The sequence below is a fragment of the Shewanella sp. SW24 genome, assembly GCF_025653395.1.
Taxonomy (GTDB): domain Bacteria; phylum Pseudomonadota; class Gammaproteobacteria; order Enterobacterales; family Shewanellaceae; genus Shewanella; species Shewanella oncorhynchi.
Map to the genome: position 1 here is coordinate 1 of NZ_JAKKSH010000009.1, position 115,343 is coordinate 115,343.

The window sequence follows — 115,343 nt, forward strand, 5'->3', positions numbered from 1 at the left end:
TCGCCGCGGGAATTGTTGGGATAACGCACCAATGGAGCGTTTCTTTAGAAGTTTGAAATCTGAGTGGATACCCGCTAGTGGTTATGGGAATTTTACAGAAGCAGATAAAGAGATCACAAATTACATCACTGGATACTACAGTGAGACCAGACCCCATCAATATAATGGTGGGTTAACGCCAAATGAGTCAGAACGTTTATATTGGAATGACTCTAAAACCGTGGCCAATTTTACTTGACCACTACAATTACACTTCCGCTTGATGACAGAGGATTTGCTGAACTCAATAGCAATGATGCCAAGAGAGGCGAAAATCCAGACTCTAATAAGAGAATTTGGGTTAGATAAGGAAAACGCAACTCAGACCATAGAAGAATTAGAACGCAAAGCTGAAGCTTCACCGCTTGTAATGTTGCAGAAAATGAATGTTGGCGAAGGTGGTCAGTTTATTCAAGTCCGAATGGGACCGAACTATGAGATGGCACTTCTAATGGCTCAGGTCACAGGTTCTGTATTGGTTACGGATAGTGGTTCGAGATGGCAAGAGTTGACGACAGCACAGCACCGGGATCAGGGAATAATTACCTATCCATGGGGCGAAGCTTTTGAGCAATTAGGTTCTATGCCGATTGACGTACAGTTCCTAGATACGCTCCGGAAATCACAAGGCCATTTCGCAACATTCAGAAATCTTCTGAAAACGGCTGATCGTATGATCTTGGACAATAATCGAAATGTAGCTCGATTCGCTGGTCAGGCTTCCGACTTTATGGGGCAACTAGGGCAGGTTACAGAGTCTTTGATAATTGATAGCTTAAAGATACTAAGTCCGGAAGGAGGTTTTTATGATCCCCATGTCCAACGATTACTAGCGAGATCTAGTTGCCAAAGATATGACCACCGTGTCAGATCGATTTACGGCATAGGTCTTCCAGAACAACTAATAATGTGAGCAGGTGAATAATGACTCTTTCTGAGATTATTCATATTTATAAATCTGAGTATGGTTTTATAGAGGTTAAATGCACGAAAAATTAAATCGTTGGCTAGATATCGCTGAGCGTATTTTAAATTTAATCAGACCAAAAGCTTATAACACTATAGCTAAAGCTGTTGTTCTTACTGGGATCGGTCTGATAATCGAATCACAGATTAACTTTCTTCACGCTGTAGTGGTGGCACTTTTTGAAGAGTACATAGGTAAGTCTGAGATTCTTCGCTCTGTACTGAATGCTTCTAGTGATACCTCAATAGGTATTTTACTTGTCCTTATTGGTATGACGTATCACCTAATTGTAGCTCTTGGTAAAGATTTCTTTGATAGTAAAAAGGCAGCGTTGCCGAAGTATCCAGTTCTAAATTGCTTGCTACTAAACGGCGACAAGGAAGGGTTAGATTCAGAATTCACTATACGTGGTAAGTTAGTTTCTCTTCCTAATAGCGATGCTATTCCTGATCAAGTAGAGCCAACACTTGATGAGTCGATCTTCGGTAACAGTCAATTCTTTCAAACGATGCAACTCATACAAAATACTCACTTTGGCAAACAACTGAACAAAGGTTTATACAGAGAGCGAGCAAACGTGCTTAGAGAGTGGGCTGGTGCAGAACTACTGTACTTAACCCTATGCAATGACAGTAGTAGTTTGGCAAACGGAGTCTGTGTTGAGCTAACGATTCCGCGGCATAAAGGTTTATCAATCAAAGTTCCTGAAAGTCGTCTTCCTAAAGATCCTAAAGTTAAAGAAGATTATCACGATAGATTTCAGATCCACAGTCTTCGCATCTCCCAAGCAGCATTTATACCAGACTTGAGGGTGTTATCTGACGCTAAAAACTACTACATAAAATGGAACGTAAAACGCCTTCAAGCTCAAACGATCTTGGAAGCTGATGAGTGTGTATTGTTCAAAACTGATAAGCCCGTAAATATTCAATGCACTATCTTTTGTGATGAATTACCAGAACCTACCACAACTATGTTTATAGCAAACCCACCTTCAGAAACAATTATTGTCTCTGTAGATGAATTATCGGAAGAGCTCTATTACGAGCCGCTACGAGATCAACTTATCATGAATGGCTATATAACAAGAGTTATTGAAGATATGGTTAAAGAATATGAGCTTGAGAACTAGAGGCTTCGAGATGAGTGTTAATTTCAGTTAATACTAAGCAATCATGTTAACGACTTTGCCATACCCTTGGTAATTCACGGGTTGCTAAGCTAGTAAATTACCTAGCTCATTTTTGTCCAAACTCGTGTAAGGCCGATCAGTTCTGGCACGTTTATACCCCAAAGCTATCTAGAAATTTTACTCATTCACATACTGTTAATGTGTTTTTGCCCTACTAAAAGTTATCCGAATGTAGTAAACCAAGAAATATGTAAGGGGAATGAAAACCTGAGTATCAACGCTGAGCACAGTGGCAAAAAGAACTTCAATATCGTCTCGTTACGCGGAACGAAAAGCGCCTTTTGGTTTGACGTTTGGAGAGCGTTCATATATGTCCTCGATTATCCTGTTATTAGTGATTATGAGCATATACTTAGCCACGCAATATATGGTAATTTGTGCTGTTATTACCCCCCTTTAAATCAATCAGTTAAATCGGACTATGCGATTACATAATTTGAAGTTTGGTTGGTGGAACGTTTCACTAAGCCCTCCAAGAGTTAAGACCAAAGGTAGTCCCGAAAATTATCAATCTATAAGTCAAATTTTGGTAGATATTTTTATAAGGCATGACCTGTCTCTGATAGGGGTATGTGAGGTTTCGTCTGATGATATGTACCACATTCAAACCTACTTACAGGGAACTCCCTATCAGGCTCTATCTTTAGATCACAAAGCTGGTCAAACAAGATTTGATGCCGCAGTCATATACGACCCTCGGAGAGTAAGTGTTTCACACGAATTGGACTTAAAGAGGATTGAACGAGATCAGGTAATTAAATTAGGTCAGGCTCTTCAGATTGTAGATTTAAAAGAAGGTGATAAGTTTAAGTTAATCCTATGTCATTGGGCTAGCAGGATAAATTCCAGCGGAGAGTCTAGACGAAAACTCGCGGCTCAAGGTTTATACGATGCTGTAAGGGATATGATGCGCAACAATGAGCACATCATTATTATGGGCGATTTCAACGCAAGCCCATATGATAGTGTGATGCTTGAAGAACTAAATGCCACGAGGTGTCATGAAGCCGTTAGAAGGCATCCGACAGAATTGTTTTACAATCCTTTCTGGCGTGCATTGCCATCAAAAGAGGCCTACAACTATACAATGAGAGATACCCAGTATTTTCCATCCGGCTCACATAGGTATCAAGACTCGTATGGCCAGTATTGGCATACATTCGATCAGATAGTATTTTCAGGGAACTTTCTGGGACAAAGTGAATGGCATTTGAACGAGTCAACAACAAGAACGCTGTTTGATGAGCCTTTAGGATCTAGTATTCTAGATAAGAAATCCATAATTGATCACCTACCTGTTGTATGTGAGATAATTAAGCACCCATGAGGTTGATATGAGTTTTAATTTTAAAGAAAGCTTGGTCAAGGGGCAGGCTAGTGCATCTCTTGTAAAGAAAAATCAGAGGGAACTTGATGATATCTACAATGAACTGGCTAAGACGTTGAGCGAGCACTTTGGGTTTGAAGTTAGGCTATATGATATGCCTGAGTATAAAGGCCTGGGCTTAAGCAACTCTATCGCAGCGATAGGAGCTGCATTTCAAGCTTGGGCCAACCCAGAAAGCGTTGCGACTGGATATACAATACTCTTGTTGGGAGCAGAAGATACGAATGTTGATAAAGTGACTCTGTTTAGATATAAACAAAGTGATGATGTTTATCCCGTCACAGTGCTCATAAACAAAGACAAAATACTCTGTTACAACCAAGAAGAGTATGCAGCCGCAATAAATAAAGCTCTTGAGAACCCAAGGCTGAATCTGGAGTTAATAGAGTTTAAAGCAAAAGTAGAACAAGCATTGCAAGCAAGTTCGGAAGATTCTGAACCAGCATAGCTTTTAGTTGCCGCCGAAGCATCCTGTAATGGGTGTCGAAAATGCAGGCTATTTTGAAGCTGATAACACGTTAGGTTTAGTGGTGAAGGTGTTACGCGAAGCATAGGTGTTGCGTTACTCACCTTAATAGGCCGTTACCCATAATTTTCCTAATATCTACCAGACTAAATGGAGAAAACTGACTAACCAGTTTCTGTCCCCAAATGAGCAAGAGGAAGGGGATATTTAGGTTAATAGTCTAATCCTAAAGAGTGCTGTAGCTAAATGAGTACGATTAGTTATCCTTTTATATGATTAAAATAGTTAGAAATTAATCATGTAGAACATCAAAAATCATGTGCTTATCAGATGTTTTTTTCGATTTTAATTTTCTAACAAATTTCTTATCTAATTGATTTTTATTTTTTAAATTACCATCTCCAAAACCGATGGTTGCGGGTTCGAGTCCTGCCACCCCTGCCAAATAAAACAACGGCTTGCATAGAAATATGCGAGCCGTTTTATTTTGTGTTGAATAAAACGAAAAAAATGATTTTGCTTGGATTGAATAACTCGCCATTTTTTAACGCTACCAATTGCCGGTACTATTTCCATTTTTTTGTTGTAACCCTCCACATAACTGCGGCTTGTAGGCTATTTGCTGTCAATGCTTGTTCATCAAATAGGTTGTTGGCGAAGTCACTAATCCGCCAGTTTCTAGCCTGATAATCGATGCTAAAGCGAGTTACCACATAATCATCTGCAACTGTTATCGCCGTTATAAATTGAGCTGCCTGTGCTATCAAAGTCTTGGCTGTGTTCGAAATAAGATAGGCCAATCAAAGCCACGGTTATTTAAATCAAAACGGTATTTCTCCCATCTAAAATTTACCAATGTGTGACTGTTTGTGCCGTTACCTGTGTAAAAGTTTGCATCGAACCTTTGTCCATCATGAACCCGCAGTACATTGATCAAGCCTATTAGCCGTCAGAAATGAGTATTCCACGACACTTTATTTTTTGTTCATCTTTGGGATCTTAGTTCCAAAATCTAAGATTTAGTTTGAATTGAAGGTCATAACAGTACAATATAAGGATTATATTGAATGCATCTTAAGTGTGTTCGTCATCGTTCTGCTACTCGGCTAACAACTATGCTAAATATTGATGATCCTACACAAACCGAACGTACTCACGCGTTATGGCGCTTAGGCTTTAGACCTTTTTTCCTTGGGGGAGCAATATTAGCTGCGCTATATATCCCTTTGTGGCTATTAACTTGGTTTACTCCCCAATATAGCTTTTTCCCTTCATCCTTTTGGAGCCAAATATTGCCGCTATGGTGGCATCCACATGAAATGTTGTTCGGTTTTGCTATGGCAATTGTGTGTGGATTTTTGCTGACAGCCGTTCAAAATTGGACCAACCAACCTACATTAAAGGGATGGCCACTTGCATTGACCTTTAGCTGCTGGTTACTTGCACGATTATTACTCTTACTCCCAATGCAGGTTCCGCTCATTTTGCCCGCCTTGTTTGATTCATTGTTCCTTGGTATGGCAAGCCTTACCCTATGGCGCTGCATTTATAAGGTGAAGCAATGGCGCAATATTGGTTTTCCGATCATGTTGTTTGCTGCACTCGTGATTAACAATGTCAGCTATTACGCCCTTTTTGAGCGCGACTTTATTCTTGCCAACCAGATCTGGCAGGCGATGTTATGGTGGTTAGCCTTACTTATCACCATAGTCGGTGGGCGTGTCATTCCATTCTTTACCGCGATGCGCATTAAGGCCACCAAAGCAGAACCCTTAACTTGGATTGAATACCCGCTGATCCTGACAATGATCTTGCTCGTCATTCAATCACTCATCCACCTTATACCTCTGGAAGTCGAGCGAGGCTTACTGCTCATTGCAGGGCTCTTGCAGCTGGTCCGATTTGCACGCTGGTTACCCCATAAAACACTGAAGGAACCTATGCTGTGGTCCTTGCATCTTGCCTATTTAATGTTGCCACTCAGCCTGTTAGCCATGAGTTGGTATCTCGATAATGAATATGCCTATCGCAGTTTGCTTCACCTATTTGCTATTGGCTGTATGGCTACCCTGTGTCTTTCGATGATTTCCAGAGTGTCACTCGGGCACACAAGTCGAAATATTTATGAGGGCCCTAAGATGATCTTGGCATTTATTTGCCTACCGTTAGCGGCACTGCTCAGGGCGCTAATGCCCATCTGGTTTCCGGCCCACACCCAAGTCTGGTTATGGTTGGCTGGCAGTTGCTGGTTTATCGCATTTGCACTGTTTGTATGGCATTACTTGCCGATACTTTCTCGCCCCCGTATCGATGGGCGCCCAGGTTAATATTGATGTTAGGACAAAAGGATACAAAGTGAAAACTTATTTGAAAACAGTTACATTGCTAAAAATGATTTGCTTGCTCGCCATAACTACATGTACATCTGTAGCGGCTTCCGATACTAGCAATCAACAAAAATACCCTAACCAATATCAATCTTGGCAAGCGACCTCTGAACAGGTCGAGCGCGAGGATATGCTCGCCAATTATCCCGCCAGCATCATACTCTGGGCAGGATCTTCCTATGCCAAAGAGTACCATAGCCCACGTGGACACCATTTTGCCGTTGCTGATGTGACGCATACTTTACGTACAGGTGTCCCCCCTAAGGCTGGAGAGAAAGGATTATCCGCCAGTTGTTGGACCTGCAAGACACCGGATGCCCCTAGATTGATTGAACAACTGGGATTTGAAGGATACTCCGCTAAAAACTTTACCGATCTGGGCAAAGAGATCCAAAGCGTAGTGTATTGCAGTGATTGCCATGAATCTGGCACTAATAAGTTAACTTTACCTCGCCCCCATGCCCAAGAGGCTATGGCTAAAATTCACCTGCCATTCGATAAACAAGATACCAATATGCAAGGTGCGCAGGTATGTGGTCAATGTCATGTCACTTACTATTTCCGTCCGGAAAAAAGTAATGTTGTTAATATTCCCTGGATTTTTGGCAGCACAGCCGACGATATTGAAAAATATTATGACACTCGCCGCTTCTTCGAATGGATCCATCCTCTTTCGAAAACGCCCGTACTCAAAGCACGTCATCCTGAGTTTGAACACTGGAGTCGCAGTAAACATGCCGAAGTCGGTGTCACTTGCATTACCTGCCACATGCCTACTCAGCAGGATGCAAAAGGTGTTGAATTTACTAGCCATAAAGTTGATAAAGCTTTACCGCATTTTGATAACAGTTGCAGTGGCTGCCATAGCAGTAAAACCAAAATTGAAACCAAGCTCGCGGCCAATAAATTAACGATTGAGACCAAAGCCCGCGAAGTTGAAGCTCTGCTCGTCAAGGCTCACTATGAAGCCAAAGCGGCATGGGATGCAGGTGCTAAATGGGAGAATATGAATGAGCCCATTATGGCGATACGACACAGTCAGTGGCGCTGGGACTTTGCCATGTCCTCACATGGTTTGTATGCACATAATCCACAAGAAGGTAAGCAGCTTTTAGATAAAGCCATCGAACAAGCGAACGAAGCACGTCATCTGCTCGCTGGAATATTGAAGCAACTTAACGTGACTCAAGTTACTTATCCAGATATCAGTACTAAGGAAAAGGCCCATCAAGCGATAGGGTTAGTTGAATCGGATTTAATCAAAGAAAAACAAAAGTTTATTGAAGAGGATGTTAATAAAAACTGGCACCCTGTCGCAAAATATGGTTACTAGTTTATTAACGGGTAGCTGATAATTTGAGGGATTTTATAGCTCAAAAGCGAGAGGAAGCTCGAGTATTTATGCTTTGATTCAGTGAGCGTTATGCCAACAAGGCTTGGTCGGTTCTACAGCGATGCTCATCTTCCTTTGCACGAGCAATAACTGCAGTCGAAATGATTCATGTCATTTCGGCTGCAGTTATTGCTCATTGAGATGTTGGTCTGTAACGACAAATTAATCACTGTAATCTGTGTCAGATATCTGTAATTCAGTTTTTTAATGCGTAGAAAGCCGATCCTACTTTGAGGCAACTGATTGATGAAATTCTATTATTTTGGTTGGCTGCCAAAGTGATTGGTTTCGGTGCGAAACTAAAACCAATGTACAACTCTGTTCGCAAATAGCCTTGGCTACGCGCTTTTCTGTCTCTTCATCCAATGCCGAGGTGGCCTCATCCATTATCAGAATCGGTGCATTTTTGATAAGCGCGCGTGCTAAGGCAAGCCTTTGGCGTTCTCCTCCCGATAACCCTGCGCCTTGCAAGCCGACTTCTTGGTAAATGCCCAGTTTTGATCTGTCTAATACTTCATCCAGCGCCACTTGGCGTGCCGCTTTATCTACGGCTTGATCGTCGGCATCTGGGTTACCAATACGAATGTTACTGGCAATGGTGCCTGTAAAGATGAGTGGATCCTGCGGCACATAGGCGAAAAAGCGGGCAAGTTCAGCGGCGGGGATTGACGTGAGTGAAACCTTGCCCAAAGTGATCAGGCCTAGAGTGGGATCATCAAAGCGCATCAATAACTTAAGTAAGCTGGTTTTACCTGAACCGCTCGGGCCACAAATCAGCACGCGTTCACCTGGCTCGATAGTGGCATTGATATTTTGCACCGCAGGGGGAAATGTTACGTTATTCAATTCGATTGTATGATTGTTCGGTGTCTTTTGTTGCGCTTGGCTTGGCTCTTTGAGCGTTGGCGCATGAGTCGCTTGTCGATAGTGTTTAATAGCCGCTAACTGATCATTAATGCTTATTGCCGCCACGGCGAGAGTTTCAAGTGGCGCCGCCGCGCGCATGGTCAACATCAAAACAGCGAGCAGCATTGGCGTATTGTTTATACCGGATAGCACCAGATAGAGTGCCATGCCTGCAATAGGTAAAAAGCTGGCGATAGCCGACAGTAATGTTGCTATAGCAGCGGCGCGATTAGTTCGTTCCAGTGCGATTTCTTGTGTTTGCCAGTTTTGCTCCAACCGTGTTGTTGCGCCGCTATATCCTGCTGCTGTGCGCAGTAACTCTAAGTGGTCGATAAGTTCAAGGGTTGACTGCTCTGCTGCCAATTCAGTGTTGTTTCGGTCCATATCTGCGCGGGCAAGGGCTCGTTGCGCCACACTCTGAATCACAAATGACACGAGCAACAAGCTAGCCAACATCAGTACCAGTGGTATGCCACCGATCAATCCTATGCCAAAGGTAATGCAGAGCGGAATAAGCGGTGCATGAATAAATACCTGAAATTGATGTGCCGGAATACTCATAAAGCCAGGAATGCTCCGAGAGACAGTTTCTATGAGTAGTGTCCTGACACTCGGTGTAAACCAAGATAGTTTAGCTTGTTGCATGGTCGTGCCTAATGCACTGTAGAGCGCATTGGCCAGCCTTGCGCCAGCCCAAAAAACTGAACGCGAAGCCAGTATTGTAGTGAGTATGGTTATTGCGGCAATCGATAGCACTTTTTGCGGTGATTGCTGCTCAATAATGGCTAAAGCCAGTTGAATGTAGCATGCGGCTTCCAATATGGCCGCCACAGCCCAACCGCAGGCAACAGGTATTAAGTGCTTTATGGCTGCGTAATCTTGGGGACGATTTATCATTGGCTTTCTCCTTCCCTGTGATGCTTGAGTGCGAGCTTGTCATCCGCCAGATCGGCAAGCGCTAAGTCATGGGTGACCATCACAATCGTTTTGTGGTTTGTTTTTGCGTGATGTCGTAGTGCTGTGAACACGTTAAACGCCGTTTCGCTGTCTAGGGCCGATGTGGGTTCATCAAGCAATATCACCCTAGCGGGTGAAAGAAACACACGGGCAAGATTAACGCGTTGTATTTCACCGCCAGACAGTGTGCTTGCATGAGTATTTAAGGGTTTGTCCAATTGCGCGCAGTGTAATGCTGCTAAGTAATCCTCATCCGTGGCATCAGGTGCGGTGAGTGCGAGATTGTCCGCGATGGAGGTTGCCAACACCCCCGCACTTTGCGGTAATAGCATGATCGCGCGATTAATCGAGGCTTCATTCATCTCTTTGAGTGCCATACCAGCGAGTCGAATATCTCCGGCATGTAGCGGCTCCATGCCAGCTAATAAGCGCAGTAATGTGGATTTGCCAACACCACTGATCCCTGTAACTGTCGTCACTCTGTCAGATCTAAATTGATAGTTAATGGGCACAGATTGATTGCTTGTAGACAGTGAAGGCACAACATTCGTGAGGGTGAGCGGCATAGGTGTATTAAGCTCAATATTGCCGTTACCAACAGGAACTCTCGATTGCTCAAGAAAATCCGTTAGTCGCTGAGCTGCAGCGCGGCCCGTGGCAAGATAATCAAGCCCATGCCCGAGCTTTAGGGCTGGCGTGACTATGGCCAGACTGAAGAACAAGGCTGCAGCAAGGTTTTCTGGCGGCCATTCATACCCGATGGAATAGACAATGGCAAAAGTACAGACAGCCTGCAGTAGTGATGTGGCCACGGCGACTGAAGTTGATACCTTGCTTACCCGCTCAAGAATATCCCCAATAAAATGTGTCGTTGCCTTTTGGTAATCGGCCATAGCACCAGTTTGTACGCCATAAATGCGAAATACAGGCGCACCACGGGCGTAGTCATCTACTGCTGCAGTGATATTTCCCATCACATTGACTCGTGCTTCCCCCTGTTTTGCTGCAAGCCTTGGGATCACCACCAAATAGAAAAGTGCGGCGACTAGACCTGGGATAAGGGCAAGTAATGCCACTAAGCCCGCACTTAAGATCAGCAAACCAATAGTGATAGCAGGGACAATGATAAAGGTCGCTAGCTCAGAGGGTAAATGCGCGATCATATGATGCAATGACGCTATGTCATCGACCATTAATCGCTTTAACTTTTCGCCCTTATATTTTGCCAAGGTACTTGGTGGCAACCTGACAAAATGCGCTGCAACATGACGCCTTAATCTTCCAGAAAATTGCGCCTCAGCATTGTGGTTAACCCAAGATGCGCCAGCTGATAGCAACGCTGACACGACCCCAAATATGAGCGCCCCCGCTAACCATAGCGAGTGATGACCAGCAATAAGTTGAATCATGCACCAGAGTGCACCTAGTGTCGTCACGCCAGCACCTGCCGCTAGCAGCATTCCGAAAGTGAGTGCGGGAATCGCCGGACGTAGGGCGAAGGCTAATGTTGAAGTGGGACTGAAAAGTCGCTGCATTTTAATGTTCACCTAAAAAATCGAAGTGGAACAGGCTGGGCTTCGGTCTGGAAAGTGTGATTAACACAAGGCCAATGAAGCGATGAAGTCTTGATATTGCAGAGTAAAAAAGAGTCTGAGTGCCAGAGTTTATGGGCAAATGAACATCCACGAGCCAAATTCCTTGTTTCATAAAAATTGAACCGCCATGAGATGGCGACCATATTAAGCGGTCATTTTTATTTATCAACACAGTGTTGATAAATGTTTTGAACGGCGATAATATAATTGATAACTATTCTCATTGGCAACAAATCTTTCGTATAAGGAGTTATTACACATGCCCCGATTTGGTAAGTTTTACCCACAATCAAAGTGGGTTATCGGTTCTCTTGCGCTGGGGCTTAGCGCTATTTCAGGCTCAACTATTGCTGACAGTGGAACTGCTCCGGATAAGCAATCCAAGCAACAAGATGCAGCGGGAAATATTGAAGTCATCACAGTTTACGGTCAGAAAATCGAGCGCACGCTGAAAGAAACGGCTAGCTCAGTGACAGTGATCACTGAAGAACAGTTGAGGAAAAATGCCGACCAATCAACGATTTCTGAAATTCTCGGCGGTACGCCAAACTTAATTTATGCCGGAAATACCGATGCGCCCATTATCCGCGGAACGGATACTAAAGGGCCTGTTGCAGCGGGTAATGCCTACTTATCTAAGCCTGTGCCTGGGGCAACTATCAGTGTTGATGGTAAATATCTGAGCCCCGCAGAACTGGATTTAGGTGCCGCAGGCGTGTGGGATGTGTCGTCTATTGAAGTCTACCGTGGTCCGCAAACGACCAGTCAAGGAGCCAACAGTATTGCTGGCGCCGTAGTCATCCATACCCATAACCCCACTTATACGCCAGAATTTGCAGCGCAAGCACTTTATGGCAGTCGGAATAAGCAGCGCTTTTCGGTCATGGCGTCCGGTGCGCTAAGTAATGACTTTGCCGCAAGAATTAGCGCAGATTACAGCGCTAGAGATACCTTTGTTGATTACGTTAACCCAGAGTTTACTGCCCATGATTTAGATTTTGAGTTTAAAAACCAAAATCTACGGGCGAAGTTGCTATGGGAACCCGAAAAATACAGCAACTTTTCCGCCATGCTGACTTATTCCTCCACTGAGGCTAAACGTCCCAGAAACGAGGTGGTATCAGAACCCTATGATGACTTAGAAAATCGTTCAATTTTTCAGGATAATCAAGAAGTCAGTAATCATGTCGGGATTTTTGATCTTGAATATGTGTTCGACAATGGGATGAAGTTGCATAACCAACTGCAGTATTCAGAAGGGCAGTTTGATTATCGCTTCGCAGCACCTTATCAAGGGATCGCAAAACGAGATAATGAAAACTTTTCGAATGATATAAGGCTGAACTTTGGTGACAAAAGTTCAGAGTTTAGTGGGGTTGCCGGTGTCTTCTACTGGGATGATAAAACCAACAACAAGCTGAACAACGTATTTGGTAATGCCGACGCAGACCTGAGGCATACCAGTTTTGCCCCCTACGGTGAAGTCATATGGCGCTTCTCACCTAAGTGGGCATTCACCAGCGCTCTTCGTTATCAGTCTGATGAAATTAGCCACGATGGTATTGCCAGCTACATCCCAGGTGTGCGCCATCAATATAAAGAAACGTTTACGGCGTTATTACCTAAGGTTGCCCTGTCCTATGATCTGACAGATAACGTCTTAGTCGGCGCTATGATCAGTGAAGGTAACATTCCTGGGGGCACAGGCATTAACTTCCGCGGCGGCGAATATTATACATTCGATGCCGAATCGGCATGGAACTATGAACTTTTTACCCGTATCGATCTGCTTGAACAACGCTTGATCATAAATAGCAATCTCTTTTACACCTGCTTTAAGGATTCACAACGTTCAGTTACTGATTACCTCGATGGGCGTCCCTTTGGTTCTGTCATTATTAATGCTGATGAAGCGCAGAGCTATGGGATTGAATTAGATTGGAACTTTAAAGTGGCCGATAGTTTTAGCCTATATGGTGGGCTGGGTTTACTTGAAACTGAGATAAGTGAATTTAATGACTACCGTGGCGAGGAGTTTGTCGGCAACGAGTTTAGTAAAGCGCCGGGATATATGTTCAATATAGGGTTTGACTATTCAATCACAGACGCCATTAAAGTGAGCGGTGATGTGCGCCATACGGATGGATACTTTTCAACGGATACCAATGAGCCAGAGTTAAGAGTGGGATCTTACACTACGGTAAACCTGAATTCTTCCTATCAAATCAACCAATATTTTGAAGCCTTTGTTTATGCACGCAATTTGCTGGATGAACGTGCACCCGTGGCAAAAATGGCTGACAGAAGTACCGGAGGCGTGGATGCATATTTACTTGAACCTCGAGAAATAGGTGTAGGCGTTAGGGCGAAGTTTTAGCGGCTAGATTCTACCCGCGGTATTGGCTATTGCCATGCAGCGGGTAGCAAGAGCGGTTAGAATGGCTTTTTTGCCTTGGAAACCTTATCGATATGACACAAGTACCGGATCAACCCACTCAAAAACGCCAGCGTGGCAGACCTAGCCGTATTTCCCGTGAGGCTATCGCCAGAGCTGCGTTGGAGATTGGGGTTGATCAAGCGACCATCCCTGCTATAGCCGCGCATTTAAAGGTCGATCATTCTTCCCTCTACCATCACGTAGCAGGTCGGAATGATGTTATCTCCATTGCTGCTGAGCTTGCAATTAATGAGCTGGACTGGCGAGCGCCAGCGGCCACAGATTGGCGGAGCGAATTGATCATATTGACCGATGCCATTTGGGCACTCTATGAGCGTCATCCTGGCCTCGCTGAGTCTATCCATCAGGCCAGTGTTACGCCGTCATCGGGTATACGTTCTTTTGCTGAATCGGTCGAAAAGCTGCAACGCAAAGGCTTCTCCCTCGATGAAGCAGTGCTGGCCGTTGATATCTTAGTTGACATGGTGGGGGAGTGCTTTTTGGGATGGTGGTCAACCACTAAACCAGAAGCCGATGGTCGGACACGTAAAGAGCGAATTATCGCAATTTGGGAAGATGAAGCCACCAAGCTCCCTGATAAAGCTGAGCAGATAAATGCGATGGTAGACATTATGAAGGTGGGCGCTCGCAAATGGTGGGAGCGAAAACGTGACTTAGTGTTAGCGGGTATTGCCGTTACCCATGCCCAAAAGGCTGGGGGATCCGATAAGGCTCAAACATAGCGCGTCGATATGAAAACCTCATAGCGGCTGCAGATTAGTACAAGATTTATTGCGTATAGGAAGTATCAGTTTGTGAAGGTGGTTTATGCACTGACGTGCTTTTTTGTGCTTTGTTTTGCCTCATTGCTGCTAGGCGCAAAGTATGCCTCTGTGGCGCAGATGCTGACGTTATCGGATGATGTTTGGTTGGTGTTATCTGCTAGTCGTCTGCCGCGGCTCTTTGCCTTGATTTGCTCAGGTGTCGGGCTCGCAGTCTGTGGCGTGATATTACAGCAGATTGTGCAAAACAAGTTTGTTGAACCTGCTACTTGTGGCGGGCTTGATGCCGCCAAACTAGGCATATTAATTTCAATCATTCATGCCCCGAGTATGGGGGTTACCGCCAGAATGTTGGGGGCTTTGGTTTTTTGCCTGCTTGCGAGCTTAGCCTTTATTCTGATTATTCGTGGTATTCGGTATAAGAGTCCGGTGCTCATTCCAATTATTGGGATTATGTTTGGCAGTGTACTCAGTGCGATAGCGGAACTTTATGCTTATCAAAACAATATGATGCAGAGTATGCAGGGATGGATGCTGGGTGATTTTTCAAAAATCGTGCAGGGCAACTACGAAATCATCTATCTGATCCTTCCCGTGGTCATACTGACCTACCTTTATGCACAGCGCTTTACCATAGTGGGAATGGGCGAAGGCTTGGCTACCACACTAGGCCTGAGTTATTTCAACCTAGTTATCTTAGGGTTAGTGCTGGTTTCCCTGACTATAGCGACCACAGTTATCACAGTCGGGAGCATTCCATTTATTGGTTTGATTATTCCTAATCTTGTCGCTATGCGTTACGGCGATAATTTAAAACGTACCTTGCCTATTATCGCCTTTGCTGGCGCAACGCTTCTGATTATCTGTGACTTGCTTGGTCGGATTATTTTGTATCCCTTTGAAATTCCTATAGGTCTAACGGCAAGCTGTTTAGGTGGACTCATATTTTTAGTTATCGTTTGGAAAATCAAATGAAAGACAGTGCATGGCGTTTTTTGAGCTGGGGGCTGCCTATTATGTTGGCAGTCACATTTTTATTGATGGGCTCAGGCTTTGATTTTGACTATGTCATACCGAATAGATTGGTGCGTTTAGCTACAATTTGCCTTGGTGGTGTCTGTATTGCGTTTTCTTCGATACTGTTTCAGACCTTAGCCGGAAATCGCATTTTAACGCCATCTATCATGGGGTATGAAGGGGTTTACTTGATTTTGCAGGCACTGTTGATCCTTATCTTAGGGACGGGCAGCAGTATTCTGATCACCGCTAACAGCAATTTTTCTGTCTCAGTCGTGGTGATGTTGCTTTACTCAATGGCGATTCACCGCTGGCTATTTAGTGGGGATCGACATGATGTGTTCTTCCTACTGCTTGTGGGCTTAGTGCTCACTGTGGTGTTAGGCAGTTTTACTCAGTTAATCCAATATTCTATCAGTCCCGGTGAGTTTTCTATTTTCCAGAGCTACAGCTTAGCGTCGTTCAACCGCGCTCAACCAGAGCAATTGCTTATCTCTCTAGTACTTGTTAGTGCCGTGTGTATTGCCGCTTGGAGAGTGCGTGCTGTACTTGATGTATTACTGATGGGGCGGGAGCAAGCTATCTCTCTTGGTATTGATTATCAAAAAGTGGTGCGCCTGCTATTGGGTCTTATCGCGGTATTGGTCGCAATATCAACCAGTTTAGTGGGGCCGACTGCTTTTATGGGGATATTTGTCGCGAATATGGCCTATGCACTGGCAAGGCATCCGTCGCACTCATTTACCTTGATAACAGGATGCGCTGTTGCTATCTCGGTTTTTCTGATCGCGCAAATGCTTGTTGAGCATCTGTTTAATTATCAAACCAGTGTTGGGCTGTTAATTAATCTATTTTGTGGCGCCTATTTCTTTGTCTTAATTCTTAAACCTCGGAGCGCAGTGTGATAACCGTCAATAACTTATATCAGTCTTATAGCGCGAAACCTGTGCTAAAAAATGTCACGGCACAATTTCCCGAACATCAGATGACTTCTCTCATCGGCCCTAACGGTGCCGGCAAAAGTACCTTACTGATGTCGATTGGTCGGTTACTGAATATCCAGCAGGGCGAGGTATTACTCAAAGGTACTGCTATCCACAATATTCCCTTGAAGGATTATGCCAAGCAAGTGGCAACCATGCGTCAGTTTAACAGCCTCAATTTACGCCTGACGGTCAGGGAGTTAGTGGCATTTGGTCGTTTTCCCTATAGCCAAGGGGCACTCACAAAGGAAGATCATCGCGCCATTGATGAAGCGCTGTCGTTTTTAGCTTTACAGTCATTAGCCAATGTATTTATTGATGAACTTAGCGGCGGACAACGCCAAATGGCTTTTCTGGCAATGGCGATTGCGCAGCAAACGGATTATTTATTGTTAGATGAACCGCTCAACAATCTGGATATGAAACATGCCGTTAGCATAATGCGGGCACTTCGCCATCTGTGTGACGATTACAAACGAACGGTAGTGTTAGTGGTTCACGATATCAATTTTGCGGCGAACTACTCCGACTATATTGTCGGTATGAAGCAAGGCGTTGTGCACTGCGCTGGACCCGTTGAAGAGGTCGTCACAGCACAAAGGTTAAAAGCACTGTACGAACTGGATCTTGAGGTGCTGAAAACGAGTCAAGGAACAGTATGTAACTATTTCAACTTCAACTTACAAGGAGAATACAAGTGACGTCGAAATGTAGAAGTGGGACTAAAGTGATAGCGATTCTGTTATTTAGCTCGGCTTTTTTGCTGGCCTGCGACAATAAAACTGAATCAGTACAACTTGCATCATTGGATACGAGTGCTTCAACGGCTGAGTTGGATTTTGCCCCGATAGAGGTAGAGCATAAGCTGGGCACTACTGTTATTACAAAACGGCCAGTACGTGTTGCGGCCCTAGATATGAATGAAGTCGACTATCTCGAACAGTTGGGTATTCCCATTGTCGGTATGCCAAAGGATTTTGTTCCTTACTACCTGAAAGACTACAGCAACAATAGTGATATTGTTGATTTAGGTGCTATCGTTCAACCCAATATGGAACGTATTTATGCACTTAAACCCGATTTGGTGCTGATGTCATCCGTTCAAGCTAGTCATTATCAAGCGCTTTCCAATTTGGCTCCGACCATTCATTTGGATATTGATTACCAAGACAGCAACAGCGATTACTTTGATATAGTCAAACAGCACTTGTTGGTGCTGGGTAAATTATTCGATAAGCAAACCTTGGCAAAACATAAAGTGGATGAACTGGAAAGTAAGATCCAAGCCGCCAGAATGGTGATTAAGGACAGGCCAGAAAAAGCCTTGGTGGTGCTACATAATAATGGCGCTTTTCGATTTTTAGGTATTCGTTCTCGGTATGGGTTCATTTACAGTGCGCTAGGGGTTAAACCCGCTAGCTTGTCAGAGCAGATGGGATTACACGGTCAACCTGTATCAAGCGAGTTTATTCTTGAAAACAATCCCGACATCATTTACGTGGTTGACAGAACCGCAGTGATGGAGCGAAGCCCTGTATTGGATAAACAATCTATCGATAACCCTCTCTTGCGTGAAACTAACGCTTGGAAGACGGGGAATGTTATTTTTGTGGATCCCGAGGCTTGGTATATCACAGGTGCGGGCATAACATCCCTTAATATCATGATTGATGATGTGTTAAAGGGTTATGTAAAGTAGCTGGCTGCAAATAGTCTATGGACGGCATAGCTAATGACTCATGAGATAAGTTACCTCTTGTAACATTTAAGCCCTACGGCTTAGGTAAATCGGTTTGCAACTTTAGTAGTGCTTAACATACAATCGCCTGCCAAATTATCTGAGGAAGTAGGGTTTGAATAGTGTGATACAAACAAGACGCACCCTAGCGATATGGCTTGCTGCCATATTGGTGCTATTGTCTGTTGCCATTGCTGTTCACAGTGTTTCTCATGCTAGTGAAGACTCTAAGGCCAATTGTTCGCTGTGCTTACATCAGCACCAGTTGCAACATGCGCTAACCAGTACACCCTTTCATTTCCAACTCGCTCAACAGGGTTATATTTCGGTTGAGTTTCAGGCAGTTTCCTTTAAGCGACCTTTTAGTCGTTTCTTCAATAGTCGTGCTCCGCCCATAACAGCATAAGTTACTGTTTATTCAATTTATCTTAATTAACTTTGAGCGCCTTGGCTTAGCTAAGGCGCCTATGCTGTTTATTTTCGGAGTGAAAATGACTTCTTTTTATGTCCCTAAGCGCACTGCGCTGTTGCTGGGCGCCTTGTTTGTGCTCAATCCTATTTCAATGCTGTTGGCCGCAGAAAGCAGTCAATCGAGTTCACAAGCTATTGATACTATGAGTGACGCAGTGCTTGACACTGATATTGAACGTTTAAGTATCCACTATCGCCAAGCCTATCGTGGCAATGTGTCCTCAACTGAACTTCCCCAAGCGATCAGTGTGTTAGACGAGCAATTGATAAAAGACGCGGGGCTGACGCGGTTTCAAGATGTACTGGACTATTCTGCCAGTGTGGCGCGGCAAAACAATGGCGGTGGTTTATGGGATAGTTTTTCCCTACGCGGCTTTCCGGGCAACGAAAACATGCCATCGGGGTATTTAATCAATGGCTTTAATGGTGGCCGAGGTTTTAGTGGTCATAGAGATTTATCAAACGTTGCCTATGTCGAGATTTTAAAAGGCCCAGGTTCGGCACTTTATGGCCGCTCGGAGCCCGGTGGCACAGTTAATATCGTCACTAAGAAACCCCAATATGAAACCAGTGGTTATTTAAAAGCATCGGCTGGGAGTTTCGACCAATATCGGTTAGAAGGTGATGTGACCTCAGGTTTAACCGATAACTTGGCATTTCGGATTAATGGCGCTTGGCAGGAACACGATAGTTTTCGTGATTATGTGTTTAGCGATAAAAAAATAGTTACGCCGTCTGTGCGTTGGCAGATTTCCGAAAAAGCTTCCTTGCTGTATGAAATGGAATACCTCAAGCAGGAACAGCTATTCGATCGCGGTATTATTGTGCTCAATAACGATATTAATACCGTACCACGCTCGCGTTATTTAGGTGAGCCTAATGATGGCGCAACGGAGGTGAATGCCACTGGGCATCAGCTGACCTATGACTATGAATTAAATGATGATTGGTCATTAACTGCTGGCTATAACTATCGAGACTCTAGCTTGAAGGGGTATTCGTCTGATGCCGAGTTAGCAAAGGGGCGGCAATCGCTATTTGATGATGGTCGCACGCTGACTAGGCAGCACAGATATCGTGACTACGCCTCTGAGGATAATTCACTGCGTCTAGAGTTAAGTGGTCATGTGGATACGGGTTTTATTCGTCATAATTTGCTACTTGGTGCCGATGCCTATCACTACAATTTGAAGACGGGACTGTATCGTTATCGGGGCAAAAAAGGTGAATACGCCATCGATATCTATGCCCCTCAATACGGTGGGCCTCAGCCAGAGGTGAGTTTGTTGTATGAGAATAACGAGACTCAAAAGGCGTGGGGGACCTATCTGCAAGATCAAATGGATTTAACTGAAAAGTGGAAGTTGCACCTTGGGCTAAGGTTCGATAGTTATCAGCAAGATATCAGTGAAGTCGCGAAAGATACTCTGTCAGAGCAAACCGATAGTCGAGTCAGCCCCAAGGTGGGGCTGGTGTATTTATGGTCCGATGCCTTAAGTTTCTATAGCTCTTATTCTGAAGGCTTTTTACCGCTTTCTGGAACTGACTTTGCGGGTAAGCCCTTCGAAGCGGAAGAGAGTCAGTCGGTTGAACTGGGGATGAAGTTTAATGGTACTTGGTTAAACGATCTTCCTATAAACGGTAGTTTAGCCGTGTTCGATGCCCAAAAGAGCAATATCTTGACCTCAGATCCTATCAATGTTGGTTTTTCTGCCACCTTAGGTAAAGCTAAAAGTAGCGGGGTTGAACTCGATTTAGCCGCCGAACTGACGGAGGATTTACAAGCAAAATTATCCTATGCCTATCTTAATACCCGTACCGCCAATGACAGCTTGAATCCTGATTGGGGCGTGCTCATTCCTGCAGGCAGTCCACTGGTGAATGTGCCAAAGCATACCGCGAGTGTGATTCTGAAACAGGATTTGAATAGGCTTTCTATTGATGGTCATCTAGGGCTTAGCTGGCGTTATGTGGATTCGCGTCTCGGTGATTCTGCCGATCCGAGTTTTCAATTGCCTTCTTATCAGTTACTTGGGTTGTTTATGAACACCCACTTAAGCGACAACTTAAGCCTTGGAGTGAATCTGGATAACTTACTGGATGAACATTACATCGCGAGTAGCTATTCCGCTCTTTGGGCCGTGCCGGGTGAGCCACGTAGCATTAAAGTGAGTGTCAGCTATGAATTCTAATATCAGTGCTAATCCAGCGTTATCTTCAGGTTTTGCTGAGCAAGAACTGGGTCGTTCTATTGGCCGCACCCGGATTAATAGTATCGATATGATGCGCGGCATGGTGATGCTTATCATGTTACTCGACCATGTGCGGGAGCGGTTTTTCTTTCACATGCAGGTGAGCGATCCTATGGATTTGAGTTCGACCTCTTGGGGGCTTTTTGTGAGTCGCTTTGCCGCCCATTTTTGTGCGCCGGTCTTTGTGTTCTTAACCGGGGTTTCTGCATGGCTTTATGCCAATCGTAGCCATGGCGAGCCACGTTCAGCACGTATGTTTTTGATTAAACGCGGGCTGTTTTTAATCGCGCTGGAAATTTTAGTGATTAACTTCTCTAACCTCTCTTGGATGGTCAGCTATTACACCCTTTGGTTACAGGTGATTTGGGTGATTGGTCTGAGTATGTTAGCGCTCGCTGCGCTGATAAACCTGCCTAGACCTTGGATGGCCCTTTTAGGATTTGCGATTGTTTTTGGCCATAATCTGTTGACGCCAATTGGTTTTCAGCCCTGTGAGTGGGCTTACGGTCTGTGGACCATATTGCACGACCGCGGTTATCTCGTCAGCGAAGGTGCGCTTAGGGTTAAGGTGAGTTATCCCGTGCTGCCTTGGATTGGGGTGATTTTACTGGGTTATGTTGCAGGGCCACTTTTTAGTAATAAACCGAACGGAAGCCATTTTGATGCATCGGCTCGCCAGCAAAAGCTGCTGTTTTTAGGGATCAGCTGTTGGGTACTTTTTGCGGTGCTACGTGGGTTTAACCTTTATGGCGAAACCTTGCCTTGGCAGTCGGGAGCACATTTAGGTGAAACCTTAATGTCGGTATTCAATTTAACGAAATACCCGCCATCATTAAGCTTTTTACTGGTGACCTTAGGCGGCATGTTTTTTTGCTTAGTGGCCTTTGAGCGGTATTTTGCATCAAGTGGGAAAGTGGGTGGGAGATTAGCGCGAGTGGGCCATGGGTTGTCTGTGTTTGGCTCAGTCCCTATGTTCTTCTATATCTTACATTTGTACGTGCTGTTACTGCTTTATACTTTAGCGAAATTCATCTTTGGCGCAAACCATGGTGAGTACTTTGGCGTGAGCAATATAGGATGGGTTTGGTTCATTGCGGGCGTGTTAGCCATCGCATTATATTATCCCGTTAAGCGATTTAGCGAGTATAAAAAGCACAGCACTCAGGCTTGGATTAAGTACCTCTAATCTATTCTGTTTGATCAAGCTTTAAAGGCAAAAGTCGCCAAGTGTTTACTTGGCGACTTTTTGCTTTGGTCAGAGCAATAATCTATTTAGCGATTATTCTGCGAGTAAGCTGCGTAACATCCAAGCGTTCTTCTCATGCAGTTGGATGCGCTGGGTGAGTAAGTCCGCAGTCGCCTCATCATTCGCTTGATTCACCAGCGGATACAAGGCTCTGGCATTGCGGATTACTAGCTCCTGATCGCTTAATAGTTCGCGGATCATGGTTTCGGCTTGAGTGACACCTTGATCTTCTTTTATCTCGGTCAGTGCGGCATAGGCTGAATATGAGCCGAGTGCTCTGGCGCCTAATGCACGTACACGCTCTGCGATAAGGTCGACCGCAAGGGCAAGTTCGGTATACTGCTGTTCAAATAGCAAGTGTAAGCTAGTGAACATTGGGCCAGTAACGTTCCAGTGAAAGCTATGGGTCTTAAGGTAAAGACTGTAGCTGTCAGCCAATAGTTGGTTTAGCCCTGCGGCGATTTCTTCTCTGTTAGCTTGATTGATACCTATGTTAATCATGGCGTTTTCCTTCTATTGTCTTACTGAGTGTGTTTAGTCTAATCTTCTGATATTAAATGTAAAATGAGTAAATTAGATTTTGTAAATCTATAAATTCGATTGAACTTTCGAGTGTTAAATCTCGTAAGCGATAAAGCCAGATATCATCTCCTTTCGCCGTGCCGCAGTAACAATGCCATGGCAGAACTGCTATCCTAGCGGCATATTGTGAGTCGATACTTTAATTGAATAAAACTGACCCTAATGAATAAATCAGCCTATTTAACCGCCATGAATGTGACAACTTGGCGAGTGCGCGACACTAAGGTGAAACCTTATTTAGTTATTTGGGATGAAAATGGTGAGTTACCAGAAGCAGAGCCGCTTATTGACGCTGTGCTAACGCTTATCGACATAAAGCGGGACGAATGTGATTTTGACTGTGAGCCCCATACGGGTAAACAGATCGTTTGGGATCTGCGACGTCACAAAGTCAGGCCACGTACCGCATGGTTAGTGTCTGAGCCGTTGGCCGATTTATTGGTGGGTTGGCAGGCTAAAAGCGCGCTCTGGCAGCAGATTTACCAATGGCGCGACCAAGTTAGCGGCCAAGCGCCAAGCAAGTCTTAAGCTTTACTCGTAAATACATTAATAACCAATACTTTGGAATACCGGCGTTGAACATCCCACCAGTAGATAGTCTATTCACGACACCATTCGCAGCACAATTGACAGTAGGTTTGCCTGTTGAGCTTGTGCCCCTCACGCTTGAAGATGTTCCCCAAATGGCGCAGCTTGAATCCTTGGCCCATAGCCATCCCATGAGTGAGGGGAATCTTGCCGATTGTTTTGGTCACTTGTACCGTGTCCTAGGTTTAAAGCTGAGTGTTAACTTAGAGGTAGATGCAAATACTGAGGCAAATATTGACGTCGTTTCGGATTCAGATACTTATCACGTCGAAGGACTCTTAGGGTTTGCGATAGTGCAGCAAATTATCGATGAAGTGACTTTATTGGATATTTGCCTATTACCGAGTCAGCAGGGCAAAGGTTACGGCAAGTTATTACTTAAGGCTGTGATGATATCGGCCAAGGTATCGGGCGCTGTGGTGCTTATGTTAGAAGTGCGAGAGTCTAATCTCGGCGCCCGTGCTTTATATCAGAAGGCTGGCTTTATTGAATCGGGACGTCGCAAAGGTTACTACCCGATAGAGGGCGGTAAAGAAGATGCTATCTTGATGGATTTAGCGATAACCCAAGAATAAGCAGAGCATTAGCGTTCATGTCGTATAACGACAGCTATACGAACCACTCTTCATAAACAACAGTCATAAAAAAACAGCGCCTAAGGCGCTGTTTTTCTATTTTAATAACCCTGAACTCTACATCACTTGAGCTCTGCATCTAAGCAAGAAGGTTATTTCACTTCTTTACCTTGGGCTTGCAGGTCCGCATGGTAGCTTGAGCGCACTAATGGGCCACAGGCTGCATGGGTAAAACCTAACTCATCGGCTAAGGCTTTAAGCTCATCAAACTCTGCTGGTGGCACATAACGTTCAACCGGCAAATGGAACTTAGACGGCTGTAGGTATTGGCCTAAGGTCAGCATTTCAACTTTATGTTCACGCAGATCACGCAGTACTTGAGCGATCTCTTCGTTGGTTTCACCCAGTCCCATCATCAGACCTGATTTAGTTGGCACATTTGGATGACGTTCTTTAAAGCGTTTGAGCAGATCGAGCGACCATTGGTAATTCGCACCTGGGCGCGCTTTACGATAATGCATGGGCGCCGTTTCTAAGTTGTGGTTAAACACATCAGGCGGCTCAGTCGATAAAATATCTAAGGCAGCATCGATACGACCACGGAAATCAGGCACTAAGGTTTCGATCTTGATGTCCGGATTAAGTTTGCGGATCTCACGAATACAATCGGCAAAATGCTGGGCGCCACCATCACGTAAATCGTCACGATCTACAGAGGTAATCACCACATATTTCAGCTTCATATCGCGGATAGTTTGCGCCAATTTAACTGGTTCTTCAGCATCAGGCTTAAGCGGACGACCATGGGCCACGTCGCAGAATGGGCAACGACGTGTACAAATCGCACCCAAAATCATAAAGGTTGCTGTGCCGTGGTTGAAGCATTCCGCGAGGTTAGGGCAAGAGGCTTCTTCACAGACAGAGTGCAGGCCATTTTTACGCAGCGCTTGCTTGATGTCTAAAATGCGTTGATTCGATGCCGGCAGTTTAACCCGTAACCAATCGGGTTTACGCAACATAGTGTCGCGCTCTGATGGGACGATTTTGACCGGAATACGAGACACTTTATCGGCATCTCTTAGTTTTACTCCGGGTTGTAAACGTTCAGGCCTATTCATGACGCTGCTAATCCTTGATGATGAACTAGGTGTTGATAGCCCAGTAATTGGCTAAAAGTAATAGTAAGTTGCTCGCCCGCTTCAATCACGGTTTGTGGTCCGCCAAGTGCTTTGCATTGCACCATTTCAAGACCGGCATAACCGCAAGGGTTGATGCGGCGAAATGGTGCTAAATCCATATCGACATTAAGGGCTAATCCATGGAATGAACAGCCTTTACGAATGCGTAACCCGAGGGAGGCAATTTTACGTTCATCCACATATACGCCAGGCGCATCGGCCTTGGCATAAGCGTTAATGTCGTACTTGGCGAGCATATCGACAATGCTTTGCTCTATATGAGTAACGAGTTGACGCACGCCTACTTTACTACGTTTTATGTCGAGAAGAGGATATACCACTAGTTGTCCAGGGCCGTGGTAAGTGACTTGGCCACCACGGTCCACTTGGATCACAGGAATATCGCCAGCATTCAAAATATGCTCGCTTTTACCAGCTTGGCCTTGGGTAAACACGGGTGGGTGTTCTACTATCCACAGCTCATCTGGGCTCTCACTATTACGCGTGTCAGTGTAGTGCTGCATAGCATGCCACACTGATTCGTAATCTTGTTTTCCAAGATGCCGAATGTGCAAAGTCGTGTCTTGCAAGGGCAACCTCTCCCCTTAGAATTGAGTGGCGCTATTATACGCCTCTTGGCCATAAATGTAAGACAGATCACATTTCATGGCCTTGAGGAATATTTATAGTACGCGGCGTACGCCTTCGATGGCGGCAAGTTCAGTGTACAAAATTTCGATATGGTCTTTGCTGGTCACTGTCACGCGGATAGTAATGGAGTGATAGCTACCTTTGCTCGACGTTTTTGTCGAAGGTGAATAATCACCCGGTGCATGTTTTTGTACCACAGCCACGACTTTGTCAGTTAGCGTTTCGTGGGCTTCACCGACGACCTTAAAAGGAAATGCGCAAGGGAAATCCATCAGTTCATCAAATTTAGTGTCTAACATACTCAGTACTCTTAGCGGCTATATTGGGATATATATGGTGGCGATTATACCCGATTCAAGGGCGATGCACTCCCCAAAAAAATAAAGCCACCCTAAGGTGGCTTTATTTATGGGACTTAGCTTAGCTAAACCATCCAGAAAACATCTGCTTAAAGTAATCGACTAATTTACTAAACCAGCTACCTTCGTTGACTTCTTGCAAGGTCACCAGCGGGAACTGGGCAATGTCTTTACCATCAAGTTGGAAGAATAGACGGCCTACAGTTTCACCTTTTTTCAACGGTGCATCTAATGGCTTAGTCAACTCGAAGTTTGCTTTCAAGTCTTTACCACGGCCACGGCTGATTGTAATAGGTGTATCAGTTGCGACGCCTAAATCAACAGTGCTCTTGTCACCGTACCATATTTGTTGGGTTGTGAAGCTATCACCCGCTTTGTAAGGCGTGACAGTTTCAAAGAAACGGAAGCCATAGGTCAGTAACTTTTTACTTTCAGCTTTACGGGCTGATTCACTTTGAGTACCCAGAACCACAGAAATCAAACGCATGCCGTCTTTGGTTGCAGATGCGACTAAGTTGTAACCTGCACCAGAGGTGTGGCCTGTCTTGATACCGTCCACGCTCATGCTGTTATCCCACAACAAACCATTACGGTTATATTGTTTGATACCGTTGAAGGTATAAAATTTTTCGCTATAGATGCGGTATTCTTCTGGAACGTCGCGGATTAAGGCTGCACCTAACAATGCCATATCATAGGCAGTTGTTTTGTGGTTTTCTGAGTCTAATCCATGGGAGTTTTCGAAGTAGCTATCACGCATACCCAGCTGTTTTGTCCATGAGTTCATCATGTCAACGAAGGCGCCTTCGGTGCCAGCGATATGCTCTGCCATAGCCACACACGCATCGTTACCCGATTGGATGATGATACCGCGGTTTAAATCCCCGACTTTAACGGTAGTACCGACTTCAATGAACATCTTCGAGGAGTCAGAGAAGTTTTTAGACCAGGCATTTTTACTGATAGTCACATCATCATCGACCGAGACATTGCCCGCTTTGATTTCTTGACCTATGACATAGCTGGTCATCATTTTAGTTAGGCTGGCTGGGTTAAGGCTTTCATAAGCGTTACTCTCAGCGATAATCTGGCCCGAATTATAATCCATCAAGACGAAAGCCTTGGCGGCCACTGCTGGTGCATCAGGTGTAATAATAGGCTGCGCAGCATAAACGGGGAGAGACACACTGGAAATTAGCAGCAATGTTTTAATGGGACTTTTTACAAAATTCATCATTAACTTGGCACGTCTTTTGGTTGTATTAAATGGAAAGGATTCGAGAAGATCTCCAACAGTGTACCACTTTCTGACTGTGGGTTTTAGTGAAGGTTCCTTCATATCTATTTTTAAATCAATTCTGGTCCGAGCAAACAGTCATTACTCATGGACTATATAGCCCTCAGGAAACCCATTTTGCTGGACGTTATTGAGCAGTTTGTCTGCTAACTCGGGTTGGCCTATGGGGCCGAGCTGTAGTCTAAACATATTGTTTGCGGCTTGTACACGGGTCTTTACCTGATATTTTCGCTCCAGATTTTTCGCCATGGTATTGAGTTTGGCTTTATCTTTCGATGCGACTAACTGAATGTAATGATTACCTGTATCTTGCGCGCTGGCAATAGCCGAATTAGTGGCCGCGACACTGCCGACATACACCACATCGAGTTTGATCCGCGCGGTTCCTTTGCCGAGCATGCCGAGTTTATAGGCGGCGGCGTAGGAGACGTCGAGAATACGGTCTGAGTGGAATGGCCCGCGATCGTTGATACGAATGATCACTTGCTTATTGTTATCTAAGTTAGTGATCCGAGCATAACTTGGCAGTGGTAGCGTTTTATGGGCACCTGACATGGAATACATGTCATAGGGTTCGCCATTGGATGTCTCATAGCCATGAAATTTTTCACCGTACCATGAGGCACGGCCCGTTTCACTAAAACCTTGGCCTGTGTTCATCACAGTGTAAGACTCGCCGTAAACCGTATAGGGCTTGTTACCGCGGCGACTATAGGGCTCGTACTTAGGCTTGGCATTTGGCACATGGTCCACATTGGGTGGATTGAGTGGCAGCTTGTCATTCTTTAGCGAATAGCGCCCCTTGTTGGGGTCCATATTTTTTTTGTTTGTGCTGGAGCTAGCTTGGTTTGGGCTCGAAGAACACGCAACAAGTGTGAAGCACGCAACCAAAGCGACAAGCTGTAAAAGATTATTTTTTAGCGGCATGCTGTTCCTTTAATTGTTGGCTAAATTGATAAACGGCCATTGAATACAAAGGACTGCGATTATAGCGAGTGATTACATAAAAATTGTTTAAACCAAGCCAATAATCATCGTGATCGGCTTGTTCCAGTTTAATGAGTAAGGCTTTTTGCGAGACATCCAAGTCCCTCGCATCAGCCAAGGACAAGGTTGGCGTTAGAATATTGGCGACTTTATAATTGAGCTTTTCGCCTGCCCATACTTTCGCTTTTGGCGCTGTTTGGCTGCTATTGACCAGCGGCAAAGCAACGGGTGCATTGGCTTGCCAACCGTGTTCATGGAAATAATTGGCGACACTGCCAATCGCATCCTCTGGGCTTTGCAATAAATCGCGGTTACCACTGTTATCGAAATCGACGGCGTAATGGCGGTAACTTGAGGGAATAAACTGCCCATAACCCATGGCACCCGCATAGGAGCCTTTGAGGGTATTGATATCTAAGTGTTCTTCTTTGACTAATTTCATCAACTCACCAAATTCCTTGCGGAAAAAGGTGGCGCGAGGCGGATAGTGAAAACCTAAGGTATAGAGGGAATCAATTACAGGGTAATTACCAGTGAACTGCCCGTAGAAGGTTTCAATCCCAATAATGGCGACGATAATCTGTGGGTCGACTTGGTACTTAGCAGCGGCTTTAGCAATGGTTTTCTCGTGTTTTTTCCAAAAAGCGAGCCCAGCATCAAGACGTTTTTCTGTTAAAAAAATCGGGTAATACACATGCCAAGGTTTTGCTTCCCATGGACGGGTCATCGCATCGATAACCCCTTGGTTGTATTTTGCTTTATCGAGAAAAGCGAGCACTTCTGCCCAAGTAAAACCTTGTTTTACTTGAGCTTGGATAAACTCTTCTTTGAGTTCAGCGGGAGTGGCGGGTGCGACTTCAGCGGCCGGAGCCACTGACATGCTTGAAGCGGGTGCCTGCGCGGGTGTCGGTTCATTTGCCGTGGTGCATGCGACTAAGTATGAACTTAAACACAGTAAACCGAGTGGAGCCAAATAAGCTCGGAGAGTAGGCATAAAAAAGTCCCTAAAATTATCTATCTACGAAACGTCTATGGGTATGAATACTCATAAGAATGCCAAACCCTGTCATCAATGTCAGCATGGAGGTTCCACCATAACTGACAAGGGGCAGTGGTACACCTACCACGGGCAGGATACCTGAAACCATGCCAATATTCACAAAAACATAAACGAAAAACGTCAGCGTGATACTGCCAGCCAGTAGACGAGCGAAACTGGTTTGTGCGCGGGAGGCGATGACTAACCCACGGCCTATGATGTAAAGGTACATAATTAACAGTAAGATACTGCCAATTAAGCCAAATTCTTCACCGATCACCGCAAAGATAAAATCGGTATGGCGTTCAGGGATAAATTCAAGCTGTGATTGAGTGCCTTCGAGCCAGCCTTTGCCCCAAAGTCCACCTGAGCCGATGGCGATTTTCGACTGGATAATGTGATAACCCGCGCCGAGGGGGTCTTGCTCTGGATCGAGCAAGGTTAATACCCGCGTTCTTTGGTAATCGTGCATCAAGAAATACCAAAGGATAGGCAGGAAGGCGAGTACTGCCGCGATAAAGCTGCCAACAATGATCCAGCTCATACCCGATAAAAACAGCACAAAAATCCCCGATGCGGCCACCAAAATTGAGGTACCTAAGTCGGGTTGTTTAGCGATCAATAGGGTTGGTACGAGTAAAATCACTCCTGCGCCAGCGAGGTAACGTTTCTTGGGGGGAAGAGGGAACTTACTGATATACCAAGCCATTGTGATGGGGAAGGCGAGTTTAATAAGCTCTGAGGGTTGGAACTCCATAAAGCCTAAGTTCAACCAGCGCTGCGCGCCTTTATTGATTTCACCGAAAAAGTGTACCCCAAGCAGCAAGACAACCCCCGCAAGATAAATGGGTAATGCCCAACGTTTAAGCGCTTCAGGATTGATTTGTGCCATGGTAAACATGATGCCTAGCGACAACACCATACGGAATAGTTGTCGTTCCATCATCTCTAAATCTGCACCGCTGGCAGAATAGATGACAAACAGGCCAAAGCCCATCACAGCTAATAGTCCGAGCAATAAAGGCAAGTCTATGTGCAAGCGTTGCCAGATGTTTTGATATTGGCTATGGGTACTCATGGTATGGGTTTCCAAGTATCTCTAAGCATATATTCATCGAGCATAGCTCGAGCGACTGGGCCAGCATTTGCGCCGCCCCAACCTGCGTTTTCCATCACGACGGCGAGGACGATTTTAGGATCCTCGAAGGGCGCATAGGCCACAACTAAAGCATTATCGCGGAAATGTTCGGCAATTTTACTGGCATCGTATTTAGTATTTTCCGCCACGCCAATGACCTGTGCAGTACCGGTTTTCATTGCGGCAGTGTAAGTGGCATCGGTAAAGCGTGACTTATTTGCAGTTTGGCGCATAGCTTCGTTGATGATATTCCAGTTACGGGGGTTTTTAAGTTCAATTGGCGGTAACTCATTGATCGGTGAGTCAATTTTGGCAGTATTGTCTTTAATGGATCTCAGCAGATGTGGCGGGAGACGGCGGCCTTTGTTGGCCATAATCCCAACGGCATTAGCGAGTTGTAATGGCGTTGCCGTCCAATAACCTTGGCCAATACCCACGGAAATAGTGTCGCCTATATACCAAGCTTGATTGTACTTTAAGCGTTTCCATTCCTTGGATGGCATGTTGCCAGCCGATTCTTCAAAGATATCAATCCCTGTATTTTGGCCAAAGCCAAATTGTTCCATAAAGCGGGCGATATGATCGACACCGACCTTATAGGCTAACTCATAGAAAAAGGTATCGCAGGATTCTACTATCGCGCTATAAACGTTGACCCAGCCATGCCCCCAGCGTTTCCAGTCGCGGTATTTACGTTCAACACCGGGAATTTGCCAAAAACCGGGATCCCACACTCGGGTACTCTCGCTAATGGCTTTCTCATCAAGGCCTAACAGTGCGAGGTGAGGCTTGATGGTAGACGCAGGTGCATATTGACCTTGAGTTGCGCGGTTGATCAAAGGGCGGGATTTATCATTGAGTAACGCACTGTAATCTTTACTATTAATGCCTTGTACAAACTGGTTTGGATCATAGCTTGGGCTCGATACCATAGCTAATACTCCACCGTCACGGGGATCGATGGCAACAATAGAACCACGCAGACCTGTGAGTAGTTCCACCGCTTTTTGTTGCAGCTTGAGATCTAAGGTGAGGTAAATATCTTGCCCCGGCTCTGGCGGAACAATTTTTAAGGTGCGAATGGCGCGACCGCGGTTGTTCACTTCTTCTTCTAAGTGTCCGGGTTTGCCATGCAGCAAAGATTCATAAAATTTTTCAATGCCTTGCTTACCAATGTCTTTGGTTGCCGCATAGTTTTTCCACAGATCGCTGCGTTCAAGTTGGGCGCGATCTCGGGTGTTAATTTTGCCTACATAGCCCAGCACATGAGTGATTTGCGCGCCGTAGGGATAGTTACGTTTAAGACCCGCTTCGACCGAAATCCCCGGAAATCTGTGTTGGTTAACACTGAAAATGGCCACTTGTTCTTCGGTGAGCTGGTTTTTGAGTGTTAGCGGTTTGAAACGGCGATGAAATTTCAGGGCGTCAGTAAAGGTTTCGCGCTCGTCATCGCTGATCTCAATTAACTTGCCGAGTTCATCTAAGGTCTCTGACATGTTACTGATTTTTTCGGGCACGAGATCGAGGGAATAAAAGGGTAAATTTTCAGCTAAAAGTATGCCGTTGCGATCGTAAATGAGACCACGACTAGGGGCAATTGGAACAACACGGATGCGATTATCATTTGAGCGAGTTGCATAATCTTTATAGGATTCAACCTGTAAATGATAAAGGTTGGTGACTAATACGCAAAATAGAGCGAAAACGCAAAAAAAAGTGAAAAGCGCCCTGCGCTTAAAAAGAGACGCCTCGGCGGCGTGATCATGCATTGTTATCCGCTTTTTTGGCGACACTTATGCTATCTCCGGCTGATCCCATGACGGGTGGTTGACACTCGTTAACATCAAGATCCCGCTATTCTCTATGGTAGGGGTGATTCGTGTTCACGCTCCACGCGCGGTACAAACTTTCGGCAACCACCACCCGTACGAGTGGGTGAGGTAAGGTTAATGCCGAAAGACACCAACTTTGGTTTGCCGCTTCTTTGCAAGCTGGCGCTAATCCTTCAGGTCCACCAATCAGTAAACTGACGTCGCGACCATCGAGTTGCCATTTAGTCAGCGCGGTTGCTAGCTCGGGGGTCGTCCAGTTTTTGCCGGGGAGATCTAAGCTAACAATATGATTGCCTTTGGGAATGGCCGCCAACATTTGTTCGCCTTCTTTTTGAAGTATCCGGACAATGTCGGCATTTTTCCCCCGCTTTCCAGCGGGTATTTCGATAAGCTCCAGCGCCATATCACGGGGAAAACGGCGCTGGTATTCTTCGAAACCACGGGTAACCCAATCGGGCATCCGTGTTCCTACTGCGATGAGCTGTAACTTCATCAGTCTTGCTTTTCTGACCAGAGCTTTTCAAGCTGGTAGAAATCACGGGTTTGATCTTGCATAACGTGCAGGATCACATCGCCCATGTCCACAAGAACCCATTCGCTGCTTTCGCGGCCTTCAACACCTAAAGGTGGAATACCGGCTTTTTTCGCTTCAACCACAAGGTTTTCGGCGATAGCTTTAACGTGAGTCTTTGATGTACCTGAACATATGACCATGTAGTCAGTGATGTTAGATTGCTTGCTGACATCCAGAACAACAACGTCTCTGGCTTTCAAGTCGTCGATCTTGTCGACAACAAACTGTTTTAATTCCGCGCTCTGCACGCTGGCGTACCTCATTAATTTTAAATAGCGCGGTAGTATACCAGTGTTGCTGCTGGGAATACATTGTCATTGGCAGTTGAGTTGGCGATATCTGCTTACGGTTCGAGCTAAGGTAAGTAAAGTCGTTGATTTTTGATGTAATCTAGCGTGACTGGCATGAGTAAATCGGCGGGAATTTCGCCTTTTGCCAGTTGTTCACGAATGAGCGTCGAGGAAATATCCTGTGGTGTAATCGCTACAGGGAAAATCTGCCCACAGTTTTTATGGACACAGCTAGTACGACCTTCGTCTGTCCCTTGGGGCGCTTGACTGCGGGCCGTCAATATCTGCTGCATAGGATGTTCTGCATCGAGCTGCCAACCCGGGCGCTGGCAGACAACGAGATGGGCAAAGTCGAATAGGCGTTGCCACTCATACCAGCTTTTTAATTGGAGGAAAGAGTCCATCCCCATGATAAAAAACAGCTCGTCTTCCGGATGTAAGGCTTTCAGTTGCTCAAGCGTCACAACTGTGTAGGAAGGCGTGTCGCGTTTAGCTTCGATGTCGCACAGTGCAAATCCGTCGAGTTGCTGACAGACATCAGCTACCATTTTGAGGCGCTGTGTTGTGGTTAAGTTCGGCTGCTGTTTATGGGGCGGAATATGGTTCGGCATCAGCAGGATTTTATCCAAGGCTAATGCTTGCTTCACTTCAATTGCGGGACGGATATGACCATAGTGTATCGGGTCGAAAGTGCCGCCTAAAATACCAATACGCATATCAAGCCTTTGGTTAATCAATGATTAGTCTATGGCTATATGCGCCAAGTGCCGATGGGCTCTAGGATCAAATAACAGACACAGGTGGCTCAGACCAGTCCAATCCTCTTTCCCCTGTTGCTTTAAGTTGAGCTCAAGTTTCGAGGCGAGGGCGAGCATATGTTCGAGTTGTTCAAGGCTGAGTCGTTGCAGTGCCGCTTGATACAGTGGTTTACGTTTATCCCAAATTCGATGTTTACCCCAGAGTGCACTTAGCGCAACGCCTTGGGCTTGCTCGCATTTCAAATTGAATAACAAACCGAGTTCTTTAAACAAGGCCCACAGCAGGATAGGTAAGGCAGTGCCTTCGCCATTGAGCTGGGCTAGCATGTGCTGCGCGCTATCCTGTTTATTATTCAGCAATGCATCCGTGAGTTGGAATACGGTGAAGCGCGACTGATCTTCAAAATAGTGGCCCAGTTCGTCGGCACTGACGGGTTTTGTTGGGCTCAGGAGTTGCAGCAACTGCATGGCTTGATCGGCAGCTAGTAAATTCCCTTCATACAGAGAATGCAGCATAGCACGGGCATCAGGCTGCAGATTGAGCTTAAAGTGCTTGATGCGGCCATCGAGCCAGCGCATAAACTGCTCGCCCTCTGGCGTAGCGCAGGGCAGATACATGCCATGGGCATCTAAGGTCTTAAACCATTTACTGTTGGTTTGCTCTGTGGCGAGCTTTGGCCCTTCGATAATCAACAGCATATCGGGATTGGGCGTCTGCAATAGGGCTTGCAGTGTGTTTGAGCCTTCGGCACCGGGCTTAGCTTGGGGAAGGGTTAGCTCAATCAAGCGTTTACTGGAAAACAGGCTCATGGCCTGCCATTCCTGAGTCAGATCGTTCCAATTAAAGCCCGTCTCTTGAATGAGTTGGACTTTTTCATCGAATCCATGACGCTTGGCGAATTGGCGGATCTGATCTTTGGTGGTTTCAATCAACCAAGGATCATCCCCAAAAATCAGATAACAAGGAAATAACTGGTTAAGGTGGCGGGAGAGTTGGTCTGGATAGACTCTCATTTAATGATAGCCCCGCATTAATTCACCTCAGTACTGGCCATTGCCTGCAGAATACGATCGGCAGCTTGGATACGCATTTCCTTCGTCAGCAATTCCATTTCACGGCTCTTTGCCAATGCGGTACGTGGATCGTCTAAGTAGTCGCGGCGAATTTCAACCTTGAAAGGTTGCGCTTCTTTGCCCGGCAGTGCCACAGCAAATTCGACTAAATAAATTAACTCATACTCGGCGACGTTACCTGTGGGGTACAAAGATAAGGTCGAGCGTTCAAGGGAGTCGGTGATTAATCTTAATACTGGAACATTATCTGCGGCGTCGACAACTTGGATATTGTTCAAGCGCAGGCGTTCACGCACCAAACGGGTGAGTTCACTGTATTCATCCACGCTGCTCAAACTCAAATGATTGAGGGCATCAGGGATCTGATAACTGCGTTGAAGCTTAAAACCGCAACCAGCGCTGGTCATAATGACTAGTGCCATGATTGCGAAGCATATGCGTTTGATTAGCATAGATTTCGCGGTTTCCTATTCGTGGTATACCCTGCTGACTTGAAGTTGCAGCTATGCTGCAACTTCATTGGCTTTGAGTATAGCGAGTTATTAGCAGCCGTTAATTGGCCACTATGCTGAGCAGTTTGCCCGGCACATAGATCACTTTACGTACTGTCAGGCCGTCTAGGTATTTGATCACGTGTTCATCACTCATGCCTAAGGCTTCTACTGATTCTTTATCAGCGTCGGCGGCCACTGTGATTTTTGCGCGAACTTTACCGTTGACTTGCACAACGATGAGCTTGCTGTCTTCAACTAGCGCAGCTTCATCAACGACCGGCCATTGGCTATCTTCGATGTTGCTTGCATTACCTAACTCGTTCCACAGGTTAAAGCTCACATGAGGAATGATAGGGTACAGCAAACGCACGATGGCGGATAAGGCTTCGCCGATAATGGCGTTGTCTTGGCCTGTCGTTTGTGGCGCCTTTTGCAGATGGTTCATCAGTTCCATCACGGCGGCAACCGCAGTGTTGAACATCTGACGGCGGCCGATATCGTCGGTCACTTTCGCGATCGTCTTGTGGACTTCACGGCGCAGCGCTTTTTGATCGGCAGTTAACTTGCTGACATCTAAGGCTTCGCTGTTATCTTGGTTCACATGCTCGTTTGCAAGCTTCCACAGACGTTTAATGAAGCGGTGTGCGCCTTCAACGCCAGATTCTTGCCATTCCAGAGTTAATTCTGGTGGTGAGGCGAACATCATAAATAGGCGAACCGTATCGGCTCCGTATTTTTCGACCATGACTTGAGGATCGATACCATTGTTTTTCGACTTAGACATCTTGCTCATGCCAGTATAAACCAGCTCGTTGCCGTCTTTGTCGATAGCCTTAGTAATACGGCCCTTGTCGTCTTTTTCTGTGGTAGCTACATCTAAAGGCGAAACCCATACACGGGCGCCTTTTTCGTTGATGTAGTAGAAAGCATCGGCCAACACCATGCCTTGGGTCAGCAGTTGTTTGGCTGGCTCGTTAGAGTTAACCAGACCCGCATCCCGCAGCAACTTGTGGAAGAAGCGGAAATATAACAAATGCATACAAGCGTGTTCGATACCGCCAATGTATTGATCCACAGGTAGCCAGTAGTTGGCTTTAGCGGGATCTAACATTTCGTCTGCATGCGGGCTGCAGTAACGGGCGTAATACCAAGAGGATTCCATAAAGGTATCGAAGGTATCGGTTTCGCGCAGCGCATCTTGGCCATTAACTTGGGTTTTTGCCCATTCTTTATCGGCCTTGATTGGGCTTTGAATACCGTCCATTACGACATCTTCTGGCAGCAATACTGGCAGTTGATCTGCAGGTGTAGGGATCACAGTGCCGTCGGCTAAGGTCACCATAGGAATAGGTGCGCCCCAGTAACGCTGACGTGAAACACCCCAATCACGTAGACGATAGTTGACTTGGCGCTTGCCTTTACCTTCGGCGACTAACTTATTAGCAATGGCATTAAAGCCCGCTTCAAAGTCTAAACCGTCAAACTCTCCCGAGTTAAACAGTACGCCTTTTTCGGTATAAGCGGCTTCGCTAATGTCCACTTCGCCATCAACTGGCTTGATCACAGCCTCAATTGCTAGACCATATTTTTTTGCAAATTCAAAGTCACGTTGGTCGTGGCCTGGAACTGACATCACAGCGCCTGTGCCATAGTTCATCAACACAAAGTTAGCTGCCCAAATCGGGACTTGCTTACCAGTGATAGGATGAATGGCGAAAAGCCCTGTAGCGACACCGCGTTTTTCCATTGTCGCGAGTTCGGCTTCTGATGTTGTGCTGTTTTTGCACTCATCGATAAAGGCGGCAAGCTCTGGATTGGTTTGCGCGGCGACTTCAGCTAATGGATGACCTGCGGCAATCGCCACATAGGTCACGCCCATTAAGGTATCTGGACGTGTGGTATAGATATCGAAGCTTTTATCGTGACCTGCGACGCCGAAGGTCATTTCCACACCTTCGCTGCGACCAATCCAGTTGCGCTGCATGGTCTTAACCTGTTCAGGCCAGCCATCTAAGGTATCGATATCGTTTAACAATTCTTCTGCATAGGCAGTGATCTTAATAAACCACTGTGGAATTTCTTTTTGTTCCACAGGGGTATCACAGCGCCAGCAGCAACCGTCTTGAACTTGCTCGTTCGCCAGTACGGTTTCATCGTTTGGACACCAGTTGACTGAAGCTGTCTTTTTGTAGACTAGGCCTTTCTCGTACAACTTAGTGAAGAACCATTGTTCCCAGCGATAATATTCAGGGGTACAAGTGGCGATTTCACGGCTCCAATCGTAACCAAAACCCAGCAATTTCAGCTGGTTCTTCATGTATTCTATATTTTCATAGGTCCATGGCGCAGGCGCAGTCTTGTTGTTAATCGCGGCATTTTCTGCGGGCAAACCAAATGAGTCCCAACCAATAGGCTGGAGCACGTTTTTGCCTTGAAGACGTTGAAAGCGTGCAACTACGTCACCTATGGTATAGTTGCGTACGTGTCCCATGTGGAGTCTGCCAGAAGGGTACGGAAACATCGAAAGGCAATAAAACTTTTCTTTGTTTGCGTCTTCAGTGACTTCGAAGGTTTTGTTGTCATGCCAGTGCTTTTGCACTAAGGCTTCAATTTCTGAGGGATTATATTGCTCTTGCATCACTCTATTTCCGGCAGTGCCGCCTATTATTGGATCTAACGCCATATCAGCGCGAGTAAGATCTGCATAGAATAAACTAGAAGCGATGCATTAAAAAGGTTCGTATGAAGGAGTATTGGTTATGAATGATAGAAGTAACGCGTTACTAGGACTGTATCAAGCCTTAATTACCGAAGTGAAATCTCAATTTGCAGAAGATAACACTATGACTGTAAAGAACTTATTCAATTCTGTCACTCAAGGTAAGGAGTATTTACGTCTTAAAGAACAGGCCGGGGAAGATGAACTCGCTTTAGTCGAACAATTCTTAAAGCGTGATATTACGAGTTTTCTCCGTGAGCAGAACGCGGATAGTTTGAGTCATAGCCCAACCGTGATTACTTTAGAGAATACGCTTTGGCATTGGCTCAGTGAAATCACCGACCGCAGCCAAGTCGAATGGCATGAGTTAACGCAAGATTTTAAGCACCAAGGCTACTACAAGAGTGGTGACATAGTGAATCAGGGCATCATGGTGTGCACTAACTGTGGCAATGAAATGAGTATTGAATTTCCAAGTCCCATCCCAGATTGTCCAGAGTGTGATCATGAAGAATTTACCCGCGAGCCGCTAACGCCTTAATTAAGGTGATGATGTTATGCAGCTAAAACGACGCCTCAGCGTCGTTTTTTTAGAGTTCTATTAGACCTAAATGGCTCATATTTGCATTAATTAGGCTGTATCAACTGTTGGTACGAGAGTAGCTGAGGATTTGACCGCCAAAGGGCGCCAATAAAAATTCAGTGTGAATGGGTTTATGTTGTGTATGTTCGTAACCTAAGGTCACCATACGTTTACTGAATTTTGCATGATTACCACGACCGGGATCGACTAAGACTACATCACAAATTGGTTTAGCATGCTGCTCAATAAATTGTGATAAGAGATCGGCATGTTCTTGTTCGTACAAGAGATCGCTGCCAATAATGAGGTCAAATAAACCTAAATTAGTTTGTGCATCTGCCCATCCTGTTCGTACAAACGGAATCGCACGACCATGATTTAAATCGACATTTTGCTTAAGGAAATTTTCCGACTCGGGGTGATAGTCGGTTGCTGTGATGTCGGCATGTCTGTGGTTTAGCACTAGACTTGCCAGCCCTATACCGCAGCCAACCTCAAGAATGCGTTTATTATCAATTTGATAATCGGCCATATGATGGGATAGCACTTGGCTAGACGGCCAAACTATGCCAAATAATGGCCAAGTAGCGGAGGAAATACCGAGCTTTTCAGCTTCGCCATCTAGGTCTTCAAATTCTTGGTTATTTCTTAGGGTTCTGACATGAATGTCGAGATCCCCAAATTCGTGGGTTTGGTAGCGCACGCGAAGCTGTGCCATAGAGTTGCCTTGACTGTGTACCTTGGTTAAGGAACGAGGTAATGGTACCAATCATATTGGCTATGCAGACACAGTTACTGTGATTGGTATAAGGCCACGTCTAATCGTTCACCTTAACGTGGAACGCGCAATCAGCCTAATGTATTCGCAGACAATTGCGGGATAACACAGGTCAACTGAGTGTCAGCCTAACAACCTTGGGTGCTGATATCATATTGCGGCGCAGTGTTGGCATCGCTGGCTTGGGTGTAGCGGAAATAGCATTGGTCATCATTCACTAAGGAATTGTTGTTAAGATCGTAACCTATGTAAGTGATATCAACGCCTTGATATTGGATGATAAGTTTATCATCTGAGGTGATCCAGTTTTCCACATCAGTATTATCGAGGTAACCCCATTTCAATCTGGTATCGGGCGTGCCATCACCATTGAGGTCGATATCAATAATATCATCGCGCCCAGCTACCGCTTGGCTTAGTAGGCTAGGCATTTGGGTTTTTGAGTAAGCAAGCATATTGGCTGTTTTAACGCTGGCTTGTACTTGGCTTAAGGTTTGTACCCGCGCTTCTTTACTTAAACCGATAAATCTAGGCGCGGCGATCACAGCCAAGATCCCAAGCACAATAATCACAACGACAAGTTCAATTAAGGTAAAACCTGCCACATCTTGTTTATTGACTTGGTAATGCATGGCCTCAATCCTATTGCGTTTTAAAACGTCGGGCAAGACCGAGTAGAACGATTAAACCACAGAGTATCAGTAGGGGCATTTGGCCTAATTTTGTAAACCAAGTTTGTCCTGTGACTAATGGAATAGTTGCACTTAGCACGCCTATTTCAAACTGTGGTAATGACGCTGTGATATTGCCATGCTCATCGACTATGGCTGTCACGCCATTGTTGGTTGTGCGTAATAGAGGCCGACCCAATTCAACCGCGCGCATTTGAGCGATTTCCATATGCTGTAATGGCCCATTTGAGCTACCAAACCATGCATCGTTAGAGACAGTTAATAGTATATCTGTCCCTTGATTAACGTTGTCGCGCAACTGTTCCGGAAAGGCTATTTCATAACAAATCGCGGGCGCGATTTTATGGCCTAGGGCGCTGAGGTTCGGCTGTTGATATTCGCCTCGTGTAAAGGACGACATGGGCAAATTAAAGAAAGGTGCTATCGGGCGCAGCAGCGTTTCAAAGGGGACAAACTCGCCAATTGGCAACAGATGGTGTTTCTTAAATTGATTGCTACCATCGCCCTCATAGTCTGGGCCTGCTTGTTGTTTCTGATTATGATTACCAAGCACAATCAATGAATTATAGAACTCATTGTTTTGATGGCTAATAATGCCTGTGATAATTGAGGTATGGTTTAGATTGGCGACTTTATTGGCGTTATCTAAAAAGTCCTGCACCATAGATTCTGGCGCTGGAATTGCTGCTTCTGGCCAAATAATGATATCGGCATCCAGATGTTCGCGGGATAAATCCATGTATTTTAACAGCGTCGGCCACAGGGCATCGGGTTCCCACTTCATGCTTTGGGGAATATTGCCTTGTACCAGTGCCACTTTAACATTTTCACCCGTAGGATGAATGTCCCAAAGTTTAGGCGCAGCCCACACGGCCAGAATGCTGAGCGGCAGTAAAAGCAGTAAGCTCTTATAACGCTTAGTAAAACAAAGCGCTAATGCACCAGCGAGCATGGCCAATACAAAACTTATTCCCAGTGTGCCTATGATGCTGGCAAGGGGTTTTAGCGGCCCTTGAGTTTGCGAGTAACCCGCCCATAACCAAGGGAAGCCTGTCATTACCCAGCCACGAGCCCATTCGGTCAAGGTCCATAACGCGGGGAATAGGGCGAGATTACGCCAAAGACCAAATCGAGTTTCACCATCATGGCTCAGCGTTTTAGTTAACCAAACCAGCGCTAAACCAGTTAGCGCGGGATACAAGGCTAAATACAAGGCTAGCAAGGCCATTAACCCAACGGAGGCAATGAGCGGCATACCACCAAAGGTATCCATGCTCACGTGAACCCAGCTGATCCCTACGGCAAAACAGCCAAATCCAAAGCTTAACCAATAGTAAAAGCTTGCCTTAGCGCTCAGCGTTCGGCTGTGCCAGAGGGCAATCGCCATGGCAAACGGATAGATTATCCAAATGGAATAAGGCGCAAATGAAAGCGCCGTACTGGCGCCAAGGGCAAATGCAAGTACGAGTCTCAAAGCACTAGGTTGGGACTGTTGTTGGGCAAAAGCCCTGATTTTTTTTAGCACGAGTGATTATTCTACGTCTTCGCCAGTATTAGGATCGGGGAGTTTAACTCTGAGTTGGATTAAACGCCTAGTGTCAGCATTGATGACTTTAAATTCTATGCCTTCAATGATGATGCTCTCGTTACGTTCTGGCAGATGGCCAAAGGCGTGTGAGACTAAGCCACCGACGGTATCAAACTCTTCATCGCTGAATTCAGTGTTGAATTCTTCGTTGAAATCTTCGATTGGCGTCAAAGCTTTAACCATATAAACCGTGTTACCAACTTTGCGGATCTCGGTTTCTTCAGTGCTATCGTGGTCGAATTCGTCTTCAATTTCGCCGACAATTTCTTCAAGAATATCTTCGATAGTCACAAGACCCGATACGCCGCCGTACTCGTCAACCACAATCGCCATATGGTAGCGTTGAGAGCGGAATTCTTTTAGCAGAACATCGACGCGTTTGCTTTCGGGCACAACCACGGCGGGACGGATCACGCGATCCAGTGAGAAGGGCTCATCACTGTTGGAGAAACCGTAAGGGATCAAATCTTTGGCAAGCAATATGCCTTCGATATGGTCTTTATCTTCGTTAACGACGGGGAAGCGCGAGTGACCTGAACCAATCACAGTCGCAAGTAACTCTTCGACCGAGTTGTCTATCTGGAGGGCGACAATTTGAGCTCTTGGGATCATGATATCCCGAACACGCATATCAGAAACGTCTAATACACCTTTTATCATCTCGCGGGTGTCTTGGGTGATCAAATCGCGCTGCTCGGCACCATCAATCACATCAACTAGATCTTCGCGATTTTGAGGTTCGCCCTGAAATAGCTGACTTACTCTATCAAACCAACCTTTCTTGTGGGCGTTCGTACTAGGGGGGATATCGTCACTCATAGTTTTCTCATTAGCTTTTGATAGGGATTATCTTAGCTAATTATTGTTCCTTATATGGGTCAGTAAAACCTAAGCTTTCAATGAGTTGAGTCTCTAATGACTCCATCTCTTCGGCTTCTTCATCATCGATGTGATCATACCCTAGCAGATGCAAGCAACCATGTACAACCATGTGTGCCCAGTGCGCTTCTAGTGGTTTTTGTTGTTCACGGGCTTCATTTTCAACGACTGCCGCGCAAATGACAAGATCTCCGAGTAAAGGAAGTTCAATTTCTGGTGGTGCTTCAAAGGGAAATGACAGTACATTGGTCGGTTTGTCTTTACCGCGATAGGTATTGTTGAGCATTTGGCTCTCGCGGCTATCGACGATACGTATGGTTAATTCAGCTTCATCCATGCTATTGCCAATTGCGGTAGTGACCCAAAGGGCGAATTGTTCGTCCGTTGGCAGCCACTCACTGGTGCTGGCATGTTGAATATCTAAGGCTAACTCAAGACTCATGTGTTGCGGCTTCCTGCTGTTGCTTTTGGTACTGGCTTTCTTTTTTGGCTTTTAAGGTTTGCTCTTTTAACTCGAAGGCTTCATAGGCTTCAACGATACGGGCAACCACAGGATGGCGCACTACATCTTGGGAGACAAAAAAGTTAAAGCTGATTTCTTCGACTTGGCTTAACACTTCAATCGCGTGACGTAGTCCTGACTTTTGATGTTTAGGTAAGTCGGTTTGAGTGATGTCGCCTGTGATCACCGCACGGGAATTGAAACCGATACGGGTAAGGAACATCTTCATCTGCTCGATTGTGGTGTTTTGGCTTTCATCGAGAATAATAAAGGCATCGTTCAAGGTACGACCGCGCATATAGGCAAGCGGTGCCACTTCTATTACATTTTTCTCGATGAGGCGTTCCACTTTTTCAAAGCCAAGCATTTCGAACAGGGCATCGTAGAGCGGACGCAAATAGGGGTCTACCTTTTGACTTAAGTCACCGGGTAAGAAACCGAGTTTTTCACCCGCTTCCACTGCAGGGCGAGTCAGCAGAATGCGGCGCACTTCTTGGCGCTCTAACGCATCTACTGCCGCTGCTACGGCAAGGTAGGTTTTGCCCGTTCCTGCAGGACCAATACCGAAGGTAATATCGTGACGCGTAATATTGGCCACATATAAGCTTTGATTCGGATTGCGTGGCTTAATGACACCGCGGCGGGTTTTGATATTAATACCGCTGTCGTCGTTAGCGTCTGCTTGCTCTAGGGCAATGGCCGCTTGAATGGCGATATGGACTTGCTCAGGCTCAAGATCGGGCGTGCTGCCTTTCACCGTTTGGGTCTCGATGTAGAGTTCTTTGAGTAAGTTGTTGGCGCTTAAACAATTGCGTGGCAGTCCGGTGATCTGGAAATGATTGTTCTTACGGACGATTTCAACGCCAACGCGACGTTCTATCTGCTTGATATTGTCATCGAATGGACCGCACAGTGAAGCCAAACGGCGTGTTTCTGCGGGTTCGATATACAGATTCATGGTAGTTAATTTACTGGACAAATAGCACTCCCAATAGCGAATAAGAAAGCAAGGTACGAGGTTGGTTAACCATCGCAAGATAATTTTAGTTTACGAGCCATAGCCGATAATTGCTAACGGAAAATAGCAATTGCCTCGGTAGACTTAAATAAAAGTGCGTTAAAGCAAAAGGGCGACTAAGTCGCCCTTCTTTATATAGGTACTGATATCGGTACTGTTTAAGTTAAGCCGATTTAACGCTTATGGCTTAAATTGAGTCACACCCAGTTCATCATCTTGCTTGCGCTTGGCCAGAATTTCTGCAGGGCGCAGGCTACGACGTAGATCCATTTCATCTTCGCCGCGAATAAAAGTACCACGCAGTGAGTTAGTGTAAACGTCGACGATTTCGACATCCACGAAAGTACCAATGTGTTTTGGCTGACCTTCGAAGTTCACCACTCGGTTGTTCTCAGTACGGCCGCGCAGTTCCATAGGATTCTTCACCGATGGTCCTTCAACCAGAATACGTTGCACTGTGCCCATCATGTGGCGGCTGTAGCGCATGGCTTGCTGGGTGATGCGGTCTTGCAGAATCGCCAGACGTTGTTTTTTCTCTTCCATATCGACGTTATCGGGTAAATCTGCCGCTGGCGTGCCCGGACGTGCGCTATAGATAAAGCTGAAGCTGTGGTCGAAACCTATGTCTTCAATTAACTTCATGGTATCGGCAAAGTCTTCTTTGGTTTCGCCAGGGAAGCCAATGATAAAGTCCGAGCTGATTTGAATCCCTTCACGGGCTTTACGCAGGCGGCGGATGATTGACTTATATTCAATCGCCATATGGCCGCGTTTCATCGCTGTGAGAATACGGTCAGAACCCGATTGCACTGGCAAGTGCAAGAAGCTTACAAGCTCAGGGGTATCTTCGTAAACGTCGATGATATCTTGTGTAAATTCAATCGGGTGACTCGTCGTGAAGCGGATACGGTCGATACCGTCGATGGCTGCCACGAAGCGCAGTAATTCCGCAAAAGTACAAATTGCGCCATCGTGAGTTGCGCCGCGATAGGCATTCACGTTTTGGCCTAGCAAGTTTACTTCGCGCACACCTTGCTCTGCCAATTGGGCGATTTCAAGGATAATATCGTCCGATGGACGGCTGACTTCTTCGCCGCGAGTATAAGGCACAACACAGAACGAGCAGTATTTGCTGCAACCTTCCATGATAGACACAAACGCGGTTGGGCCTTCGGCGCGTGGCTCTGGCAGACGGTCGAATTTTTCGATTTCAGGGAAGCTGATATCGATAACCGCTTTGTCGCCACGGCGCACTTGCTCGATCATCTCGGGCAGACGGTGCAATGTTTGTGGTCCGAAAATAATGTCGACACATTGGGCTCTGTCTTTAATGGCTTTGCCTTCTTGTGAGGCAACGCAGCCGCCCACGCCAATAATCAAATTGGGATTTTTATCTTTAAGCGTCTTCCAGCGTCCTAGCTGATGGAACACTTTTTCTTGCGCTTTTTCGCGGATAGAACAAGTGTTGAGCAGGAGAATGTCTGCCTCAGACGCTTCTTCAGTCAAGGTATAACCTTGGTATTCGCCTAACAGATCAGCCATCTTGGATGAGTCATACTCATTCATTTGACAGCCCCAAGTCTTGATATGGAGTTTCTTACTCATCAGTTGTGTCGCCCTAAGATGACCAATAAAATAGCGCGACATTTTACCTGCTGTTACGGCTGCTGACCAGCTTTGTCCACACTTTTAGCTGTTGGCTTTTGCCAAGGGCGATACCCTCACAAATGCTAGGTTTTTATTGTTCGGCTGCATTTGGGCAAGATTAATATTGTTAACAGGTTGAGCTTTCGTTATTTCCAGCAAACTATTCGGGCTTGAATGCCTATGTCTTCACGGATTTCGAATCGAAATGCGCTCAACATTTCCGTGGTATCTTGATATAAGGCATAATCAAGCGGGTTTGTGAAAAGTCGCTTAAGCAGAAATACAGAAGGGCTTAAAGGTGGTAACTAAGGTGGAAAGTAGGATGAGCCAGATTGAAGAGACACATGCACAGATGATATCCGACACCACAGATTCTAACGTGACTCATTCTGACGTTACTCATGCTGAAGGCACTCATGCTGAAAGTACTGAGTTCGACGTCATTCTTGTCGGCGGCGGCATGGTTGGTGCGGCGACGGCAATTGGATTAGCCCAACAGGGTTTGCAAGTGGCGGTGATTGAATCTTTTGCGCCAGAGGCTTATCAAGCCGAACAGCCATTAGATGTGCGAGTCTCGGCCATCAGTGTTGCTTCTGAAACGCTGCTTGAACGTCTTGGCGCCTTGGACTCATTGCTCAAGATGCGTAATGTACCTTATTTGGGCTTAGAAACTTGGGAGCTCGATGGCTGTATCACCCAATTCCACTGTTCGCAAATTGGTGCCAGCCATTTAGGTCATATAGTCGAAAACCGTTTAATCCAACTCGCCCTGTGGCAACAGATGACACTATTAGCTGGCATCACCTTATATTGTCCCGATAAAGTGGTGGCATTTGCCCGCGATAGCGACGGTGTGAGCGTGCACTTACAGTCAAATAGTAAACTGACCGCTAAGTTGTTGGTTGGCGCCGATGGTGCTCACTCGCAGGTACGTCAATGGGCGGGAATTGGCATTTCGGGTTGGGATTACGCTCAATCGGCCATGTTGATTAATATCAACACCGCACAGGGGCAACAGGATGTGACTTGGCAGCAGTTTACGCCCAAAGGACCGCGTTCATTATTACCTTTACCTGGCAATAACGCTTCGCTGGTGTGGTACGACGATGCCAATCGAATTAAGCAGTTAATGCAGCTTAATAATAAACAGCTTGCAGATCAGATAAGAGTGCATTTCCCAGCGCGTTTGGACGCTGATTTTACCGTTGAGAATAAAGGCAGTTTTGGCCTCACTCGTCGCCATGCCCAGCGCTACTATAGTCATAATGTGGTGATTTTAGGTGATGCCGCTCACACCATTAATCCCCTCGCAGGCCAAGGGGTGAACCTTGGGTTTAAGGATGTCGAAGCATTTTTGGCGGTAATAAAGGAGGCATTAACTCAAAATAACCTCTGGTGGTCGAATGAAGTGCTTGCCCAATATCAGCGCAAGCGTTATCGCGATAATCAATTGATGATGACGGCGATGGATTTGTTTTACGCCGGTTTTAGCAACGATATTCTGCCGCTAAAGCTGCTGCGTAATGGCGCGTTAAAGTTAGCAAACATCAATTCTCCGCTCAAAAAGACTGTCCTTAAATATGCTATGGGGCTTAATTAACGCTTTGTTGTTCTGTGTTCTGACCTTGTGTTCTGCTCCTGTGCGATGACGTGGCATTTGTTGACTTGGGGTTTGAGTGCTAAAATGCCGCGTTTTTAGCTGGTATGGTCAGTTCAGTCGGCTCTTTGCGCGGCTGTCATCGACGAAATAACGATATTGAGTGTCATGAGCGAAATAAAATTAATAGTTGGTCTGGCTAATCCAGGTGCTGAATATGCACACACTCGCCATAATGCGGGGGCTTGGTACGTACTTGAGTTAGCGAGAATTTGCGGCGTGACTTTAGTGGCCGATAGTAAGTATTTTGGTTTGACCGCCAGAGCCGTATTGCACGGTAAAGATGTCCGCTTATTGATCCCGACGACTTATATGAATTTAAGCGGTAAAGCGGTTGGCGCTTTGGCGAATTTTTTTCGTATCACGCCGGAAGAGATTCTGGTCGCTCACGATGAACTCGATCTGCCGCCCGGTGTGGCTAAGTTTAAGCTCGGTGGCGGTCATGGCGGCCACAATGGTCTGAAAGATATTATTGCTAAACTGGCTAACGATAAAAACTTCTACCGTTTACGCTTAGGTATCGGTCATCCCGGTGATAAAAATCAAGTGAGTGGTTACGTACTGGGAAAAGCGCCTGCTAAAGAGCAAGAACTTATCGAGGCGGCGATAGATGAAGCCGTGCGTTCTACCGAAATTTTGTTTAAACAAGACATGGTGAAAGCCATGAACAGATTACACTCCTTTAAAGCGGAGTAGGTTTTGCCTTTGGCGAGACTTAAGTGATTCAAGTGATTTAATTATTCAGTAATGTGCTGCCATAGGGCAGGACGACTAAACCTCGCTGATGAGTGTGACTTGTCAGCCAATAATCGAGAGAAAGGTAAGCATATGGGTTTTAAATGCGGCATTGTTGGTCTTCCTAACGTAGGTAAATCAACGCTTTTTAATGCGTTAACTAAGGCTGGCATCGAAGCGGCTAACTTCCCGTTTTGTACCATTGAACCTAACACTGGTGTTGTACCTGTGCCGGATCCACGTCTGGATGCGTTAGCTGCGATTGTGAATCCACAACGTGTGTTACCTACCACCATGGAATTCGTGGATATTGCGGGTCTTGTGGCTGGCGCATCTAAAGGCGAAGGCTTAGGTAACAAGTTCCTCGCTAACATCCGTGAAACCGATGCGATTGGTCATGTAGTACGTTGTTTTGATGATGACAACATTGTTCACGTTGCTAACAAGGTTGATCCTGCTGGCGATATCGAAGTCATCAACACTGAATTAGCGTTAGCTGACTTAGACAGTTTAGAGCGTGCGGTTCAGCGTCAGCAGAAACGTGCTAAAGGTGGCGATAAAGACGCTAAGTTTGAAGTGGAAGTATTAGAAAAAATGCGCCCCATTTTAGACGAAGCTAAAATGTTGCGTTCAATGGATTTATCGAAAGAAGAGCTGGAAGCGGTGGCTTATCTGAACTTCTTAACCTTAAAACCGACCATGTATATTGCTAACGTGGCGGAAGATGGTTTTGAAAATAACCCGCACTTAGATGCCGTTCGCGCCATTGCTGCGACAGAAAACGCTATCGTTGTTGCCGTATGTGCGGCGATTGAATCTGAACTGGCCGAGATGGAAATCGAGGAGCGCGATGAATTTATGGCGGATCTGGGTATCGAAGAACCAGGTTTAGATCGTGTGATCCGCGCAGGTTATGAATTACTGAATCTGCAAACCTATTTCACCGCAGGCGTGAAAGAAGTGCGTGCTTGGACTGTGCCAGTGGGTGCGAGTGCTCCGCAAGCGGCGGGTGTTATCCATACCGATTTTGAACGTGGTTTTATCCGTGCCCAAGTGATGGCATTTGATGACTTTATTGCCCACAAAGGTGAAGCTGGCGCGAAAGAAGCCGGTAAGTTACGCGTGGAAGGTAAAACCTATATCGTTAAAGATGGCGATGTGATGCATTTCCTGTTTAACGTATAACAAAGCTTATTCACGCTGTAAGTCTCGATAAATTAAGCTAAGTATGAGCAACAAGGTGTTATTTAGCACATCTGTTGCTCAGTTTGGTGAAGTAATAGCCGAACAGCTTAACCTAAGGGAAATAGCGAAAAAAAGCTGTTGACCTAGATACCTTGAATAAGCATAATACGCCCCGTTCCTCGCTGAGAGGGGCGCGTAATATCGATGTGGCAATGTAGCTCAGCTGGTTAGAGCACAGCACTCATAATGCTGGGGTCGCAGGTTCAAGTCCCGCCATTGCTACCATTTTATTTAAGATAAATTTCTTATATAAAATGAATCACGATTTTACTCTAGCATTGATTGCTAGCATCTCTTCACGATGTAAACATGAAACTGTGCGGGAATGGTGAAATTGGTAGACACGCCAGATTTAGGTTCTGGTGCCGCAAGGTGTGAGAGTTCAAGTCTCTCTTCCCGTACCATTTTTTAGATATATGAATTTAGAAACATCGGCGATAGCGGATGTTTGAAACAGAGTTAGTTGGGGTATCGCCAAGTGGTAAGGCACCGGGTTTTGATCTCGGCATTCCAAGGTTCGAATCCTTGTACCCCAGCCATTTTTTCTCAGTTTCCAAGTTGATTGGGGTATCGCCAAGTGGTAAGGCACCGGGTTTTGATCTCGGCATTCCAAGGTTCGAATCCTTGTACCCCAGCCATTGGCAATGTAGCTCAGCTGGTTAGAGCACAGCACTCATAATGCTGGGGTCGCAGGTTCAAGTCCCGCCATTGCTACCATATTTAACTCTGTTAAAGTGATTTATCAGAGAAAAATCCAAAAATGTTGAATAGACAATTTTGGTACATTTTGATGCGGGAATGGTGAAATTGGTAGACACGCCAGATTTAGGTTCTGGTGCCGCGAGGTGTGAGAGTTCAAGTCTCTCTTCCCGTACCATCAAAATGCAATCTTCGATAGAAGATTAAACACAGTTTATTGGGGTATCGCCAAGTGGTAAGGCACCGGGTTTTGATCTCGGCATCCCAAGGTTCGAATCCTTGTACCCCAGCCAAAAAGTTAAAAAGCCTGTCTTCGGACAGGCTTTTTGCTTTTTAACTTTTAACTATTTTCAGCTTAGCGTTATTTTGCTTTCAGTTTCCCTTCAATATTAGCCCTTCCAGCCTTTCCCTTGTCTCTATAATTCCCGTTGGTTGTGGCAATTCAGCTATTTTCAAAGTTAATCCACAGTGCCATTTGAGCTGGCACTGTGGTGATCCGTTTTATTGCTTTTTGACTTCAGGAGCAACGGGTGGCGATTTTATTTCTGCTGGATCCGCTGGAGCCGCTGGAGCCGCTGGAACGGCGACTTTTGCAGCTGCTTCAGTGATATTGATTGGCATTGCAGCATTCTTAATGACGGCATTCTCTGTGACCGCACTATCAATAACGGCACCTTGGGCCGCTTTAACATCACCTGTTGCAACGGCTTTGACTGCATCAGGTATTGCTAACTGTTGCTGTACTTGATTTGCGCCCGCTTCTAAGGCTTTTTGTTGTAACTTCTGTGGATCCGTATAGTCGGCTAATTCCTTCGGCCAACTTGGGACCCGTTTTTCTGCCTGATTACTGAATTGCTCAGAAATCACTAAGGGTGCACCGCCTTTCATCAGCATGACTGCCATTTGGTTGGTGTCTGAGTTCCAAACTAGACCCGCTTTTTCGGCCATTTCGGGGACCGGGGTGTAAGTTGACACTAAGTAGATGAGTGGACCTTCCTGTTGGATCTTGTCGGCCGTTTTGAGCAGGGACAGGGTGGTATCGTAATTTTTACCCAGCAATTCCTGCATACGGTTCTTGATGAGCGGTTGTTCGAATAATCCGACATCGTTCGGATCTAAACCGACAAGGGGTTTAAGCAAGGCCCACATGAGCTGGCCTTGAGGTGACATTAATAATAGTGGTGCAACACAGGCGTTGAGCATTAATGCGAGCCACACAATATGCAGGCAGCGCATTTTTTTGAGCAGAGATGTACTCAAGATGATATTTCCTTGGAAGTACCAGCAAGTCGCCGGCGGCGGATTGTAGCTGATTGGCATAAGGTAAACGAGAGGGGAGCAAAGTAAATTTTAAGCAAAAAAAATAGCCCAAATGTTGGATTTTATCCTTTTGAATTTGAAGGGTATTTACAGGTGATACAATAAATTATTTGCTGCTAATTTAATCGAGGGTAATGGTTTTTGAGTGCTAAAAACAGATTTACCCCTAAGTGCTTTATTTTTGGCACTTATTTTTCTTCTTACTTTTTAACTTCTTTTTCAGTATTGAATATGTAAAGTTTGTAAACTTTGTTCTGTTTGATAATCGATCTCATTTAATCTCGGCGCATTAAATTAGTTTAATGCAGCTCATTTCTCTCTTTAGCTGCATAGGGAAAGCAGACTCTGGAGGTATTTCTCTTCGGTTTGTTTTTGAGAGTGCATCATTGAAATTAAGAGTCAGTAAGTCGTCTTTGTCCTTTGCCCGCATTATTCATGTTTATGTGTCTATGGCTTTATTGTTGCTGATGCTGTTTTTTGCGGTGACAGGTATAACGTTAAATCATCCTAATTGGTTTTCTCAAGCTGATCAGGAACCTAAGCGGGAGCAAGTGCCAATCCCCGCCTATTTGTTACCCGTTAATGCCCAAGACTCACAATGGCGTCTGGCTGCGGGTCATTGGTTGAAAAGTGAATGGGCTATGGATATGGCGAGCGCCGATATCGATGAAGATGAAATTAGTTTAGTCAGCAAAGGGCCCGGCACTTACCGCAGCCTGACATTGGACTTACTCGACGGACAAGCCTATGTCGAAACCTTAGATTACGGTGTCGTTGCCGTAGTGAATGATTTGCATAAGGGCCGTAACACAGGCACAGCTTGGGCTTGGATACTCGATCTCAGCGCTGTGCTTATCATTTTATTTTCGCTCACTGGGGCTTATTTGTTGCTGCCTCAAACCAAGCGCCTCAAAAAGTCATTGTTATACATGGTACTCGTCAGCAGTAGTTGCGGGCTTGTGTATGTTTATTTTGTTCCATAAGGAGTGTAGGCCGAGTATGCGTCATCTTATTCGCACCATTGCGGTGAGTGCTTTGTTTGTCAGTTCTGTGGCGTTTGCGACGCCTAAAATGACAGTCGATTTAACCTTGCCTGAAATTACCGAAGGGCAATATCACAGACCTTATGTGGCCGTATGGGTTGAGGATGCCAAGGGGCAAACGGTTAAAACCTTAAGCCTTTGGGTATGGGATGAAGGCCATAAATGGTTGAAAGATATCCGTCGTTGGTGGCGTAAAGCCGGACGCGAAGATATGAGTTTTGTTGACGGAATAGCATCTGCGACACGTCCCGCGGGTCATTACAAAATCGATTGGGATTTAAGAGATGAGGCGGGAAAAGTGCTTGAACCAGCCACTTACACTGTATTTATTGAAGTGGTGCGTGAACACGGTGGTCGCGATCTTGTACGACAAAATATCGATTTAGCTGCGGGAGATTTCTCTGTGCAGTTGCCCGCCACGACAGAAACTGGCGTTATCGACATACGCTTAAGCGGCATGGCTCATTGAGTCAATCCATTACATATTTAGCCCGTCTATTAATTGTTAAACTTAAGGAAAAGGTATGAAATTACGTCTTATTGCATTACTTGGCACACTTTGTATTAGCCCATTGGCAAGTAGCCACGACAGATGGATTTTACCTAGCCACTTCAACGTTTCGGCTGAAAGTGAAGAAATTGTGTGGATTACCTCAGATGTGTCTGCCAGCAATCAAGTGTTTATGATGGATAAACCTTTTAGTGCCAGTGATGTGCGTGTATTACAGCCAAATGGAAAACCAACGTCTCCAAGTTCAAGTTACACGGGCGGACGTAAGTCGGTGTTTGATGTACAACTGATGCAAGATGGCACTTATAAGTTTGAAAAAGAAGTTTCACCTCGTTATTTTTCTCAGTATAAAGTTAAAGGAAAAGAAGGGGTTGTACGCAGCCGTATGGATAAAAAAGCCACAACTGCTGCTATGCCAAAGGGAGCCTATGAACTTGAAAGTTCTTTAAATGTGTCGCGGGTTGAAACCTATGTCACACGTAATAAGCCAACTGAGGAAGTGTTAAAGCCTAAGGGGGAATATTTAGAACTAGTGCCTGTGACTCATCCTGCAGATATTGTTGAGAACGAAGCTGCTACCCTGCAATTTGTTTTCGATGGTAAGCCCGTTGAAGGCGTTAAAGTCGCCATTATGAAAGACGGTAGCTTATATCGTAACAAACCAGAGGAAATCGAATTTACCTCAGATAAAGACGGTAAAGTTTCAATGATCTTACCTTCAGCAGGACGTTATCTCTTACATGCGGCAATTGAGCGCCCTAATTCAGATAAATCCCTTGCTGATAAAACGGTTAGCGAAATCTTTTTGACCTTTGAGGCTGGGCTTGAATAAGTGAGTTAACCTCTAATTTGAGGTTTTTGCTTTGAGTCCTAATGCCCACGGTCTAAATGGCGAGTGGGCATTTTTGTATTCATTTCGTACTAAAACGTGTGCGAAATTTCCTTAGGTATACAGATTTGAATTTGATTACTGGTAACTCTGCTTAAGGTTGGGTAAGCTGCGTCAATGCATTGTTCTTGGTGCATCAAAAGCGCATAACGATTAGAATAGCGCAATTCCACCCTCATTTGACTGTGTTGACCTTAGCGTTGGCACGGGTTGCTTTTGTTTTAAAGGAGACGAAAGAAGTTATGACTAAGGTTCCTATGACAGTTGTCGGTGCAGAGCAGCTGCGTAAAGAGTTAGATATTCTCAAGTTTGACCGTCGCCCTAAAATCACTGAAGCAATTGCTTCAGCGAGAGAGTTAGGCGACTTGAAAGAAAACGCGGAATACCATGCGGCTCGTGAGGAACAAGGTATTTGTGAAGCACGTATCCGTGATATTGAGGGTAAGTTATCTAACGCGCAAATTATCGACGTCACTAAGATGGTGAATAACGGTCGTATCATTTTTGGCGCCACTGTGACTATTTTAAATCTTGATACCGATGTCGAAGTGACTTATCGCATAGTCGGCGATGACGAAGCGAATATTAAAGAAAACCTGATTTCAGTGAATTCACCAATAGCTCGTGGCTTAGTCGGCAAAAATGAAGGTGATGAAGTATCTATTACTACGCCAGGTGGTATGACAGATTACGAAATCATCTCAGTACAGTATTTATAATCTGCTTATAATACTTTGCTTATAGTGTTGTGAGCGTGACTCATGCGATATCGCTAAAACCGTCCTAGGGCGGTTTTTTTGTTATCCGCGAATTAAGTTTGTTTACGGCTTGAGTTTAGGGCTCGAATTTAGGGCTTTAGCCAAGGATATCGATCGCGCTTCAGCGTTGAATTCGGGGTAAGATGGACAAAGTTTAATTTGTCTCTTTGTAGGTTTTTACCTAAGCTGCCATCCTAGCAAAATCAACATTGGCCAAATGTGTATTTTGTTTTTTTGCGCGAGTTTCACTTTATGGACCCACAGTTAAGCATCAAAAGCGAACAGTGAATAGGTTCATCTTTAGTTTGATAACGTTTTATAAGAGGGCACGCTTTGGTCAAACATTGGCGTACAGGATTGATGTTAGTTTGCGTGGCGATCATGTTGATTGCGCACTCTGCTAGCTATGCGCCAAAACCCTCAGTACAGCGCAGTGATGCAGCTCGCCATTATGCTCAGATGCATACTGTGAGTCTTGATAGCTCTACTCCCCATGCAAAGCGAAGCGCTGAGCCTCAAAGCTTACCCGATGCCGATGTTATCGCCCAATCTAATGCACAGTCTGATGCGCAAACCGTTGAAAGCTGCGGCTCACCGAATAGTCATGATACCGATCTAGTCAGTTCAGACTCAGAATTAGAATCACAGCCAGCACCTTGTCCGAGTTCTGACTATGTGAGTCATTCAGATGACTTAGATTTTGCCCCGATAAATTCGCCGCGATTTATCAGTCTTGCCCAGCACGATGTGCGTGAGGTCAAGCCAGTATATGTACTCGCTGTAGACTTTACTGCCGAACCGACATCCAATGTCGTTGAACCCACCGATCTTGATATCACATCAGATTGGACGCTTTCTGCTGTTTCTTCCCCCGCCCGAATTTCGGGTTGGAAAGTCTCAAATCTTCAATATCGATTTAGCCAACAAGCCGCTTAGCTCGCCTATTTAGGCATGACGTTGATAGGAGCCTAATCTTATCGATTTTTCATGCTGTTGCCTTTTTGTACTCACCGAAACTTTTTATAGCTGCTTAAGTAAGCAGTGATGATTTGAGCCTTACGAGCTTAGCCGCTGGTACTCAATCATGTGTTTCGGACTGATATCAATATGTTCGCTTAGCGATTTGATTCAAATGCTGAGCGTTAAATAGCGAGTTAATCCCATGGAAAGAAAACCCAATCAACGGCTGCTAAATCACTATTCAGCTTGGAAATACTTAGTGCTTATCGTCACTATTATCGTGATGCTATTCAGTGCTTTGCCGACATTTTACGGTGAGGATGCTGCGGTGCAGGTGGGCGCGAAGGCGGGGTTAACGCTCACACCTATTGCCCTTCGAGATAAGCTGCAAGCTGAAGGCGTGACGGTCAAACGTATCGACCAAAAAAATGGTGAAACCTTAATTGTCCTCGATGCGGATAACCAACAAACCTTAGTCAAAACTTTAGTCTCTTCTATGGTCGCAGAGCCAAAAGAATTGACTTTATCCCTTGCCAGTGCGGCGCCAAGTTGGTTACAAAACTTAGGCTTTCAGCCGATTAAACTCGGGCTCGACTTGCGCGGTGGCGTACAGTTCTTACTCGATGTTGATATTGATCCTGTTTATCAAACTCAGGCCGAGACGCTTGTTGATTCGCTACGTCAATTCATCCGTGAACAGAAAATTCGTGGTGCTAGCGTGCATTTGGACCAAAGTCATCAGTTAAACATGACGTTGCCCGATAATGACGCCCGTGCTGCCGTGCGTCAAATGATGAAAGAGTCCTATCCTAATTGGCAGCTATCCAATGCTGATGGCGCGGGTTTACTGATTAAGTTGAGCCAAGAAGAGCAAACGAAACTGCGTAACTTGACAGTGCAGCAAAACTTACAAGTGATGCGCAGCCGTATTGAAGAACTCGGTATCACTGAAGCTTTAGTGCAGCGTCAAGGGGAGCATCGAATTCGGATTGAATTGCCTGGAGTACAAGATCCTGCCGCTGCCAAGAATGTTATCGGTGCTACGGCGAGTTTGGCCTTTTTCGAGGTTAAAGAGTCTGGCTCCGTTAATGCTATGGTACTCAATGACAAGTCTGGTAAGCCTATTTATGTGAGCCGCACACCAGTACTGGGTGGCGATCATATTGTCGATGCGAGGGCGAGTTTAGGCGAGATGGGCATGGCGGAGGTGAACATTAACCTTGACCGTGTGGGCGGGCAGAAAATGTCTGACTTTTCCCGTACCAATATCGGCAAACCTATGGCGACGTCTTACAGTGAATACAGCCGTGATGAGCAAGGTAAGGCAAAGCAAACACAAGAGATTATCAGTGTTGCGACTATTCAATCCCAACTTGGAGATCGTTTTCGCATTACGGGGGCAGGCTCCTATCAAGAAGCACAACAATTAGCTCTGTTACTGCGAGCTGGCTCTATGACGGCGCCAGTGACTATTGTTGAAGAGCGCACTATTGGCCCGACTCTGGGTGCTGAAAACATTGAAAACGGTTTTGCTGCCCTTGGTTTAGGGATGGGGATCACCTTGCTGTTTATGGCGCTTTGGTATCGCCGTCTCGGTTGGGTGGCGAATATAGCGCTGATCTCCAATATGGTGATCCTGTTTGGTTTACTGGCGCTTATCCCTGGCGCTGTGTTGACCTTACCTGGTATTGCGGGTTTGGTGTTAACCGTCGGTATGGCGGTCGATACCAACGTACTGATTTTCGAACGAATAAAAGATAAGTTAAAGGAAGGTCGCAGTTTTGCGCTGGCAATTGATACGGGGTTTGATAGCGCGTTTTCTACCATTTTCGACGCCAACTTCACCACTATGATTACTGCAGTGGTGCTTTACTCCATAGGTAATGGTCCAATCCAAGGTTTTGCCTTGACCTTAGGTCTAGGTCTATTGACCAGCATGTTTACCGGTATCTTTGCTTCAAGGGCCTTGATCAACTTAGTTTATGGACGTGATGCTAGCCGTCATGTGAAGGTATAATCATGAAAAATATTAATCTAACTAAATGGCGTTATGTTTCGAGTGCTATCTCAATTTTGTTGATGCTAGTGTCATTAACCATCATCGGCGTGAAAGGTTTTAACTGGGGCTTAGATTTTACTGGCGGTGTCGTCACCGAAGTGCAGATCGATAGAAAAATTACCAGCAGTGAATTGCAACCTTTACTTAATGCCGCTTATCAGCAAGAGGTGAGTGTAGTCTCCGCCAGTGAGCCGGGACGTTGGGTGTTGCGCTATTCCGATATAAAGAGTGCCGATACAGAGCAAGGTAATATCGATATTCAGCAGGTATTAGCGCCGCTTAACTCTGAAGTGCAAGTGCTTAACAGCAGTGTTGTCGGGCCGCAGATTGGTCAAGAATTGGCAGAGCAGGGCGGTTTGGCGCTGTTAGTCGCTATGCTGGCGATATTAGGTTATTTAAGTTATCGCTTCGAATGGCGACTCGCATCGGGTGCCCTATTCGCTTTAGTGCATGACGTAGTGTTCGTGCTGGCATTTTTCGCCTTGACTCAGATGGAGTTTAATTTAACGATACTTGCGGCTGTGCTGGCGATTTTAGGTTATTCCTTAAACGATTCGATCATTATCGCTGACCGTATTCGTGAATTATTGATTGCTAAGCCAAAGCTTGCGATTCAAGACATTAACAACCAAGCAATTGTGGCGACGTTTTCTCGCACTATGGTGACATCAGGGACAACCTTAATGACGGTCGGTGCGCTGTGGATCATGGGCGGTGGGCCGCTGGAAGGATTTTCGATTGCAATGTTTATCGGTATATTAACCGGCACATTCTCTTCTATTTCAGTTGGTACCTCATTGCCTGAGTTATTAGGCTTAACGCCAGAGCATTATAAGGAACAAGTGATTTCTGAAACACCTTAGGGCTATGCTAATCGCTTAAATTAACAGCGAAAACAAAAAGGCCACTCGATTGAATGGCCTTTTTGTTAACACGATAAAATCAAGAAAAATTACTTTGCCTTTGGCAAAGCAATTTTCATTTCTGGTGATTGACGATAAATCACCAGAATATGACCAATAAGTTGCACTTTTGCGGATTGAGTTTCACGTACTATGGCATCAACGATGGCATTTTTTAGCTCTCTGTCGGCAGAGGCTACTTTCACTTTAATCAGTTCATGATAAGCGAGTGCGCTTTCAATTTCAGCGAGTACGCCTTCAGTCAATCCATTGGCACCAAGCAGCACCACTGGCTTTAGCGGATGCGCTAGACCTTTTAAATGCTGTTTTTGTTTGGTTGTTAAGTTCATTTCTACCAACTTTTGCTGAGTTACTGTTGAAAAACGGCTATTCTACCCTTATATAGCCTTTGTGTAACTCTCAATTGTTGCGGATTTTAAATGTCAGGTATAAAACGTACGGCCAGTTCTAATCGCTGGATGCTAGAACACTTTGATGATCACTATGTCAAACTCGCCCAAAAAATGGGCTTGCGATCTCGCGCTGCGTTTAAGCTTGAGGAGATCCAGCAAAAGGATCAACTGATCCGCCCAGGCATGACTGTGGTTGATCTCGGTGCCGCTCCGGGAGGTTGGTCTCAAGTGGCAGTTAAATTAGCGGGAGATAGAGGTAAAGTCATCGCCTGTGACATTTTGCCTATGGATCCCATCGTCGGCGTCGATTTTTTGCAAGGGGATTTTCGTGAAGATAAAGTCCTTCAAGCATTACTTACTCGCGTCGGTGATGCTAAAGTTGACGTTGTGTTGTCTGATATGGCACCCAACATGAGTGGTTCAGATAGTGTTGATCAGCCCCGTGCCATGTATTTAGTGGAATTGGCGTTAGATATGTGCCATCAAGTATTGGCTCCTAATGGCTGTTTTGCGGTAAAAGTCTTTCAGGGGGAGGGCTTTGACGAATACATGAAAGCGGTAAAAGCAGTGTTTAAAGTCGTTAAAACACGTAAACCAGACTCTTCACGGGCTCGTTCCCGCGAAGTCTATCTTGTGGCGACAGGGTACAAGTTGTAGTAACCTAGCGTTAATAATCGCAAGACTTAATGAGGTCTAGTAATTTGAGTGACATGGCAAAAAATCTAATACTCTGGGTTGTCATCGCCGTTGTGCTGATGTCAGTGTTTCAGGGTTACTCCCCCTCTTCTTCGTCATCGCAGAAGATGGATTATTCTACCTTCTTAGATAATGTCCGTGATGGACAGGTCGCAACTGTTGAAGTTAAGAGCGACCAACGTACTATTGAAGGTGCTAAACGAACTGGTGAAAAATTCACTACTATCATGCCGTTATATGACCAAGATTTAATTAATGATCTTGATCGTAAAGGCATCACTATGAAGGGCCAAGAAGCCGAAGAGTCAGGGTTCCTTACCCAAATCTTCATCTCTTGGTTCCCAATGTTATTGCTTATCGGGGTATGGATTTTCTTCATGCGCCAGATGCAAGGCGGCGGTGGCAAAGGCGCTATGTCCTTTGGTAAGAGCAAAGCCAAGCTGATGAGCGAAGATCAGATCAAAACTACTTTTGCCGATGTTGCCGGTTGTGATGAAGCAAAAGAAGAAGTGAAAGAGCTGGTTGATTACCTGCGTGACCCCACTAAATTCCAAAAATTGGGCGGCCGAATTCCAACGGGCGTACTGATGGTGGGTCCTCCAGGTACAGGTAAAACTTTGCTGGCGAAAGCCATTGCGGGTGAATCTAAAGTCCCTTTCTTCACTATTTCAGGTTCTGATTTCGTGGAAATGTTTGTTGGTGTCGGTGCATCCCGTGTGCGTGACATGTTTGAACAAGCGAAAAAATCTGCACCTTGTATTATCTTCATCGATGAAATCGATGCTGTCGGTCGTCAACGTGGCGCGGGTTTAGGTGGTGGTCATGATGAACGTGAGCAAACACTGAACCAAATGCTGGTTGAGATGGATGGCTTCGAAGGTAATGAAGGCGTTATTGTTATCGCGGCAACTAACCGTCCAGACGTACTCGATTCTGCGTTATTACGTCCGGGTCGTTTTGACCGTCAAGTGGTCGTTGGCTTACCAGACGTTCGTGGTCGTGAGCAGATTTTGAAAGTGCATATGCGTAAAGTACCGCTTTCTGAAGATGTGAAGGCAAGTGTGATTGCCCGTGGTACGCCAGGTTTCTCGGGTGCTGATTTAGCTAACTTAGTGAACGAAGCTGCCCTGTTTGCGGCTCGCGGAAATCGCCGAGTTGTAGGCATGGAAGAATTTGAGCGTGCAAAAGATAAAATCATGATGGGTGCTGAGCGCCGCTCTATGGTGATGTCTGAAGCCGAAAAAGAAATGACTGCTTACCATGAAGCGGGCCATGCGATTGTGGGTTGTTTAGTGCCAGAGCACGATCCTGTGCACAAGGTGACTATCATTCCTCGCGGCCGTGCGCTGGGTGTCACTTTCTTCTTACCTGAAGCTGACTCAGTGAGCCAGAGCCGTCGTAAGTTAGAAAGCCAAATTTCGGTCGCCTACGGTGGTCGTTTAGCAGAAGAGCTTATCTACGGTACTGAGAAAGTGTCGACTGGTGCATCACAGGACATCAAATACGCGACATCTATTGCGCGTAACATGGTGACTCAGTGGGGCTTCTCGGACAAGTTAGGTCCATTGCTGTATGCAGAAGAAGATGGTGAAGTCTTCTTAGGTCGCAGCATGGGTAAAGCCAAAGCGATGTCCGATGAAACTGCAACCATTATCGATGCTGAAGTAAAAGTCTTTATCGACAAAAACTACGCTAGAGCGAGACAGATATTGACGGATAACCTCGATATTCTGCACTCAATGAAAGAAGCTTTAATGAAGTATGAAACCATTGATTCACTTCAAATTGACGATTTAATGAAACGTCGTGAAGTGCGTCACCCTGCTGATTGGCAAGTAGATGACAGTGGTTCTAACGATAAAGGCAATGGTCATGGTGAACCAGCAGCGAAAGCTGAAGACAGTGTGACTGCTCCTGCTGAGCCAGAACTGAAAGATCCTGATGAATCTCCAGCTAAGTAATGTGTTGTGAAACCAAAGAAAACCCCGTAAAGGGGTTTTCTTGTTTTACCTTGTTAGCAATTTGACTGCGCTGTCATTGATACTCTCTGCCACCATTGATATTTATCTTCTGACATTGGTCTTTTCAGATAAAAAATGAAGGCTTGAAATTAATGACGCCAGTTATGCCAGTGAGTAAAATCGTAAGTGTTCGTATTACAGGAGTAAATGCGTGTTTGAACTGATTGCTGGCACTAAACGCCTCGCGTTATCTTCACCCATTGTGATGGGGATTCTTAATGTCACTCCCGATTCTTTTTCCGACGGTGGCCAATATTCTTCCTATGAGCTTGCTTGTCAGCATGCCGATGACATGGTGGCTCAAGGTGCGGGAATGATAGACATTGGCGGTGAGTCGACAAGACCTGGCGCCGCCGAGGTGAGCTTAGCCGATGAACTTGCGCGGGTGATCCCGTTGGTGAAATATGTTGCGGCGCACCATGATGTGTGGATTTCGGTCGATACCAGTAAACCTGAAGTCATGCGTCAAGCTGTTGCTGCGGGCGCACATTTGATTAACGATGTGCGTGCCCTGATGGAGCCTGGTGCGCTTCAAGCTGCTGCAGAGTTGCAAGTCCCCATATGCTTAATGCATATGCAAGGCGAACCCAAAAGCATGCAATTTTCACCGACTTACCATAATGTTATTGAAGAAGTTTCTGCCTTTTTAACTGAGCGGATTGAAGCTTGCTTGCGAGCAGGAATCCCCCGTGAATTATTAATACTCGATCCGGGATTTGGTTTTGGTAAAAGCTTAGAACATAACTATGAATTACTGGCGAAGCTCGACTGTTTTGCCCAGTTTGATTTACCGATATTGATAGGATTGTCTCGTAAGAGCATGATAGGAAACCTCTTAGCAAAACCGACCTCAGAACGTCTTGCTGGGAGCCTTGCTGGCGCTATGATAGCGGCCCAAAAGGGCGCTCATATCATTCGTGTGCATGATGTTACTGAAACTGTGGATATGCTCAAGGTGTTACAAGCGACACAAGCGTATTTTTAAGCATCGTTATGCTCTCGTTAAGCATTTAATTAATATTATGATCCCAAATCATTGGGACACATTTGAGTTTGTGGAGCGATATGAAAGAACGTAAATTTTTTGGAACTGACGGTATTCGGGGAAAAGTCGGTTCAGGTCAAATGACGCCTGAGCTCGCGCTTAAGTTAGGTTGGGCGGCGGGGCGCGTGTTATCCCGCAGTGGTACCAAAAAGGTGATTATAGGTAAAGATACCCGTATTTCGGGCTATATGTTTGAGTCAGCATTAGAAGCTGGCCTTTCTGCTGCAGGCCTTAATGTGATGTTAATGGGACCTATGCCAACGCCAGCAGTAGCCTATTTGACGCGCACGTTTCGCGCCGAAGCTGGGGTGGTGATCAGCGCGTCACACAATCCGTATTACGATAATGGTATTAAGTTTTTTTCCACCGACGGCAGTAAGTTAGACGATAACCTAGAGCTAGAAATTGAAGCCGAGCTTGAAAAGCCCCTCGTTTGTGTTGAATCGCATCTATTGGGGAAGGTATCGCGTATTGAAGATGCCCGTGGCCGTTATATTGAGTATTGTAAAGGTAATTTTCCTGCAGAACACACGTTAACTGGGCTAAAAATTGTGGTTGATTGTGCCCATGGCGCAACTTATCACATAGCGCCAGCAGTGTTTCGTGAGTTAGGCGCCGAGGTGATTGCCATTGGTGATAAACCCAACGGGATGAACATCAATGATAAAGTGGGCGCGACGTCCATGGGCAAAATTTGTGAAACCGTTCTAGCCGAAAGTGCCGATTTAGGCATCGCACTCGACGGTGACGGTGACCGTATTATGATGGTCAACAGCAAAGGCGAAGTGATCGACGGCGATCAAATTTTATATATTCTGGCCTGTGATGCGAAATCCCGTGGCGTATTACGCGGTGGTGTAGTTGGTACGTTAATGTCAAACCTTGGGCTTGATCTCGCCTTGCAAGCATTAGACATCCCCTTTGCGCGTTCGAAAGTGGGCGACCGTTATGTGATGGAACTACTTAAAGAACTCGATTGGCGCATCGGCGGTGAAAATTCAGGGCATATCCTCAATCTTGATCACGGCACAACTGGTGATGGCATAGTTGCGGGGATTTTAGTGTTAGCGGCTATGCGTCGTCAGAATGCCACGCTAGAAGAACTGACTTCTGCGATGGAAATGTTGCCGCAGGTGTTAGTCAATGTGCGCTTTGAAGGCGAGCACGACCCTCTTAAGTCAGATAAAGTTAAAGCGGCGCAGGCACAGGTTGAATCTCAACTGGGCGCGCGTGGCCGAGTATTATTACGTAAGTCAGGTACTGAACCTTTGATCCGTGTCATGGTTGAAGGTGACGATCATAGTGCAGTATTGGCGCACGCAAATTTGATTGCGGATGCGGTAAAATCGGCAAGCTAATATTTGCTAATTTTGTAATGAGTGCGGCTGATACCAATTTAAAATTAAGGTGTTAGCTGCACAAATGAACAGAAAACAGCTTTGGCGTGTAAAAAATAAGCATTCCAACCTGATATCTGAAAAAATTCGAATTTAGCTATTGTAACTTAATAAGTGGTTCGCTATTATTCACGCCGCTTTCAGAGGAGACAGTGATGGCACTCAGACGTCCTATGGTAGCTGGCAATTGGAAGATGAACGGCAGTGCGGCATTAGCCCAAGAGTTGTTCAAAAAATTTGCCTCTAAGCTCCAAAATGATTCAGCTGAAGTGGTTTTATGCCCGCCTTCTATCTATCTAGAGAGCGTTAGGCAACTGCTAGAAGCAAACAAGGAAGCGTTAGACGGTTCACTTGTTAGGATGGGCGCACAAAACCTAAGTCAACATGACTTTGGCGCTTATACCGGAGAAGTTTCAGGTCAGATGCTCAAAGATTCAGGATGTCGATATGTAATTATCGGGCATTCAGAACGTCGCCGTATGTACGGAGAGACGAGTAATATCGTAGCGGAGAAATTCGCCGCTGCACAAAAGCATGGCTTAACTCCAATTTTATGTGTGGGTGAGTCAGGTCCAGCACGTGAAGCAAGACGCACCTTTGAGGTGATTGCTGAAGAGTTGGATATAGTGATCCAGAAAAATGGCACTATGGCTTTTGATAACGCTATTATCGCCTACGAGCCGCTTTGGGCTGTAGGAACAGGTAAAAGTGCTACACCAGAGCAGGCACAAGAAGTTCATGCGTTTATTCGCAAACGCCTCTCTGAAGTGTCTCCGTTTATCGGAGAAAATATCAGGATTCTCTACGGTGGTAGTGTGACACCGAGTAATGCTGCAGATTTATTTGCCCAACCTGATGTTGATGGTGGACTGATTGGCGGTGCTAGCTTAAACTCTAGCGAGTTTTTAAGTCTGTGTACCATAGCGATGAGCGCATAATATGTATGAAGTTCTAGTAGTTATTTACTTGTTGGTTGCATTAGGTCTAATAGGCTTAGTATTAATTCAGCAAGGTAAGGGAGCTGACATGGGGGCCTCTTTTGGCGCCGGTGCATCAGGTACTCTTTTTGGTTCAAGCGGTTCAGGTAATTTCCTGACACGCAGTACGTCGATTCTTGCCATTGCGTTTTTCACTTTAAGTCTGCTTATTGGTAATTTAAGTGCAAACCACGCAAAAAATGAAGATTCATGGAAAGATTTAGGTTCAGACACTGAACAGGTTACCCAACCAGTTGAGCAAGGAACCCAAAAGTCAGAAACGAAAATTCCTGACTAGTAAAAGGTGTCGCCGAGGTGGCGAAATTGGTAGACGCGCAGCCTTGAGGTGGCTGTGACCTAACGGTCGTGCGGGTTCAAGTCCCGCTCTCGGCACCAAATATAACTAAGATAGACGAGATAAGTTCTCTCTTAGTTATTGCAAGAAATGACGATAGTCAATATACTTGCACACAGTTGACGCGGGGTGGAGCAGCATGGTAGCTCGTCGGGCTCATAACCCGAAGGTCGTCGGTTCAAATCCGGCCCCCGCAACCAGCTCCTAGTAACGACTAGTTTTTGAATTCGTTATGGTTTACAGGTTCTTGAAATTAATGACCTCGTGATTACGGGGTTTTTTGTTATCTGGGACTTTTAAATTTGTCGCATGCTTCGTATGTGGCGTTGTACTAGGGCTATTAAGCCCTTTTTTGTTTTTTCGGGGGTCAATCTTGGCAACGTTAGAATTCAGACTGGCAGAAATGCTCAAAGTACCTGTGGAAGCATTAGGCTTTCAGCTGTGGGGCATTGAATATGTTCAAGCGGGTAAGCATTCCACACTGCGAGTGTTCATTGATGGTGAGAATGGTATCAATATTGAAGATTGTGCCAATGCAAGTCGCCAAGTCAGTGCTGTACTCGATGTTGAAGATCCTATTTCTACAGAATATACCCTAGAGGTTTCTTCGCCAGGCGTAGATAGACCCTTATTTACTGCTGAGCAGTACGCGGGCTATGTAGGCGAGGATGTAAAGCTTCAATTGACTATGCCGGTTGACGGCAGTCGTAATTTAAAAGGCGCCATCACTGCGGTCGACGGGCAAATGCTCTCGCTGAAAGTGAATGGTAAAGAGTTAGTTGTCGCATTGGATAATATCCGCAAAGGCAACTTAATCGCTAAGTTTTGATGGTTTCAAGGTGAACGAGGCAAGACGAGATGAATAAAGAGATTCTGCTAGTCGCTGAGGCGGTTTCAAATGAAAAGGCCGTTCCACGCGAGAAAATTTTTGAAGCGCTAGAGATTGCTCTGGCCACAGCAACCAAGAAAAAGTACGAAGGTGATATTGACGTTCGTGTTGCTATCGATCGTAAAACCGGTGGTTATGATACTTTCCGTCGTTGGATGGTAGTTGATGACCACGGTGAAGCGTTAGAAAACCCTTATCGTGAAATCACTTTAGAAGCGGCACGTTACGAAAATCCGGACATCCAGCCTGGCGAGTTTATCGAAGACGATATCGAGTCAGTGGTGTTTGACCGTATTACCACTCAAACCGCTAAGCAAGTGATCGTACAGAAAGTACGTGAAGCTGAACGTGCGCAAGTGGTTGAGCAGTTCCAAGATCAAGAAGGTGAGTTAATCACTGGTGTGGTCAAAAAAGCAACTCGCGAGAGCGTAGTGGTTGACTTAGGTAATAACGCTGACGGCGTATTGTTCCGTGAAGACTTAATTTCACGCGAATCTTTCCGCCCTGGTGACCGTGTGCGTGCATTATTGTACTCAGTACGTCCAGAAGCTCGTGGTGCACAGTTATTCTTAAGCCGTACTAAACCTGAAATGCTGATCGAGCTTTTCCGTGTTGAAGTGCCTGAAATCGCTGACGAACTGATTGAAATAATGGGCGCTGCTCGTGATCCAGGCGCTCGCGCTAAGATCGCCGTTAAGTCGAATGATCGCCGTATCGATCCTATCGGTGCGTGTGTGGGTATGCGCGGTGCGCGTGTACAAGCCGTTTCGAATGAACTGGGTGGCGAACGTGTTGATATCGTGTTGTGGGATGATAATCCAGCACAATACGTGATCAATGCCATGGCGCCAGCCGATGTTGCCTCTATCATAGTCGACGAAGATAACCATTCTATGGATATCGCTGTTGAAGCCGATAGTTTGGCACAAGCCATTGGACGTAATGGCCAGAACGTACGTTTAGCAACACAACTAACTGGTTGGGTTCTGAACGTTATGACAGTGGAAGATATGAATAAGAAACATCAGGCAGAAAGTGCCAAGGTGGTTGATTTATTTGTTAACTCACTGGATGTCGATGAAGATTTTGCACAAGTACTGGCAGATGAGGGCTTTACGTCGCTCGAAGAAGTTGCCTATGTGCCTGTGTCTGAACTATTGGCGATTGACGGTTTTGACGAAGATCTCGTCGAAGCTTTACGTGAACGTGCAAAAGCGGCGATCTCAACTCGAGCTCTCGCTACTGAAGAAGCACTGGATGGTGTGGAGCCAAGTGAAGAGTTGCTAGCACTTGAAGGTGTTGAAAGACACTTAGCCTATGTTTTCGCTAGCAAAGGTATTGTGACTCTAGAAGACTTGGCTGAACAAGGCATTGATGATTTGATCGAAATTGAAGAATTGACAGAAGAAAAAGCAGGTGAGCTCATCATGGCAGCCCGCAATATCTGTTGGTTTGGCGAAGAAGCATAAGTCGATCAACAGGGGGATTTAACTGATGGCAGATACTACCGTAGAGAAATTGGCCACGGAAGTGGGTAAAAGTGTTGAACGTCTGATTGAGCAATTCTCTCAGGCTGGAATTAAGAAAGGCCAAGCTGATAAAGTGACTGAAGCTGAAAAGCAGCAGTTACTGGATTATCTGAAAAAGCAGCACGGTGGCGAAAATGCGCCAACGAAAATGACGCTGCAGCGTAAAACCGTATCGACCCTAAGTGTGGCCGGTAATGGTGGTCAATCTAAAGATGTTAAAGTTGAAGTTCGTAAAACACGAACTTTCGTTAAGCGTGATGCTAATGAGGCTACTCTGAAGGCTGAAGAAGAAGCGAAAGCCGAAGCAGAAGCTTTGGCAAAAGCAAAGGCCGAAGCAGAAGCTGCTGCGGCAGCAAAAGTGAAAGCTGAAGCAGATGCTAAGGCAAAAGTGGAAGCAGAAGCCAAGGCGAAAGCTAAAGCAGCAGCCGAAGTGAAAGTGGTTAAAGATATGTCACCAGAAGCAGAAGCGGCTCGTCTAGAAGCTGAACGTTTGAAAGCGGCGCAAGAAGCGGCAACCAAACGTAAGCAAGACGAAGAAGCGGCTAAAGCGGCAGAAACTGCTCGCTTACTCGCTGAAGAACATTCTAAGCGCTGGGCCGAAGAAGAGCGCCAACGTTTAGAAGCTGAGAAAAACGGTGATCATCACATCACGACATCTAAAGTAGCTCGTGCTGCTGAAGATACTTCTGATCTGGATGAAGAAAAACGCGGACGTCGTGCTCGTAACAAGAGCAACGCGAAAAAACGTGGCGGCAAAGATGCCCGTGACGGCCGTGAAAAACACATGCGTAACCGCAGTACTGCACCTGAGTCTATGGCGCATGGCTTCAATAAGCCTGTGGCAGCAGTGAGCCGTGATGTGCGTATCGGTGAAACTGTTACTGTTTCTGAACTTGCGCATTTAATGGCAGTGAAAGCGACTGAAATCATCAAACAGATGATGAAAATGGGTTCTATGGTCACGATCAACCAAGTGTTAGATCAAGAGACTGCCCAGCTAGTTGCTGAAGAAATGGGTCATAAAGTTGTGCTTATCCGTGAAAACGAGCTTGAGCACCAAGTGCTACAAGACCGTGATGATGAAGATGGCATTAAGCTAGAATCTCGTGCACCAGTTGTGACTATCATGGGTCACGTTGACCACGGTAAGACTTCGTTACTCGACTACATTCGCCGCGCTAAAGTGGCTGCTGGCGAAGCCGGTGGTATTACTCAGCATATCGGTGCATACCATGTTGAAACTGAAAATGGCATGATCACTTTCCTTGATACTCCTGGTCACGCCGCGTTTACCGCAATGCGTGCCCGTGGTGCCAAGGCAACGGATATTGTTGTACTAGTTGTTGCTGCCGATGACGGTGTAATGCCGCAAACAATCGAAGCTATTCAACATGCTAAAGCTGGTAACGTGCCATTAATCGTGGCTGTGAACAAGATGGATAAACCGGAAGCGGATATCGATCGCGTTAAGAGCGAATTGTCACAACACGGTGTTATGTCTGAAGATTGGGGTGGAGACAACATGTTTGCCTTCGTTTCAGCTAAGACAGGTGAAGGCGTTGACGAACTGTTAGAAGGTATCTTACTGCAAGCTGAAGTTCTCGAACTGAAAGCGGTACGTGATGGTATGGCTGCCGGTGTGGTCATTGAATCACAATTGGACAAAGGTCGCGGCCCTGTGGCTACGATTCTGGTTCAAGAAGGTACGCTGCGCCAAGGTGATATCGTTCTGTGTGGTCTTGAGTACGGTAAAATTCGTGCAATGAAAGACGAAAACGGTCGTTCAATCACTGAAGCGGGTCCATCTATTCCTGTTGAAATTCTAGGTCTGTCAGGCGTTCCGTCTGCAGGTGATGAAGCAACAGTCGTTCGTGACGAACGTAAAGCTCGCGAAGTTGCCCTGTATCGTCAAGGTAAGTTCCGTGATGTGAAACTGGCACGTCAGCAAAAATCTAAGCTAGAAAACATGTTTGCGAACATGACAGACGGCGAAGTGAAAGAACTGAACATCGTTCTTAAAGCAGACGTACAAGGTTCACTCGAAGCGATTACTGATTCGTTAACTGGTTTGTCTACCGACGAAGTGAAAGTGAACATCATCGCTCGCGGTGTGGGTGCACTGACTGAAACGGATGCAACCTTAGCGGCTGCCTCTAACGCTATCATGGTTGGCTTTAACGTACGTGCCGATGCACAAGCCCGTAAGACTATCGAAAGTGAAAGTGTTGATTTACGTTACTACAGCGTTATCTATAATTTGATTGATGAAGTTCGTGCAGCGATGACAGGTATGCTGTCTCCTGTGTTCAAACAACAAATTATCGGTCTGGCTGAAGTTCGTGATGTGTTCAAGTCACCTAAGCTGGGTGCAATTGCTGGCTGTATGGTGACCGAAGGTACCATCAAGCGTAGCGCGCCAATTCGCGTACTACGTGATAACGTTGTTATCTACGAAGGTGAACTCGAATCGCTACGTCGCTTCAAAGACGACGTTGCTGAAGTTCGCAATGGTATGGAATGTGGTATTGGCGTTAAGAACTACAACGATGTTCGCGTAGGCGACCAAATCGAAGTATTCGAAACCGTCGAGATTGCTCGTACTCTGTAACGATAATAAGGGCGGCTTTAGCCGCCCTTATCAATTTAAGCTATGGTAAGAAATATTATGGCAAAAGAATTCAGTCGTACTCGTCGAATCGCTCAGCAGCTTCAGCAAGAACTTGCTCAAGTGCTACAGCGCGACATGAAAGATCCTCGTATTGGCTTTGTGACTGTGAATGACGTCGACGTCTCTCGCGATCTCAGCTATGCCAAAGTGTTTGTGACTTTTTTTGAAGAAGACAAAGCTGTCGTTCAAGAAAAGCTAAACGCTTTGATCAGCGCAGCTCCTTATATCCGCACTTTAGTGGCGGGTCGTATGAAGCTGCGTGTCATGCCTGAACTGCGTTTTATCTACGATAGCTCGCTAGTTGAAGGTATGCGCATGTCTAACTTAGTTAGCCAAGTGATCAACCAAGACAAAGCGAAGCAACAGCAATTTGGCAGCGAAGACGCATCGGTTGAAGATGAAGTCTTAGGTGATGATATTGCTGATGACGCAGATGAAACGGAAGGTAAAGATTAATGGCTCGTCGTCCAAAAGGTCGTTTTATCGATGGGATAGTGCTGCTGGATAAATCCACTGGCATGAGTTCTAACTTTGCATTGCAAAGGGTAAAGCGCTTTTTTAATGCGAATAAAGCTGGGCATACGGGCGCACTCGATCCGTTAGCGACAGGTATGTTACCTGTATGCTTAGGCGAAGGGACTAAGTTTTCTCAGCATCTATTGGATGCCGATAAACGCTATTTAGTCACTGCAAAGCTTGGCGAACGGACAGATACCAGTGATTCCGATGGTGAAGTGGTGCAAACCCGCGCCATTGATTTTACCGAGGCGCAGCTATTAACTGCGCTTGATTTCTTCCGTGGTGAAACTCAGCAAGTGCCTTCTATGTATTCCGCGCTGAAATATCAGGGTCAGCCCCTGTATAAATATGCCCGTGAAGGCATAGAAGTGCCGCGTGAATCTCGCCCTATTACGGTATTTGAGCTAAATTTCATCGGTCTTGAAGGCGATGAGCTGACCTTAGACATTCATTGCTCTAAGGGCACTTATATTCGCACTATCATAGACGATCTCGGTGAGATGCTCGGTTGTGGCGCCCATGTGATTATGCTGCGCCGCACCCAAGTTGCACAGTATCCCTATGCCAGAATGGTCACTTTAGAACAACTTGAAACGCTAGTTGCTCAAGCACATGAACAACAGATAGATCCGAGCGTATTACTCGACCCTCTGTTATTGCCTATGGACACGGCCGTGGCCGATTTTCCAGAGGTGAATGTGCCGGATGCGATAGCTCCTTACTTAATGCAAGGTCAAGCGGTTCGAGTACCAGTTAATGCAGATTTAAAAACCGATGAGTTGGTACGTATCACTTTAGGTGACATTCGCCGATTTGTGGGGATTGGCACAATGAACGAAGATGGCTTATTAGCGCCGAAACGACTCATTGTTATCCATGACGAACCTGCAGAAACGCATTAGCCCGCTATCCATCGACAAATGATTAAATTAGTTGATGCATTAGTCCCCGCCTTTTATTGCGCTAGGGTGGGTTTATGGGTAAAATAGCGCGCCCTCTGGCTGAGTTAGTGATCGGCTAGAGATTCATATTATTTATTTGGAGATATACATGTCACTAAGTCCTGAAGCAAAAGCAAAAATTTTGGCTGATTTTGGCCGTTGTGAAAACGACACTGGTTCAACTGAAGTTCAAGTTGCTTTGTTAACTGCGCAAATCAACCATTTGCAAGATCACTTCAAAGAGCACATTCATGATCACCACTCACGTCGTGGTCTGTTACGTATGGTTAGCTCACGTCGTAAGTTAACTGCTTACCTGAAACGTACTGATTTAGCACGTTACACTGCTCTGATCCAAAAGTTAGGTCTACGTCGTTAATTTCGCGTCGACTAACGTGAAAAAGGAGGCTTAGCCTCCTTTTTTATTGCCTAAAATTCAACAGAATATTTATTGTGCAAACGAGAGATATACAGAAGTTACAGCCAAAATCAGTCTAACGTTTAGGTCCGTTATGCTTAGCTTAATGTGATTAAGCATCGAATTGATTAAGTGCCAATGTAAGTATCCTAAGCCCCACGTAAACCATCAAGACTACTTATTGTTGCTGTTTGTGTTGCTATATACAGCGCTTCAAATTCTGCTTGGGGTAGAGGTTGACTAAAATAGAAACCTTGGCCGACTTGGCACTGATTTTCTTTCAACCAATCCAATTGCTGCTCGTTTTCAATGCCTTCGGCCACAATGGTCAAATTAAGCTGCTTTCCCAACATTAAAATGGTCGATGCAATTGCGCTATCCCCTGGTAGATCGGAAACGAAACAACGATCGATTTTCATGGTAGTGATAGGCAAATGGCGCAGGTAACAGAGTGAAGAATACCCTGTGCCAAAGTCATCGACGGCAATACCAAATCCGGCTGATTTCAATTGTTCAAGCTTAGCGATAGCGAGTTCAATGTCGTTCATCAACGAGGTTTCAGTGATTTCAATTTCCAGCAACTCGGGTTGGATTTGATAGCGTAATGCCATCTGTTTGATATCGGGAACTAAACTTGCATCGGCAAATTGCTGTGAGGCAACATTAATCGCAATTGGGATGGCATAGTTATATTTTTTCTGCCATTCCCTAAGTACTTTACAGCTTTGCTCTATCACCCAACGACCTATAGGAATGATGATACCTGTCTCTTCCGCGACGGGAATAAAGGAAATGGGGCTGATGAGTCGTCCGTCTTTTTGCCAACGGATCAAGGCTTCACAGGCGATGACTTTGCCCGTTTGCAGATCAAGTTTCGGTTGGAAATACAGTAAAAATTCATTGTTTTTTAACGCATCATGTAAAGATGCTTCAGTGCGTAAACGAACTGCTGCTCGCTCAGTCATCTGTTGTTTGAAGAAGGCCCATTGATTCGAGCCTGCAGCTTTCGCGCTGTACATGGCAATGTCAGCGTGACGGATCAAATCTTCAGCGCTGTTACCATCTTCGGGATAAATAGAAATCCCAATCGATGCCGCAGGATGAATTGCATGTTCATTTAATTGAATCGGGACATTGAGCTGGATCAGTAGCTTATCTACAAAATCTGCTGCTTGGTCTGGGGTGTGAACTGTATCGGCCAGAATAACGAATTCATCGCCACCTAAGCGGGAAACTGTGCCTTTATCACCAACGAAGCGTTCGAGAATACGGGCGATACGAGCGAGGAATTGATCGCCTAATGCGTGGCCAAGGGAATCGTTGATATTCTTAAAACGGTCTAAGTCGATAAACATCAATGCAAAGCTGCGTTTGTGTACTCGCGAGCGTTGGATAGTGACTGCGATGGTTTCAAGCAATAATGTGCGGTTAGGTAAACCCGTTAGCGGATCTCGGGTCGCCATTTTGCGCAGTTTGGACTGGGTTTGGCTAAATTGAATAAGAATTTGGTTGAATTTTGAGGTTACTAAGCCGAGTTCATCATCCTTGTGTGCGTTGGACATAGGTAAGAGATTTTCATCTGGAGAGTCGGGTTCGATCTTATCTATGGCCTCACTGATGCGTGCGATAGGCTGAGTCAGGAAGCGATGGAATACCACGGACAGCACTAAGGTGAGTAAGAGTGCACGAGCGAGAGTAGCAAAAAAACTAAATCTTAACTGCGAGAAGAGGGTGTTTGTTAGTTCTTGGGTATCGTAGAAAACCGTCAATGTACCAATGAGTTGCTGTTGTTGGGTACCTTCAAAATAAAAAGGCCTATACAAAGGGCGAGAAATTTCTTTGAGATCATCAAATAATTTATTACTTAAACTGATAAAAGTCTGTGAGTTATTCTGCTTATTATTACTGACAGAAACAAACATTGAGCCATCGTCCAGCTCAATCACCGCCGAGCCAACATGTTCGACTTTGATGGCACCCTCTAAAGTTTGACGGGCTAAATTATCATCTAATGCCCATACGGCATTTGCTGCAGGTTGTTTAACTGAATCAAGGAGTTCTTGCTGAGTGGTCGTGAGTTGTTGTTTGGTTGATACGACGACTAAAGCGATTTCAACAATAAAAATGGCAATGGCAAAAAATAGGGCAGTAAATACGACTAGGTTAGTTTGTTTCCACGTCAGTGACTTAAAACGGCCTGTCATCGGGCGCATCCTTCATGATAATTATTCACCATCGGCGAGATTTTCCGTATCAATATAAACCGCAACTCTTTGTTGATTTAACCACTTTAGTGAAAAGTTACGTATTTGTCATCATTATCTGCTCTTTATCTATTGATCCGAATTGCAGTATACTTACGCGCGTAATTCAAGGTCATTAATTAAGGAATGGGTCACGTGAATCCTATTGTAAAGAGTTTTGAGTATGGTCAACATACAGTCACCCTGGAAACAGGTGTTATAGCGCGTCAAGCTGATGCAGCCGTTTTAGCGAGTATGGGTGACACGACAGTGTTAGTCACTGTTGTCGGTAAAAAAGATGCAGATGCAGGCCGTGACTTTTTCCCTCTGACTGTTAACTATCAAGAAAAAACCTACGCAGCGGGTAAAATTCCTGGTGGTTTCTTTAAGCGTGAAGGCCGTCCTTCAGAAGATGAGACATTAATCGCTCGTCTGATCGATCGTCCAATTCGCCCTCTTTTCCCTAATGGTTTCAAAAACGAAGTTCAAGTTATCATTACCGTAGTATCTGTCGATCCACAAATAGAGCCAGATATCATCTCCATGATCGGTACTTCTGCGGCACTGGCTATTTCTGGTATTCCATTCAGCGGTCCTTTAGGTGCTGCACGTGTGGGTTACATTGATGGCGAATACGTGTTGAACCCAAGTGTTGCACAACTTGCAACCAGCCAACTTAACTTAGTGGTTGCTGGTACTGCTGGTGCAGTATTAATGGTGGAATCAGAAGCCCAAGCATTACCAGAAGAAGTGATGTTAGGTTCTGTAGTTTACGGTCACGATCAACAACAAGTGGTTATCAAGGCGATTGCTGAATTTAAAGCAGAAGCCGGTAAACCAACTTGGGATTGGACTGCACCAACGCAAGATGCCGATTTAGTTGCCCAAATCAAAGAGCTTGCTGAAGCTGGTTTAGGTGATGCGTATAAAATCCAAGTTAAACAAGATCGTTATGCTCAAGTTTCTGTTGTTAAAGCAGCAGCAAAAGAAGCCTTGTTAGCGAGCAATCCAAGCATTGATTTACGTGAAGTTGACAACTTACTGGGTAGCTTAGAGAAGAAAGTGGTTCGTGGTCGCATCATCCGTGGCGAGCCACGTATTGATGGTCGTGAACCAGACATGATCCGTGCATTGAGCGTGTTAGCGGGCGTATTGCCACGTACTCACGGTAGTGCATTGTTCACTCGTGGCGAAACTCAAGCGTTGGTAACTTGTACTTTAGGTACTGAACGTGATGCACAGAAGATCGACAGCATCATGGGCGAGCGCACTAACCGTTTCATGCTGCACTATAACTTCCCTCCATACTCTGTTGGTGAAACAGGCATGGTGGGATCACCTAAGCGCCGCGAAATCGGTCATGGTAAGTTAGCTTGGCGCGGTATTAACGCTGTTATGCCTTCAGCGGCTGAATTCCCATACAGCGTACGCGTTGTATCTGAAATCACTGAATCTAACGGTTCAAGCTCTATGGCGTCAGTATGTGGTACTTCTCTCGCGTTGATGGATGCCGGTGTACCTATCAAGACTTCTGTAGCGGGTATCGCTATGGGTCTAGTGAAAGAAGGCGATGATTTCGTTGTGCTTTCTGACATCTTAGGTGATGAAGATCATTTAGGTGACATGGACTTTAAAGTTGCGGGTACGCGTGATGGTATTACTGCACTGCAGATGGATATCAAGATCGAAGGTATCACTAAAGAAATCATGGATATCGCACTGCAACAAGCCTATGGTGCACGTGTACATATTCTAAACGTGATGGATCAAGCGATTGGTTCACACCGTGATGATATTTCTGATCACGCTCCACGTATCACTGTTATCAAGATCAACCCAGAAAAAATCCGTGACGTTATCGGTAAAGGTGGCGCAGTTATCCGTGCTCTGACCGAAGAAACGGGCACTACGATTGAACTGGAAGATGATGGTACTGTGAAAATCGCTTCTTCAAACGGCGAAGCAACTAAAGAAGCTATCCGTCGTATCGAAGAAATCACTTCAGAAGTTGAAGTGGGTCGTATCTACAATGGTAAGGTTATCCGTATCGTTGATTTCGGCGCATTCGTGAACATTCTGCCGGGCAAAGACGGTTTAGTACACATTTCACAAATCAGTGATGAACGTGTTGCTAACGTGTCTGATCACCTTGAGCTGAACCAAGAAGTTGCCGTTAAGGTGATGGAAGTGGATCGTCAAGGCCGCGTACGTCTGTCAATTAAAGAAGCACAAACGAAAGAAGCTGCTGCTGAATAATGAGTCTTTGACTTATTTATAGGCACACACTTTCTAAGTGATTGCATCAAAAGGAGATCAAATGATCTCCTTTTTTGTTTTGGCATTAAGAAAGTCACTATTAATCTTAATTCCCTAATAGCGGTCCTGTGGTGGGATTGCTATCATGAAGATTCTTCTGCGTATGTTGGGAATCTAAAAAGGTAGAAATGGATGAGTCTTAAAATTAGAACCGCTGTCGTTGCTGTGCTGGCGAGTGCCAGTCTGTTGTTAGCCGGATGCGCAACCACCCAGTCTCCTTTAGATAACCATAATGATGTTGAAGGTAAATTGGTTGTCGCGCCTGTCATGCCTGATTATAAAGTCGAAGTGACACTGGCAAAACTCAACGAGATTTTGGCTACGGTCGAACTGACGAATGAACAGAGAGCTAGATTTCATTACGATCGTGGTGTGATTTACGACAGTGTAGGCTTAAGACTGCTCGCACGGATTGATTTTATGCAAGCGTTAAAACTTCAGCCTGATCTCGCTGATGCCTATAATTTCCTTGGAATTTATTACACCCAAGAAGGTGAATACGACAGCGCCTATGAAGCCTTCGATGGCGTATTAGAGTTAGCACCTAATTATGATTATGCCTATTTGAATCGCGGTATTGCTTTGTACTATGGTGACCGTATTGATTTAGCGACTAAAGATATGCAGGCGTTTTATGCCGGCGATAATAAAGACGGTTATCGGGCATTATGGTTGTATTTGATTGATTTGAAAGCTGACTCCGTTGAAGCTAAAAAACAGTTAGCGCAGCATCGTCAGAATTTAGAAAATGATGCTTGGGCGACCGTTATCGTCGATTATTATTTAGGTAAAAAAAGCCGTGACGAGGTGTTTTCTGCGGCTAAAGTAGGCTTAACTTATCCGAAAGAATATGCTGAACGTTTATGCGAAGCTTATTTTTACCTTGCAAAAATGGCGATAGAAACTAAGCAATATCAAGATGCTGCAAACTATTTTCGCTTAGCATTGGCAACCAATATCTATGATTTTGTCGAACATAGATATGCGCGTATTGAACTCGCCAAAGTCAAAGGTTTGCTCGAAGCCACAAAATAACCTCTCTCAGCCCGAGTTCATCTCGGGCTTTGCCTAGCCAAGCTCGAACTGAGGCGCTATAATTTGCGCCTTTTTAGCGATACAAGTGCATAGGTTAACATGTCAGGCAATAAAGTAGAGGTCGATAAACGTCGCACCTTCGCGATCATATCGCACCCCGACGCGGGTAAAACAACCATTACCGAAAAAGTGCTGTTATTCGGAAACGCTTTGCAGAAAGCGGGTACGGTTAAAGGCAAAAAATCGGGTCAGCATGCTAAGTCTGACTGGATGGAAATGGAGAAAGACCGTGGTATTTCTATTACTACGTCTGTCATGCAATTTCCCTATGGTGGCGCCCTTGTTAACCTACTCGATACGCCTGGTCACGAAGACTTCTCTGAAGATACTTATCGTACTCTGACGGCCGTTGACTCATGTTTGATGGTGATCGACTCTGCTAAGGGTGTTGAAGACCGTACTATCAAGTTGATGGAAGTGACACGTCTGCGTGATACGCCGATTGTGACCTTTATGAACAAACTCGACCGCGATATCCGTGATCCTATTGATCTGATGGATGAAGTCGAAAGCGTGCTGAATATTGCCTGTGCACCTATTACTTGGCCTATTGGCAGCGGTAAAGAGTTCAAAGGTATTTACCACATACTGCGTGATGAAGTGGTCTTGTATCAAGGCGGTATGGGACACACGATCCAAGAGCGTCGTGTAATTAAAGGCATTAATAATCCTGATCTTGAGAAAGCGATTGGCAGTTATGCCGCTGATTTGCGCAATGAGATGGAATTAGTGCGCGGTGCGTCGCATGAATTTGACCATGCAGCTTTCTTGAAAGGCGAGTTGACGCCAGTGTTCTTCGGTACTGCGCTAGGTAACTTTGGTGTGGACCATATTCTTGACGGCATCGTCGAGTGGGCACCTAAGCCATTACCGCGCGAAAGCGATACACGCGTTATCATGCCTGATGAAGAAAAATTCACCGGTTTCGTGTTCAAGATCCAAGCAAACATGGATCCAAAACACCGTGACCGTGTCGCCTTTATGCGTGTGTGTTCTGGCCGTTACGAGCAAGGCATGAAAATGCACCATGTGCGTATTGGTAAAGATGTTAACGTTAGCGATGCATTGACCTTTATGGCGGGCGATCGTGAGCGTGCTGAAGAAGCTTACCCAGGCGATATCATCGGTTTACATAACCATGGCACTATCCGTATTGGCGATACGTTTACCCAAGGTGAAAAATTCCGTTTCACTGGCGTACCTAACTTCGCCCCTGAAATGTTCCGCCGTATTCGTCTGCGTGATCCGCTTAAACAGAAGCAACTCTTAAAAGGCTTAGTACAGTTATCTGAAGAAGGTGCTGTACAAGTATTCCGCCCAATTGATACTAACGATTTGATTGTTGGCGCTGTGGGTGTACTGCAGTTTGAAGTGGTTGTTGGTCGTCTGAAGAGTGAATATAACGTCGAAGCTATTTACGAAGGTATTAGCGTGTCTACCGCTCGCTGGGTTTATTGTAAGGATGAGCGTAAGCTTGAAGAGTTCCGCCGTAAGTGTAGTCAAAACTTAGCACTCGATGGTGGCGATAACCTAACCTATATAGCACCAACTATGGTTAACCTGAATCTTTCGATGGAAAGATATCCTGATATTGAGTTTGCGAAAACCCGCGAACACTAATAGGGTTCGGTTTAGAATAGTTGTTGAAATGGCGGTGAATTCACCGCCATTTTTGTATCTAATGAAAACTAAAAATCGGTTCTGGATGTAAATGATGGCGAATTGGATCACAAAAACATGGCAGGCTTATATTCATTGGTGCGACCGAATGGGGCTGACACCTGAAAATCGTCGCTGTTGCATGCCGCGCCTTGAAGATCCTCCATTAGCGGTAAAATGCGTTAAAGCTTTGGTGGTTGACACAACGGTATCGCCACCCGAACTTCATTCAATTGGTAAATCGACCGCAGAGTGAGGAATTTGCTGTGATTGATACCCACGCCCATTTGGATTTTGCTGAGTTTGATGTTGACCGTGACGATGTGGTGTTGCGAATGCACAGTGTTGGCGTAGATAATCTGATTATTCCTGGTGTGTCCCCGCGGCACTGGCACAAACAGCTTGCCGTTGCCGAACAATACCAAACTTATTTTGCCCTCGGTATTCATCCTTGGTTTTGTCCAGAGGATGTTGATGCTGGGATCTTAGCATTAACATCTCAAGTTTCGGCGTTACTAGAATGTCCTCGCTTTGTTGCTATTGGTGAATGTGGCTTAGATAAGCTCTATTCCTCAACGTGGTCTCAGCAGCTCGCATTTTTTGAGGCACAATTAGCTTTAGCTAAGTCCGTTAATCTGCCAGTTATTATTCATAGCGTAAAAGCACATTCAGAGGTTTTAGGGTGTTTGAAAAAGTATCAATTGCCTAGAGGCGGTGTGATACATGCTTTTTCTGGCAGTACTGAAATTGCACTGGAATATATCAAATTAGGTTTTAAGCTGGGAATTGGTGGTTTGATTATGAACCCTAATGCCAAAAAATTGCTTAAAACTGTCAGCGAATTACCACTTCAGCACTTCATACTTGAGACTGACTCTCCAGCAATGACACCGATAAATGTTACTGAAAAACGTAACCAGCCCGCTAACCTTGTTCTTTTTATAGACAAAATTGCCAATTTGCAAAAAAAATCAAGTGTTCTAATATCAGAACACTTGGTGTCGAATGCAATGCAACTGTTTGACCTTTAGCTGTTTTTAAATAAACAGGTGTAGGTCGCACTAGCATTCTGCACTAAGCGATTGAAATTAAACTCCAAAAATATGATCAAAACGACGATTTTCGACTTTGCCTCGGGTATAATCTGACTCGGAAATAGGTTGATTAACAACATAATTAAAAAGTGTTAACAATAGGGTGATGGTTAATGGATATATTAATGAGTTTAGTAGGGGTGGTCACCCTACTTGCGATAGGTTTCCTCCTATCGAATAACAAAAAAGCAATTAATTTACGTACAGTGGGCGGCGCGTTAGCTATCCAAGCTGCCTTCGGTGGTTTTGTACTGTATATTCCTGTTGGTAAAGACATTCTGAAAGGAATGTCTGATGCGGTTTCTAGCGTTATTGGTTACGCACAAAACGGTATCGGTTTCCTGTTTGGTGATTTAGCTAACTTCAAACTTGGCTTTATCTTCGCAGTTAACGTGTTACCCGTTATTGTGTTTTTCTCTTCTCTGATTGCGGTTCTATATTACTTAGGCGTTATGCAGTGGATCATCCGTATCATCGGTGGTGGTTTACAAAAAGCATTGGGCACAAGCCGTACTGAATCTATGTCAGCAACTGCTAACATCTTCGTTGGTCAGACTGAAGCCCCATTAGTGGTTCGCCCATTCATTCCAACTATGACGCAGTCTGAACTGTTTGCGATCATGGTGGGTGGTTTGGCATCAATCGCGGGTTCAGTATTGGCTGGTTACGCGCAGATGGGTGTACCTATCGAATACTTAGTTGCCGCTTCATTCATGGCAGCACCAGGTGGTCTATTAATGGCTAAACTGATGCACCCTGAAACTGAAGCAGCTAAAAATGACATGAGCGATTTACCAGAAGATCCTGACAAACCAGCTAACGTATTAGACGCCGCTGCTGCAGGTGCTTCATCTGGTATGCATTTAGCCTTAAACGTAGGCGCTATGTTGTTAGCCTTCGTTGGTTTGATCGCTATGGTCAACGGCATTATTGGTGGTGTGGGTGGTTGGTTTGGCGTTGAAGGTTTAACACTTGAACTGATCCTTGGCTATGTGTTTATGCCATTAGCATTCCTTATCGGTGTGCCTTGGAATGAAGCATTAGTAGCAGGTTCTTTCATCGGTCAAAAGATCATTGTTAACGAATTCGTTGCTTACTTAAACTTTGCTCCATATATCTCTGATGCTGCCACGGCTTGTACAGCAGTAGCTGCTGAAGTTGTTAAAGGCCTGCCGTTATGCGTTGCTGAAACTCAAGCTGTGATGACTCATAGAACACAAGCGATTATTTCGTTTGCTCTGTGTGGTTTCGCTAACTTGTCTTCAATCGCGATTCTGCTTGGTGGTTTAGGTGCTATGGCTCCTAACCGTCGTCATGATTTAGCTACAATGGGTATTCGTGCGGTTATCGCCGGCTCTTTAGCTAACTTAATGAGCGCAACACTTGCTGGTTTGTTCTTAGCTATCTAAGTAACAACAGCAGGGGGAAACCCCACTAACTGGGTCCTGACCATGCAGGGCAGGGCCTAAGTTAATTCAACCATTTTCCAGTAGTGATTCCTGTAGTGAATAGTTTCTCCAATTGAAAGACACAGAATGCAACCGAAGTGTAGCTGTCATTCTGTCTTAAATGTCGTGAGTCTACGCTTACGTTAATTAATCGTAATGCAGAAGTCGCGACTTTGTTCACAATTAAGAATTTTGTGTTTGTGATTTTACGCTAGATTATTGAGATTTTTTTTAATCTAGGTAGAATGCGAACGCCACAAAAAGAACGCTACCCTCGATGGTAGCAAACAAGATAAATGGGGTTGATGATGAAAAACGTTAAAACTTTAGCTTTAGCCGCTACTGCAGTAGCAGCAATCTCTGGCAACGCATTTGCTGCTGATCGTACTGATCTTCACGGTACTGATTATAAGTGGATGCAGTTCAACGCTATGTACTCTATTGGTGAAAAGCCAGATAACCCAGCAACAGGCGATCAACACAACTATTTAGAAATGGAATTCGGCGGTCGTTCTGGCGTATTCGATCTATACGGTTATGTTGACGTATTCAACTTAGCAAACCAATCAAGCAGCAACGGTGACAAGAACCCAGGTTCTGGCACAAGCAAAATTTTCATGAAGTTTGCTCCACGTGTGTCTATCGATGCTTTGACTGGTAAAGACTTATCTTTTGGCCCAGTTCAAGAAGTTTACTTCTCTACTCTGTTCAACTGGGACGGTCTGAATGGTGAAGGCGTTAACTCTTCATTCTGGGGTGTTGGTGCTGATGTAAACGTGCCTTGGTTAGGCAAAACAGGTATGAACCTATATGGTTTCTACGACCTGAATGCTAAAGAGTGGAACGGATATCAGTTCTCTGCTAACTGGTTCAAACCTTTCTACTTCTTTGATAACAAGAGCTTCCTGTCATTCCAAGGTTACATCGATTATCAATTCGGTGCAGATGAAGACCAAGCTGCTTTCGTACCAAAAACGTCAAACGGTGGTAACATCTTCTTCGGCCTATACTGGCATTCAGATCGTTATGCTCTGGGCTATGGCTTGAAAGGCTTCAAAGACGTTTATCTGTTAGAAGATGGTGCTGGTGCTCTAGCTCTAGAATCAACAGGTTGGTCACACTACCTGTCAGCAACTTACAAGTTCTAATCTCTTGTAATTATTGCTTGTTGGAGCCGCATTATGCGGCTCCATCTTTAGTTTTACCATGAGTCTTTATCTAAGCCTATTAGGCTAACAAGCGGGTTTATATAAAGGTTTGTGTTTTTCTCGCGCTAAAATGGATTTTTCGCGGAAAAGTAGGAGCAAGATTTTATTCGTATCCTCTCTTCCGGTCTTCAAGGATTCAAGTCGTGGTCACTTATAAGTTATTTTAAGTGTCAGGATGCCTATTGCTCTTTATGACTTAGGCAAGATTGAATACCTACAACAAGGTAGTTTGTACAAGCAAATTACTCGGCACCGCCTGAAGGCCCGGCCATATAAAAATAATCAAAATAATGCCACCTCTCAAGCGTTGCTGTTATGCGACTGATTTCTATTCATTTAATTTTTATTTTTGGAGAGCTATTATGACTGATTTAAAAAAAGCAGCACAACGCGCCATTGAGTTAATGGACTTAACAACTTTGAATGATGACGACACAGATCAAAAAGTGATCGACCTGTGCCACAAAGCGAAAACGGCTGCGGGCAATACTGCCGCTATCTGCATTTACCCACGTTTCATCCCGATTGCACGCAAGACGTTAGATGAAATCGGTGCTGAAGATATCCAAATCGCCACTGTGACTAACTTTCCCCATGGCAATGATGACATTGCCATTGCTGTGCTAGAAACTCGCGCAGCTGTTGCCTATGGTGCCGACGAAGTTGACGTGGTATTCCCATACCGCGCACTGATGGAAGGCAATGAAACAATTGGTTTTGAATTAGTTAAAGCCTGTAAAGAAGCCTGTGGTGAAGTCTTGTTAAAAGTCATCATCGAATCTGGCGTGTTAGCTGATCCTGCACTTATCCGCCGTGCATCAGAGCTTTCAATCGATGCAGGTGCTGACTTTATCAAAACCTCTACTGGTAAAGTGCCTGTAAACGCCACACTTGAAGCGGCTGAAATCATGTTAACTGTGATCAGCGAGAAGAATACCCAAGTAGGCTTCAAGCCTGCCGGTGGTGTGCGTGATGCTGCACAAGCGGCTGAATTCCTCGGTGTTGCTGAGCGTATTTTAGGTGCTGATTGGGTTTCACCACGTACCTTTAGATTTGGTGCTTCAAGTTTACTAAACAGCTTGTTACACACACTAGAATTAGCTGATGCGCCTAAGCCGACTCAAGGCTATTAATTGCAAACTATCGCTGATTAATACTATCAGCGTATAGCGAGCCTAATTAAGTGTGACCTAAATCTATTTGGCAAACTCAAAACTTCGATAGTATGAACTTGTAATATTGCTACAGTTTTGATGTTTCATTGCAAAGATAAGCACTAGCGACAAGGTTGTTAGTGCCTATCTTGGAGGCAGTATCATGTTTCTAGCTCAAGAGATTATTCGTAAAAAACGTAATGGTTTAGCGCTAAGTTCCGCAGAAATACAGTTTTTTGTTCAAGGTATCACTACTAACGCAGTGTCCGAAGGTCAGATTGCCGCATTAGGCATGGCTGTGTACTTTAATGACATGAATATGGATGAAAGAATCGCTTTAACGACAGCGATGCGTGATTCTGGCACTGTACTTAATTGGCAATCATTGGGACTCAATGGCCCTGTTATCGACAAACACAGCACTGGCGGTGTGGGCGATGTGATTAGCCTTATGCTTGGCCCTATGGCTGCGGCTTGTGGTGGTTATGTGCCTATGATTTCTGGGCGTGGCCTAGGTCATACGGGCGGCACGCTCGATAAGTTTGATGCCATTCCGGGTTATCAAACTGAGCCATCAAGTGAATTGTTCCGTAAAGTGGTTAAAGAAGTCGGTGTGGCGATTATTGGCCAAACAGGCGATCTCGTTCCTGCCGACAAACGTTTCTATTCTATCCGCGATAATACCGCCACCGTTGAATCCATTTCCCTCATCACTGCGTCGATTTTGTCTAAGAAATTAGCCTGTAATTTAGATGCGTTGGCGATGGACGTGAAAGTCGGTAGCGGCGCCTTTATGCCAACCTATGAAGCATCGGAAGAATTAGCTCGCAGTATTGCAGCTGTTGCTAATGGCGCGGGCACTAAAACGACAGCTTTGCTTACCGATATGAATCAAGTGCTTGCATCTTGCGCAGGTAACGCGGTTGAAGTGAAAGAAGCCATCGACTTTTTAACGGGTGCTTACCGTAACCCGCGTTTATATGAAGTCACTATGGGTCTTTGCGCTGAGATGTTGCTTCTGGGCGGTCTTGCAAGCAATGAAGCCGACGCTCGCGCTAAACTGAATCGTGTGCTCGATAATGGTCGCGCTGCAGAACTTTTTGGCAAGATGGTGTCGGGTCTTGGTGGTCCAGTCGATTTTGTTGAAAACTACAGTAAATACCTACCGCAGTCACAAATTATTCGTCCAGTTTTTGCCGATATGCAAGGTTATGCCTATAGCATGGATACCCGTGAATTAGGTTTAGCGGTTGTGACCTTAGGTGGCGGCCGCCGTAAGCCCGGTGATGCACTAGACTATAGTGTTGGCTTAACTCAAGTGTGTGCTTTAGGCGATAAAGTAGATTCATCGACTCCGATTGCCGTTATCCATGCACAGTCTGAAGCTGCCTTCGCGGAAGCTGAACTTGCGGTGAAAAAAGCGATTCACATTGGTGAAACCGCTCCAGAAAAAACACCTGAGATCTATGCCTATATTCGTGCATCGGACCTTTAAGGAAGAATTATGAAACGTACCATTATTATGATGTTGGACTCCTTTGGAGTCGGTGCTTCTGCTGATGCAGCAAGCTTTGGTGATGTCGGTTCCGATACCTTTGGTCATATTGCTAAAGCATGCGCCGAAGGCAAAGCCGATATTGGCCGTGAAGGCCCGCTGAAATTACCTAACTTAGCGCGCTTAGGTCTAGGCCATGCGGCGATGGAAAGTACTGGCGCCTTTGCACCCGGTTTTGGCGATAATGTTGAGCTGATTGGTGCTTATGGTCATGCACAAGAGTTAAGTTCGGGTAAAGATACGCCGAGCGGTCACTGGGAGATGGCGGGCGTGCCCGTACTATTCGAGTGGGGTTATTTCAGCGAGCACCAAAATTCTTTCCCTAAAGAACTGACGGATAAGATCTTAGCCCGTGCAGGTCTGGATGGATTCTTAGGTAATTGCCATGCCTCAGGTACAACCATTTTAGAAGAGTTAGGCGAAGAGCACATGCGCTCTGGCAAGCCTATTTTCTACACCTCTGCTGATTCAGTATTCCAAATCGCTTGTCATGAAGAAACCTTCGGTTTAGACAATCTTTATCGTCTTTGCGAAATAACCCGTGAAGAGTTAGAGCCTTACAACATAGGTCGCGTCATTGCCCGTCCATTTGATGGTACTGGTCCAAGTGATTTTGCCCGTACCGGCAATCGTAAGGATTATTCGCTCGCGCCACCTGCAAAAACTGTACTCGATAAGCTGAAAGAGGCTGGCGGTGAAGTGGTGAGTGTGGGCAAGATTGCCGACATTTATGCTTACTGTGGTATCACTAAAAAAGTGAAGGCGAACGGCTTAGAAGCACTTTTCGATGCGACCTTAGCCGAAGTGAAATCTGCGGGTGATAACACTATCGTGTTTACTAACTTCGTTGATTTCGACTCTCACTACGGTCATCGCCGTGATGTTGCTGGCTACGCCAAAGGGCTGGAATATTTTGATGCCCGTTTGCCTGAAATGCTCGCATTATTAGGTGAAGACGATCTGCTGATTTTAACGGCGGATCACGGTTGCGATCCAACATGGCAAGGTACGGATCATACTCGTGAATATGTGCCAGTATTAGCCTTTGGCGCTGGATTGAAAGCAGGTTCTATGGGTCGTCGTAATAGCTTTGCCGATATCGGCCAATCTATTGCGAGCCACTTTAAGCTTGAACCTATGGCCTATGGCGAATCGTTCCTTTAGGCAAATTAGCATTTATTTCGATTTGGCGGCTGACATTTGCCGCCAGTAAACAAAGACTTAAGTCTTAATAAAATAAACAGGGGTTATTTCGATGGCAACACCACACATTAATGCTGTAGAGGGCGCATTCGCTGAGACAATGCTGTTTCCAGGCGATCCATTACGTGCAAAATATATTGCTGAAACATTCTTAGAAAATGTTGAGCAAGTGACTGATGTTCGAAACATGCTAGGTTTTACTGGTACTTACAAAGGTAAGCGTATTTCAGTAATGGGTTCTGGCATGGGTATTCCTTCATGCTCTATCTATGCAACTGAATTAATTCGTGATTACGGCGTTAAGAACCTGATCCGTGTGGGTACTTGTGGTGCGATCAGCACTGACGTTAAAGTACGTGACGTGATCATCGGTATGGGTGCATGTACTGACTCAGCGGTTAACCGTTTACGTTTTAAAGGCCAAGATTTTGCCGCTATCGCTAACTATGAGCTGATGAATGCGGTTATCGAATCTGCGAAAGTTCGTGGCACTAAAGTTCGCGTAGGTAACATTTTCTCTGCGGACCTGTTCTATACTCCTGATCCACAAATGTTTGACGTGATGGAGAAGATGGGCGTATTAGGCGTTGAAATGGAAGCGGCTGGTTTGTACGGCGTTGCCCATGAGTTTGGCGCACGTGCCCTGTGCGTTGTGACTGTATCTGATCATATCCGCACCGGTGAAAAGACTTCTGCAGAAGAACGTCAAACCACATTCAATGACATGATCATCATGACATTAGAAGCGGCGATTACACTGTAACTGTTACGCTGTAAGAGTGTGCTACTGAAAAGGGTTCGCAATGCGAACCCTTTTTTATGCCAATTTTTAGCGGCTGTTCTATTCGACTTTGTTATTAATGGTTTGGTTATTAGAAATTACTTGTTTATGGCTTATCTAGAGCTTAGCTATCAATAGATTAGTGATTTACCTTATCTATCGAAATAGAGATTAACCTGTTGAATCTGTGTCGAGATCACTTGGTTCACTGGGTGTTTTTGGCGTCGAAGTTTCGGCCGCAGCGGCTGTTGCTTTAGTCGCGTGTTTTACCCGACGGACACTTTTTACTTTAGGTTTAACCTTAACAGGTACCGCTTGTTCCGCATCGTTTGCCGCGTTTTCAACTGCTGTATTATCCTGTAATTCCAATGATTTTTCTGACGTTTTTTCGGCCTTAGTTTGCACACTGATCTGAGTGAGCTTATCGGTATTTGCCTCTGTCACTGCTTTTGGCGCCTTAGTGGGTTTAGCCGCTTTTTCTTGTGGATTATCAGTGGTCGACACTGTTTGATCTTCGGTTAGCACTTGCGCCAAACCATTATTAACACTTTCTGATGGCTCTTCAGTTGAGGATCGTTTCTTAGGTTTTTTCGGCGCTTGACGCAACTTAACCCGAAAGCGGCGGCGGTCGAAGTCGGCACGTTTGAAAGACAAAGAGCGTGAAAGCAACATACCAATCAAGCCTGCAACCAGCAGCATGATTTGTTGTTGCTCCATGTTTAAATTATGGGCTTCTTTGATTTCGTTGAAAAATAACTTGGTATCAAGCCTGACTTCGACATAACCTAGATTTTTCCCTTCTTGGATCACGGGCTCTACATAGGGAGGATATTTGCTTAGCAGCAAATTCATTTCTTCCGAGTCAGGATCAACTACATCCTTAGTGATGCTTTGAGCGAAGGATAGCCGCATGCCTTGGTCACTGAAGATGGCGGCGGACATCACCTTAGGATCTTCCACTAAAGCGCTGGCGAGCCATTGCAACTGTTCGTCATTTTGCAGTTGTAGCGCGGGTGCGGCACCATAAGCGGTTTGCTGTACCAGTAATCTGGCCATCTTTTGAGTTTGGGACTTTAGAAGCAACTGACCTTGTAGTAGGCTTGTCTGCCACAATTGCACTAAGCCGAATATTAAGGCGAAGGCGGCGGCAATTTGGATCAGTCTACTGATTTTATGGCTTTTCTTTAGCCCTTTAAGATATAACACTTTGACCCTTAAAATGTAGAGCGCTTGCCTAATCATAATTGATTCTGAGTGAGCCCGATAGTTGGAGAATTTAAGTCCGATGGAAAGCTTGAACCAAGATGCGCTTTTTTTGTGGTTAGTCTCTGACCATTCCCCAAGGTTTGAACGCCAAGGGCAAGTGTTTGAACGTTATCAAGAGTCAGCAAACCCCGCAGGTGTTTCACGTGTGCGAATTATTTATCAAGATGCCGTGGTAGAGGCGACAATATCGGCATGGATATCGCAATTACCTCAGTCTAACGTTATCGGTATCGCCCATATCGAACGCCAAGTTGGTTTACATTGTATCGAGTTGGCACTGGTAAATTTGCCTTCTCAGGCGCAGTTAGCGGCATTCCCGCAATCTTTAGCTGAACTGCATGTCATCAATTTTGATTTGCCTCGCTTGAATCATCCCGGTTTATTAGTGATGGATATGGATTCCACTGCGATTCAGATTGAATGTATTGATGAATTAGCGGCCATGGCAGGCGCGGGTGAGCGCGTGGCGGCGATTACTGAACGTGCTATGCAAGGTGAGCTAGATTTTGAGCAGAGTCTGCGTCAGCGTGTGGCACAGCTTAAGGGCGCCGATGCCAGTATTATCACGACATTGTGCGACAACTTGCCTTTGATGCCTGGGCTTGAGCTTATGCTTTTAGAGCTTAAATCCCATGGCTGGCGTTTAGTGGTTGCATCTGGCGGCTTTACGCCTTTTGTTGGCCATTTAAGGCAGCTTCTAAACTTAGATGCGGCCTTTGCTAATGAGTTAGTGATCACTGACGGTAAACTTGCGGGGGAAGTAACAGGTAAAGTTGTGGATGCGCAGTTTAAAGCGGATGTGGTTGAGCATTGCAGTGAGCAGTGGCAAATTCCAAAAGGCCAAAGAGTCGCGATCGGCGATGGCGCGAATGATATTCCTATGGTGATGGCAGCGGATTTTGGTATCGCTTTCCATGCCAAACCTAAGCTGGCAGCGGCGGCGGATGCCAATATTCGTCACCTCGACCTGCGAGTTCTACCTTACCTGCTACAAATCTAGGTTATTCATTTATTTAAATATAAGTCTAGATAGAGACTGAGTTAGAGTAAGGACTCTTGTCTTTTATTGATGAGCTGGTAGTTTAAGGATATTGATAAACTACCAGTGACTTATTTTGACTCAGCTCGCCCAAGGCTCAATTTCGACCATTTCACAGTCTTCAATCTACCTGCCGTACCGCGATGGTCAACTGCATCTACGCCAGTTATTACCAGCTGCGCCTGATTTTTCTAAAACGCCTATCCTCATGCTCCATGGTGCTATGTCTAACGGTCGGGTGTTTTATAGCCAGAGTGGCCGTGGTCTTGGTTGTTATTTAGCGAAGGCGGGATTTGTGGTGTATGTGCTGGATACTGCAGGAAGAGGGCTCAGCTTGCCTAAAATCGATCGTGATTTTACCTTAGGGCAGGGGGAAGTGATCCGCGAGCAGTTACCTTTAGTGCAGCAGGCGATTCTCGATTTACATCAAAAAGTCTGCCAAGAGCAGACGACTCGTAAAGCCGTGGCGCCTTCGCAGGTGCATTGGTGTGCCCATTCATGGGGCGGTGTGTTGATGGCGAGTAGTTTGGCCCGATATCCTGATTTGCAGCAAAGCGTTCGTTCACTGCTTACTTTCGGTAGCAAACGGACAATTCGGGTTAAGTCCTTCAAAAAGTGGTTAATGGTTGATGTTTTTTGGAATCGTTTAGCGCCAGGTTTAGCGATGGGCCAAGGTTACCTCGCCGCCGATAAGCTGCGCATTGGTATGGACAATGAAAGTCGCGCCTCATTAGTTCAAAGTATCGATTGGGTGCGGGGCGATTGGATCGATCACGATGATAGATTTGATTATGCGAAAGCGGCAAAGCATGCTCATTGGCCACCGGCTTGGTTTATCTCAGGGCAAAACGATACTGTGTTGGGGCACCCTGAAGATGTGGCGGATATGGTCGTAGAGTGTGGTTTTAAACGGGTTAAATCGACGCTTCTTTCTAAGGAGAATGGCTTTAAGCATGACTATGGCCATGCAGATATGCTGACGCATTTAGATGCCACCAGTGATCATTTTCCTAAGATAAGGGATTGGTATTTAAGTTTTGATCTGGCGGTATTGAACAATTAAGACTGCTTTTTATGAAGTACTGGGTATCTTAATTCGACTTCTTGGGTAATATCTAACAGTTCGCCGACACCAATCACACGCCATAACTGTTCTTCTAACTGCTTAGCTTTATGGTTTGCATGAATATTAATGTATTCCAATTCACGGCGTAGGTAGTTCATATCAGGCTTCTCTGTCGCGCCGCGATAAATGCGTAGGGCGAGGAACCTGCCTAATGCTTTGCTCTGATTGATAAAGGTTATCTGTGCTTCGACATCACCGATTTCAGTTGCAAGAGTGCACTTTAAAAAGATTTTTCCGCGAGATTGGCGAATTAACTGAATAAACACTTCAATAAAATCCATGTCCTGTTGGGGTTTCATTTGGCGGATAGGTTCGAGAATATCTCGCTTAAAAAAACCGTCTTTTAGCAGTGGCGCTAAATTATATTGCAGAGTATCTGAGGTGCCCGCGGCAAAAATATCGCTGATCTCATCCTGTTGTGTACCAACGCCTAAACAAGCGACTTGGGCAGATTTTGTCGTTTTTTCAACAAAATAGGGCACAGAATGTAAATCATGCATCAAAATATTTTTTAAACCATCGGCAAGTTCTTTGATTTCACTATTGTTTTCGGTGAGTTGCTCTAATTTTTCTTTGTTATGGGCAATAAGTTTATTTAAAAATTCGACCCCAACATGGGGCGTATGGCCCATAACGGCGGTTAAATGCAAGGTTACACCATTCTTGCGGGTACGCACTAAGCGGTAGGGGAGGTTATCTAGCTGTGTTTTGCCTGCAATGGTTTGGAGCTTTGGGAAGCTTAACAGCAGTGGTTTATTTGATGAAAAATCTGCAGGATTATCCAAGGTTAATTGCATGCCTCGGCTTGAAATATCTAAAGTAATGCCCGTGGCTTTGTGCTTGTCTTGAGTCACATTGACTAAGGTTTTAAAGGCGAAACGCGCTTCTTGGCGTCGCTCGCTAAACTGCATGGAAACTAACTTAATTTGATTGGTGGTCAGTCGTTGTTGACCAAAGGTTTTTAGGGCGTTGGCATTACTGTCGTCTTGCCAAGCTTTGTAATGGCCTCTGGTATCTTCGTTGCTGATTTCGATAAGCTGAAGTAAATGACTAAATTGCGATAATTGTTGTTCGACCAATGGGCTAAATTTTGCTTCATCTCCTGGGAGGGTCGCACGTCGATAACCCTTATCATGATAAATTTTATCTTGGGTGACTTTGAAGATCCGCCAGCTGGGCTTGGTCGATGCAAAGCCTAAAAATAAAGGCATCATGCCCTTAGCTTTAAGCTCTGCTAAGGTGGCAGAGTAAAAATATAAGCAACCTTGGGCATTATAGGTAAAGCTAAAAAATAGCCCATGGTCGGGATTTTCAGGATGATTAAGTAGCTCAGATAAACGGCTTGGTGTCAGCATGGCTGGTAACTGGCTCACATCATTTTCATCTTGAAAATAATGCACTATCTGCTGGTTGTCTCGGCTGAGTAGCATGTGGCTCAAACCTTGAGTTTGAGTATTGAAATATAAAGGTAAGTGGGGCAAATGGGGTAAATAATGACGCTCAAATCCAAGCCCTGTTGCTGTGACTATCACATCATTCACATCTACTTTGTAACGCAGTTTGTAGCCGCGGATTAAATTGCCAAGCATTTCACTTAAGGCTTCGCTGCCCCCAATACGCTTGAGTCTTAACCAAATATATTCGCCATTGGTTTGGCTATCGACAACCTCATAGTCAACACCGAGCTGGAGATCGGGATAGTAAAACTCTTCACTGAGTTCCAGTAATTTTATTTTAAGGGGATGGTCGAGATCGAAGGGATGGTTGGCTGCAAGGCGAATACGGGCACCACCTACGGATAAATCTGCAGTTATCCCTTGTATTTCACCACGGCCGGTTTGCGATGCTGCGATGCGAATACTGTAATTCATCCGCTCTTCTGTGCGGTTGAAATAACTGCCTAATACCACGCCGGGCACCATAAAAGGCTCTGACTCAGCGGCCTCTACCTGCGTGACACCTTGGCGCAACTTTAACCGACGTTGTTGGTGAGCATTGAGCACATACTCGTATACTCCCAAGGTATATTGATTGCGAAACAGTGACATGGCCTCATGCATACTGTTTTTGGCGGGTTCATCTAAAAAATGTCGCTGTTGACCTAACATCACCTCAACACAAGGAAGCTCTGATTTATCCCTGAGATCGATAATTCGCGTGCATGGTGAAGCCAAACGACTGAGTTCCATTTTCACTAGAAAACGGGTCGAATTGGTTTCATCTATCGTCAGCTGCTGGAAAATCTCTTGGAAGTTAGGTTCCATGAGCAATGGCTTGAGCTGTTCGATGAGTGCACTATGGTTATCTAGACTCATGTAGGGTTCTTTTTAATGCTTATTTTGTATTGGGCTGTTAGTCTTATGTCGGCAGTATTCGCAGTTACTTAAATTGATTTTATACAGATTTTAATGAGTTATGGCAAAGAATAAAACGGCGTACGTATGTAATGAGTGTGGACAAGACTTTCCCCGTTGGCAAGGGCAGTGTAGCGCTTGTCAGGAATGGAATACGATCACTGAGGTGAGGCTCGGTGCAGCTTCGTCTGGGCGTAGCACTAAGTTTGTCGGTTATGCCGGAGCAAGCAGCAATGAAGTGAAGACATTAGATCAAATCGATCTCAATGCCTTACCGCGGATCTTGAGTCATTTTGGCGAATTAGACCGAGTGCTCGGTGGTGGGATTGTACCAGGTTCTGCCATTTTGATTGGCGGACATCCAGGCGCAGGTAAGAGTACGCTTTTATTGCAAACTCTGTGTCATCTAGCCGAGCAAATGCCTGCACTGTATGTCACGGGTGAAGAATCGTTGCAGCAGGTAGCGATGCGCGCCCATCGCCTTGGTTTACCAACCAATAAATTGCGGATGTTGTCTGAAACCAGCGTCGAGCAAATTTGCGAAGTTGTCCTTAAAGAATTGCCTAAAGTCATCGTTGTTGACTCGATTCAAGTGATGCATATGAGTGATGTGGCATCGAGCCCAGGCAGTGTGTCGCAGGTGCGTGAATCCGCTTCTTACTTAACCCGTTTTGCGAAAGAAAATGGCATTGCCGTGATCATGGTCGGCCATGTGACCAAAGATGGCAGTTTGGCTGGGCCCAAGGTATTGGAACATTGTATCGACTGCTCTGTGATGTTCGAAGGGGATAGCGATAGTCGTTACCGCACCTTGCGCTCCCATAAAAATCGTTTTGGCGCGATCAATGAATTAGGTGTATTTGCCATGACCGAGCGCGGCTTAAAGGAAGTCGCCAATCCTTCGGCAATCTTCCTCTCTCGTGGTGAAGAAGAATCATCTGGCTCGCTTGTCATGGTGGTTTGGGAAGGCACCCGGCCCTTGTTGGTGGAGCTGCAAGTGCTGGTGGATAACTCAGCCATGTCTAACCCGCGCCGCGTGGCTGTGGGTATGGATGCAAACCGTTTGGCCATGTTGCTTGCTGTAATGCACCGCCATGGTGGTTTGCAGATGTCGGATCAGGACGTGTTTGTTAACGTGGTGGGCGGCGTGAAAGTGACTGAAACCAGTGCCGACTTAACGTTACTCTTGGCAATGGTATCGAGTTTTCGCGGTGATATTTTGCCTAGCGATTTAGTTGCCTTTGGTGAGGTCGGGCTGTCCGGCGAAATTCGTCCTGTGCCTAATGGGCAAGAGCGATTAATCGAAGCCGCTAAGCATGGTTTTAAGCGAGCAATAGTGCCCAAGGCCAATGTGCCGAAAAAGCCTCCAGCTGGGATGGAAGTGGTGGGTGTTTCTAAGTTATCCGAAGCGCTAGAAGCGATTTAGCATCAAATGCTCGCGAGTGAGTTAACACCAGCAAGCAAAACAGCGCCATGAGGCGCTGTTTGTGTTTATGAGCTGGTGTTTTAAGCTGTGATATTGTGTTTTTCGATAAACAACATGAGTTCACGATTTAGCAAAGAAGCATCACCTAGGTTCAGTTCCACCATACGTTTTAGGTGGCTGATACTATCAACATCGATAAAGTTACACTTCAAACCTAATTGGGCATTTTTTTGATGGACCAACTCAGTTTCCATACGGATCTCAATGTCAGATTCTGGTAAGGCAAAACTGAGGGTAATAGCATCACCCGAATTAATAAAATTTTGCGGTTCTTCAACCAAGGCACCATTTAGACTCAAATCGAGAATGGTCGTCTCCCACTGTGCACCACCTTGTTGTAGATGTGCGCTCGTGGCAAATAGAATCCGCGAAAACTTACGCCTTTCGTCCATACCCAATCCTTTTTCTTTCATAGTCAGCTAAGTGTAGTCCCATCAGTACCTCTAAGCATAAGTCATATTGATGTGACTGTAAAAGCAGAGTAATTTTTTGTTCAATAAAGCTACCAAGATCGCATATTCACGCAGGCGGTGTGAATGACGAGGTGTTCGTTACATAAAGCGTAAGTGTGGCTCCTTGTACAACAACCCCTGTAACGTTAATACGCCAAGTATCAATACACAGTATCAAGGTTTGGTTGACTTGCCATATTCTAATATTGGGAGATAAAGGAGGGGGGAAGTTAGCGTACGTTTACGCGGCACTGGCAGACTCTTATCGTGATTAATGTGATATTAAGTAGCAGTTATTACATAGGTTTAGGCGTTTTTTTAAACAACAGATTTCAGTTTTTGCCGCTAATTTTTTATCGAAGTGTAGGCGATGTCTTAGCTATCTTTGGGAGATTCCAGTATCATCCGCGGCCAACAACGGCTGCGTCTACATGGTTAATGGCTTTTTAATCATCGCGAGGCATCACTGCTTGCAGATCATGGATTTTTCCCACAGTAGGAAAATGATGTGGATCTCTCACCCAAGTCTGATGGATTTGGGGCTCTAATCTGCCGCAGCCAGCGTCGCCAATTGCGTTTTAGGGTAATTGGTACCGACCCCATTTTAAGAGATCACAAGGTATAACAATATTATGTCTGAGCAATTGAGTTCAACAGCCGTATCCTCTGGTTCGTTTCTGGACCGTTATTTTTCTATTCAACAACGTGGCAGCACAGTTCGCCAAGAAGTGATTGCGGGATTCACAACCTTCCTCGCTATGGTCTACTCAGTGATTGTGGTGCCTAACATGTTAGGCCAAGCGGGATTTGATCCCGGCGCCGTGTTTATCGCCACCTGTTTAATTGCTTCATTTGGTTCTTTGCTCATGGGTTTATGGGCTAACTTACCTATGGCGATTGGCTGCGCTATTTCGCTCACGGCCTTTACTGCGTTTAGCTTAGTCCTAGGTCAGGGAATGTCGATTCCAGTCACCTTAGGCGCTATTTTCCTAATGGGTGTGACGTTCACACTTGTGAGTGTGACAGGTATTCGCCAGTGGGTGCTGGCGAATTTACCAAAGGGCATAGCCCACGGTACAGGCATAGGTATCGGCTTGTTTTTACTTTTGATTGCGACTAACAGTGTGCAGTTGATTGTGGCCAATAGCGCAGGCTTACCTGTGAAGTTAGGCGACATTAACAGCTTACCTGTTATCGCTACCGTTATAGGTTTAGCGGCGACAATTGGTTTAGAGCGCCGCGGTGTACCTGGCGGTATTTTGTTGGTGATTATCGCGCTATCGGTATTTGGTTTAGTGTTCGATCCGAGCGTTAAATACCAAGGTTTGTTCGCCTTGCCTGATTTTACCTCAGAGCATTCACTGATTGGTCAGCTCGATATTATGGGTGCCTTTAATCCTGTGGTATTGCCTATCGTATTAGCGTTAGTGATGACGGCGATTTTCGATGCGACCGGCACTATCCGTGCTGTGGCTGGCCAAGCTAATTTACTCGATAAAAACGACAATATTGTCGGCGGCGGTAAAGCCTTAACTTCAGACTCAGTCAGCAGTATGGTGGCAGGTTTAGTCGGCGGTGCACCAGCGGCTGTGTATATCGAGTCGGCGGCGGGGACTGCAGCGGGCGGTAAGACAGGTTTAACCGCGACTATCGTTGGCGTACTGTTTTTATTGATGATGTTTTTAGCGCCATTAAGCTACTTAGTGCCTGCCTATGCGACAGCGCCTGCTTTGATGTATGTGGGTTTGTTGATGCTGAGTAATGTGGCGAAACTCGATTTTGACGATAAAGTTGATGCCATGTCGGGCTTAACCTGCGCTGTGTTTATCATCTTAAGCTGTAATATCGTTACCGGTATTATGCTGGGTTTTGTGACACTGGTGGTAGGCCGTATTTGCAGTGGCGAATGGCGCAAACTGAAGTTAGGCGTGCTTGCCATCACCTTAGGTTTAGTGGTGTTTTATATGGGTGGCTGGGCGATTTAAGTTAGGCAAACTGAGTGATTTGAACTGAGTTATTGAGAACAGAAGCGAGTGCCGTCTTAGGATTAGCACTCGCTTTGATTTTGTGCTCTGTACTCACAATAGGCACGTAATAAGTCTTTCCAAGTAACAATCCCAACCAATTTACCGTCCTCTAACACGGGTAAGCAGCCTATATTGTTATCTAATAACATGCGGGTGGCCGTGTCTAAATTGATGTGAGGTGCGACGGTAACCGGATTACGCGTCATCACTTGATGTACACGTTTTTGTAGGGTTTCTAAGTCTCTTGCGGTTTCCGCGCTACTGCCCAAGTTCGGGCTAATCGCGCGCAATAGATCCCGCTCCGATAACACGCCTTCAAGTTGGTACTCATCGACGACCAACAAGTGATGAAAGCTCGCTTGGTCGAAGATTTCCTTCGCCACAGTTAATCGATCGTCCATTTCAACCGTGACGACTCGGGTACTCATAATATCGGCGATAATGATCGGCATGATGATCCCCTGTTAAGCTTGCGCATCCTAAGATGCGCTCTGTTAATGCGCAGCATTACAGTTACTTATAACAGAGTGGTGCAAGTTTAGCCAACACCCATTACAAAGTTTTAACTCAAAGATCTTGGACCTCTGGCTCATCATCTGCTGTGATTGGCATCCGCTCCGATTCGGGCAAGTGTGCGCCTATGTAGCGTTGATACTTTTTACCTTTCAGTTTGTGGGTGTCCACCAGCACTAAGCCATCGATACAATCGCCAAAGTCGGCGTCGATACCAAAGGCGAGAAACTTAACCCCATCCGCTTTACACAGTTCACCATATTGTTTGTAGAGCGTAGGTACGGCCGCCCCCATACTCGCGAGCACTTGTTTGAGTTGCTTAAAGTTACTCTGATAATCCTCGGAGAAATACAAGTCATCTAACTTAGCTTTTTGGGATTTAGATAAGCCAAAGGGTGACATGGAAACTGCCATCTGCTGCGCAGGTGCAAATTCCCGCGCATAAAAGTGCACTAGCATTTCCCTAGCACTTCCAGGCAGTTGATTACTGATGGACACTGGGCCAAATAGATAACGATATTCAGGATGCTTGGCGAGATAAGCCCCAATGCCAAACCACAGATAATCTAAACTGCGTTTACCCCAATATTTAGGCTGCACAAAGCTGCGACCGAGTTCTAACCCTTGCTTCACAAAGGGCATAAAGCTGTCGGCGTATTGGAATAGGGATTGGCTGTAGAGTGCGTTGTTGCCATATTTTGCTAAGACTTGCTCACCACTGGCAAAACGATAGGCGCCGATAATTTCAAACTGCTCTTTATCCCACAACACTAAGTGTTGGTAGTAGGAATCGTATTTATCGATATCGCGGCGCTTGCCCGAACCTTCGCCTACGGCGCGAAAGGCGATTTCCCTCAGGCGGCCGATTTCCCGCATGATGGGATTACTGTCGTGGTGTTGGTACAGATAAATCAACTTGTTATCTTGCGTTTCCCCTAGAAGTTCACATTGTTGCAGTGCCGCTTGCAGTTCACGGCGCGATTCGGGGTGGGCGATAGCGCTCTGGGTGATAAACAGAGGATCTTTATCTTTGCCAATACGATACAAGTGATTTTTAAGCAGTTTTATCTTGGTCTTGAGTGGAAAGTCCATTGAGCGTACGGCTTCATTAGAAATGAGCTCGCCAATGCGGATCGGCATATTACGTTTAGCCTGCTTGAACATTTCCTTCACTAGCAGCAGTGTCGCAAGTGGCTTGTAAATCATAGATGCGCCGTAGAAAGTGGCAGAGTTTTTGGCATCTAAAAATATTGGCAGTAGGGGCGCATTGCAGGAAATCGCCATCTTTAAAAAGCCTGAGTGCCATTGGGTATCACGCACGCCGTTAGGGCGCAGACGCGAGACTTCGCCCGACGGAAAAATCAGCACTGCGCCTTCGTTACGCAGGTGCTGGTGGATTTTTTCTAAATGCTGTTTCGGTGTGCCGCCGGTCATATTGCGCACTGGCAGTAGGATTGAGTGCAGCGGTTCCAGCGCCATCAAGAGTTCATTCGCGACGACTTTTATATCAGGGCGAACTTCACTGATGAGTTTGATGAGCGCTAATGCATCGAGTGAACCTATAGGATGGTTCGCGAATATGACCACTCGGCCTTCACAGGGAATGTTTTCTATCTCGTTGGCGGGCACGGTAAAACTAAAGTCAAAACTCGCCAGCATTTGTTCGACAAAGTCTACGCCCTGTAAATAGGTATATTGACTGGCGATATCGTTGCACTGTTTTTCATTGAGCAGGTAACGCAGCATGGCCTTGGCAGGTTTAGCGAGCCAAGGTTTGTCATTGATCGCTGGCAGATTTTGTTCAACCACATTATCAACGGTAAAAATCATGTTATTCGCCTTGAACGGCACAGTATGCTTGTTATGGCTAAGGCTGCTGTTTAGCATTTGTTCATTGTATTCCATAGCATTATGTAATTGATTCATAGTGTTAGGCAACATCCCTTGGGCGAGTTTCGCCGGTATTTATGTTTGGCATTTGCTGCGCTGCCGTTTTTTGTTGCTTGTCTTTGTGCGTCTCAGGCGGCTGTTGTACCAGCGCTATACTGTTGAGAATATCGAGCTTGAGCGTTTGCTCGTTCCAGCGGCAAAGTTGTAATTCGCCGCTTAAGGTTTCTGTGATTAAACTGCAGTTTTCGACCCAGTCACCGTCGTTGGCGTAGATGATCTGCCTCTTTTCAGAGGGACTGAGTGGTGAGTAATATTGGGCTGCTCTGGGGTGAGTCGAGAGTTCGGGCTGATGGATATGACCGCAGATCACACCGTCAACATCAAAGTGCTGGGCATAGTTGAGTACCGCTTGACGGTAATGTCCAATAGCGGCTTGAGCCTTACCCACTTTGGACTTGATATAACTTGCCAGTGACCAATAGGGGTAACCTAAGCGTTCCCGCAAGCTATGGAGATTGCGATTGAGGAACAATAATAGGTCATATAAATGGTCGCCCAATATGGCGTAGAAACGGCCGACACACACATCGGCATCAAACTGATCCCCGTGGAGCATCAAGAGTTTATGGCCGCCAATTCCGTGGTGAATATGTTGGCGGGCAATTTTAATATTCCACAGGCTTAGCTCGGCGTAGGGTTTAATCAGTTCGTCGTGGTTGCCCGGCAGATAAATCACTTGGGTGCCGTTTTGTGCCAGTTCAATGAATTTCTGCAGTACCTTATTGTGGCTATCGGGCCAGTGCAGCTTACGTTTCAACGCCCATAAATCGACTATGTCACCGACCAGATACAAGTGCTGACAACGCACGGTTTCAAGCAAGCTGAGCAGGTAGTCAGCCTTGCAATCCTTACAGCCTAAATGGATATCTGACAACCAGAGGGCGTTAACTGTGATGCTTGCTGTATGGGTTGAAGTTAATGCGGATGGGGTAATAGCGGCACAATTGGATTGATTTGAGGATGTTGGTGCTAATGTTGGCGTTTGTGTTGAGCGATTAAAGATGGGAGGGGAAAGGCTGGGGTCATTTATCTCTTCCCGCGTAGACCTCTCAAGTTTCCTGAAATTAAATCCTGTCATCTCGTATTCACCCCATTAGGCTGTTAACGAATATGAGCTTAGTGGGGGGCTTTGACCGAATGATGAAGTTTAGATGACATGCAGATGACAAAAGGTGAATTAGCCTGGACTGAACCTGCAAGATTCACATCAGGATGCAATTAGATCCGATAGGTTGGTTTAACTTACTTCTGCCCCAAAGCTTGCTAGCATTCATTTAGTGAGTCGAAAACGGACGAATAAATTGCCCTACAAAATCTCATCTATTTAACGAATGTTTGGCCCTACCGTAAAGCGACTAACAATGTATGGGTACAGTCGTATTTAAATTTAGATGCTTTTGAGTGTTTTTAAGCTCATTTTTTTACGCGTTTATCCAGCATGAAATTAACAAAACCCTTTAAAATCATTTGTATATATTTTTCCAAAATTAGTTAATAGGTTTGGAAAACGCGCATGCGCGTTTTTCCAGATGGTGTATTTGATAGAAAGCTGATAAGTTCTTTGCATACAGGTAGTTAACTGTGCGCGTTTTAACTGGTCTAATGAGGTAAACGCGCATGCGCACTAATAAAATGTTATGTGAAAATATTATGAATCATATAGTCGAAGTAGAAAAATATTTTGGGTGCACTCTACCTAAAACCTATCGACAATTCCTTTTGTCCTTCGACAAAGAGCTGGACGGAGATGTTTACCTTTATTTGCCAGATATGCTTATTGAGAGAAATGAGTGCTATCAAACAAAGGAATACGCCCCAGACTATATTAATATCGGTAATGATGGCGGTGGTATGGCATTTATTCTTAAACTTAGTGATCAAGATCCGAAAGTTGCTCTTATAGATCATGGAAGCATGGACCCTGAGTTAAGTGAGTTTGTTTGTAGCAGTTTTAGTGAATGGGTGGCTTCAGATTTTGAATACGATGAAGAGTAATCACATAACCAGGCCATCAAAGACAGCCCACAAAAGGCCGTGGGCTGGACTCGCTTCGCTCGCCCTTTATGGCGGCGTTAGACCTCCACACAAAAACGCAAGGTAGCGGATAATGCATGAGATTGTAGAAAACATTAAAACAGTTGACCTAGAAATCAATGATCTAGAAAAATTCAAAACCATCATAGCTGCCGCAGAGACCGATGACGAACTTGGGTCAGTTCTTCGCTTGCACCTCGCAGTAGAGCAACTCCTGACCTTCTATATCAAAGAAAAAAGTCATGGTGAAATATCGAAATACGCAAAACTACCGCGTGATTTCGGAGGAAAGCTATCATTGGCAGCAGCATTTGGCCTGCCATTGCCTATAGTACGGACAATTTACCAGATAAATGTCATACGAAATAAACTAGCTCATAAACCCGACACTTCAATCCTGGGCGGTGATATTAAAGAACTCTCACGTGCTGTGAATAGCCTGAGCGAAATTGATAAAAATTTCACTCCGGTCGAAAATCGCTATATTGAGCTTGTCGTTAAACGCCCAGGGGAGCGACTAGCTTTTGGTTCTGAAGGCAACCGAATCGACTTTGTTATTGCAGGTTTTGCTTTTTATGCAGCAGCCATGCAATGGCTTATTAAAGACGCCGCATCTAGAAAGCAATAGTAAAAGGCTAGCTCGGAGTCCAGGTCTAACAACTGGTTCAAATCGTTCGCTGCGCTCACTGGGACGGGCTAAAGCCCGCCCCTTAACCAAACGTTAATCCATAGAAATTTTTATACGAAACTGACGAGTTAGAGTTAATGCTTTAACTCGGAATTGTCCCTTTTCTCGTTAGCAAAGTTGCATCTAGCTAACTCAAGCATTAGAACATTGACCTAATTTTAGTAATGCAACAGAGTTCTGGCCTTATCAGTTATCAACCGCAATTACTCTAGCCAATGAGAAAATGAGGTATGAGTGTCAGCCTGAATGCGGGGCCAAAATGCTGTCAACCAAGGTCAATCATCAGTCGAAAGTGAGCGTAGAAGTATGAAAAAGCTAAAACGATATCAAGTGATTACCCATAAAACTGTATAAAAAATCGCTACCGTAAAAAAGCAAATTCCTATAGCATCATTTATACCAATTAACATGGATGTGGTAGCGGCCAAATCCAACAAGCGATTTATGCCCTATAAACAGCGCAATGCATAAATTCTAAGACGTTAGCTGTTTCGGAGTCTCAATGTCACATTACATTTCAATATCAAGCTTAAACGTTAAACTGATGAATCTTGCTAGTTTAGCTATAGCAGGTGAAGATTTATGTCGTAGGTATATGTATAGAGCAAACCTTAGTATGTACGACAAAGAATCTTATTCGAAAACCCTGAAGCTTTCTGTGTCCGAATCTTTAATAGAACTCGCCGTTAAGCTCAGATCATTTGATGAGTTTTGTCCATTTAAACCAGAAAATGATATCGATATTTATGAGAGGAAAGTTACAAAGAAATCTAAGAATTTAAGATTTCTTTGTAACAAAATTATCCATGCAGATGAAGTGCATTTAGATTATCAAGGTAATATAAACTACAACAAAGAATTTACTTGGTGGAGCGGTCAAATTACCTTGAGTGGGAAACAAGATAATAATAACTGGATCTTCTTTTTTGATGTGGCGCAATTTTGTGATTCGGCAATAGACTTCCTTTACAAAATGCAGCAAGTTATTGAAAATAAACAAACTAAATCGAATGATTTAATGCAGTTCAGCTAACTAGTTACTTAATTACGTTCCGGCCACAAACAGCATGGCCTCCACTGGAATGCCTGCGCTACGACAGCCAATTAGTAATGTGTTAATGCATAGAAATTTTAATCCGAAACTGACGAGTTAGAGCAAAGGGTCTATCACGCTTTTGTCCAAAAGTGAGTTGTGTGGTGTCGAGTGGAGATTGTACGATTAAGTCACGCGATATAATCAAAACTGTCAGTTCGTGTATGAGTTACTACAAAAAAGGGGAGTCAGTTAACCTGACTCCCCTTTTAGCTGAGCTATTGTTGCCGTTAGCTTTTAGAACAATAAATGGGCTACACCTGCGATAACAGGCAGTGTCACTAAGGTGCGTAGAATAAACACTACGAAAAGCTCAACGAAGTTGACGGGGATTTTACTGCCGATAAGCAGTGCACCGACTTCACTCATATAGATCAACTGAGTCACAGATAAGGCTGCAATTACAAAGCGGGTCATATCTGATTCAATTGAGCTGGCAAGGATTGACGGAATAAACATATCCGCAAAACCGACTACGATTGTTTTAGAGGCTTCAGTGGCTTCTGGAATATGCAGTAATTCGAGTAATGGAATAAACGGCATACCCAGATAGTTAAATATGGGCGTGTGCTCGGCAATAATCAGTGCCAGCGTACCAATGGCCATTACCACAGGAATAATACCAAACACCATATCGACAACGTTTTTAATGCCTTCATTTAAGACCGCTTTTATGCCACCAGCACTGGCGGCTTTTTCTAAGGCTTTATCAAAGCCCCAAGATAAGGCGCCATGTCCAGCGGGGATCAGCTCATCATCTGGCATGCGTGGTGTGTCATCTATGTAGTTGTCTTTCTTCCACGATAATGGTGGCAACTTAGGCACAATCACAGCGGCGGCAAAACCCGCGAGGCACACAGTCAAATAAAAGGGCACAAACATATGCTCTAACTTAACTTGTGAGATCACCACTAAGCTGAAGGTAATCGATACCGCCGAGAAGGTTGTACCAATAACTGCGGCTTCTCTCTGGGTATAAAAACGGGCTTCGTATTGTTTGCTGGTCAGCAAAATACCGACACTGCCATCACCTAACCATGAGGCCATACAATCGATAGCGCTACGACCCGGTAGATTGAACACGGGACGCATCACTTTCGTTAAGAGTGTGCCAAAGAGCTCGAGTAGGCCGAAGTTCAGCAGCAGCGGCAGTAACATACCTGCAAAGATAAATACCGAGAACAACACAGGTAATAAGTCGTTTAAGACTAATGCGCCAGTGCTCGAGGAGTTGATGATCTCTGGACCTAAACCTAAGTAAGTCAGTACGATAAACACTGCACCTAAGATCCGAGTCGTCAACCACATAGGGCTGACATTCAATAAACCATTAAGGAAGTGATTTTGTGTAACGAATGTGGGCTTAAACACTTTTGACAGCAAAGAGGCCAGCGCCGTAGTCACAACAATAATAGTCACAATGAGGGTTAGCACACCGCTCAATGCGCCTTGCAGTGCTTTAGATATGATAGCGATAGGAATTGTGATCGCATCGTTGTAGCTGATAGGGGTCATAAATAACAACAGACCAATCAGCGAAGGGACGATAAAGGTGAGTATCGTCTTAATGTTTCGGTTTTTATTTTCAGTAGCCAATGTTGTACACCTTAAAGTACGAGTCGTACATGGTAAATTTGAATAAATAGCCGCACGTAACAAGCTGTCGACGCTAATTAAGGTGCATTTAAATTCAACTCAAAAACGAGAATGGGGAAGATTACTCGCTTAGCTTCTCTATGTAAAACGATTCGCTAGTTAGTTTGATATAAGCAGCAAAACAGCATAGTTATTTTACTTTAGTTGTCGATAAATTAAGAGTGGTTATATTGGCTTGCATTACTGTAAAAGCATTATTAAACATGGCCTTAACATCATTTGCCTTAGGTGGGTTAACGACTGGTTAATTACTTGTTTACTGATGTGTGTGAAACTATCTAGATGTTATTTCTGCACAAAAAAACATCAGCAACTTTAGCGCTACCGCTATGTTGGCTGGTTTTCTGTTCGATTTGAAAGTGCAATAGAGATAACTCTGGCTATATAGCGTTGGCGAGAACCTGTTGTGCATATCGCGGTAATGTTAAGGAGCCTTGGGCACTAGGACACATTTTTATGCGATAAGCCTTTAAATCGACTTATCTCTAAAAGTGACCTTCTCCATTATCTTGATGCTTTTGTGATTGACTAAAAAGTCGCAAATAACGATGAAAGTAAAAATATTATTCATAAAGCGGATACCCGCCGCTTTAAATCTTCTCATTTCCATGTAAGTTAGTATTACTCCCATCCAGCTCTAGTATTCATGATCGCAAAAGTACAGAAGGTTACGATTAAAGGCGGCTCAACACTGGCCATTAAGTTTGGTTTTTTGGGGATCTTTGGGCTTTTAATTGGCATTGTTATTACTGTTTTGGGGTTCGATGATTCTGAATTCCATCGCTTCAATTTTTTGAATCACACCCTAAGTGAATTAGGGACTTATGGTCATTCGTCTTTCGCTGTCATTCTTAACGGTGGATTGTTTTTTGGCAGTTTAAGCCTCGTTTTCTATTGTTTGTCTTCTTTGCAGCAGGTGACTTCTTGCTGGGGATACCCTTTCTTTATCAGTTTGGCTCTCACTTTTCTGGCTTTAGCGAGCGTGGGATTATTTCCGGTGAACGTGTATCACTTGCATGTTCTTGGGCTGAAATGGTTTTTCTATCTGGGGAGTTTGAGTGCGATCTTCTATTTAGCCTTGGTCTGTTTCGGCAAGTCTAACTTTGGCCGTTGGACTGGGTTGTTGGCGTTAATAGTCTTATGTAGCATGTTGACGTTTCTGTATGCACCACAGCTCAATTTAGGTTTGACCGAAGGTGATAGACCGTTTTATCAGGAGATGGTATTGCAACTGCCGCGTCCTACTTTGTGGTGGCCAGCCCTACTAGAATGGATTGGACTGGGAAGTTTATTATGTTGGACAAGTGTGCTGCTTTTTAGCCAGTTAAGCTTCAGCCAAGATCCCAAAATCATTGGCTGAGTTATCTTTAAATTTAGGCTTATCTTCAGCTTTAGGCTATGGATTCACATGCACAGCAAGGCCCGCTTCACCAAACCAATAACCGTTGCACTGGGTTGTACCAAGTTTGCTATTCATCGAAAAATCCTGAGTATTTTTAGTCGCTTGAATCGTATCGACCAAAGCATTGGCTTTAGTGATGCAGTCAAGACTACTGGGTGATACTCGAAACACATCGACCCCCATTTGTGTCATTACCGCTATTTCACTGCGTAAATCTAAACAGCTAGCGGATTGGGTTTGAATTCCATTGAGCCTGAGTAAAGGCTGCTGCTCTTGGGTTTGCGCGAGTAGTCCTTTACTGTATTCACGGCACACCGTTTCGCAATGATCTTTCGTGAGCTGTTTGTGTCTAGCGGTAAAGCAGCGCGCTGAATGGGCGAGTGGTAAATAGCCGTGGCCGAGCACTTCCACCTCAAATGATGGCTGCTCTTGAATCACTTGTTGTAACCAAGCCTTAGATAGCTCCACTGGCATCACAAATCTTTGCATTCCAAACTGCTGTAAAATGTCTAAACTGGCGCGATTGTAGTTATTGATACTCGCGCCGCAGACAAAGGGCAAATTACGCTCTTTGGCAAGATACACTGCCGCCATATCGTTTGCTTCGACGATAAATTCACCGTTATCGACCTGGCGTTTGAGCTCAGTATATTCAGATGGCGCTTCGATTAAGGCCAGCGTCGAAAGCACGACTTCTTTACCCGCCTGCTTGAGCATTTGCGCCAGCTCTAGATAATCGCCCCACTTGAGTTCGCGTCTGCGGCTACAAACCGCCTCACCTAAATACACTAAGGGAATTTGACTGGCGGCGACTTGCTGGTAAAAGTCAGCGACTTGCTGTTTCTGCCAGCAATACAACAGTGGTCCTAGGGAAATCTTCATAAGGTGTCCTTTGTCAATCTTGCTCTCTATTTACCTTTTATTGCCAATCGCGCTCGTAGGCGCCAAGCGTAGTGATCTGACCCTCGGATACTTTCGCTAGGGCTTGTTCCCAATGGGGTTGATTTTGGCTTTGTGAGTACAGCGCTGGATTATTTAGATAGGTGTCTATGGCTTGACGCCATACTCGAGTGACTTGTTCAACATAGGCGGGGCTGCGTTGACGTCCTTCGATTTTCAGCGACACTATGCCAGCTTTGGCTAGCTCTGGAAGTAAGCTTAAGGTATTCAAACTGGTTGGTGATTCGAGTAAATATTGCGGCGAATCTTGATCTGCTGTGATGTAACGGCCTTTGCATACCACGGGATAACCCATTTGTTCGTCGAGGGCCGATTTATCAATTAACACATCGTTGAGCCGGGTTAATCTGTTCTGTCCTTCTTCTTGCCAGCGTACGTGTTTTGCTGGTGAACAAGATCCACCAGTGTTGGGTGATTGGCCCGTTACATAGGATGACAGCTGGCAACGCCCTTCGGCCATAATGCACAGACTACCAAAGGCGAATACTTCCAAATCCACTGGGCTGACTTTAGCAAGATCCCGTACTTGTTTCATGGATAACACCCGTGGCAATACTACTCTGGCGATGTTAAAGGCTTCCTTATAAAAGCTCAGCGCCCCCAGATTGGTTGCACTGGCCTGCACCGATAAATGCAGTGGCAGGTTTGGATAGTGCCTATGGGCATAATCGAGCAAAGAAAGATCGGCGACAATTAATGCATCCATACCCAGTTTTGCCGCTAAATCGATAGCCTGATACCAACGATGCTCTTCACCGGGCTTTGGAAAAGTATTTAAGGTCAAAAAGATTTTTTTGCCGTGCTTTTGCGTCAGCTCAGTGGCTTCTTGCAATTTTGCGGGGGTGAAGTTTAATCCTGCAAACGAGCGTGCGTTGGTGTCGTCTTTTAACCCTAGATACACAGCGTCGGCTCCGGCATGTAATGCCGACTTTAGCGAGGCCAGATTTCCTGCTGGACACAACAGCTCCATAGTGATGCTCCCGATAAAATGATAGCCGCTGAGTGTAGGTAAGATTGAATGGCGATGAATTGATTTAAAACAGGTTTAAGATCATAAAATCCCGATAAACTGGGATATATCATGTTTTATTCTTGTAGGGTTCCCGCTATGTCCGCTGTTTTTTTCGCAAAATTTGCTCAGCAACTTTTAGAGTTCACCCCAAAAGCCATCGGCTTTCCCCTTGCTAAGATGCCGTTTAGCCTCAAAGCAAAAGCCATCAGCCAATTGCTTGAACTCTTACTTGCCGAGCAAGCTGCTGACGATGAGCTTGGATTTTTGATGGATAAATGGGTCGCGATTCGAGTGGAAGATATAAACTTAGCCTTCGAAGTCAGTTTTAATGGCAAGTGGCAAGTCAGAGAGCTCACCGATGCGCAGGTGACCTTCAGTGCCAACTCTGCTGAGCTAGTGTTAGTGGCGGCGGCGAAGGAAGATCCCGACACGCTATTCTTCCAGCGTAAGCTGAGTATTCAAGGTGATACTGAATTAGGACTCGAAGTGAAAAACCTGCTGCTAAGTATCGAATTTGCCAGTATGCCAGCCCCAATTCGTCTTAGTGTTGAAAAGCTTGCCGCTGTGATTGAGCGTCTGCAAATTGAAGCGAAACCGACAATTATTCTCGCCAAATCCCCAAGCTTTTAACGTTATGTAGTGAGACTACACACTGCTAATTCCATAAAGAAGCCCGCTAAGTTGTTATCTTAGTGGGCTTATTTTTATTTAAACTTTTGGTCAATGAGTTAGTAGCTTGCACTCAGTTGTAGTCCCGAGTAGCTCGAATAAGCGCGTAACATCACATGGTAAGTTCCCGCTTGAGTCACGGTAATCGAACAGCTTTCATTGTTCCCATTTTTATAGGGACGGCAATCATAGCTGGTGGTCGTTGGGGTAGTGCCTGCTTTGACATACAGGTCTACATCTCCAGTTCCGCCACTGGTGGCAATGTTGAGTTGGCTATTGGCTGGAACCACTATCTTATAAAGTTTCTCTGTTGCAGTTGCCCCGCTTAAATTCGTGACAGGTACGCCATTGGTTAAGCAGTTTGCATCGGTGCAGCTTCCGCCACCATTCAGGTTATAGCTGGCTGTCAGTTGGGCATTGGCGTAATTATTATAGCCTTGCACCATCACATACCACCGACCCGTCGTAGGTGTGGTGAAATTACAGCTCTCGTTGTTGCCATTTTGATAGGGGCGGCATTGGTAGCTTGTTGTCGTCGGTTTTTGCCCTTGGCTGACATAAATATCCGCATCACCAGAACCACCCGCTAGATTGATCCCTAAACTTGCCGCATTGACTGGGACATCAATGTAGTAATACGTCGCAGAACCTGTGGCACCACTGATTGCGACACCCACATTATTTTGCAGCGGTGTTTCATCGACGGGGCAATTATTGCCACAGCCACCATCATCGCCTGCGAGTGAAAAGAGTAATTTATTGGGTGAACCTGTTTTAGCGTCTGTAACTTTATTTGACGTGGCGCGCGTCGTGAGTAAGTTTGTCACCTGTGCGGGAGAGAGATTTGGATTTTCATCTAAGTATAATGCGGCAACGCCTGCCACATGTGGGGCAGCCATTGAGGTACCACTTATGGTATTAGTCGCTGAATTCGAGTTATACCAAGCGGACGTAATGCTCGAACCAGGCGCATAGATATCAAGGCAAGTCCCGAAGTTAGAAAAACTCGAGCGGGAATCGTTACTGGTGGTTGAACCAACTGTGATGGCATTTATCGCCCGTGCGGGTGAGTAATTACAGGCGTTGCTGTTGTCGTTACCCGCCGCCACTACGAAAGTGACCCCTGCGGCAACTGCGGCATTGACTGCATCATCAGTTGCTTGGGAGGCGCCGCCTCCTAAACTCATGTTTGCGACGGCGGGGCCGGAAGCATTGTTTTTCACCCAGTTTATCCCTGCAATCACGCCAGAGTTACTACCTGAACCTGAACAGTTGAGTACTCTGACTCCCACAAGATTGACGTTTTTAGCCACACCGTAGGTAGCACCGCCAACAGTTCCTGCCACATGGGTACCATGGCCGTTACAGTCAGTCGCATCGTAATCATTATCCACAAAATCATAGCCACTGCTGGCGCGACCACCAAACTCATTGTGAGTATTAAGCACGCCAGTATCGATCACAAAGGCGGTTACACCAGAGCCGTCGAAATCCGTGTGATAGTTACTATCCAATGGCAAGTTTCGTTGATCGATTCTGTCTATGCCCCAGGTCGGACTCGGTTGATTGGCATTGGCTTCAACCATAGGCGTTACTGACATGATTTGATCTTGTTCTATGTATTTCACATTTGGATCTTTACGCAGTGCTTTAATCTGTTGGGCGCTGGCCTTGATGAGTACACCATTGAGCACATTGCCAAAGTTTTTCATCACAGTGACATCATATTGGTTGACTAAACTCTCGGCTTGTTTCGTCGCGAATTCAGCTATGGTGTTGTTATTACTTAGATTAAGAACGCTTGGGGTATTGAATACAACAATGTAAGTATCTTTGATGGCTTTAGATTGCGGGACACTTACCATACTCGCTTGGTATTCATTAGCGTTAACAGGGAAGTAAGCAAGTCCAGTTGCGACCGCGACTGCAATTAAATGTTTCTTATGCATGTTGAACTCCATTTTCTTTTTATGTCTCCACGGACTTCGAGACATAATTTAATGTAGAAGGTATTTTCAACCTGCCCAGTTCGGTGCTTAAGGCGTATCTAATTTACAAGGTTAAAATGTAACACTTGATTTACAATTTGACCGTGGATGGCTTTTTACTTAGCTAAAGAGTGAGGTGTACAAATAAGCGTCAAAATAATAACTATTAGTCTATTAAAACAACCGAGTTTGTAAAAGTGGTGATTTATCAAGCGACATTTTGTCCGAACCACAAACTGTGAAGCAGCGATAAATTCAGTCTGCTACTTTTTTGACATTCACCGCTGAAAAGAAGTCAGTCTAAAGTAGTGTTTTGACTAATGCTGAAGTAAAGGCTTGGATTTAAGCGATTTAAAGGTTTCTCATACCGTTAAATGCATCTTTATTGTGATTTTTTATGCGGATTGTTTTGCGCAGGTTATGGCAGGTATTAGAGCAGATTTGACCGAGAGGCATTATAGCCACTCGGTCAGGTGACGTGATTAAGCTTTTTGCGTTAACACGGCAAATTTCACTAACAATTCGTCGTTAGATTCGACACGGTTTGGATCTGGGTCGATGCAATCAATGGGGCAGACAGACACGCAAGTCGGTTTGTCGTAGTGACCCACACATTCGGTGCAACGGTCTGGATCGATTTCATAGATCTCTTCGCCCATAGTGATGGCCTGATTAGGACATTCAGGTTCACACATGTCGCAATTGATGCAGCTATCGTCGATCAGTAGTGCCATGATCTTAACCTAGTTCATGTGGGTTGCGAGTATCTTGACCTTGGGGCAAGTTACGCAGCAAAATACCGTGGCTCAAATCGACTTCTTTCGGCACGGGTAGATACACAGTGTGCCCAGAACCTAAACCGGCTTCAACTGCTTCAGCTTTGCGATTTTCGAGTTGTTCAATCGTCAAACTGATATTGCCTTGCGGTGTCATCAGTTCAACACTGTCGCCAACGGAGAACTTGTTTTTTACTTCAATTTCGGCCAATCCTGCAAGATTACGTTTGCCCGTCAGTTCACCTACAAATTGTTGGGTGTCACTAACTGAGTAGCCATAGTCATAATTTTGGTATTCATCATGCACATGGCGACGTAAAAAGCCTTCGGTATAACCACGGTGGGCTAGGCCTTCTAATTGATTCATTAGACTGCGGTCGAAATCTTTACCCGATGAAGCATCTTCAATCGCGCGGCGATACAGTTGTGCGGTACGGGCAACGTAATAGAAGGACTTAGTGCGGCCTTCAATTTTGAGTGAGTCTATGCCCATTTTAGTCAGGCGCTCAACGTGCTGAATGGCCCGTAAGTCTTTAGAGTTCATGATATAAGTGCCGTGCTCATCTTCGAAGGCGGGCATGTATTCGCCGGGGCGATTGGCTTCCTGTAGTAGGTAAATTTGATCTGTGGGAGCGCCTGCGCCTAAGGTCGTTGGCGTTTCAATTTGCACCGCATTTGGCATGGCAATGATGTCACCGCTGTCATTTTGCTGCGCTTCGTGTACATCGTATTTCCAGCGACAAGCATTAGTGCAGGTGCCTTGGTTAGGATCGCGTTTGTTGATATAACCCGAGAGTAAACAACGGCCTGAATACGCCATACACAGGGCGCCATGCACAAACACTTCAAGCTCGATATCGGGGCAGCGCTGACGAATTTCTTCGATTTCATCTAAGGACAATTCGCGTGACAGGATCACGCGTTTGATGCCTTGGGTTTGCCAAAACTTTACCGAGGCCCAGTTGATGGCATTCGCTTGCACGGATAAATGCACCACTTGATCAGGAAACGCTTCACGCACCATCATGATTAAACCTGGATCGGACATGATCAGTGCGTCAGGCTTCATCGCCACTACGGGTTCCATGTCCTTGATATAGGTTTTTAGCTTGGCATTGTGGGGCGCGATATTGCTCACCACATACAGCTTTTTACCGAGTGCATGGGCTTCTTCAATCCCAGTGGCAAGGTTTTCCATTTTAAAGTCATTGTTACGTACCCTTAGACTATATCTTGGCTGACCGGCATACACGGCATCTGCGCCATAGGCAAAGGCGTAGCGCATGTTCTTTAAGGTTCCAGCTGGAGACAGCAGCTCAGGTTTAAACATAATCACTCTCAAATGGGTTAATAAATGACGCGGTGCGCGGGGGCGGCATTTTACACAATGAAAGTAGGGGTATGCAAATTGCCTTAGTTAACTTTAGCAGTACTTCACATTTTACGAATATAGTGAGTTTGGCTTAGATCAACTGGAGCGGAGTATTTCAACTTGAGTGATGATTGAGGTCGATGATCAAGACAGATAAGTAAGGCAAAATTGATAACGCAATCATACAAATTATTAACGTCTGCTGTTTTTTCTACGCATCTAATGACAGCCAACTGATATACTCCAACAATCCAATGTTGATGTTTACAGATTGATGGGAGTTAAGATGTCTACCGAACATCTACTGTTAGTCAGTTTATTAAAAAAACTAAAAGACGATGCCTTAGTACTACCGACCTTGCCTGAAGTGGCGATGCGGGTGCAAGAAGTGGTTGGACGCTCCGATGCGAGCCTTAAACAAGTGGCAGAAGTGATCGGCCAAGATGCCGCGATTTCTGCGCGTATTATTAAGGTCGCCAACAGCGCGCTATATAGCCGAGGCGTGCCAGCTGAAAGTATCAACAGTGCGGTTTCTCGTATTGGGTTAATCCAGATTAAAAGCATTGCCACTTCGGTGGCGATGGAGCAATTGTTCATTTCCACCAATGAAATGGTGTGGGAAGTCATGGACGAAGTGTGGCGTACCTCAATCGATGTAACCGCTGCGTCTTGTGCCATGCTGCAGATGTACAATAAGCGCCATTCAACCAGTCGGTTAAATTTTGATACCTTAACCTTAGCTGGACTCGTGCATAACATTGGCGCCTTACCTGTATTAACAGAAGCGGAGGCGCATCCCCATTTATTCACTAGCATTGATCAATTACGCGCACTCGTACGTAAAATGCAGGGGCCATTAGGTCGTGCTGTGTTAAAGAGTTGGGATTTTTCTACCGAAGTGATGGAAGTGGTTGAGCGTTGGGCTGATTTACCTTATCTACCCGATCATGTCACCTATCTCGACTTTATTCGTGCAGCGGCCTTTTATACCGGTGAATTGCGAGCGGGCACTGAACTAGAGCAACGTCTCGGTGTGTTTGT

102 protein-coding genes and 9 tRNA genes (1 of these 111 running past the window's edge) are annotated in these 115,343 nt (G+C 45.3%); 71 read left to right on the top strand and 40 right to left on the bottom strand.

Features of this window, described 5'->3' with window-relative positions; translation table 11 throughout:
- The 5 genes from L5M17_RS09145 to L5M17_RS09165 form a co-directional block, all read left to right on the top strand.
- On the top strand, positions 1-238 hold a 238-nt coding region (locus tag L5M17_RS09145; protein ID WP_263146819.1), incomplete at its 5' end, for an integrase core domain-containing protein.
- A gap of 36 nt (positions 239-274) precedes the next feature.
- On the top strand, positions 275-952 hold the full coding sequence (locus L5M17_RS09150) for a hypothetical protein (RefSeq protein ID WP_263146821.1): 678 nt from the start codon (positions 275-277) through the stop codon (positions 950-952).
- 70 nt (positions 953-1,022) lie between these two features.
- Positions 1,023-2,138: a hypothetical protein gene (locus L5M17_RS09155; RefSeq protein WP_263146822.1), complete on the top strand. Its 1,116-nt coding sequence runs from the start codon at positions 1,023-1,025 to the stop codon at positions 2,136-2,138.
- 481 nt (positions 2,139-2,619) lie between these two features.
- On the top strand, positions 2,620-3,525 hold the full coding sequence (locus L5M17_RS09160; protein ID WP_263146826.1) for an endonuclease/exonuclease/phosphatase family protein: 906 nt from the start codon (positions 2,620-2,622) through the stop codon (positions 3,523-3,525).
- A 7-nt stretch (positions 3,526-3,532) separates the two neighbouring features.
- Positions 3,533-4,033 (top strand): hypothetical protein, encoded by a 501-nt coding sequence (locus L5M17_RS09165; protein WP_263146829.1) that lies wholly within the window; start codon positions 3,533-3,535, stop codon positions 4,031-4,033.
- 310 nt (positions 4,034-4,343) lie between these two features.
- Here the strand turns inward: L5M17_RS09165 and L5M17_RS09170 are convergent, their stop codons facing one another.
- Positions 4,344-4,592 carry a hypothetical protein gene (locus tag L5M17_RS09170; RefSeq protein ID WP_263146832.1) on the bottom strand — a complete coding sequence of 83 codons (249 nt, stop codon included), beginning with the start codon at positions 4,590-4,592 and terminating at the stop codon, positions 4,344-4,346.
- 574 nt (positions 4,593-5,166) lie between these two features.
- On the opposite strand from L5M17_RS09170, the gene L5M17_RS09175 reads away from it, so the two are divergent.
- Together L5M17_RS09175 and L5M17_RS09180 are read left to right on the top strand one after the other, a co-directional pair.
- The gene (locus tag L5M17_RS09175) at positions 5,167-6,378 is read left to right on the top strand and encodes an NnrS family protein (protein ID WP_263146834.1); all 1,212 of its coding nucleotides are present in this window, start codon (positions 5,167-5,169) and stop codon (positions 6,376-6,378) included.
- A complete protein-coding gene (locus L5M17_RS09180) occupies positions 6,362-7,771 on the top strand; it encodes an ammonia-forming cytochrome c nitrite reductase subunit c552 (RefSeq protein WP_263146835.1) in 1,410 nt (469 codons plus the stop codon). Before L5M17_RS09175 ends, L5M17_RS09180 begins: the two co-directional genes overlap by 17 nt.
- 285 nt (positions 7,772-8,056) lie before the next feature.
- Here the strand turns inward: L5M17_RS09180 and L5M17_RS09185 are convergent, their stop codons facing one another.
- Together L5M17_RS09185 and L5M17_RS09190 are read right to left on the bottom strand one after the other, a co-directional pair.
- Positions 8,057-9,634 (bottom strand): ATP-binding cassette domain-containing protein, encoded by a 1,578-nt coding sequence (locus tag L5M17_RS09185; RefSeq protein ID WP_263146837.1) that lies wholly within the window; start codon positions 9,632-9,634, stop codon positions 8,057-8,059.
- Positions 9,631-11,229 carry an ATP-binding cassette domain-containing protein gene (locus tag L5M17_RS09190; RefSeq protein ID WP_263146840.1) on the bottom strand — a complete coding sequence of 533 codons (1,599 nt, stop codon included), beginning with the start codon at positions 11,227-11,229 and terminating at the stop codon, positions 9,631-9,633. The genes L5M17_RS09185 and L5M17_RS09190 overlap by 4 nt, the downstream gene beginning before the upstream one ends.
- 319 nt (positions 11,230-11,548) lie before the next feature.
- Here L5M17_RS09190 and L5M17_RS09195 point away from each other — a divergent pair, with 319 nt between their 5' ends.
- The 9 genes from L5M17_RS09195 to L5M17_RS09235 all read left to right on the top strand — a co-directional run bounded on the left by L5M17_RS09195 (position 11,549) and on the right by L5M17_RS09235 (position 22,155).
- Complete coding sequence (locus tag L5M17_RS09195; protein ID WP_263146843.1) at positions 11,549-13,666, top strand: TonB-dependent receptor; 2,118 nt, start codon at positions 11,549-11,551, stop codon at positions 13,664-13,666.
- Positions 13,667-13,758: 92 nt separating this feature from the next.
- Positions 13,759-14,469, top strand: coding sequence for a TetR/AcrR family transcriptional regulator (locus tag L5M17_RS09200; protein ID WP_219234616.1), 711 nt, complete (start codon positions 13,759-13,761; stop codon positions 14,467-14,469).
- A gap of 72 nt (positions 14,470-14,541) precedes the next feature.
- The gene (locus L5M17_RS09205; protein WP_287480675.1) at positions 14,542-15,483 is read left to right on the top strand and encodes an ABC transporter permease; all 942 of its coding nucleotides are present in this window, start codon (positions 14,542-14,544) and stop codon (positions 15,481-15,483) included.
- On the top strand, positions 15,480-16,430 hold the full coding sequence (locus L5M17_RS09210; RefSeq protein ID WP_263146845.1) for an iron chelate uptake ABC transporter family permease subunit: 951 nt from the start codon (positions 15,480-15,482) through the stop codon (positions 16,428-16,430). The genes L5M17_RS09205 and L5M17_RS09210 overlap by 4 nt, the downstream gene beginning before the upstream one ends.
- Positions 16,427-17,209: an ABC transporter ATP-binding protein gene (locus L5M17_RS09215; protein ID WP_263146848.1), complete on the top strand. Its 783-nt coding sequence runs from the start codon at positions 16,427-16,429 to the stop codon at positions 17,207-17,209. Before L5M17_RS09210 ends, L5M17_RS09215 begins: the two co-directional genes overlap by 4 nt.
- The gene (locus tag L5M17_RS09220) at positions 17,206-18,207 is read left to right on the top strand and encodes a siderophore ABC transporter substrate-binding protein (RefSeq protein ID WP_263146849.1); all 1,002 of its coding nucleotides are present in this window, start codon (positions 17,206-17,208) and stop codon (positions 18,205-18,207) included. The genes L5M17_RS09215 and L5M17_RS09220 overlap by 4 nt, the downstream gene beginning before the upstream one ends.
- Positions 18,208-18,361: 154 nt before the next feature.
- Complete coding sequence (locus L5M17_RS09225) at positions 18,362-18,652, top strand: DUF2607 family protein (RefSeq protein ID WP_028761491.1); 291 nt, start codon at positions 18,362-18,364, stop codon at positions 18,650-18,652.
- Between the two features lie 85 nt (positions 18,653-18,737).
- Positions 18,738-20,909, top strand: a complete 2,172-nt coding sequence (locus L5M17_RS09230; protein WP_263146852.1) for a TonB-dependent siderophore receptor — start codon at positions 18,738-18,740, stop codon at positions 20,907-20,909.
- Positions 20,899-22,155, top strand: coding sequence for a DUF1624 domain-containing protein (locus L5M17_RS09235; RefSeq protein ID WP_263146855.1), 1,257 nt, complete (start codon positions 20,899-20,901; stop codon positions 22,153-22,155). The genes L5M17_RS09230 and L5M17_RS09235 overlap by 11 nt, the downstream gene beginning before the upstream one ends.
- Before the next feature lie 93 nt (positions 22,156-22,248).
- Here L5M17_RS09235 and dpsA read toward each other — a convergent pair whose 3' ends face one another.
- Positions 22,249-22,716, bottom strand: coding sequence for a DNA starvation/stationary phase protection protein DpsA (gene dpsA, locus L5M17_RS09240; RefSeq protein ID WP_263146858.1), 468 nt, complete (start codon positions 22,714-22,716; stop codon positions 22,249-22,251).
- Between the two features lie 243 nt (positions 22,717-22,959).
- Here dpsA and L5M17_RS09245 point away from each other — a divergent pair, with 243 nt between their 5' ends.
- Together L5M17_RS09245 and L5M17_RS09250 are read left to right on the top strand one after the other, a co-directional pair.
- Positions 22,960-23,325 carry a hypothetical protein gene (locus L5M17_RS09245; RefSeq protein ID WP_028761487.1) on the top strand — a complete coding sequence of 122 codons (366 nt, stop codon included), beginning with the start codon at positions 22,960-22,962 and terminating at the stop codon, positions 23,323-23,325.
- A 47-nt stretch (positions 23,326-23,372) separates the two neighbouring features.
- Complete coding sequence (locus L5M17_RS09250; RefSeq protein ID WP_028761486.1) at positions 23,373-23,960, top strand: GNAT family N-acetyltransferase; 588 nt, start codon at positions 23,373-23,375, stop codon at positions 23,958-23,960.
- Between the two features lie 152 nt (positions 23,961-24,112).
- Here L5M17_RS09250 and lipA read toward each other — a convergent pair whose 3' ends face one another.
- From lipA to leuS, 14 genes are all read right to left on the bottom strand, one after another.
- A complete protein-coding gene (gene lipA / locus L5M17_RS09255; protein ID WP_028761485.1) occupies positions 24,113-25,078 on the bottom strand; it encodes a lipoyl synthase in 966 nt (321 codons plus the stop codon).
- Entirely contained in the window at positions 25,075-25,728 is a 654-nt protein-coding gene (gene lipB / locus L5M17_RS09260) for a lipoyl(octanoyl) transferase LipB (protein WP_028761484.1), read from the bottom strand. The genes lipA and lipB overlap by 4 nt, the downstream gene beginning before the upstream one ends.
- A 93-nt stretch (positions 25,729-25,821) precedes the next feature.
- Complete coding sequence (ybeD, locus tag L5M17_RS09265) at positions 25,822-26,088, bottom strand: DUF493 family protein YbeD (protein ID WP_006082758.1); 267 nt, start codon at positions 26,086-26,088, stop codon at positions 25,822-25,824.
- Positions 26,089-26,209: 121 nt separating this feature from the next.
- Positions 26,210-27,385, bottom strand: a complete 1,176-nt coding sequence (locus tag L5M17_RS09270; protein ID WP_028761483.1) for a serine hydrolase — start codon at positions 27,383-27,385, stop codon at positions 26,210-26,212.
- A 141-nt stretch (positions 27,386-27,526) separates the two neighbouring features.
- A complete protein-coding gene (locus L5M17_RS09275; protein ID WP_212599339.1) occupies positions 27,527-28,372 on the bottom strand; it encodes a septal ring lytic transglycosylase RlpA family protein in 846 nt (281 codons plus the stop codon).
- Positions 28,356-29,426 (bottom strand): lytic murein transglycosylase B, encoded by a 1,071-nt coding sequence (gene mltB, locus L5M17_RS09280; protein ID WP_263146862.1) that lies wholly within the window; start codon positions 29,424-29,426, stop codon positions 28,356-28,358. Before mltB ends, L5M17_RS09275 begins: the two co-directional genes overlap by 17 nt.
- Before the next feature lie 16 nt (positions 29,427-29,442).
- Positions 29,443-30,549: a rod shape-determining protein RodA gene (gene rodA / locus L5M17_RS09285; protein WP_028761480.1), complete on the bottom strand. Its 1,107-nt coding sequence runs from the start codon at positions 30,547-30,549 to the stop codon at positions 29,443-29,445.
- Positions 30,546-32,402, bottom strand: coding sequence for a penicillin-binding protein 2 (gene mrdA / locus L5M17_RS09290; protein WP_131523225.1), 1,857 nt, complete (start codon positions 32,400-32,402; stop codon positions 30,546-30,548). The genes rodA and mrdA overlap by 4 nt, the downstream gene beginning before the upstream one ends.
- A gap of 61 nt (positions 32,403-32,463) precedes the next feature.
- A complete protein-coding gene (gene rlmH, locus L5M17_RS09295) occupies positions 32,464-32,934 on the bottom strand; it encodes a 23S rRNA (pseudouridine(1915)-N(3))-methyltransferase RlmH (protein ID WP_006082752.1) in 471 nt (156 codons plus the stop codon).
- Positions 32,934-33,263, bottom strand: a complete 330-nt coding sequence (rsfS, locus tag L5M17_RS09300) for a ribosome silencing factor (RefSeq protein WP_006082751.1) — start codon at positions 33,261-33,263, stop codon at positions 32,934-32,936. The genes rlmH and rsfS overlap by 1 nt, the downstream gene beginning before the upstream one ends.
- Before the next feature lie 107 nt (positions 33,264-33,370).
- Positions 33,371-34,021: a nicotinate-nucleotide adenylyltransferase gene (gene nadD, locus L5M17_RS09305; protein WP_168822788.1), complete on the bottom strand. Its 651-nt coding sequence runs from the start codon at positions 34,019-34,021 to the stop codon at positions 33,371-33,373.
- 24 nt (positions 34,022-34,045) lie between these two features.
- Positions 34,046-35,077 carry a DNA polymerase III subunit delta gene (holA, locus tag L5M17_RS09310; RefSeq protein ID WP_198573615.1) on the bottom strand — a complete coding sequence of 344 codons (1,032 nt, stop codon included), beginning with the start codon at positions 35,075-35,077 and terminating at the stop codon, positions 34,046-34,048.
- A gap of 17 nt (positions 35,078-35,094) precedes the next feature.
- The gene (gene lptE / locus L5M17_RS09315) at positions 35,095-35,589 is read right to left on the bottom strand and encodes an LPS assembly lipoprotein LptE (RefSeq protein ID WP_012089938.1); all 495 of its coding nucleotides are present in this window, start codon (positions 35,587-35,589) and stop codon (positions 35,095-35,097) included.
- Between the two features lie 100 nt (positions 35,590-35,689).
- Positions 35,690-38,269 (bottom strand): leucine--tRNA ligase, encoded by a 2,580-nt coding sequence (gene leuS, locus L5M17_RS09320; protein WP_263146867.1) that lies wholly within the window; start codon positions 38,267-38,269, stop codon positions 35,690-35,692.
- 121 nt (positions 38,270-38,390) lie between these two features.
- On the opposite strand from leuS, the gene L5M17_RS09325 reads away from it, so the two are divergent.
- A complete protein-coding gene (locus L5M17_RS09325; RefSeq protein ID WP_028761474.1) occupies positions 38,391-38,891 on the top strand; it encodes a zinc ribbon-containing protein in 501 nt (166 codons plus the stop codon).
- Between the two features lie 100 nt (positions 38,892-38,991).
- Here L5M17_RS09325 and L5M17_RS09330 read toward each other — a convergent pair whose 3' ends face one another.
- The 7 genes from L5M17_RS09330 to miaB all read right to left on the bottom strand — a co-directional run bounded on the left by L5M17_RS09330 (position 38,992) and on the right by miaB (position 45,995).
- Positions 38,992-39,651 (bottom strand): class I SAM-dependent methyltransferase, encoded by a 660-nt coding sequence (locus tag L5M17_RS09330; RefSeq protein ID WP_263146870.1) that lies wholly within the window; start codon positions 39,649-39,651, stop codon positions 38,992-38,994.
- Between the two features lie 188 nt (positions 39,652-39,839).
- On the bottom strand, positions 39,840-40,343 hold the full coding sequence (locus L5M17_RS09335) for a type II secretion system protein (RefSeq protein ID WP_173497498.1): 504 nt from the start codon (positions 40,341-40,343) through the stop codon (positions 39,840-39,842).
- A gap of 10 nt (positions 40,344-40,353) precedes the next feature.
- The gene (gene lnt, locus L5M17_RS09340; protein WP_263146873.1) at positions 40,354-41,928 is read right to left on the bottom strand and encodes an apolipoprotein N-acyltransferase; all 1,575 of its coding nucleotides are present in this window, start codon (positions 41,926-41,928) and stop codon (positions 40,354-40,356) included.
- 6 nt (positions 41,929-41,934) lie between these two features.
- Positions 41,935-42,810, bottom strand: a complete 876-nt coding sequence (gene corC / locus L5M17_RS09345) for a CNNM family magnesium/cobalt transport protein CorC (protein WP_006082742.1) — start codon at positions 42,808-42,810, stop codon at positions 41,935-41,937.
- A 40-nt stretch (positions 42,811-42,850) separates the two neighbouring features.
- A complete protein-coding gene (ybeY, locus tag L5M17_RS09350; RefSeq protein WP_105251690.1) occupies positions 42,851-43,312 on the bottom strand; it encodes an rRNA maturation RNase YbeY in 462 nt (153 codons plus the stop codon).
- Positions 43,302-44,351 (bottom strand): PhoH family protein, encoded by a 1,050-nt coding sequence (locus tag L5M17_RS09355; protein ID WP_173243248.1) that lies wholly within the window; start codon positions 44,349-44,351, stop codon positions 43,302-43,304. Before L5M17_RS09355 ends, ybeY begins: the two co-directional genes overlap by 11 nt.
- A 219-nt stretch (positions 44,352-44,570) precedes the next feature.
- Positions 44,571-45,995 carry a tRNA (N6-isopentenyl adenosine(37)-C2)-methylthiotransferase MiaB gene (miaB, locus tag L5M17_RS09360; RefSeq protein WP_173243250.1) on the bottom strand — a complete coding sequence of 475 codons (1,425 nt, stop codon included), beginning with the start codon at positions 45,993-45,995 and terminating at the stop codon, positions 44,571-44,573.
- Between the two features lie 364 nt (positions 45,996-46,359).
- Between miaB and L5M17_RS09365 the strand changes: the two genes are divergently transcribed.
- From L5M17_RS09365 to L5M17_RS09410, 10 genes are all read left to right on the top strand, one after another.
- Complete coding sequence (locus tag L5M17_RS09365) at positions 46,360-47,637, top strand: FAD-dependent monooxygenase (protein ID WP_263146879.1); 1,278 nt, start codon at positions 46,360-46,362, stop codon at positions 47,635-47,637.
- Positions 47,638-47,802: 165 nt separating this feature from the next.
- A complete protein-coding gene (gene pth / locus L5M17_RS09370) occupies positions 47,803-48,390 on the top strand; it encodes an aminoacyl-tRNA hydrolase (protein WP_028761467.1) in 588 nt (195 codons plus the stop codon).
- Positions 48,391-48,522: 132 nt separating this feature from the next.
- On the top strand, positions 48,523-49,614 hold the full coding sequence (gene ychF / locus L5M17_RS09375) for a redox-regulated ATPase YchF (protein WP_028761466.1): 1,092 nt from the start codon (positions 48,523-48,525) through the stop codon (positions 49,612-49,614).
- A 208-nt stretch (positions 49,615-49,822) separates the two neighbouring features.
- A tRNA-Met gene (locus L5M17_RS09380) sits at positions 49,823-49,899 on the top strand.
- A gap of 94 nt (positions 49,900-49,993) precedes the next feature.
- Positions 49,994-50,078: transfer RNA gene (locus tag L5M17_RS09385), tRNA-Leu, on the top strand.
- A gap of 60 nt (positions 50,079-50,138) precedes the next feature.
- A tRNA-Gln gene (locus tag L5M17_RS09390) sits at positions 50,139-50,213 on the top strand.
- A gap of 24 nt (positions 50,214-50,237) precedes the next feature.
- A tRNA-Gln gene (locus L5M17_RS09395) sits at positions 50,238-50,312 on the top strand.
- Positions 50,313-50,314: 2 nt separating this feature from the next.
- Positions 50,315-50,391: transfer RNA gene (locus tag L5M17_RS09400), tRNA-Met, on the top strand.
- A 75-nt stretch (positions 50,392-50,466) separates the two neighbouring features.
- A tRNA-Leu gene (locus L5M17_RS09405) sits at positions 50,467-50,551 on the top strand.
- Positions 50,552-50,591: 40 nt separating this feature from the next.
- Positions 50,592-50,666: transfer RNA gene (locus L5M17_RS09410), tRNA-Gln, on the top strand.
- A gap of 208 nt (positions 50,667-50,874) precedes the next feature.
- Here the strand turns inward: L5M17_RS09410 and L5M17_RS09415 are convergent.
- On the bottom strand, positions 50,875-51,609 hold the full coding sequence (locus tag L5M17_RS09415) for a hypothetical protein (protein WP_263147019.1): 735 nt from the start codon (positions 51,607-51,609) through the stop codon (positions 50,875-50,877).
- A 470-nt stretch (positions 51,610-52,079) separates the two neighbouring features.
- Here L5M17_RS09415 and L5M17_RS09420 point away from each other — a divergent pair, with 470 nt between their 5' ends.
- From L5M17_RS09420 to secF, 7 genes are all read left to right on the top strand, one after another.
- Positions 52,080-52,676, top strand: a complete 597-nt coding sequence (locus tag L5M17_RS09420) for a PepSY-associated TM helix domain-containing protein (protein ID WP_212599331.1) — start codon at positions 52,080-52,082, stop codon at positions 52,674-52,676.
- A 16-nt stretch (positions 52,677-52,692) separates the two neighbouring features.
- Positions 52,693-53,205 carry a DUF2271 domain-containing protein gene (locus tag L5M17_RS09425; RefSeq protein WP_219251198.1) on the top strand — a complete coding sequence of 171 codons (513 nt, stop codon included), beginning with the start codon at positions 52,693-52,695 and terminating at the stop codon, positions 53,203-53,205.
- A gap of 55 nt (positions 53,206-53,260) precedes the next feature.
- Positions 53,261-54,079 carry a DUF4198 domain-containing protein gene (locus L5M17_RS09430; RefSeq protein ID WP_263146882.1) on the top strand — a complete coding sequence of 273 codons (819 nt, stop codon included), beginning with the start codon at positions 53,261-53,263 and terminating at the stop codon, positions 54,077-54,079.
- 299 nt (positions 54,080-54,378) lie between these two features.
- Positions 54,379-54,855 carry a transcription elongation factor GreA gene (gene greA, locus L5M17_RS09435; RefSeq protein ID WP_028761461.1) on the top strand — a complete coding sequence of 159 codons (477 nt, stop codon included), beginning with the start codon at positions 54,379-54,381 and terminating at the stop codon, positions 54,853-54,855.
- 399 nt (positions 54,856-55,254) lie between these two features.
- Positions 55,255-55,830, top strand: coding sequence for a hypothetical protein (locus tag L5M17_RS09440; RefSeq protein WP_263146883.1), 576 nt, complete (start codon positions 55,255-55,257; stop codon positions 55,828-55,830).
- A 226-nt stretch (positions 55,831-56,056) separates the two neighbouring features.
- Positions 56,057-57,871 (top strand): protein translocase subunit SecD, encoded by a 1,815-nt coding sequence (gene secD / locus L5M17_RS09445; protein ID WP_263146884.1) that lies wholly within the window; start codon positions 56,057-56,059, stop codon positions 57,869-57,871.
- Between the two features lie 2 nt (positions 57,872-57,873).
- Positions 57,874-58,776 (top strand): protein translocase subunit SecF, encoded by a 903-nt coding sequence (secF, locus tag L5M17_RS09450; protein ID WP_028761458.1) that lies wholly within the window; start codon positions 57,874-57,876, stop codon positions 58,774-58,776.
- A gap of 89 nt (positions 58,777-58,865) precedes the next feature.
- On the opposite strand, the gene yhbY is transcribed toward secF, so the two are convergent.
- Entirely contained in the window at positions 58,866-59,165 is a 300-nt protein-coding gene (yhbY, locus tag L5M17_RS09455) for a ribosome assembly RNA-binding protein YhbY (RefSeq protein ID WP_006082725.1), read from the bottom strand.
- 90 nt (positions 59,166-59,255) lie between these two features.
- Here yhbY and rlmE point away from each other — a divergent pair, with 90 nt between their 5' ends.
- The 14 genes from rlmE to rpsO all read left to right on the top strand — a co-directional run bounded on the left by rlmE (position 59,256) and on the right by rpsO (position 72,644).
- Positions 59,256-59,885, top strand: a complete 630-nt coding sequence (gene rlmE, locus L5M17_RS09460; protein WP_006082724.1) for a 23S rRNA (uridine(2552)-2'-O)-methyltransferase RlmE — start codon at positions 59,256-59,258, stop codon at positions 59,883-59,885.
- 29 nt (positions 59,886-59,914) lie between these two features.
- Positions 59,915-61,885: an ATP-dependent zinc metalloprotease FtsH gene (gene ftsH, locus L5M17_RS09465; protein WP_263146886.1), complete on the top strand. Its 1,971-nt coding sequence runs from the start codon at positions 59,915-59,917 to the stop codon at positions 61,883-61,885.
- Positions 61,886-62,096: 211 nt separating this feature from the next.
- Positions 62,097-62,930 carry a dihydropteroate synthase gene (gene folP / locus L5M17_RS09470; protein ID WP_263146889.1) on the top strand — a complete coding sequence of 278 codons (834 nt, stop codon included), beginning with the start codon at positions 62,097-62,099 and terminating at the stop codon, positions 62,928-62,930.
- A gap of 80 nt (positions 62,931-63,010) precedes the next feature.
- A complete protein-coding gene (gene glmM, locus L5M17_RS09475) occupies positions 63,011-64,348 on the top strand; it encodes a phosphoglucosamine mutase (RefSeq protein WP_263146892.1) in 1,338 nt (445 codons plus the stop codon).
- Between the two features lie 194 nt (positions 64,349-64,542).
- Positions 64,543-65,325: a triose-phosphate isomerase gene (gene tpiA, locus L5M17_RS09480; RefSeq protein WP_006082720.1), complete on the top strand. Its 783-nt coding sequence runs from the start codon at positions 64,543-64,545 to the stop codon at positions 65,323-65,325.
- Between the two features lies 1 nt (position 65,326).
- On the top strand, positions 65,327-65,662 hold the full coding sequence (gene secG / locus L5M17_RS09485) for a preprotein translocase subunit SecG (RefSeq protein ID WP_263146895.1): 336 nt from the start codon (positions 65,327-65,329) through the stop codon (positions 65,660-65,662).
- An 11-nt stretch (positions 65,663-65,673) separates the two neighbouring features.
- Positions 65,674-65,760 (top strand) — tRNA-Leu (locus L5M17_RS09490).
- Between the two features lie 82 nt (positions 65,761-65,842).
- Positions 65,843-65,919: transfer RNA gene (locus L5M17_RS09495), tRNA-Met, on the top strand.
- Between the two features lie 173 nt (positions 65,920-66,092).
- Entirely contained in the window at positions 66,093-66,548 is a 456-nt protein-coding gene (gene rimP / locus L5M17_RS09500) for a ribosome maturation factor RimP (protein WP_006082718.1), read from the top strand.
- Positions 66,549-66,577: 29 nt separating this feature from the next.
- Positions 66,578-68,077 (top strand): transcription termination factor NusA, encoded by a 1,500-nt coding sequence (gene nusA, locus L5M17_RS09505; protein ID WP_028761452.1) that lies wholly within the window; start codon positions 66,578-66,580, stop codon positions 68,075-68,077.
- Positions 68,078-68,102: 25 nt separating this feature from the next.
- Positions 68,103-70,745, top strand: coding sequence for a translation initiation factor IF-2 (gene infB / locus L5M17_RS09510; protein WP_105251699.1), 2,643 nt, complete (start codon positions 68,103-68,105; stop codon positions 70,743-70,745).
- Between the two features lie 57 nt (positions 70,746-70,802).
- On the top strand, positions 70,803-71,261 hold the full coding sequence (rbfA, locus tag L5M17_RS09515) for a 30S ribosome-binding factor RbfA (protein ID WP_105251700.1): 459 nt from the start codon (positions 70,803-70,805) through the stop codon (positions 71,259-71,261).
- Positions 71,261-72,226: a tRNA pseudouridine(55) synthase TruB gene (gene truB, locus L5M17_RS09520; protein ID WP_113939302.1), complete on the top strand. Its 966-nt coding sequence runs from the start codon at positions 71,261-71,263 to the stop codon at positions 72,224-72,226. The genes rbfA and truB overlap by 1 nt, the downstream gene beginning before the upstream one ends.
- Positions 72,227-72,374: 148 nt before the next feature.
- A complete protein-coding gene (gene rpsO / locus L5M17_RS09525; RefSeq protein WP_028761447.1) occupies positions 72,375-72,644 on the top strand; it encodes a 30S ribosomal protein S15 in 270 nt (89 codons plus the stop codon).
- A 188-nt stretch (positions 72,645-72,832) separates the two neighbouring features.
- On the opposite strand, the gene L5M17_RS09530 is transcribed toward rpsO, so the two are convergent.
- Positions 72,833-74,887, bottom strand: coding sequence for a putative bifunctional diguanylate cyclase/phosphodiesterase (locus L5M17_RS09530; protein WP_263146899.1), 2,055 nt, complete (start codon positions 74,885-74,887; stop codon positions 72,833-72,835).
- Positions 74,888-75,082: 195 nt separating this feature from the next.
- On the opposite strand from L5M17_RS09530, the gene pnp reads away from it, so the two are divergent.
- The 11 genes from pnp (at position 75,083) to deoD (ending at position 88,421) form a co-directional block, all read left to right on the top strand.
- Positions 75,083-77,182 carry a polyribonucleotide nucleotidyltransferase gene (pnp, locus tag L5M17_RS09535; RefSeq protein ID WP_263146903.1) on the top strand — a complete coding sequence of 700 codons (2,100 nt, stop codon included), beginning with the start codon at positions 75,083-75,085 and terminating at the stop codon, positions 77,180-77,182.
- 192 nt (positions 77,183-77,374) lie between these two features.
- A complete protein-coding gene (gene nlpI, locus L5M17_RS09540; protein WP_168822816.1) occupies positions 77,375-78,277 on the top strand; it encodes a lipoprotein NlpI in 903 nt (300 codons plus the stop codon).
- Between the two features lie 99 nt (positions 78,278-78,376).
- Entirely contained in the window at positions 78,377-79,957 is a 1,581-nt protein-coding gene (prfC, locus tag L5M17_RS09545) for a peptide chain release factor 3 (protein WP_105251704.1), read from the top strand.
- 91 nt (positions 79,958-80,048) lie between these two features.
- A complete protein-coding gene (locus tag L5M17_RS09550) occupies positions 80,049-80,252 on the top strand; it encodes a hypothetical protein (protein ID WP_173497506.1) in 204 nt (67 codons plus the stop codon).
- Between the two features lie 10 nt (positions 80,253-80,262).
- Positions 80,263-81,027, top strand: coding sequence for a TatD family hydrolase (locus L5M17_RS09555; protein ID WP_173497507.1), 765 nt, complete (start codon positions 80,263-80,265; stop codon positions 81,025-81,027).
- A gap of 176 nt (positions 81,028-81,203) precedes the next feature.
- On the top strand, positions 81,204-82,499 hold the full coding sequence (locus tag L5M17_RS09560) for a NupC/NupG family nucleoside CNT transporter (protein WP_105251707.1): 1,296 nt from the start codon (positions 81,204-81,206) through the stop codon (positions 82,497-82,499).
- 347 nt (positions 82,500-82,846) lie between these two features.
- Positions 82,847-83,686 (top strand): outer membrane protein OmpK, encoded by an 840-nt coding sequence (locus L5M17_RS09565; protein ID WP_113939307.1) that lies wholly within the window; start codon positions 82,847-82,849, stop codon positions 83,684-83,686.
- A gap of 422 nt (positions 83,687-84,108) precedes the next feature.
- Positions 84,109-84,879 carry a deoxyribose-phosphate aldolase gene (deoC, locus tag L5M17_RS09570; protein WP_006086931.1) on the top strand — a complete coding sequence of 257 codons (771 nt, stop codon included), beginning with the start codon at positions 84,109-84,111 and terminating at the stop codon, positions 84,877-84,879.
- Positions 84,880-85,063: 184 nt separating this feature from the next.
- The gene (gene deoA / locus L5M17_RS09575) at positions 85,064-86,395 is read left to right on the top strand and encodes a thymidine phosphorylase (RefSeq protein WP_173243376.1); all 1,332 of its coding nucleotides are present in this window, start codon (positions 85,064-85,066) and stop codon (positions 86,393-86,395) included.
- 9 nt (positions 86,396-86,404) lie between these two features.
- Entirely contained in the window at positions 86,405-87,619 is a 1,215-nt protein-coding gene (locus tag L5M17_RS09580; protein WP_263146910.1) for a phosphopentomutase, read from the top strand.
- A gap of 91 nt (positions 87,620-87,710) precedes the next feature.
- A complete protein-coding gene (gene deoD, locus L5M17_RS09585; protein ID WP_006086929.1) occupies positions 87,711-88,421 on the top strand; it encodes a purine-nucleoside phosphorylase in 711 nt (236 codons plus the stop codon).
- 189 nt (positions 88,422-88,610) lie between these two features.
- Here deoD and L5M17_RS09590 read toward each other — a convergent pair whose 3' ends face one another.
- Entirely contained in the window at positions 88,611-89,645 is a 1,035-nt protein-coding gene (locus L5M17_RS09590) for a YtjB family periplasmic protein (protein WP_263255145.1), read from the bottom strand.
- Between the two features lie 79 nt (positions 89,646-89,724).
- Between L5M17_RS09590 and serB the strand changes: the two genes are divergently transcribed.
- Together serB and L5M17_RS09600 are read left to right on the top strand one after the other, a co-directional pair.
- Positions 89,725-90,705 carry a phosphoserine phosphatase SerB gene (serB, locus tag L5M17_RS09595; RefSeq protein WP_263146914.1) on the top strand — a complete coding sequence of 327 codons (981 nt, stop codon included), beginning with the start codon at positions 89,725-89,727 and terminating at the stop codon, positions 90,703-90,705.
- A gap of 115 nt (positions 90,706-90,820) precedes the next feature.
- Positions 90,821-91,807: an alpha/beta fold hydrolase gene (locus tag L5M17_RS09600; RefSeq protein ID WP_263146915.1), complete on the top strand. Its 987-nt coding sequence runs from the start codon at positions 90,821-90,823 to the stop codon at positions 91,805-91,807.
- Here the strand turns inward: L5M17_RS09600 and L5M17_RS09605 are convergent.
- Positions 91,804-94,185, bottom strand: a complete 2,382-nt coding sequence (locus tag L5M17_RS09605; RefSeq protein WP_263146917.1) for a PilZ domain-containing protein — start codon at positions 94,183-94,185, stop codon at positions 91,804-91,806. The genes L5M17_RS09600 and L5M17_RS09605 overlap by 4 nt on opposite strands.
- A gap of 100 nt (positions 94,186-94,285) precedes the next feature.
- Between L5M17_RS09605 and radA the strand changes: the two genes are divergently transcribed.
- A complete protein-coding gene (gene radA / locus L5M17_RS09610) occupies positions 94,286-95,650 on the top strand; it encodes a DNA repair protein RadA (protein ID WP_263146919.1) in 1,365 nt (454 codons plus the stop codon).
- Between the two features lie 80 nt (positions 95,651-95,730).
- Here radA and L5M17_RS09615 read toward each other — a convergent pair whose 3' ends face one another.
- Positions 95,731-96,102: a PilZ domain-containing protein gene (locus tag L5M17_RS09615; RefSeq protein WP_105251715.1), complete on the bottom strand. Its 372-nt coding sequence runs from the start codon at positions 96,100-96,102 to the stop codon at positions 95,731-95,733.
- A gap of 692 nt (positions 96,103-96,794) precedes the next feature.
- Here L5M17_RS09615 and L5M17_RS09620 point away from each other — a divergent pair.
- Positions 96,795-98,147, top strand: a complete 1,353-nt coding sequence (locus L5M17_RS09620) for an NCS2 family permease (protein WP_263146922.1) — start codon at positions 96,795-96,797, stop codon at positions 98,145-98,147.
- Positions 98,148-98,209: 62 nt separating this feature from the next.
- Here the strand turns inward: L5M17_RS09620 and L5M17_RS09625 are convergent, their stop codons facing one another.
- The 3 genes from L5M17_RS09625 to L5M17_RS09635 form a co-directional block, all read right to left on the bottom strand.
- Positions 98,210-98,641 (bottom strand): CBS domain-containing protein, encoded by a 432-nt coding sequence (locus L5M17_RS09625; protein ID WP_113939315.1) that lies wholly within the window; start codon positions 98,639-98,641, stop codon positions 98,210-98,212.
- Between the two features lie 115 nt (positions 98,642-98,756).
- On the bottom strand, positions 98,757-100,643 hold the full coding sequence (locus L5M17_RS09630) for a lysophospholipid acyltransferase family protein (protein ID WP_263146924.1): 1,887 nt from the start codon (positions 100,641-100,643) through the stop codon (positions 98,757-98,759).
- Positions 100,633-101,730: a UDP-2,3-diacylglucosamine diphosphatase gene (locus L5M17_RS09635; RefSeq protein ID WP_263146926.1), complete on the bottom strand. Its 1,098-nt coding sequence runs from the start codon at positions 101,728-101,730 to the stop codon at positions 100,633-100,635. Before L5M17_RS09635 ends, L5M17_RS09630 begins: the two co-directional genes overlap by 11 nt.
- 539 nt (positions 101,731-102,269) lie before the next feature.
- On the opposite strand from L5M17_RS09635, the gene L5M17_RS09640 reads away from it, so the two are divergent.
- The 3 genes from L5M17_RS09640 (at position 102,270) to L5M17_RS09650 (ending at position 104,407) form a co-directional block, all read left to right on the top strand.
- On the top strand, positions 102,270-102,647 hold the full coding sequence (locus L5M17_RS09640; protein WP_263146927.1) for an SMI1/KNR4 family protein: 378 nt from the start codon (positions 102,270-102,272) through the stop codon (positions 102,645-102,647).
- Positions 102,648-102,759: 112 nt separating this feature from the next.
- The gene (locus tag L5M17_RS09645) at positions 102,760-103,314 is read left to right on the top strand and encodes a hypothetical protein (protein WP_263146929.1); all 555 of its coding nucleotides are present in this window, start codon (positions 102,760-102,762) and stop codon (positions 103,312-103,314) included.
- 562 nt (positions 103,315-103,876) lie between these two features.
- Positions 103,877-104,407 (top strand): hypothetical protein, encoded by a 531-nt coding sequence (locus L5M17_RS09650; RefSeq protein ID WP_263146930.1) that lies wholly within the window; start codon positions 103,877-103,879, stop codon positions 104,405-104,407.
- A 297-nt stretch (positions 104,408-104,704) separates the two neighbouring features.
- Here L5M17_RS09650 and L5M17_RS09655 read toward each other — a convergent pair whose 3' ends face one another.
- The gene (locus tag L5M17_RS09655; RefSeq protein ID WP_173243401.1) at positions 104,705-106,063 is read right to left on the bottom strand and encodes a YjiH family protein; all 1,359 of its coding nucleotides are present in this window, start codon (positions 106,061-106,063) and stop codon (positions 104,705-104,707) included.
- Between the two features lie 706 nt (positions 106,064-106,769).
- Between L5M17_RS09655 and L5M17_RS09660 the strand changes: the two genes are divergently transcribed.
- Positions 106,770-107,483: a hypothetical protein gene (locus tag L5M17_RS09660; RefSeq protein WP_028761881.1), complete on the top strand. Its 714-nt coding sequence runs from the start codon at positions 106,770-106,772 to the stop codon at positions 107,481-107,483.
- Positions 107,484-107,519: 36 nt separating this feature from the next.
- Here L5M17_RS09660 and L5M17_RS09665 read toward each other — a convergent pair whose 3' ends face one another.
- Positions 107,520-108,407 carry a U32 family peptidase gene (locus L5M17_RS09665; protein WP_263146933.1) on the bottom strand — a complete coding sequence of 296 codons (888 nt, stop codon included), beginning with the start codon at positions 108,405-108,407 and terminating at the stop codon, positions 107,520-107,522.
- Positions 108,408-108,444: 37 nt separating this feature from the next.
- Complete coding sequence (locus L5M17_RS09670; RefSeq protein WP_113939322.1) at positions 108,445-109,455, bottom strand: peptidase U32 family protein; 1,011 nt, start codon at positions 109,453-109,455, stop codon at positions 108,445-108,447.
- Positions 109,456-109,593: 138 nt separating this feature from the next.
- On the opposite strand from L5M17_RS09670, the gene L5M17_RS09675 reads away from it, so the two are divergent.
- Entirely contained in the window at positions 109,594-110,127 is a 534-nt protein-coding gene (locus tag L5M17_RS09675; protein WP_113939323.1) for an SCP2 domain-containing protein, read from the top strand.
- 98 nt (positions 110,128-110,225) lie between these two features.
- Here the strand turns inward: L5M17_RS09675 and L5M17_RS09680 are convergent, their stop codons facing one another.
- From L5M17_RS09680 to yegQ, 3 genes are all read right to left on the bottom strand, one after another.
- Positions 110,226-112,115 (bottom strand): S8 family peptidase, encoded by a 1,890-nt coding sequence (locus tag L5M17_RS09680; protein WP_263146936.1) that lies wholly within the window; start codon positions 112,113-112,115, stop codon positions 110,226-110,228.
- 521 nt (positions 112,116-112,636) lie between these two features.
- A complete protein-coding gene (locus tag L5M17_RS09685) occupies positions 112,637-112,888 on the bottom strand; it encodes a YfhL family 4Fe-4S dicluster ferredoxin (RefSeq protein ID WP_006082676.1) in 252 nt (83 codons plus the stop codon).
- A gap of 4 nt (positions 112,889-112,892) precedes the next feature.
- Positions 112,893-114,260: a tRNA 5-hydroxyuridine modification protein YegQ gene (gene yegQ / locus L5M17_RS09690; protein WP_105251727.1), complete on the bottom strand. Its 1,368-nt coding sequence runs from the start codon at positions 114,258-114,260 to the stop codon at positions 112,893-112,895.
- Positions 114,261-114,588: 328 nt separating this feature from the next.
- On the opposite strand from yegQ, the gene L5M17_RS09695 reads away from it, so the two are divergent.
- A protein-coding gene (locus L5M17_RS09695) for an HDOD domain-containing protein (protein ID WP_028761421.1) crosses the window boundary here: on the top strand, positions 114,589-115,343 show its 5' portion. 88 nt of this gene lie beyond the right edge of the window; the window shows 755 of its 843 coding nt (coding positions 1-755); its start codon is at positions 114,589-114,591; its stop codon lies beyond the right edge, outside the window.

Bases quoted from the DNA above. Each gene is read 5' to 3' on its own strand.
- L5M17_RS09430 (WP_263146882.1), top strand. From the start codon at position 53,261: ATGAAATTACGTCTTATTGCATTACTTGGCACACTTTGTATTAGCCCA.
- deoA (WP_173243376.1), top strand. From the start codon at position 85,064: ATGTTTCTAGCTCAAGAGATTATTCGTAAAAAACGTAATGGTTTAGCG.
- L5M17_RS09560 (WP_105251707.1), top strand. From the start codon at position 81,204: ATGGATATATTAATGAGTTTAGTAGGGGTGGTCACCCTACTTGCGATA.
- greA (WP_028761461.1), top strand. From the start codon at position 54,379: ATGACTAAGGTTCCTATGACAGTTGTCGGTGCAGAGCAGCTGCGTAAA.
- L5M17_RS09190 (WP_263146840.1), bottom strand. From the start codon at position 11,229: ATGCAGCGACTTTTCAGTCCCACTTCAACATTAGCCTTCGCCCTACGT.
- L5M17_RS09640 (WP_263146927.1), top strand. From the start codon at position 102,270: ATGCGCACTAATAAAATGTTATGTGAAAATATTATGAATCATATAGTC.
- secG (WP_263146895.1), top strand. From the start codon at position 65,327: ATGTATGAAGTTCTAGTAGTTATTTACTTGTTGGTTGCATTAGGTCTA.
- tpiA (WP_006082720.1), top strand. From the start codon at position 64,543: ATGGCACTCAGACGTCCTATGGTAGCTGGCAATTGGAAGATGAACGGC.
- L5M17_RS09630 (WP_263146924.1), bottom strand. From the start codon at position 100,643: ATGTTGCCTAACACTATGAATCAATTACATAATGCTATGGAATACAAT.
- L5M17_RS09625 (WP_113939315.1), bottom strand. From the start codon at position 98,641: ATGCCGATCATTATCGCCGATATTATGAGTACCCGAGTCGTCACGGTT.
- L5M17_RS09645 (WP_263146929.1), top strand. From the start codon at position 102,760: ATGCATGAGATTGTAGAAAACATTAAAACAGTTGACCTAGAAATCAAT.
- truB (WP_113939302.1), top strand. From the start codon at position 71,261: ATGGCTCGTCGTCCAAAAGGTCGTTTTATCGATGGGATAGTGCTGCTG.
- L5M17_RS09680 (WP_263146936.1), bottom strand. From the start codon at position 112,115: ATGCATAAGAAACATTTAATTGCAGTCGCGGTCGCAACTGGACTTGCT.
- deoD (WP_006086929.1), top strand. From the start codon at position 87,711: ATGGCAACACCACACATTAATGCTGTAGAGGGCGCATTCGCTGAGACA.
- dpsA (WP_263146858.1), bottom strand. From the start codon at position 22,716: ATGATTAACATAGGTATCAATCAAGCTAACAGAGAAGAAATCGCCGCA.
- ftsH (WP_263146886.1), top strand. From the start codon at position 59,915: ATGAGGTCTAGTAATTTGAGTGACATGGCAAAAAATCTAATACTCTGG.
- L5M17_RS09425 (WP_219251198.1), top strand. From the start codon at position 52,693: ATGCGTCATCTTATTCGCACCATTGCGGTGAGTGCTTTGTTTGTCAGT.
- L5M17_RS09620 (WP_263146922.1), top strand. From the start codon at position 96,795: ATGTCTGAGCAATTGAGTTCAACAGCCGTATCCTCTGGTTCGTTTCTG.
- prfC (WP_105251704.1), top strand. From the start codon at position 78,377: ATGTCAGGCAATAAAGTAGAGGTCGATAAACGTCGCACCTTCGCGATC.
- L5M17_RS09670 (WP_113939322.1), bottom strand. From the start codon at position 109,455: ATGGAGCTGTTGTGTCCAGCAGGAAATCTGGCCTCGCTAAAGTCGGCA.
- L5M17_RS09685 (WP_006082676.1), bottom strand. From the start codon at position 112,888: ATGGCACTACTGATCGACGATAGCTGCATCAATTGCGACATGTGTGAA.
- L5M17_RS09660 (WP_028761881.1), top strand. From the start codon at position 106,770: ATGATCGCAAAAGTACAGAAGGTTACGATTAAAGGCGGCTCAACACTG.
- L5M17_RS09365 (WP_263146879.1), top strand. From the start codon at position 46,360: ATGAGCCAGATTGAAGAGACACATGCACAGATGATATCCGACACCACA.
- lptE (WP_012089938.1), bottom strand. From the start codon at position 35,589: ATGCTAATCAAACGCATATGCTTCGCAATCATGGCACTAGTCATTATG.
- ybeY (WP_105251690.1), bottom strand. From the start codon at position 43,312: ATGAGTCTTGAGTTAGCCTTAGATATTCAACATGCCAGCACCAGTGAG.
- ybeD (WP_006082758.1), bottom strand. From the start codon at position 26,088: ATGTTAGACACTAAATTTGATGAACTGATGGATTTCCCTTGCGCATTT.
- L5M17_RS09230 (WP_263146852.1), top strand. From the start codon at position 18,738: ATGACTTCTTTTTATGTCCCTAAGCGCACTGCGCTGTTGCTGGGCGCC.
- rlmH (WP_006082752.1), bottom strand. From the start codon at position 32,934: ATGAAGTTACAGCTCATCGCAGTAGGAACACGGATGCCCGATTGGGTT.
- L5M17_RS09325 (WP_028761474.1), top strand. From the start codon at position 38,391: ATGAATGATAGAAGTAACGCGTTACTAGGACTGTATCAAGCCTTAATT.
- L5M17_RS09615 (WP_105251715.1), bottom strand. From the start codon at position 96,102: ATGGACGAAAGGCGTAAGTTTTCGCGGATTCTATTTGCCACGAGCGCA.
- L5M17_RS09530 (WP_263146899.1), bottom strand. From the start codon at position 74,887: ATGACAGGCCGTTTTAAGTCACTGACGTGGAAACAAACTAACCTAGTC.
- mltB (WP_263146862.1), bottom strand. From the start codon at position 29,426: ATGCCTACTCTCCGAGCTTATTTGGCTCCACTCGGTTTACTGTGTTTA.
- pth (WP_028761467.1), top strand. From the start codon at position 47,803: ATGAGCGAAATAAAATTAATAGTTGGTCTGGCTAATCCAGGTGCTGAA.
- L5M17_RS09175 (WP_263146834.1), top strand. From the start codon at position 5,167: ATGCTAAATATTGATGATCCTACACAAACCGAACGTACTCACGCGTTA.
- L5M17_RS09335 (WP_173497498.1), bottom strand. From the start codon at position 40,343: ATGCATTACCAAGTCAATAAACAAGATGTGGCAGGTTTTACCTTAATT.
- L5M17_RS09270 (WP_028761483.1), bottom strand. From the start codon at position 27,385: ATGATGAATTTTGTAAAAAGTCCCATTAAAACATTGCTGCTAATTTCC.
- L5M17_RS09650 (WP_263146930.1), top strand. From the start codon at position 103,877: ATGTCACATTACATTTCAATATCAAGCTTAAACGTTAAACTGATGAAT.
- rlmE (WP_006082724.1), top strand. From the start codon at position 59,256: ATGTCAGGTATAAAACGTACGGCCAGTTCTAATCGCTGGATGCTAGAA.
- L5M17_RS09160 (WP_263146826.1), top strand. From the start codon at position 2,620: ATGCGATTACATAATTTGAAGTTTGGTTGGTGGAACGTTTCACTAAGC.
- L5M17_RS09235 (WP_263146855.1), top strand. From the start codon at position 20,899: ATGAATTCTAATATCAGTGCTAATCCAGCGTTATCTTCAGGTTTTGCT.
- L5M17_RS09330 (WP_263146870.1), bottom strand. From the start codon at position 39,651: ATGGCACAGCTTCGCGTGCGCTACCAAACCCACGAATTTGGGGATCTC.
- yhbY (WP_006082725.1), bottom strand. From the start codon at position 59,165: ATGAACTTAACAACCAAACAAAAACAGCATTTAAAAGGTCTAGCGCAT.
- L5M17_RS09550 (WP_173497506.1), top strand. From the start codon at position 80,049: ATGATGGCGAATTGGATCACAAAAACATGGCAGGCTTATATTCATTGG.
- corC (WP_006082742.1), bottom strand. From the start codon at position 42,810: ATGAGTGACGATATCCCCCCTAGTACGAACGCCCACAAGAAAGGTTGG.
- L5M17_RS09665 (WP_263146933.1), bottom strand. From the start codon at position 108,407: ATGAAGATTTCCCTAGGACCACTGTTGTATTGCTGGCAGAAACAGCAA.
- L5M17_RS09440 (WP_263146883.1), top strand. From the start codon at position 55,255: ATGTTAGTTTGCGTGGCGATCATGTTGATTGCGCACTCTGCTAGCTAT.
- holA (WP_198573615.1), bottom strand. From the start codon at position 35,077: ATGAGAGTCTATCCAGACCAACTCTCCCGCCACCTTAACCAGTTATTT.
- L5M17_RS09155 (WP_263146822.1), top strand. From the start codon at position 1,023: ATGCACGAAAAATTAAATCGTTGGCTAGATATCGCTGAGCGTATTTTA.
- L5M17_RS09195 (WP_263146843.1), top strand. From the start codon at position 11,549: ATGCCCCGATTTGGTAAGTTTTACCCACAATCAAAGTGGGTTATCGGT.
- secF (WP_028761458.1), top strand. From the start codon at position 57,874: ATGAAAAATATTAATCTAACTAAATGGCGTTATGTTTCGAGTGCTATC.
- lipA (WP_028761485.1), bottom strand. From the start codon at position 25,078: ATGAATAGGCCTGAACGTTTACAACCCGGAGTAAAACTAAGAGATGCC.
- L5M17_RS09275 (WP_212599339.1), bottom strand. From the start codon at position 28,372: ATGCCGCTAAAAAATAATCTTTTACAGCTTGTCGCTTTGGTTGCGTGC.
- L5M17_RS09180 (WP_263146835.1), top strand. From the start codon at position 6,362: ATGGGCGCCCAGGTTAATATTGATGTTAGGACAAAAGGATACAAAGTG.
- L5M17_RS09245 (WP_028761487.1), top strand. From the start codon at position 22,960: ATGAATAAATCAGCCTATTTAACCGCCATGAATGTGACAACTTGGCGA.
- infB (WP_105251699.1), top strand. From the start codon at position 68,103: ATGGCAGATACTACCGTAGAGAAATTGGCCACGGAAGTGGGTAAAAGT.
- rpsO (WP_028761447.1), top strand. From the start codon at position 72,375: ATGTCACTAAGTCCTGAAGCAAAAGCAAAAATTTTGGCTGATTTTGGC.
- radA (WP_263146919.1), top strand. From the start codon at position 94,286: ATGGCAAAGAATAAAACGGCGTACGTATGTAATGAGTGTGGACAAGAC.
- nadD (WP_168822788.1), bottom strand. From the start codon at position 34,021: ATGCGTATTGGTATTTTAGGCGGCACTTTCGACCCGATACACTATGGT.
- L5M17_RS09415 (WP_263147019.1), bottom strand. From the start codon at position 51,609: ATGCGCTGCCTGCATATTGTGTGGCTCGCATTAATGCTCAACGCCTGT.
- ychF (WP_028761466.1), top strand. From the start codon at position 48,523: ATGGGTTTTAAATGCGGCATTGTTGGTCTTCCTAACGTAGGTAAATCA.
- leuS (WP_263146867.1), bottom strand. From the start codon at position 38,269: ATGCAAGAGCAATATAATCCCTCAGAAATTGAAGCCTTAGTGCAAAAG.
- L5M17_RS09170 (WP_263146832.1), bottom strand. From the start codon at position 4,592: ATGGCGAGTTATTCAATCCAAGCAAAATCATTTTTTTCGTTTTATTCA.
- yegQ (WP_105251727.1), bottom strand. From the start codon at position 114,260: ATGTTTAAACCTGAGCTGCTGTCTCCAGCTGGAACCTTAAAGAACATG.
- serB (WP_263146914.1), top strand. From the start codon at position 89,725: ATGGAAAGCTTGAACCAAGATGCGCTTTTTTTGTGGTTAGTCTCTGAC.
- L5M17_RS09565 (WP_113939307.1), top strand. From the start codon at position 82,847: ATGAAAAACGTTAAAACTTTAGCTTTAGCCGCTACTGCAGTAGCAGCA.
- miaB (WP_173243250.1), bottom strand. From the start codon at position 45,995: ATGAGTAAGAAACTCCATATCAAGACTTGGGGCTGTCAAATGAATGAG.
- L5M17_RS09580 (WP_263146910.1), top strand. From the start codon at position 86,405: ATGAAACGTACCATTATTATGATGTTGGACTCCTTTGGAGTCGGTGCT.
- L5M17_RS09165 (WP_263146829.1), top strand. From the start codon at position 3,533: ATGAGTTTTAATTTTAAAGAAAGCTTGGTCAAGGGGCAGGCTAGTGCA.
- L5M17_RS09675 (WP_113939323.1), top strand. From the start codon at position 109,594: ATGTCCGCTGTTTTTTTCGCAAAATTTGCTCAGCAACTTTTAGAGTTC.
- L5M17_RS09635 (WP_263146926.1), bottom strand. From the start codon at position 101,730: ATGACAGGATTTAATTTCAGGAAACTTGAGAGGTCTACGCGGGAAGAG.
- L5M17_RS09210 (WP_263146845.1), top strand. From the start codon at position 15,480: ATGAAAGACAGTGCATGGCGTTTTTTGAGCTGGGGGCTGCCTATTATG.
- glmM (WP_263146892.1), top strand. From the start codon at position 63,011: ATGAAAGAACGTAAATTTTTTGGAACTGACGGTATTCGGGGAAAAGTC.
- deoC (WP_006086931.1), top strand. From the start codon at position 84,109: ATGACTGATTTAAAAAAAGCAGCACAACGCGCCATTGAGTTAATGGAC.
- L5M17_RS09200 (WP_219234616.1), top strand. From the start codon at position 13,759: ATGACACAAGTACCGGATCAACCCACTCAAAAACGCCAGCGTGGCAGA.
- L5M17_RS09605 (WP_263146917.1), bottom strand. From the start codon at position 94,185: ATGAGTCTAGATAACCATAGTGCACTCATCGAACAGCTCAAGCCATTG.
- secD (WP_263146884.1), top strand. From the start codon at position 56,057: ATGGAAAGAAAACCCAATCAACGGCTGCTAAATCACTATTCAGCTTGG.
- rbfA (WP_105251700.1), top strand. From the start codon at position 70,803: ATGGCAAAAGAATTCAGTCGTACTCGTCGAATCGCTCAGCAGCTTCAG.
- nusA (WP_028761452.1), top strand. From the start codon at position 66,578: ATGAATAAAGAGATTCTGCTAGTCGCTGAGGCGGTTTCAAATGAAAAG.
- L5M17_RS09185 (WP_263146837.1), bottom strand. From the start codon at position 9,634: ATGATAAATCGTCCCCAAGATTACGCAGCCATAAAGCACTTAATACCT.
- rodA (WP_028761480.1), bottom strand. From the start codon at position 30,549: ATGAGTACCCATAGCCAATATCAAAACATCTGGCAACGCTTGCACATA.
- nlpI (WP_168822816.1), top strand. From the start codon at position 77,375: ATGAGTCTTAAAATTAGAACCGCTGTCGTTGCTGTGCTGGCGAGTGCC.